At 71.3% G+C, this 115343-nt stretch carries 97 protein-coding genes, 1 pseudogene and 1 riboswitch (2 of these 99 only partly in view); of the genes and pseudogenes, 55 read left to right on the forward strand and 43 right to left on the reverse strand.

Annotated elements, in window-relative coordinates:
• Together OG254_RS29930 and OG254_RS29935 are read left to right on the forward strand one after the other, a co-directional pair.
• Nucleotides 1-411, forward strand: the 3' portion of a protein-coding gene (locus OG254_RS29930) for a helix-turn-helix domain-containing protein (protein WP_405587669.1). 444 nt of this gene lie to the left of the window's left edge; 411 of the gene's 855 nt are visible here — the last part of the coding sequence; the start codon falls outside the window, past its left edge; the stop codon is at nt 409-411.
• On the forward strand, nt 389-595 hold the full coding sequence (locus tag OG254_RS29935; protein ID WP_405587672.1) for a DUF397 domain-containing protein: 207 nt from the start codon (nt 389-391) through the stop codon (nt 593-595). The genes OG254_RS29930 and OG254_RS29935 overlap by 23 nt, the downstream gene beginning before the upstream one ends.
• A gap of 5 nt (nt 596-600) precedes the next feature.
• On the opposite strand, the gene OG254_RS29940 is transcribed toward OG254_RS29935, so the two are convergent.
• The 6 genes from OG254_RS29940 to OG254_RS29965 form a co-directional block, all read right to left on the reverse strand.
• Complete coding sequence (locus OG254_RS29940; RefSeq protein WP_405587675.1) at nt 601-1020, reverse strand: hypothetical protein; 420 nt, start codon at nt 1018-1020, stop codon at nt 601-603.
• Nucleotides 1021-1110: 90 nt separating this feature from the next.
• Complete coding sequence (locus tag OG254_RS29945; protein WP_405587677.1) at nt 1111-2472, reverse strand: protein kinase domain-containing protein; 1362 nt, start codon at nt 2470-2472, stop codon at nt 1111-1113.
• Nucleotides 2469-3209, reverse strand: a complete 741-nt coding sequence (locus tag OG254_RS29950) for an FHA domain-containing protein (protein ID WP_405587680.1) — start codon at nt 3207-3209, stop codon at nt 2469-2471. The genes OG254_RS29945 and OG254_RS29950 overlap by 4 nt, the downstream gene beginning before the upstream one ends.
• A 152-nt stretch (nt 3210-3361) precedes the next feature.
• Complete coding sequence (locus OG254_RS29955; RefSeq protein WP_405587683.1) at nt 3362-4936, reverse strand: protein kinase domain-containing protein; 1575 nt, start codon at nt 4934-4936, stop codon at nt 3362-3364.
• Nucleotides 4933-5682 (reverse strand): FHA domain-containing protein, encoded by a 750-nt coding sequence (locus OG254_RS29960; protein ID WP_405587686.1) that lies wholly within the window; start codon nt 5680-5682, stop codon nt 4933-4935. Before OG254_RS29960 ends, OG254_RS29955 begins: the two co-directional genes overlap by 4 nt.
• Nucleotides 5683-5837: 155 nt before the next feature.
• Nucleotides 5838-6464 (reverse strand): hypothetical protein, encoded by a 627-nt coding sequence (locus OG254_RS29965; protein WP_405587689.1) that lies wholly within the window; start codon nt 6462-6464, stop codon nt 5838-5840.
• Between the two features lie 268 nt (nt 6465-6732).
• On the opposite strand from OG254_RS29965, the gene OG254_RS29970 reads away from it, so the two are divergent.
• From OG254_RS29970 to OG254_RS29990, 5 genes are all read left to right on the forward strand, one after another.
• Nucleotides 6733-7587, forward strand: a complete 855-nt coding sequence (locus OG254_RS29970; RefSeq protein WP_351196075.1) for a bifunctional methylenetetrahydrofolate dehydrogenase/methenyltetrahydrofolate cyclohydrolase — start codon at nt 6733-6735, stop codon at nt 7585-7587.
• Nucleotides 7577-8080 carry a DUF3017 domain-containing protein gene (locus OG254_RS29975; RefSeq protein ID WP_405587692.1) on the forward strand — a complete coding sequence of 168 codons (504 nt, stop codon included), beginning with the start codon at nt 7577-7579 and terminating at the stop codon, nt 8078-8080. The genes OG254_RS29970 and OG254_RS29975 overlap by 11 nt, the downstream gene beginning before the upstream one ends.
• Before the next feature lie 216 nt (nt 8081-8296).
• Nucleotides 8297-8821: a helix-turn-helix domain-containing protein gene (locus tag OG254_RS29980; protein WP_405587695.1), complete on the forward strand. Its 525-nt coding sequence runs from the start codon at nt 8297-8299 to the stop codon at nt 8819-8821.
• Between the two features lie 429 nt (nt 8822-9250).
• Nucleotides 9251-10543 carry a DUF2690 domain-containing protein gene (locus OG254_RS29985; protein WP_405587698.1) on the forward strand — a complete coding sequence of 431 codons (1293 nt, stop codon included), beginning with the start codon at nt 9251-9253 and terminating at the stop codon, nt 10541-10543.
• 386 nt (nt 10544-10929) lie between these two features.
• Nucleotides 10930-11919 carry a malate dehydrogenase gene (locus tag OG254_RS29990; RefSeq protein ID WP_147993253.1) on the forward strand — a complete coding sequence of 330 codons (990 nt, stop codon included), beginning with the start codon at nt 10930-10932 and terminating at the stop codon, nt 11917-11919.
• A gap of 69 nt (nt 11920-11988) precedes the next feature.
• Here the strand turns inward: OG254_RS29990 and OG254_RS29995 are convergent, their stop codons facing one another.
• Nucleotides 11989-15156, reverse strand: coding sequence for a BTAD domain-containing putative transcriptional regulator (locus tag OG254_RS29995; RefSeq protein WP_405587701.1), 3168 nt, complete (start codon nt 15154-15156; stop codon nt 11989-11991).
• Nucleotides 15157-15707: 551 nt separating this feature from the next.
• Here OG254_RS29995 and OG254_RS30000 point away from each other — a divergent pair.
• The 10 genes from OG254_RS30000 to OG254_RS30045 all read left to right on the forward strand — a co-directional run bounded on the left by OG254_RS30000 (nt 15708) and on the right by OG254_RS30045 (nt 35342).
• The gene (locus tag OG254_RS30000; RefSeq protein WP_405587703.1) at nt 15708-16427 is read left to right on the forward strand and encodes a Crp/Fnr family transcriptional regulator; all 720 of its coding nucleotides are present in this window, start codon (nt 15708-15710) and stop codon (nt 16425-16427) included.
• A gap of 122 nt (nt 16428-16549) precedes the next feature.
• Nucleotides 16550-17470, forward strand: a complete 921-nt coding sequence (locus tag OG254_RS30005) for a hypothetical protein (protein WP_405587706.1) — start codon at nt 16550-16552, stop codon at nt 17468-17470.
• Between the two features lie 5 nt (nt 17471-17475).
• Nucleotides 17476-20121 (forward strand): hypothetical protein, encoded by a 2646-nt coding sequence (locus OG254_RS30010; protein WP_405587709.1) that lies wholly within the window; start codon nt 17476-17478, stop codon nt 20119-20121.
• Nucleotides 20114-21712: a hypothetical protein gene (locus OG254_RS30015; RefSeq protein WP_405587712.1), complete on the forward strand. Its 1599-nt coding sequence runs from the start codon at nt 20114-20116 to the stop codon at nt 21710-21712. Before OG254_RS30010 ends, OG254_RS30015 begins: the two co-directional genes overlap by 8 nt.
• On the forward strand, nt 21709-22260 hold the full coding sequence (locus OG254_RS30020; protein WP_351196057.1) for a Pycsar system effector family protein: 552 nt from the start codon (nt 21709-21711) through the stop codon (nt 22258-22260). Before OG254_RS30015 ends, OG254_RS30020 begins: the two co-directional genes overlap by 4 nt.
• Nucleotides 22261-22480: 220 nt before the next feature.
• Nucleotides 22481-24736, forward strand: coding sequence for a VWA domain-containing protein (locus OG254_RS30025; RefSeq protein WP_405587716.1), 2256 nt, complete (start codon nt 22481-22483; stop codon nt 24734-24736).
• Nucleotides 24737-24882: 146 nt separating this feature from the next.
• The gene (locus OG254_RS30030; RefSeq protein WP_405587718.1) at nt 24883-28512 is read left to right on the forward strand and encodes a tubulin-like doman-containing protein; all 3630 of its coding nucleotides are present in this window, start codon (nt 24883-24885) and stop codon (nt 28510-28512) included.
• Nucleotides 28509-31193, forward strand: coding sequence for a hypothetical protein (locus OG254_RS30035; protein ID WP_405587721.1), 2685 nt, complete (start codon nt 28509-28511; stop codon nt 31191-31193). The genes OG254_RS30030 and OG254_RS30035 overlap by 4 nt, the downstream gene beginning before the upstream one ends.
• A gap of 76 nt (nt 31194-31269) precedes the next feature.
• Nucleotides 31270-33420 carry a hypothetical protein gene (locus tag OG254_RS30040; RefSeq protein WP_405587724.1) on the forward strand — a complete coding sequence of 717 codons (2151 nt, stop codon included), beginning with the start codon at nt 31270-31272 and terminating at the stop codon, nt 33418-33420.
• On the forward strand, nt 33417-35342 hold the full coding sequence (locus OG254_RS30045) for a hypothetical protein (protein WP_405587727.1): 1926 nt from the start codon (nt 33417-33419) through the stop codon (nt 35340-35342). The genes OG254_RS30040 and OG254_RS30045 overlap by 4 nt, the downstream gene beginning before the upstream one ends.
• 33 nt (nt 35343-35375) lie before the next feature.
• Here the strand turns inward: OG254_RS30045 and OG254_RS30050 are convergent, their stop codons facing one another.
• Nucleotides 35376-36095 carry a hypothetical protein gene (locus OG254_RS30050; protein ID WP_405587729.1) on the reverse strand — a complete coding sequence of 240 codons (720 nt, stop codon included), beginning with the start codon at nt 36093-36095 and terminating at the stop codon, nt 35376-35378.
• Nucleotides 36096-36144: 49 nt separating this feature from the next.
• Entirely contained in the window at nt 36145-37032 is an 888-nt protein-coding gene (locus tag OG254_RS30055) for a GNAT family N-acetyltransferase (RefSeq protein WP_405587732.1), read from the reverse strand.
• 208 nt (nt 37033-37240) lie between these two features.
• Here OG254_RS30055 and OG254_RS30060 point away from each other — a divergent pair, with 208 nt between their 5' ends.
• The 5 genes from OG254_RS30060 to OG254_RS30080 all read left to right on the forward strand — a co-directional run bounded on the left by OG254_RS30060 (nt 37241) and on the right by OG254_RS30080 (nt 44570).
• Entirely contained in the window at nt 37241-38767 is a 1527-nt protein-coding gene (locus tag OG254_RS30060) for an aldehyde dehydrogenase family protein (protein WP_405587735.1), read from the forward strand.
• Between the two features lie 51 nt (nt 38768-38818).
• Entirely contained in the window at nt 38819-40348 is a 1530-nt protein-coding gene (locus OG254_RS30065; RefSeq protein ID WP_405587738.1) for a GMC family oxidoreductase, read from the forward strand.
• Nucleotides 40348-41436, forward strand: a complete 1089-nt coding sequence (locus OG254_RS30070; protein ID WP_405587741.1) for a glycine betaine/L-proline ABC transporter ATP-binding protein — start codon at nt 40348-40350, stop codon at nt 41434-41436. The genes OG254_RS30065 and OG254_RS30070 overlap by 1 nt, the downstream gene beginning before the upstream one ends.
• Before the next feature lie 52 nt (nt 41437-41488).
• Nucleotides 41489-43507, forward strand: coding sequence for an ABC transporter permease (locus OG254_RS30075; RefSeq protein ID WP_405587744.1), 2019 nt, complete (start codon nt 41489-41491; stop codon nt 43505-43507).
• 97 nt (nt 43508-43604) lie between these two features.
• Nucleotides 43605-44570, forward strand: coding sequence for an ABC transporter substrate-binding protein (locus OG254_RS30080; protein WP_405587747.1), 966 nt, complete (start codon nt 43605-43607; stop codon nt 44568-44570).
• 50 nt (nt 44571-44620) lie between these two features.
• Here OG254_RS30080 and OG254_RS30085 read toward each other — a convergent pair whose 3' ends face one another.
• Together OG254_RS30085 and OG254_RS30090 are read right to left on the reverse strand one after the other, a co-directional pair.
• Nucleotides 44621-45355: an isocitrate lyase/phosphoenolpyruvate mutase family protein gene (locus OG254_RS30085; RefSeq protein ID WP_405587750.1), complete on the reverse strand. Its 735-nt coding sequence runs from the start codon at nt 45353-45355 to the stop codon at nt 44621-44623.
• 32 nt (nt 45356-45387) lie between these two features.
• Nucleotides 45388-45903 carry a carboxymuconolactone decarboxylase family protein gene (locus tag OG254_RS30090; protein WP_405587753.1) on the reverse strand — a complete coding sequence of 172 codons (516 nt, stop codon included), beginning with the start codon at nt 45901-45903 and terminating at the stop codon, nt 45388-45390.
• A 47-nt stretch (nt 45904-45950) separates the two neighbouring features.
• Here OG254_RS30090 and OG254_RS30095 point away from each other — a divergent pair, with 47 nt between their 5' ends.
• Entirely contained in the window at nt 45951-47351 is a 1401-nt protein-coding gene (locus OG254_RS30095) for a PLP-dependent aminotransferase family protein (protein WP_405587756.1), read from the forward strand.
• A 168-nt stretch (nt 47352-47519) separates the two neighbouring features.
• Here OG254_RS30095 and OG254_RS30100 read toward each other — a convergent pair whose 3' ends face one another.
• Nucleotides 47520-48362 carry a hypothetical protein gene (locus OG254_RS30100; protein ID WP_405587759.1) on the reverse strand — a complete coding sequence of 281 codons (843 nt, stop codon included), beginning with the start codon at nt 48360-48362 and terminating at the stop codon, nt 47520-47522.
• Nucleotides 48363-48564: 202 nt separating this feature from the next.
• Here OG254_RS30100 and OG254_RS30105 point away from each other — a divergent pair, with 202 nt between their 5' ends.
• A complete protein-coding gene (locus OG254_RS30105) occupies nt 48565-48918 on the forward strand; it encodes a hypothetical protein (RefSeq protein WP_405587762.1) in 354 nt (117 codons plus the stop codon).
• A 16-nt stretch (nt 48919-48934) separates the two neighbouring features.
• A complete protein-coding gene (locus OG254_RS30110) occupies nt 48935-50122 on the forward strand; it encodes a glutathionylspermidine synthase family protein (protein ID WP_405587764.1) in 1188 nt (395 codons plus the stop codon).
• Nucleotides 50123-50276: 154 nt separating this feature from the next.
• Here the strand turns inward: OG254_RS30110 and OG254_RS30115 are convergent, their stop codons facing one another.
• A complete protein-coding gene (locus tag OG254_RS30115) occupies nt 50277-51317 on the reverse strand; it encodes an AraC family transcriptional regulator (RefSeq protein WP_405587767.1) in 1041 nt (346 codons plus the stop codon).
• A 187-nt stretch (nt 51318-51504) separates the two neighbouring features.
• Between OG254_RS30115 and OG254_RS30120 the strand changes: the two genes are divergently transcribed.
• Nucleotides 51505-52383 carry an alpha/beta fold hydrolase gene (locus OG254_RS30120; RefSeq protein ID WP_405587770.1) on the forward strand — a complete coding sequence of 293 codons (879 nt, stop codon included), beginning with the start codon at nt 51505-51507 and terminating at the stop codon, nt 52381-52383.
• Between the two features lie 26 nt (nt 52384-52409).
• Here the strand turns inward: OG254_RS30120 and rocD are convergent, their stop codons facing one another.
• Nucleotides 52410-53597 (reverse strand): ornithine--oxo-acid transaminase, encoded by a 1188-nt coding sequence (gene rocD / locus OG254_RS30125; RefSeq protein WP_405595261.1) that lies wholly within the window; start codon nt 53595-53597, stop codon nt 52410-52412.
• Between the two features lie 187 nt (nt 53598-53784).
• Nucleotides 53785-53881, forward strand: a riboswitch (ZMP/ZTP riboswitch).
• Between the two features lie 31 nt (nt 53882-53912).
• On the opposite strand from rocD, the gene OG254_RS30130 reads away from it, so the two are divergent.
• A complete protein-coding gene (locus tag OG254_RS30130) occupies nt 53913-55361 on the forward strand; it encodes a glycine hydroxymethyltransferase (protein WP_405587773.1) in 1449 nt (482 codons plus the stop codon).
• Nucleotides 55362-55385: 24 nt separating this feature from the next.
• On the opposite strand, the gene OG254_RS30135 is transcribed toward OG254_RS30130, so the two are convergent.
• The 4 genes from OG254_RS30135 to OG254_RS30150 all read right to left on the reverse strand — a co-directional run bounded on the left by OG254_RS30135 (nt 55386) and on the right by OG254_RS30150 (nt 58683).
• Nucleotides 55386-56111, reverse strand: a complete 726-nt coding sequence (locus tag OG254_RS30135) for a hypothetical protein (RefSeq protein WP_405587775.1) — start codon at nt 56109-56111, stop codon at nt 55386-55388.
• Nucleotides 56108-56911: a hypothetical protein gene (locus tag OG254_RS30140; protein ID WP_405587778.1), complete on the reverse strand. Its 804-nt coding sequence runs from the start codon at nt 56909-56911 to the stop codon at nt 56108-56110. Before OG254_RS30140 ends, OG254_RS30135 begins: the two co-directional genes overlap by 4 nt.
• A 148-nt stretch (nt 56912-57059) precedes the next feature.
• Nucleotides 57060-58094 (reverse strand): hypothetical protein, encoded by a 1035-nt coding sequence (locus OG254_RS30145; protein WP_405587781.1) that lies wholly within the window; start codon nt 58092-58094, stop codon nt 57060-57062.
• Nucleotides 58081-58683, reverse strand: a complete 603-nt coding sequence (locus OG254_RS30150) for an RNA polymerase sigma factor (protein WP_187284268.1) — start codon at nt 58681-58683, stop codon at nt 58081-58083. Before OG254_RS30150 ends, OG254_RS30145 begins: the two co-directional genes overlap by 14 nt.
• A gap of 89 nt (nt 58684-58772) precedes the next feature.
• Here OG254_RS30150 and trpS point away from each other — a divergent pair, with 89 nt between their 5' ends.
• Together trpS and OG254_RS30160 are read left to right on the forward strand one after the other, a co-directional pair.
• Complete coding sequence (gene trpS / locus OG254_RS30155; protein ID WP_351197765.1) at nt 58773-59786, forward strand: tryptophan--tRNA ligase; 1014 nt, start codon at nt 58773-58775, stop codon at nt 59784-59786.
• A 181-nt stretch (nt 59787-59967) separates the two neighbouring features.
• The gene (locus tag OG254_RS30160; RefSeq protein WP_405587785.1) at nt 59968-60546 is read left to right on the forward strand and encodes a 2'-5' RNA ligase family protein; all 579 of its coding nucleotides are present in this window, start codon (nt 59968-59970) and stop codon (nt 60544-60546) included.
• A gap of 137 nt (nt 60547-60683) precedes the next feature.
• On the opposite strand, the gene OG254_RS30165 is transcribed toward OG254_RS30160, so the two are convergent.
• Both OG254_RS30165 and OG254_RS30170 read right to left on the reverse strand, forming a co-directional pair.
• A complete protein-coding gene (locus OG254_RS30165) occupies nt 60684-61439 on the reverse strand; it encodes a decaprenylphospho-beta-D-erythro-pentofuranosid-2-ulose 2-reductase (RefSeq protein WP_405587787.1) in 756 nt (251 codons plus the stop codon).
• Between the two features lie 82 nt (nt 61440-61521).
• Nucleotides 61522-62889: an FAD-binding protein gene (locus tag OG254_RS30170; RefSeq protein WP_405587789.1), complete on the reverse strand. Its 1368-nt coding sequence runs from the start codon at nt 62887-62889 to the stop codon at nt 61522-61524.
• A gap of 136 nt (nt 62890-63025) precedes the next feature.
• Here OG254_RS30170 and OG254_RS30175 point away from each other — a divergent pair.
• Together OG254_RS30175 and OG254_RS30180 are read left to right on the forward strand one after the other, a co-directional pair.
• A pseudogene (locus tag OG254_RS30175) lies at nt 63026-63202 on the forward strand (GtrA family protein); the annotation flags it as partial.
• Nucleotides 63190-64293, forward strand: a complete 1104-nt coding sequence (locus OG254_RS30180) for a YhjD/YihY/BrkB family envelope integrity protein (RefSeq protein WP_405587791.1) — start codon at nt 63190-63192, stop codon at nt 64291-64293. The pseudogene OG254_RS30175 and the gene OG254_RS30180, both read left to right, overlap by 13 nt.
• Here OG254_RS30180 and OG254_RS30185 read toward each other — a convergent pair.
• Nucleotides 64241-65527 carry a D-alanyl-D-alanine carboxypeptidase family protein gene (locus OG254_RS30185; RefSeq protein WP_405587794.1) on the reverse strand — a complete coding sequence of 429 codons (1287 nt, stop codon included), beginning with the start codon at nt 65525-65527 and terminating at the stop codon, nt 64241-64243. The genes OG254_RS30180 and OG254_RS30185 overlap by 53 nt on opposite strands.
• Nucleotides 65528-65618: 91 nt before the next feature.
• On the opposite strand from OG254_RS30185, the gene OG254_RS30190 reads away from it, so the two are divergent.
• The 4 genes from OG254_RS30190 (at nt 65619) to OG254_RS30205 (ending at nt 69519) form a co-directional block, all read left to right on the forward strand.
• The gene (locus OG254_RS30190) at nt 65619-65858 is read left to right on the forward strand and encodes an SCO4848 family membrane protein (RefSeq protein WP_405587797.1); all 240 of its coding nucleotides are present in this window, start codon (nt 65619-65621) and stop codon (nt 65856-65858) included.
• Between the two features lie 57 nt (nt 65859-65915).
• Nucleotides 65916-67235: a metallophosphoesterase gene (locus tag OG254_RS30195; RefSeq protein ID WP_405587800.1), complete on the forward strand. Its 1320-nt coding sequence runs from the start codon at nt 65916-65918 to the stop codon at nt 67233-67235.
• Nucleotides 67236-67459: 224 nt separating this feature from the next.
• Complete coding sequence (locus OG254_RS30200) at nt 67460-69016, forward strand: ABC transporter substrate-binding protein (RefSeq protein WP_405587803.1); 1557 nt, start codon at nt 67460-67462, stop codon at nt 69014-69016.
• Nucleotides 69017-69111: 95 nt separating this feature from the next.
• Entirely contained in the window at nt 69112-69519 is a 408-nt protein-coding gene (locus tag OG254_RS30205; RefSeq protein ID WP_405587805.1) for an ATP-binding protein, read from the forward strand.
• 40 nt (nt 69520-69559) lie between these two features.
• Here OG254_RS30205 and OG254_RS30210 read toward each other — a convergent pair whose 3' ends face one another.
• Both OG254_RS30210 and OG254_RS30215 read right to left on the reverse strand, forming a co-directional pair.
• Nucleotides 69560-71032 carry a sensor histidine kinase gene (locus tag OG254_RS30210; protein WP_405587808.1) on the reverse strand — a complete coding sequence of 491 codons (1473 nt, stop codon included), beginning with the start codon at nt 71030-71032 and terminating at the stop codon, nt 69560-69562.
• Nucleotides 71029-71718 (reverse strand): response regulator transcription factor, encoded by a 690-nt coding sequence (locus OG254_RS30215; RefSeq protein ID WP_351197744.1) that lies wholly within the window; start codon nt 71716-71718, stop codon nt 71029-71031. The genes OG254_RS30210 and OG254_RS30215 overlap by 4 nt, the downstream gene beginning before the upstream one ends.
• A 165-nt stretch (nt 71719-71883) precedes the next feature.
• On the opposite strand from OG254_RS30215, the gene OG254_RS30220 reads away from it, so the two are divergent.
• Nucleotides 71884-74295, forward strand: a complete 2412-nt coding sequence (locus tag OG254_RS30220; protein ID WP_405595263.1) for an MMPL family transporter — start codon at nt 71884-71886, stop codon at nt 74293-74295.
• An 18-nt stretch (nt 74296-74313) separates the two neighbouring features.
• Here the strand turns inward: OG254_RS30220 and OG254_RS30225 are convergent, their stop codons facing one another.
• The 5 genes from OG254_RS30225 to OG254_RS30245 all read right to left on the reverse strand — a co-directional run bounded on the left by OG254_RS30225 (nt 74314) and on the right by OG254_RS30245 (nt 77869).
• A complete protein-coding gene (locus OG254_RS30225) occupies nt 74314-75123 on the reverse strand; it encodes a TetR family transcriptional regulator (RefSeq protein WP_405587811.1) in 810 nt (269 codons plus the stop codon).
• A 37-nt stretch (nt 75124-75160) separates the two neighbouring features.
• Complete coding sequence (locus OG254_RS30230; RefSeq protein WP_405587814.1) at nt 75161-76186, reverse strand: trypsin-like serine peptidase; 1026 nt, start codon at nt 76184-76186, stop codon at nt 75161-75163.
• A gap of 201 nt (nt 76187-76387) precedes the next feature.
• A complete protein-coding gene (locus tag OG254_RS30235) occupies nt 76388-76906 on the reverse strand; it encodes a thiol-disulfide oxidoreductase DCC family protein (protein ID WP_405587816.1) in 519 nt (172 codons plus the stop codon).
• A gap of 12 nt (nt 76907-76918) precedes the next feature.
• Entirely contained in the window at nt 76919-77326 is a 408-nt protein-coding gene (locus tag OG254_RS30240; protein ID WP_405587818.1) for a hypothetical protein, read from the reverse strand.
• A gap of 132 nt (nt 77327-77458) precedes the next feature.
• On the reverse strand, nt 77459-77869 hold the full coding sequence (locus tag OG254_RS30245; RefSeq protein ID WP_405587821.1) for a VOC family protein: 411 nt from the start codon (nt 77867-77869) through the stop codon (nt 77459-77461).
• Between the two features lie 68 nt (nt 77870-77937).
• On the opposite strand from OG254_RS30245, the gene OG254_RS30250 reads away from it, so the two are divergent.
• The 3 genes from OG254_RS30250 to OG254_RS30260 all read left to right on the forward strand — a co-directional run bounded on the left by OG254_RS30250 (nt 77938) and on the right by OG254_RS30260 (nt 81810).
• A complete protein-coding gene (locus OG254_RS30250; RefSeq protein WP_405587823.1) occupies nt 77938-78330 on the forward strand; it encodes a hypothetical protein in 393 nt (130 codons plus the stop codon).
• The gene (locus tag OG254_RS30255; protein ID WP_405587826.1) at nt 78330-80819 is read left to right on the forward strand and encodes a DUF4132 domain-containing protein; all 2490 of its coding nucleotides are present in this window, start codon (nt 78330-78332) and stop codon (nt 80817-80819) included. Before OG254_RS30250 ends, OG254_RS30255 begins: the two co-directional genes overlap by 1 nt.
• A gap of 79 nt (nt 80820-80898) precedes the next feature.
• Nucleotides 80899-81810, forward strand: a complete 912-nt coding sequence (locus OG254_RS30260) for a hypothetical protein (protein ID WP_405587828.1) — start codon at nt 80899-80901, stop codon at nt 81808-81810.
• Here OG254_RS30260 and OG254_RS30265 read toward each other — a convergent pair.
• From OG254_RS30265 to OG254_RS30295, 7 genes are all read right to left on the reverse strand, one after another.
• Nucleotides 81807-82166: a hypothetical protein gene (locus OG254_RS30265; RefSeq protein WP_405587830.1), complete on the reverse strand. Its 360-nt coding sequence runs from the start codon at nt 82164-82166 to the stop codon at nt 81807-81809. The two genes, OG254_RS30260 and OG254_RS30265, sit on opposite strands and share 4 nt — an antisense overlap.
• Nucleotides 82167-82186: 20 nt before the next feature.
• Complete coding sequence (locus OG254_RS30270; protein ID WP_405587833.1) at nt 82187-82750, reverse strand: hypothetical protein; 564 nt, start codon at nt 82748-82750, stop codon at nt 82187-82189.
• 157 nt (nt 82751-82907) lie between these two features.
• Nucleotides 82908-83669: a succinate dehydrogenase iron-sulfur subunit gene (locus tag OG254_RS30275; protein ID WP_147993289.1), complete on the reverse strand. Its 762-nt coding sequence runs from the start codon at nt 83667-83669 to the stop codon at nt 82908-82910.
• On the reverse strand, nt 83669-85423 hold the full coding sequence (gene sdhA / locus OG254_RS30280; RefSeq protein ID WP_405587835.1) for a succinate dehydrogenase flavoprotein subunit: 1755 nt from the start codon (nt 85421-85423) through the stop codon (nt 83669-83671). The genes OG254_RS30275 and sdhA overlap by 1 nt, the downstream gene beginning before the upstream one ends.
• Before the next feature lie 22 nt (nt 85424-85445).
• Nucleotides 85446-85940 (reverse strand): succinate dehydrogenase hydrophobic membrane anchor subunit, encoded by a 495-nt coding sequence (locus OG254_RS30285; protein ID WP_405587837.1) that lies wholly within the window; start codon nt 85938-85940, stop codon nt 85446-85448.
• A gap of 9 nt (nt 85941-85949) precedes the next feature.
• Entirely contained in the window at nt 85950-86330 is a 381-nt protein-coding gene (sdhC, locus tag OG254_RS30290; RefSeq protein WP_078504082.1) for a succinate dehydrogenase, cytochrome b556 subunit, read from the reverse strand.
• Nucleotides 86331-86497: 167 nt separating this feature from the next.
• A complete protein-coding gene (locus tag OG254_RS30295) occupies nt 86498-87094 on the reverse strand; it encodes a 2-oxo-4-hydroxy-4-carboxy-5-ureidoimidazoline decarboxylase (RefSeq protein ID WP_405587840.1) in 597 nt (198 codons plus the stop codon).
• Between the two features lie 201 nt (nt 87095-87295).
• Here OG254_RS30295 and OG254_RS30300 point away from each other — a divergent pair, with 201 nt between their 5' ends.
• From OG254_RS30300 to OG254_RS30310, 3 genes are all read left to right on the forward strand, one after another.
• On the forward strand, nt 87296-88915 hold the full coding sequence (locus tag OG254_RS30300; protein WP_405595266.1) for a beta-N-acetylhexosaminidase: 1620 nt from the start codon (nt 87296-87298) through the stop codon (nt 88913-88915).
• 88 nt (nt 88916-89003) lie between these two features.
• On the forward strand, nt 89004-89507 hold the full coding sequence (locus OG254_RS30305; RefSeq protein ID WP_405587842.1) for a hypothetical protein: 504 nt from the start codon (nt 89004-89006) through the stop codon (nt 89505-89507).
• Nucleotides 89508-89624: 117 nt separating this feature from the next.
• Entirely contained in the window at nt 89625-90227 is a 603-nt protein-coding gene (locus tag OG254_RS30310) for a hypothetical protein (RefSeq protein ID WP_405587845.1), read from the forward strand.
• A gap of 22 nt (nt 90228-90249) precedes the next feature.
• On the opposite strand, the gene OG254_RS30315 is transcribed toward OG254_RS30310, so the two are convergent.
• Nucleotides 90250-90744, reverse strand: coding sequence for a DUF1877 family protein (locus OG254_RS30315; protein WP_405587848.1), 495 nt, complete (start codon nt 90742-90744; stop codon nt 90250-90252).
• Between the two features lie 184 nt (nt 90745-90928).
• Here OG254_RS30315 and OG254_RS30320 point away from each other — a divergent pair, with 184 nt between their 5' ends.
• Nucleotides 90929-91312, forward strand: coding sequence for a hypothetical protein (locus tag OG254_RS30320; protein WP_405587851.1), 384 nt, complete (start codon nt 90929-90931; stop codon nt 91310-91312).
• A gap of 77 nt (nt 91313-91389) precedes the next feature.
• On the opposite strand, the gene OG254_RS30325 is transcribed toward OG254_RS30320, so the two are convergent.
• Nucleotides 91390-94095, reverse strand: coding sequence for an FG-GAP-like repeat-containing protein (locus tag OG254_RS30325; RefSeq protein ID WP_405587853.1), 2706 nt, complete (start codon nt 94093-94095; stop codon nt 91390-91392).
• Nucleotides 94096-94280: 185 nt separating this feature from the next.
• A complete protein-coding gene (locus OG254_RS30330) occupies nt 94281-95171 on the reverse strand; it encodes a septum formation family protein (protein WP_405587856.1) in 891 nt (296 codons plus the stop codon).
• Between the two features lie 267 nt (nt 95172-95438).
• On the opposite strand from OG254_RS30330, the gene OG254_RS30335 reads away from it, so the two are divergent.
• The 4 genes from OG254_RS30335 (at nt 95439) to OG254_RS30350 (ending at nt 99396) form a co-directional block, all read left to right on the forward strand.
• On the forward strand, nt 95439-96056 hold the full coding sequence (locus OG254_RS30335; RefSeq protein WP_351197704.1) for an RNA polymerase sigma factor: 618 nt from the start codon (nt 95439-95441) through the stop codon (nt 96054-96056).
• Between the two features lie 267 nt (nt 96057-96323).
• On the forward strand, nt 96324-97181 hold the full coding sequence (locus OG254_RS30340) for a hypothetical protein (RefSeq protein ID WP_405587860.1): 858 nt from the start codon (nt 96324-96326) through the stop codon (nt 97179-97181).
• A 419-nt stretch (nt 97182-97600) separates the two neighbouring features.
• Nucleotides 97601-98263 carry an RNA polymerase sigma factor gene (locus tag OG254_RS30345; protein ID WP_351197700.1) on the forward strand — a complete coding sequence of 221 codons (663 nt, stop codon included), beginning with the start codon at nt 97601-97603 and terminating at the stop codon, nt 98261-98263.
• On the forward strand, nt 98263-99396 hold the full coding sequence (locus OG254_RS30350; protein WP_405587862.1) for a hypothetical protein: 1134 nt from the start codon (nt 98263-98265) through the stop codon (nt 99394-99396). The genes OG254_RS30345 and OG254_RS30350 overlap by 1 nt, the downstream gene beginning before the upstream one ends.
• A 268-nt stretch (nt 99397-99664) precedes the next feature.
• On the opposite strand, the gene OG254_RS30355 is transcribed toward OG254_RS30350, so the two are convergent.
• A complete protein-coding gene (locus OG254_RS30355; RefSeq protein ID WP_405587865.1) occupies nt 99665-100525 on the reverse strand; it encodes a L,D-transpeptidase family protein in 861 nt (286 codons plus the stop codon).
• Between the two features lie 159 nt (nt 100526-100684).
• Here OG254_RS30355 and OG254_RS30360 point away from each other — a divergent pair, with 159 nt between their 5' ends.
• Both OG254_RS30360 and leuE read left to right on the forward strand, forming a co-directional pair.
• The gene (locus OG254_RS30360) at nt 100685-102265 is read left to right on the forward strand and encodes a methylmalonyl-CoA mutase (RefSeq protein WP_405587867.1); all 1581 of its coding nucleotides are present in this window, start codon (nt 100685-100687) and stop codon (nt 102263-102265) included.
• Between the two features lie 112 nt (nt 102266-102377).
• Nucleotides 102378-103037 carry a leucine efflux protein LeuE gene (gene leuE / locus OG254_RS30365; protein WP_405587870.1) on the forward strand — a complete coding sequence of 220 codons (660 nt, stop codon included), beginning with the start codon at nt 102378-102380 and terminating at the stop codon, nt 103035-103037.
• Here leuE and OG254_RS30370 read toward each other — a convergent pair whose 3' ends face one another.
• Nucleotides 103038-104462, reverse strand: coding sequence for an FAD-dependent oxidoreductase (locus OG254_RS30370; protein WP_405595268.1), 1425 nt, complete (start codon nt 104460-104462; stop codon nt 103038-103040).
• A 77-nt stretch (nt 104463-104539) separates the two neighbouring features.
• Here OG254_RS30370 and OG254_RS30375 point away from each other — a divergent pair, with 77 nt between their 5' ends.
• The 3 genes from OG254_RS30375 (at nt 104540) to OG254_RS30385 (ending at nt 107691) form a co-directional block, all read left to right on the forward strand.
• Entirely contained in the window at nt 104540-105190 is a 651-nt protein-coding gene (locus tag OG254_RS30375) for a TetR/AcrR family transcriptional regulator (protein ID WP_405587873.1), read from the forward strand.
• A gap of 174 nt (nt 105191-105364) precedes the next feature.
• Entirely contained in the window at nt 105365-106351 is a 987-nt protein-coding gene (locus tag OG254_RS30380; protein WP_351197686.1) for a glycosyltransferase family 2 protein, read from the forward strand.
• Nucleotides 106348-107691 carry an alpha-2,8-polysialyltransferase family protein gene (locus OG254_RS30385; RefSeq protein WP_405587876.1) on the forward strand — a complete coding sequence of 448 codons (1344 nt, stop codon included), beginning with the start codon at nt 106348-106350 and terminating at the stop codon, nt 107689-107691. The genes OG254_RS30380 and OG254_RS30385 overlap by 4 nt, the downstream gene beginning before the upstream one ends.
• A gap of 178 nt (nt 107692-107869) precedes the next feature.
• Here OG254_RS30385 and OG254_RS30390 read toward each other — a convergent pair whose 3' ends face one another.
• The 3 genes from OG254_RS30390 to OG254_RS30400 all read right to left on the reverse strand — a co-directional run bounded on the left by OG254_RS30390 (nt 107870) and on the right by OG254_RS30400 (nt 111564).
• Nucleotides 107870-109051, reverse strand: coding sequence for an acyltransferase family protein (locus OG254_RS30390; RefSeq protein ID WP_405587878.1), 1182 nt, complete (start codon nt 109049-109051; stop codon nt 107870-107872).
• Nucleotides 109052-109225: 174 nt separating this feature from the next.
• Nucleotides 109226-110584, reverse strand: coding sequence for a polysialyltransferase family glycosyltransferase (locus OG254_RS30395; protein ID WP_405587881.1), 1359 nt, complete (start codon nt 110582-110584; stop codon nt 109226-109228).
• On the reverse strand, nt 110584-111564 hold the full coding sequence (locus tag OG254_RS30400) for a glycosyltransferase family 2 protein (protein WP_147993307.1): 981 nt from the start codon (nt 111562-111564) through the stop codon (nt 110584-110586). The genes OG254_RS30395 and OG254_RS30400 overlap by 1 nt, the downstream gene beginning before the upstream one ends.
• 228 nt (nt 111565-111792) lie before the next feature.
• Here OG254_RS30400 and OG254_RS30405 point away from each other — a divergent pair, with 228 nt between their 5' ends.
• The 3 genes from OG254_RS30405 to OG254_RS30415 form a co-directional block, all read left to right on the forward strand.
• A complete protein-coding gene (locus OG254_RS30405; protein ID WP_405587884.1) occupies nt 111793-113076 on the forward strand; it encodes a DUF6716 putative glycosyltransferase in 1284 nt (427 codons plus the stop codon).
• Nucleotides 113077-113156: 80 nt separating this feature from the next.
• Nucleotides 113157-114416 carry a cytidylyltransferase domain-containing protein gene (locus OG254_RS30410; protein WP_405587887.1) on the forward strand — a complete coding sequence of 420 codons (1260 nt, stop codon included), beginning with the start codon at nt 113157-113159 and terminating at the stop codon, nt 114414-114416.
• 13 nt (nt 114417-114429) lie between these two features.
• On the forward strand, nt 114430-115343 hold the 5' portion of the coding sequence (locus tag OG254_RS30415) for an N-acetylneuraminate synthase family protein (protein WP_351197674.1). 25 nt of this gene lie beyond the right edge of the window; 914 of the gene's 939 nt are visible here — the first part of the coding sequence; it begins with the start codon at nt 114430-114432; its stop codon lies beyond the right edge, outside the window.

Consider the following 115343-nt stretch of genomic DNA (forward strand, 5'->3'; position numbering starts at 1 on the left):
GCGCGTGGGGAGCTGTGGAAACGCAAGGACCGCCCCGCCTATTGGGGCATCATCCGGGAGTCGGTCATCCGGCAGACCCCCCTTTCACCGGGGGAGATGGCCGAGCAGTTGGAGCACATCCTCGACGTGCTCCGGTCGACGCAGGGCGTTCTCCAGATCATTCCGGAAACGACGCCATGGCATCCCCTCAGGAACGGCATGGCGAAGATCATGACGTTCGCCGATGCCCCGCCGTTGGTGTGGTCGGAGGGCAGTTTCGATGGGCAAGTCGTCGACTTTCCGCCCCTCGTGAACGACTACCGAAGGTCGTACGATCTGCTCAGGGCCGTCGCACTCCCACCGGAGACGTCCCTTGACCTGATCGAAGACGCAGCGAGGACCTATAGACATGAAGTGCAGCAGGAGGGTTGACCTGACCTCCGCCGTCTGGTTCAAGAGCAGCTACAGCAACGAGGACGGTGCTGACTGCGTCGAAGTAGCTGACAACCTCCCCGGCATCACCCCCGTCCGCGACTCCAAGACCCCAGAGGGCCCAGTCCTCGCGTTCCCCCGCGATTCCTGGGCCCTCTTCATCGACGCGGTCCGGGCGTCCTAGGCGGCTCAGACCCTCTGCATATAGACCTCGTACCCGGTGGCGGTCCAGTACGAGGAGTCGCCGGGCTTCTTGGAGAAGTCGTCCTCGTCGCCCTGGGGGCAGGCCTGGGGCGAGTAGTCGGTGTCGGTCTTTCCGTTGGTGCCGTACCACTTGATGACGACCTGGGCGCAGTAGCCGTCGTCATCGAGGTCCTTGACCCAGCCGCTGGCGGCCGTGGTGGTGATGGTGCCCTCCGACGAACCCCACGACGTGGACTCGTCCCAGGTGCTCTGGGCTGTGAAGTCGCCGCTGGAGGCCACGAGGACCCAGCCGTCTCCCGGAGCTGCCTGCGGGGCCGGCGCGGCGGCGAGGGCGGGCACGGCCGAGCCTGCGAGGAGAAGCGCCGATGTGGCGGCTCCCAGGGCGGCCTTGCGCAGTATGGACATGTCTTCGCTCCCCGATTTCGATGTCGGTGGTCCGGTTGTTCTGGTCCCTTACGGTGAGGGCCCGGGGAGCAGGCCGGAACCTCGAACAATTCAGGGTGCGGCGGCTGACGATGCGTCCGCCTTCCGCAGCGCGCTCCACGTCCCGGGCCCCACGATCCCGTCCGCGTCCAGTCCCGCCCGCTTCTGGAACGTCACCACGGCACCGTGCGTGAGCGGGCCGAAGTCGCCGTCCACCTCGCCGACTTCCGTGATGCCGTGCAGGTACCGCAGCAGGCACTGCGCCTCGCGGACCTGGCTGCCGCCGTCGCCCCGCTTGATGGTGAACTCCCAGGTGCCGTTCCAGCCGGCGGTGTGGCCGCGGCCGTGGGCCTGGTCCTCGTACACCGCGGGCTTCTCGCAGGTGGGAGGTGCGGAGGTGGTGGGGGCCGAGTCACGGAGTGCGAGTGTCACCGCCGTAGCGCCCAGCACCGCCATCGCCACGACGGCGGCGACCAGCGCCGGACGCCGCCACCGCCGGGGCCGTAGCCTCGGCAGGCGGGCCGAGCGGGAGGTGCCCGCCGCCTCCTCCACGCGCCGCAGGAGAGACGCCGTGTCGTGAGCGACGCGCTCGCGGTGGGTGCGGGAGAGGCAGTCGGCCACGATGTCCCGCCAGGGTTCCGGGAGTTCGGGGGAGAGGCGCAGCTCCTCCACGCCCCTCGCATAGCGCGTCGCGGCGTCCGCGCGGGCCTCCGCCGAGCCTCCGGAGAGGGGGAAGGTGCCCGTGAGGACGACGTGCGCCAGGACGCCGTAGGCCCAGATGTCGGCGGTCGGGCGGATCCGCGTGCCGCGCTCGTCGACCTCCGGCCACAGCAGTTCCGGCGGGGTGTAGTCGGGCGTGGCGAAGGCGGGCGCGTAGGCGTGCGTGCCCTCCAGCTCCGCGGCCATGTTGAAGTCGGCGAGCCGTACCGAACCATCCGCCATCAGCAGCACGTTGGCCGGCTTCAGGTCGCCGTGCAGCCAGCCCGCGTGATGCAGCTGGTGCATGCCCTCGCAGATCTGCGCGAGCAGGGCCGGGCCCGACTCCGGTCTCGGGTCGTGTTCCAGTACGGCGTCCAGGGAGCCCTCGGCCCGTTCGAGTACGAGGACGGTGGCGCCGTCGAGTTCGGGGTGGTCCGGGTCGTCGACGGTCAGGGTGTCGTACATCCGGATCAGCCGGGGTGCACGCAGGCGCCCCAGCAGCTCCACCTCCCTTTCGGCCAGATCGCGCAGGTGGCGCAGCTGGCGTGGGGTGCGGGTGCCGGTGGCCAGGAACTTCAGGGCGGCCATGGGCGGCAGCTCCGGGTCCGGTAAGTCCGTGAGCCGGGCCGCGTAGACCGTGGCGAACGCGCCGGAACCGAGGGGCTCGCGCACCTCCCACGGGCCGATCCGGTAGCCCTTCGGGACGGGAACGGGATAGGCCGCCTGCCCGGTCACCGGACCGCCTGGGCCGTCGCCGCTGTCAGCACGGTCAGGTCGTCCTCGCGGACCAGGTCGAAGCGGAGCGCGAGCGAGACCAGCGATTCCTTCTTGCCGTTGACGCGCCGGCCGGGCTCGGCGGTGTCGGGGCCGGGGCGCAGCCGCAGTTTCAGGGCCAGGTAGTCGATGTTCCAGTAGACGGTCGAGCGGCTGACCGTCGGCCAGGACGGACGCAGTCGCTCCACCAGCTGCTCCACCGTCGGCAGCGGGGCGTGCGGCTCGCCGCGAAGTCGGGGCTCGCACAGGGCGGCCAGCACCGCGAAGTAGCGGCTGGTGCGGTCCAGGACGAACGCCGGGGCCGTCGCAGGGCCGGTCAGTCCCCGGCGGTCGGCACTGCGGAAGGCGTGGCGTGGCGCCCAGACGTCGAAGGTGAGCAGGTCGCCCGCGGCGGGCAGGACCACCCGCGCGAACTCGAACGGCACGGGGGCTTCCAGCCGGCCCGGTGCGATCTTGAGGTGTTCCCCGGCGCCCTCCGGGTTCTCCACGACGTAGGTCTGGTCCTCGCTGAGGTTGCTCAGCATCCAGAAGGAGCGGTGCGCCGTGATCTCCCCGGCGACCCGGGCCACCCCCTGATGCGCGATGGTCAGGCCGCTGTCCGACGCGGCCCTGCCGAACACGAGCCGCTCGCCGGTTGCGATCCTGACTTGGTCGTCCACACTCCCGCACGCAGGCGGTACGACGATGACGCTGTACATGGAGCCGTCCCCCTCAAGATCCCCAGTTCAACGTTCAAGCATGGGCAGGGTAAGGGGTGCCTCGGCTCGACTCCGAAGCTTTCGGCCGACATGGCGCGTCGCGGTCACGGTGCCACCGGCTCCGCGCGAGCGGTACCTGAGAAGTCACAGGGTCACTCCTTGCCCGGCGGGGTGTACTCCTTGAGGTAGTGGGCGACGCGGGCGGCGTAGTCGCGGTACTTCGGGGGAACACCGCCCGCGTTGTTCACCACCTTGGTCGAGGTGCGGTAGGCGGCCGCCAGCAGGACCTGGCGGTCGCCGGACAGGCCGGTCTGATGCAGGAGCGGTTCCATGTAGCAGAGGTAGCGGCCCACGGCGGGGATGGACTCCTCCGGCGTGAGGGGAGGCCTGGGGGTTTCGGTCGCCGGGACGCCGTCCGCGCGGATCCACCAGCGCAGCAGACTCGGCGTCCAGCGGGCGATGCCGTACTCGCCCTCCTTGCCGACGGAGGGGTCGGACAGGTCCGGGTCGAAGTTGCTCTCCGCTTTCAGCAGGGCGGCGATCAGCGCGGGCGCGACCTCGGGCTGGACGCAGTCGTGGGCCGAGTCGACGATGAGGCGCCGGTAGGCCACCGGGATGCCCTTGTCGGTACGGAGTTCGGCGGCGCCGTAGTTGGCGGTCGTGACCTTCGTGTTCTCGCCGCCCGGGTTCCCGCCGTCGCCCGTACCGCCACCGGCCCAGTTGCTGATGCCGTAGCCCAGGGCGGACACCGCCACCACGGCACTCACCGCGGCCAGCATCGTCGTACGGCGGGAGCGGCGGCGGGGGAGCAGGGCGCGCGGCAGACGCGGTGAGCGGCCCGTGCCGGCGGCGGCCTCCACTCGGCGCAGCAGGTCCTGCGTGCCGACGCGGTCCTCGTGGGTGCGGGTCAGACAGTCGCGGACGATCTCCCGCCAGTCCTCCGGCAGTTCGGGGGACAGCCGCAGCTCGTCGGTGCCGCGCGCATAGGCGGCGGCCGCGTCACGGCGGGTCGACGGGGTGGCGCCCGGCAGCGGGAAGGAGCCGGTCAGCAGCAGGTGGGCCAGGACGCCGAAGGCCCACACGTCCGCCGAGGGGCGGATCCGGCGGCCCCGCTCACCGATCTCCGACCACAACAGCTCGGGCGGGGTGTAGTCGGGCGTCGAGAACGCGGGCGTGTACGCGTGCGTGCCCTCCAGCTCCGCGGCCATGTTGAAGTCCGCGAGCCGGGCCGAACCGTCCGCCATCAGCAGCACATTGGCCGGTTTGAGGTCACCGTGCACCCAGCCCGCGTGATGCAGCTGCGCAAGACCCTCGCAGATCTGCGCGAGCAGCGCCGGACCCGCCTCGGGGCGCGGGTCCGCCGCGAGCAGGGCGGACAGGGAGCCCTCCGCCTTCTCCAGTACGAGGACGGTGGCGCCGTCGAGGGCGGGGCGGGCCGGGTCGTCGACGGTGAGGGTGTCGTACATCCGGATCAGCCGTGGCTGCTTGAGCCGGCGGTGCAACTCGACCTCGCGCTCGATGAGTTCGCGCAGGTGGGTGAGCTGGCGGGGGGTTCCGGTGCCGGTGGGCAGGAACTTCAGGGCTGCCGTGGCGGGCTGCGTCTCGTCGTCGCCGACGCGTCTGGCCTCGTAGACGCTGCCGAACGCGCCCGTGGCGATCGGCTCCCGCACCTCCCACACGCCCACCCGGTACCCCCTGGGCACCGGCACGGCGTAGGGCTCGGTCACCGGACCACCCGGCCGGGGGCGGCCTCTTTGAGCACGATGAGATCGTCCTCCCGTACGAGATCGAACCGGAGGGCCAGCGACACCAGTGACTCCTTCTTGCCGTTGAGGCGCGGGCCGGTGTCCGCCGTCTCCGGGCCGGGCTTGAGGCGCAGTTTCACGGCGAGGTAGTCGATGTTCCACTGCACCGAGGTGCGCGAGGCGGCCGGCCAGGTGGGGCGCAGCCGGTCCACGACCTGCTCGACGGTGGGCAGCGCGGCGTGCGGTTCGCCGCGCAGGCGGGGTTCGCAGAGGGCGGCGAGGACCGCGAAGTACCGCTTCGTGCGGTCGACGGAGAAGGCGGGCGCGGTGGTGGCGCCGTCCGGACTGCCCTCGGAGCTGAGGTAGTCGTGGCGCGGCGCCCACACCTCGATGGCCAGCAGATCGCCGGCGGCGGGCAGCACGATCCGCGAGAACTCGAACGGGATCGGGGCATCGAGCCGCCCCGGCCCGACCTTGATGTGCTCACCCGCGCCTTCCGGGTTCTCGACGACGTACGTCTGCTCCCGGCTGAGGTTGCTCAGTATCCAGAAGGCGCCCTGCGCGGTGATCTCACCGGCTCTGCGGGACACCCCGTCGTGCACGATCGCGAGGTCGTTGTCGGAAACGGATCGCCCGAAGCCGAGCCGCTCGCCGGGCGCCAGCCTGTGCTGGGTGCGTTGGCTCTCGTCCTCCGTGGTCGGCGGAGGTACCACAATGATGCTGTACAAGGTGCGTCTCCCCGTGCCTGACGGCTACCCACGTCAGAGTAGGGCGACGCAGCCGGGCCGTGTCCCCCTCGAACAGGTGAGACACGGCCCTCGGCTGTTATTTGGCGTGAACTGTGCCCCGGCTGCCGCGGTATTCCGTGAAGGTCCGGTGTGCGTCAGTAGCGCGGGCGGTTGAACCAGGCGGACGCGGCGCCGTTCACCATCGAGGCGAGGATGATGCCGGCGATGGCGAGGGAGATCAGCCCGCCAAAGGTGGAGGAGCCGCCCCCGCCGTTCACCGTGTTGACGAGGCCGCCGAGGATCATCAGCGAGGCGTACACGATCGTGGTGACGCGGATGCCGCTGCCGCCGTTCTTGAACTTCACGCCCAGGAAGATGGAGAGCGCTCCCAGGCCGATGAAGAGAGCCGCGAGCAGGAAGCCGAGACCGGCCAGGCTGTCGGTGCTGTCACCCGAGCCGACACCGTTGGAGACGTCCTGGAGGGCACCGACGGCGACACCCGCGAAGAGGCCGCCCAGGATCTGGAAGCCCGCGAGGATGAAGAGGAAGACGCGGGCCGTCTTCATCAGACCCGGCATCTCCATCGGCATCATGGCGCCGCCCGGGTAGCCGGGGTAGCCGGGGTAGCCCGGCTGACCCTGCGGGTAGCCGTAAGCGGGCGGCTGCTGCGGAGCGCCCTGCGGGTAGCCGTAACCGGGCTGACCCTGTGGCTGCTGCGGCGGGTAACCGGGCTGGCCCTGGGGAGGCGGGCCGTAAGGGTTGTTCGGGTCGCCGAAACTCATGGCGGTCTTTCCTCCGTTGTCCGAGTGCGGGGACGCGCGGCACGGTGCGGAGGAAAGTTGACTGATGCGGTTCGTCCCCCCGGTACAGCCCGCGGCACTGCAGTCACATCGTTCTTTAGTCGGCTCTTACTTGTCCAGCCGCATTCCCTATGTGTTGTGCAAGTGCAACATCGCTGATCATGGGCGGATACGGGGGTAGATGGGGTGACGCAGGCCACGTGGGACCCGGATTGGAACCGGGAGGGCGTCATCCAGGAAGATGGGAGTCATGACCGCCCAGATTCTCGATGGCAAGGCCACCGCAGCCGCGATCAAGTCCGACCTGACCGCCCGCGTGGCGGCGCTGAAGGAGAAGGGCGTCACGCCCGGACTCGGCACGGTCCTGGTCGGGGACGACCCCGGCAGCCAGAAGTACGTCGCCGGCAAGCACCGCGACTGCGCCCAGGTGGGCATCGCCTCCATCCAGCGTGAACTGCCCGCGACCGCGACCCAGGAGGAGATCGAGGCCGTCGTCCGCGAGCTGAACGAGGACCCGGCCTGCACCGGTTACATCGTCCAGTTGCCGCTGCCCAAGGGCATCGACGAGAACCGCATCCTGGAGCTGATGGACCCGGACAAGGACGCCGACGGCCTGCACCCGATGAACCTCGGCCGCCTCGTCCTGAACGAGCCGGCCCCGCTGCCCTGCACCCCGAACGGCGTCCTCACGCTCCTGCGCCAGTACGGCGTGGAGATCAAGGGCGCCGAGGTCGTCGTCGTCGGCCGCGGTGTGACCATCGGGCGTCCGATGCCGCTGCTGCTGACCCGGCGCAGCGAGAACGCGACCGTGACCCAGTGCCACACCGGCACCCGTGACCTGGCCTCGCACCTGCGCCGCGCCGACATCATCGTCGCCGCCGCGGGCTCGGCCCACCTGGTCAGGCCCGAGGACGTGAAGCCGGGCGCGGCCGTCCTCGACGTCGGCGTCTCGCGCAACGCTGACGGCAAGATCGTGGGCGACGTCCACCCCGGCGTCGCCGAGGTGGCCGGCTTCATCTCCCCGAACCCCGGCGGCGTGGGTCCGATGACCCGGGCGCAGCTGCTGGTCAACGTGGTCGAGGCGGCGGAGCGCAGTGTCGGCTGAACCGGGCGCCGGAAAGGCGGAGGAGATCCAGGCCATCGAGGAGACCGACGACATCGAGGTCCGGGATCCGGTGAGCGCGCCGGACGCGGAGGGCAGGCCCCGTCGGACCACCCGCCGCTTCCCGCTCTTCACCCGGGACACGGCCCGCCCCGAGGGCGGCGGCCGCGCGGCGTCCGGCGACCTGCCGGCGCCCGCCCGGCAGTGGCCCGTCCTCGTCGTCCTCGGACTGGTCGGGGTCGGGCTGCTGGTCACCGCGCTCGACGTGTTCCGCGCCGGCACGCTGCTGATCGGCGGGGCCCTGCTGGCCGGTGCGGTGATGCGGTGGCTGCTGCCGAGCGTCGGCATGCTCGCGGTGCGCTCGCGCTTCACGGACATCGTGACGTACGGCGTGCTGGGCCTCACGATCGTGCTGCTGGCGCTGATGGCGCAGCCGGACCCGCTGCTGAGGCTGCCGTTCCTGAAGGACGCGCTGCACTTCACGGTGGAGAACTAGCCCGCGGAAAACCCTGCGCGCGACGGCGGCCCGTCCTCTCCCCCGAGGAAGGACGGACCGCCGTCTGCGTCAACCCTCGGGCACGGTGAACCCGCTGTTCAACGCCTGTCAGTGCGCTGTGGCACGGAAGTGACCGTTCCGCTACGTCGGACACGTCGGGGAACCAAGGCGCCGTGTCGTGTCGTCACCCGATCGGGTCTGGTTCGGAGGTGAGCGATGGGTGCGTGGCAGCCGCTGCCCGACGATCTGCCGTCGGAGGTGCGGCACTTCGTGGTGCAGTTGCGGCAGCTCAAGGACCGTACGGGCCTGAGCCTGGTCGCGCTGGGCGCGCGTACCGCGTACAGCAAGTCCTCCTGGCAGCGCTACCTCAACGCCACCCAGCCCCCGCCCCGGCAGGCGGTCGTCGCCCTGTGCCGGGTGGCGGGGGTCGGCAAGGAGGAGGCCGAACGCTTCGGGGTGCGCTGGGAACTGGCCGTGCAGGCCTGGCCGAAGCCCGTCACGGTGCCCGGGAAGCCGGATGCGACGGGAGAGGCGGGGGAAGCGGGGGAGACCGCGGGCCGTGCGGGCGCCCGCGGTGAGCAGTACGCCGACGAGGAGTACGAGGACGATCCCACGCTGCCCTGGTGGGACGCGCCGCCCAAGGAGACCGGGCCGCCGTCGCGCCGCCTGCTGATGGTCGCCGTCGTACTCGTCGTGGTGCTGGTGCTGGCGGCCGTGATCGGGGCCGTTGCGCTGGGGTGAGCCCGATGGGACGGCGGCGTCGGACTTGCCCGAATACGGCGCATGTGACGTGAGTGATCTTTTATGTGCGTTCTGTGTGTCGATGTGTTGACAAGTTCGCGCATTTGCAAGGAATTCGTTCAGTGGGCGGGCTAGCGTGGTCGAGCGGGACGTCCGGGGCGTCCCGCTCGTCTGTAAGGGCTGTAAGGGCTTACTGCCAGGGTTGTGTCGGCCGGCAAGGGGAGCCGGTGGAACACTGGACGCGGTTGGACGGGCGTGCGACGGTGCATGCCCGCAGTCCCAATGCTCCCGTGCGCCCCCACCCCGGGAACTGAGATCCTTACGTGGCGCATCCCTGTGGGTAGCCACATCGGGGACTCGGCAGAGGGCACCACGCGCGGCGGAACGCGAGAAACACCAGCACGAACCGGGGGGAAGAGGGGGGAAGCAATGCCTCGTTGGAGGGCCTTGCCGGATGAACTCGATCCGCAGGTCAGGGAGTTCGCGAGCCAGTTGCGTCGGCTCGTGGACCGCAGCGGTCTGAGCGTCGCGGCGTTGGCCGACCGCACGGGATACAGCAAGACGTCCTGGGAGCGGTACCTGAACGGGCGGCTCCTTGCGCCCAAGGGCGCGATCGTGGCGCTTGCCGAGGTCACCGGTACGAATCCGGTTCACCTGACGACGATGTGGGAGCTCGCCGAACGTGCCTGGAGCCGTTCGGAGATGCGCCACGACATGACCATGGAAGCCATCCGGATCTCCCAGGCCCGCGCGGCGCTGAGCGAGTTCGGAGCGCCGCCCGCGAACGCCAAGGGGGGCGCGAAGGCGGCCAAGGGCTCACGCCGCGGCGGCAGCGCCACGGCCGCGCCCACGCCCGGGGTGGCGGGTCCGGCCGGTGTGGCACCGACCGTGCCGCCGTCGGTGCCCGTGCAGCCCAAGGCGCCGGAGGTGCGGGACGCGGTGGTCCGGGATGCTCCGGTGCGGGGGTCCGGCGGGGGTGACGTCCGCGAGGAGGAGTCCTCCGGGGCCAACTCGTGGGGCCTGGCGGGGTATCGAGGGCCGTCCCAGCCGGGGAGCCGTACGACGGGAGCCTCCGCGGCATCCGGCGCGTCCGGTATGTCCGGCGCATCCGGTGTGTCCGGGCCGTCCGTGGCGGAGTCGGGTGCCGCGTGGACGCCGGGGACGCCGAGTCCCTACGGCGAGCCTCCGCGGGGGCCTCGTCCCGGCAGTCGCCGCGCCGGTGGGGGCGGCGGGAAGCGGCGGTTGACGATGTTCCTCGCGGGCGTCGTCGGTGTGCTCGTGGTGATCGCGGCGGTGTTCTTCCTGACCGACGGCGTCGGCGGGAAGAAGAACGAGGACGCCGCCAAGTCGCCCTCGCCGACCACCTCGACCGACACCGACCTGCCGGTCGGCGTGAAGTGCAGCGGTGACTCCTGCACCGGCAAGGACGCGGAGGCCATGGGCTGCAGCGGTGACCTCGTGACCACCGCCAAGACCGCGACCGTCGGCGCGGCCGTGGTCGAGGTGCGCTACAGCGAGACGTGCGGCGCGGCGTGGGGGCGTATCACCCAGGCCGCGCAGGGCGACGAGGTGGCCGTGACGGTCGGCAAGGCGAAGGAGACCGGGTCGATCACGGTGGCCGGCGACACGATCGCGTACACGCCGATGGTGGCCGTGAAGGACGCGGGCGAGGCAATCGCCTGCGCGACGCTGGCCGCCGGCACGGAGGGGTGCACGCAGTAGGGCGGCGCCGCTGAGGCCGAAGGGAACCGGGGGGAGGGTGCCGCCTCCCCCCGGTTCCCGTTTCCAGGGGAAAAGAAATCCCCCGCGGCAGGAATGGCCCCCGGCAAAGTGGGCACGCGCACGGTACCCCCACGGGAGTCCGGCATCGGTACCCCCACAGGCGGCCGCCCAGGTTTCCCTCTCCCGGACCGGGCGGCCGCCCCTTTTTGCCGTACTGATGGTCATCCTGTGGGGTGGGCCACAGGGACCCGGCCGTGCGGGATACCGGAGGCGCGATAGCCTGACCGGTGGATCTCTCGACGCCAAGAGATCGATCATCTCAGGGCCCAGGTCCCGCACCCCGGGGGCAGAGACGCCCCATCGCCAGCTGTCATACGGAGAACGCCATGACCCGCACTCCCGTGAACGTCACCGTCACCGGCGCGGCCGGCCAGATCGGTTACGCCCTGCTCTTCCGCATCGCCTCCGGCCAGCTGCTCGGCGCGGACGTGCCGGTCAAGCTGCGTCTCCTGGAGATCACGCCCGCGCTGAAGGCTGCCGAGGGTACGGCCATGGAGCTCGACGACTGCGCGTTCCCGCTGCTCCAGGGCATCGACATCAGCGACGACCCGAACGTCGCCTTCGACGGCGCCAACGTCGCCCTCCTCGTCGGCGCCCGCCCCCGCACCAAGGGCATGGAGCGCGGTGACCTGCTCTCCGCCAACGGCGGCATCTTCAAGCCGCAGGGCAAGGCCATCAACGACAACGCCGCGGACGACATCAAGGTCCTCGTCGTCGGCAACCCGGCCAACACCAACGCGCTCATCGCGCAGGCCGCCGCCCCGGACGTACCGGCCGAGCGGTTCACCGCGATGACCCGCCTCGACCACAACCGCGCGCTGACCCAGCTCGCGAAGAAGACGGGTTCGACGGTCGCCGACATCAAGCGCCTGACGATCTGGGGCAACCACTCCGCCACCCAGTACCCGGACATCTTCCACGCCAGCATCGCCGGCAAGAACGCCGCCGAGGTCGTCAGCGACGAGAAGTGGCTCGCCGAGGACTTCATCCCGACCGTCGCCAAGCGCGGCGCGGCGATCATCGAGGCCCGCGGCGCCTCCTCGGCGGCCTCCGCCGCCAACGCCGCCATCGACCACGTCCACACCTGGGTCAACGGCACGGCCGACGGCGACTGGGTGTCGATGGGTATTCCGTCCGACGGTTCCTACGGCGTGCCGGAGGGGCTCATCTCCTCCTTCCCCGTCACCACCAAGGACGGCAAGTACGAGATCGTCCAGGGCCTGGAGATCAACGAGTTCTCCCGCGCCCGGATCGACGCCTCCGTCGCCGAGCTGGCGGAGGAGCGCGAGGCGGTCCGCGCCCTCGGCCTCATCTGAGCCACCCGCGCCAGGCGCGTCAGCCGCGGGCCCCGTTCCGGTTTCTTCCGGGGCGGGGCCCGCGGGCGTCTACTCCCGCGTCGGCACGCCGACGTCCGTGAAGATGTCCCGCGCCTCCTGCCCCCGGCCGAGGATCAGGAGGGTGCGGGCCTCGCCGAGGCGGTGGCCGGTGCGGCGGTGGATGGCCAGGGCCTCCTTGCCCAGGGCGGCGGCTGTGGTGTGCGATCCCTGCGATGTTGCCGTCGCCGACAGGGCGGTGAGGGCCTGGCCCTCCACCACGCCGAACGCGTGGTCGCGGGCCAGGGTCAGGGCTTGTTCGGCGTGGGCGCGGGCGTCGTCGTAGCGGCCCATTTGCTGCTGTACGAGGGAGAGGCCCAGGACGCATTCCGCCTCGATGCGTCTGTAACCCGCCTCGCGGGCCAGGGCCACAGCCTGGCTGCCGGCTCGCATCGACCGGTCGAGACTGCCCAGCTTTCGGTGGGCGCCGGCGATCGTGTCCAGGATGCCGGCCTGAATCCAGCGCCGCGCTCGGCCCTTGCCCATCGCCAGGGCGCGCTCGGCCTGTTCAAGCGCCTCGTCGTCGTGGCCCAGCTCGATGTTGATCCGCGCGACGAGGTTCAGCATCATCGCGCTGTCACTGCGATGGCCGCCCCTCCTCGACGGGGTGACCCAGGGCGCGAGGGTCTCAAGGCCGTCGGTCAGACGGCCGAGTTCCCAGTACACCCAGCCCAGATTCGGCAGAACCAGGCCGTTGCCGTTCCAACCGACTTCCTGGTTCCGGCTGATGGCCGATTCGAGGTGCTCGGCGGCCTCGCTCAGTCGGCCCAGATCCCGGCAGGTCACACCGAGAACGACCAGCCCCAACGCTTCGAGGTGACGGTTCCCTGCCGCGCGGGTGAGCCGTAGGCCGGCGGTGACATGCTCGTGCGAACTGCGGAGGCGCGCCATGCCCCACTCGGTCTGGGCCAGGCCGCCGAGCCCCGCTGCCTCACCGGTCGCCCAGCCGAGTTCCCGGCTGATCTCGCATGCGCGCGTGTTGTGTTCCAACGCCTGCCCGCCGTGCCCCCGGTCCGACTTGAGCAGTCCTAGGCTGCTGTGCATGGCGACTTGGCCGAACAGGTCGCCTTCGGCCGTGGCGGCGTCCAACCCCGTCTGTGCCGTGGCCTGCCATGTCGCCCGCGGCAGGTGCAGCCAGAAGTCGCCGATCAGTGCGTTCGCCAGGTGCCAGGCGACCGGGCGGGGGCCGTATCGGCCGGCGTGGTTGATGATGGCGAGCAGGTTCGCCCGCTCCGCATCCAGCCACCGTCCGGCGTCCGCAGCCGACGGAACGGCCGGCTGATCACCCGCTACGAGTTCCGGCGGCAGCTCCGGGAAGAGCCAGCTTCCCCCGGTGGCCCGGGCGGCGCTGAGGTACCAGAGCAGGAGCCGCTTCACCGCGGCGTCCCGATCCGCCGGCGGCTCCTCCACCCGCGCCTGCTCCCGCGCGTACTCGCGGAGCAGATCGTGGAACCGATACCGCCCCACCGCCGCCGCCTCGATCAGATGCGCGGCGGCCAGCCCTCCGAGCAGACGCCGGGCCTGCGACACCGGTACGTCCAGCAGCGCCGCCGCCACCTCCACGGTGAAATCCGCGCCGGGAAACAGCCCGAGCAGCCGGAACAGCCGCTGAGCCCCGGGCGACAGGACCCGGTACGACGCGGAGAAGGCCGTACGCAAAGGGGAGTTGCCGGTGTCGTCCGGTGCCAGGGCCTGCAGCCGGTCGCCCTCCGACATCTCGGCGACCAGGTCCGCCAGGCGCAGGCCCGGATCGCCGGCCAACCTCGCGGCAGCGACCCGCAGGGCCAGCGGAAGGCTGCCGCACAGCCGGATCAACTCCTCGACCACTTCGGACGGTTCCGCCGAGAGGCGATCGGTGCCGAGGGCCTCGCCCAGCAGGGCGCGGGCCTCCTCCGGCAGCAGGAGGTCCAGGGGCAGGGCGTGTGCGCCGTCGTGGGCCACCAGGTCGCCGAGCCGGTTGCGGCTGGTGACGACGACGCAGCAGGACGCGCTCCCCGGGAGCAGCGGACGCACCTGCTCCGCCGACGCCGCGTTGTCCAGCAGGACGAGCAGACGCCGGCCCGCCAGCAGGCTCCGGTACACGCGTGCCTGCGCCTCGTCGGTCGGGGGGATCTCCGACGCCTCCAGGCCCAGGCTCCGCAGCAGCAGCTCCAGGGCCTCGCCGGACGCGAGGGGCGGCCGGTCGTGGTCGAAGCCGTGCAGGTTGACGTACAGCTGGCCGTCGGGGAAGCGGGACCGCGCCTGGTGGGCCCAGCGCACGGCCAGGGCGGTCTTGCCGATGCCCGCGGCGCCGCCGATCGCGGAGATCACGACCGTGTTCGCCGGGCCGCTGTCCAGCAGTGCGTGCAGGCGGGCGAGTTCGTCGGTGCGGCCCGCGAAACCGGCGGCGTCGTGGGGCAGTTCGGCCGGTACCCCGGAACGTCGCGGGGTCGGTGCGGCCAGCGTCGGGTCGTTGGTGACGATGAGCTGGTGGAGGGCCTGCAGCTCCGGCGACGGGTCGACGCCCAGGTCCTCGGCGAGGCGCTTGCGGACGGCGTCGTAGTGGAGGAGGGCCTCCGCCGGTAATCCGCATCGGTACAGGGCCGTCAGCAGCTGCCCCGCCAGTCGCTCGTCCAGCGGGTGGGCGGCGGCCAGCTCCCGCAGCCGGGGGAGGATCTCGCTGTGGCGCGCCCTGCGCAACTGCACCTCGTGGTACCTGAGCCAGCCGTCGATGCGCTCCCCGGCCAGACCGGCACGGGTCGTGTCGGCCCACGCTCCTGTCACCCCGGACAGCGGCTCGCCGCGCCACAACTCCAAGGCGCCCTGCAGGAGTTCGGCCGCCCGGTCGTCGTCGGAGTCCCGGGCACGGGCGACGAGATCACGGAAGCTGTACAGGTCGACACGCTCGTCCGGCACCCGTAGCTCGTAGCCACCCGAGACCCGGTTCAGCCGTATGTCCTTCGCCGCCGGGCCGGACCCGCCCAGCGCGGTCTTCAGGCGGCCTATGTAGCCGTAGACCACGTTGCGCACCGAAACGGGCGGATCGTCGCCCCAGACCCGGTCGATGAGTGTCTCGATCGGTACGACGCGGTTGGCCTCCATGAGGAGCACCGCGAGCACGCACCGCTGGCGAGGGCGGCCGACGTCGATCGCGGCCCCGTCCGCCCACGCCTGTACCGGTCCCAGCAACCGGATCTCCACCGGTCCGTCCTTCCCTAGGCCCTGTCCTCCGAGCGGTCATGGTCCAGGGCGTACGACCTGCGCGTACAGGTTTCCTCAACATTCCCTCGGCTCCCCCTCGGAAAGCTGACAGCCGTACACCACGGGACCCTGCACATTGGAGTACAGCCGTGAAGGTCTCGAACCCTTCCCGCCCCATGCCCCCCGCCCGCCTCACCGTCCCCTCACCCCTCCACCACCACGCCATCACCGCTGTCACAGCCCAAACCCGAGTTTTCGCCAACTCTCCATCCGTTGACCGAATCCCGGCCTCGATGCGGTCTCTTGTTCGAGTGTCGGGTCTGACCTCACGATCGTTCCTTCGGACGCGGGCGAGGTGGACACGGCCTGCGGCGGTCCCGGCGTGGCGGCGCGCGGAGGGGGCGCGCGGCGACGGGGCGACCAACCTGGCATTCCGCAACTACCGGCCAGTACCCCCGGTATGGCGCAATCCGCTCGGCGTGAACCTTCGCCCTGCCACCATCAACACCCATCGAAATTCCAGGCGTCCGGACTGCGGCGGGGGACTGGCCATGGGGCTGCTCGGAAATGAGCTGGCGTTCGCACAGACGCTGACTCCCCAGGAGCACGAGGGCGTCATGGCTCTCGGTCATCGGAAGCGCTATCCGGCCGATACCCATCTGCTCACAGAGGGGGACCGGTCCAGTCACGTCTTGATCATCATTCGGGGGTGGGTGACGGTGTCCGTGGCGACGGACCGTGGGGCCACCCGGCTGATACTCGGCCTGCGCGGCCCGGGTGAACTGCTGGGTGAGATGGCCGCGTTGGACCAGCATCCCCGCAGTGCCACCGTGCGTGCGCTCGGTCCCATAGAGGCCCAGGTCATATCCGGGGACGCGTTCCGCCGCTTTCTCATCCTGTATCCCCGGGTGAGCGCTCTGGTGATGCGTCAGCTCACCGGCCGGCTCCGCAGCGCCGACCAGGAACGGTCCGCGCTCGCCTCGCTCACCGTGCTCCAACGCCTCGCCGGCCGGCTCATCGAGCTGTCGGGCGTCGACCCCTCCGGCCCCTACGCCCCTTCCGCGGCGGGCCCGTCGAGTGCCGCCGCCTCCGGCCCCGCCGTCCAGCTGGCCCAGGACGAGCTGGCCGCCACGATAGGGGCCACCCGGGAAGCCGTCGCCAAGGCACTGCGGCTGCTGCGCACCCAGAACATCGTGCGCACCGGCAACCGGATGGTGCAGATCCTCGACCCCGCGCTGCTCGCCCTCCTCGCGGACGGTCATCAGGAGTAGACCCACGCCCCGCCGTGTGTAAACGGCTACAGACGCCTCTCGTCCCGGGCCCGACCCTGATGAGGCGGGACCCCTCCCACGGACGACCGTCCAGGCTGGCTGTGCGGACCACCTCCTCGGCCATGACGGACCACCTCTTCGGCAGCGAACAGAACACGCCAAGCGAACAGAACATGCAGGGGGCACGGGTGAACCACGACGCATCGGAACTCACCGAGGCGCACTACGAGTTGGTGATCAGCGTCGACGCCAGACGTTCCGGCGAGTACGACGACGTCGACAAGCAGCGGATGCGCGCCCGGATCTACCAGGTGGTGGAGACGGCGTTCACCCACGCCAAGTTCGCGCGGGACGCCGTACATCTGGAGGACCGCGGCGACGGCGTGCTGGTGTCCGTCGCCGGGCGGATCGCGGCGAGCCGGCTGCTCGGCCTGTGGCTGATCGAGGCGCACGAGAAGCTGCGGGACGTCAACCGCGACCTGGCCGTCCCGCTCGGGCTGCGCGTCGGCATGCACGTCGGCCCGGTCCGCCATGACGACCGGGGCATCAGCGGACGCGCCGTCGACCTCGCCTGCCGGTTGGCCGACTCGTCCGTCGCCCGGCAGCTCCTCGACGCCGAGAAGGCCGACCTCGTGCTGGTGACCTCCCAGTCCCTGTACGAGGACGTGGTCGGCGCCGGCGGCAAGTTCATCGAGCCCGCGCACTACGCCCCGGCCCGGCTGGAGCTCAAGGAGGGCGAGGTCACCGCCTGGTTCCACCTGCCCGGCCGGCCCGCCCCGGAGATCCCCGAGTCCGCGCCTGCCGCGCCGGTGCCGGCGCCCGCCGGGAGCCCCCCGCCCATCGGCGACGACGGGCTCGACGACGAGCCGGACGGCGACGAAGACGACTTCGAGGCCGTGGACATGTCCGGCCATCGGCCCGGCCACGTCGGGATTCATCAAAACGTCAGGCGTGACGCCTTCCATAACGAGAGCAACGTCTACCACGGGCCCGTGCAGATGGGCGGGTCCGGCAACCAGGTCACCGAGCAGGGGAGGGGCTGAGCCGAGTGAGCGACGACGAGCAGGCGGGTGGCGCGGCCGACGACGCCTCCGAGCAGCCCGGCGCGGGACGGTCGTCCGACGACGGCAGGAAAGGTGGGGACGGCAGGAAAGGCGGGGACGACAAGAAGGGCGACCGGGACGACCGTAAGCGCGACCGGGACGACAGGAAGGGCGGGGACGACCGGAAGCAGGACGACCGGGACAGCGGCGACGAGGACGCCTCCGACGGCGAGAAGTCCGCCGAGGACGAGGAAGCGGAGAAGGAGAAGGAGCGGGAGAAGGAACGGGAGCGCGCCGCCGGGCGGTTCAAGGAGCGCACCCGCGACCCCCTCGCCGACGACCAGGGCGAGGACGGGCCCACCGACCTCGCCGCCGCCGCGCGCACCCGCCGCGCCACCCGGCAGCTGTTCGACGTCCACCGCGACCTGATCAGCTTCGCCCACTCGCGGCTGCAGAGCGCCCACATCGGCGACAACATCAACCTCATGCTGGGCGCCCGCCGCCCCGGCGCCGGCATGCGCAGCGGCCCCGTCCCCGAGGAGGAACTGCGCAGGCTGCGCCGGGCGCACGTGCCGCCGGAGGGGTACGTACGGCTGCGCAACGCGCTGCGCGCCCGACGGTTGCTGGTGCTCGGCGCCGCGCCCGGCACGGGACGCACCAGCACCGCGCTCTCCCTGCTCGACGAGGTCACCACCTCGGCCGCGAACGGCACCGACGCCGAGCCCGAGGCCCGCGTGCGCCGGGTCGATTCGGACGGCGGCATCCGGCAGTTGGCCGAGACGCTCGACGGCGAGGGCGGTCAGGCCTGGCACGGCACCGGCCATCTGCTGGAGCTGTCCCTGACCCGGCCCGACGCGCTGCCCCCGGACGAGATGGACCTCGACCAGCTCGCCGCGGCCCTGGCCCGCCGCGAGGCCTTCGCGGTGATCGTCGTCACGGTGGGCTCGGCGGCGAACCCGCTCCTCGCCGGGCGCTACGGCATGCTCTGCCCGCCCGCGCCCACCGACGAACTGCTCACCACCCGGCTGCGTGAGCGCCTGGAGGAACGTACCGCCGAGGCGCGCGAGGACGACACGTCCCTGGACGACCTGCTGGCCCGCGCGGAGGAGCTCGCGGGCGGGGACGAGATCACCGACGCGGTCGGGCTTGACGATCTGCGCCCCGCCGAGGCCGAGTTGCTCGCGTCGCTGCTGGCCGGGCATGTGCTGGGGGACGTCTCCTACGACGATCTACTGTCCGGCTGCCGCAGCATCGCCGCCGAGCAGGCCCAGGAGTGGTTCGCCGGAGTGGACCGGGCCCTGACCGCGCTGCCGGCCGAGCCGGAGCGGCCGGAGCGCGGCACGGCCCGGTCGGGCACGGCGACCCTGTTCCACCCGGTGGCCTTCCGGATCGCGCTCGCGGTGCTGGGCGGCGCCTCGCACAGCGCCGTGGCCGCCGCCGCCCACCTGCTGACCTGGGAACTGTCGGTGCAGTCCGACCCGGACAACACCCCGGCCCGCCCGCTGTTCTGCGACGACCCGGAAGCGGACGTGGCGCTCTCGCGCGCCGAACTGACCGACGGCAAGGTCGAGGTGGACGGCCATGACGTGCCCGCCCGGCTGATCTTCTACCGGGGTTCCGCCCTGCCGTCCGCCGTGCTGACCGAGCTGTGGGACCGGCACTTCCCGGTGCGGGCGCCGGTGGTGCGCTGGCTGCGGCTGCTGGCGGACGACCCGCGCTCCCAGGTGTGGATGCGCGCCGCGGTGTCCGCGGGGGAGCTGTGCGTACGGGACTTCGACCACGGCTACACCGAGTTGGTGCGGCCGCTCGCCGAGGCCACCACCAGCCGCCGGCTGATCTTCGCGGCCACCACGCTGGACCAGGCGGCCGGCCACGCCTCGCACCGCAAGGCCGTGCACAAGCTGGTCGGCGACTGGAGCCGCAAGGGCACCGCGTCCCAGCGCTGGACCGCGGCCTGGGCCCTGGGCTACGGCAACGCCGCGGCCACGACGGACGACACCCTGGACGCGCTCGCCAAGATCGGGGTTCGCGACGACGGGGAACTGGTCAGCGTCGCCTCCCACAACGTCGTACGGCTGCTGGTGCTGCCGGACGCGGCCGAGGTGCTGGAGCGGATGGCCGACTGGACCCACCACAAGCGCGAGCCGTACCAGGACCTGGGGCTCGCGGCCACCGTGCGGCTCGCCCTGACGACGGTGGACGAGCTGCTGATGGACCCCGACTCGCTGCTCGACGACAGCGACTCCCCGTGGGGGGACCGCGGGGACTGGCCGGTCCTGCTCGCCCTCGCCGCCATCCGGCCCGAACTCGTGCCCGCGATGGCCGACTTGATGTGGACCGCGCTGAACACGGCGCGGTCGAAGGACGTGGCGATGGACTCGCTGGAGGAACTGCTGCGTTCGGCCGAGCGCAAGAGCGGCTCCGAGTGGACCCGGCCGGGGCTGGCGGCGCTGCTGCCCGCGCTGGCGACCGAGGAGCACGACCGGCGGCGGCTGGACTGGCTGCTGCGCCGAATGATGAACGACCCGGAGAAGCCGCTCCCCGAGCCGAAGGCGCGCGCCCTGTGGTGGCTCGCCGTGGAGCCGGAGGACAGGCAGCGCCAGGCAGGGCCGCGTCGGGAGAGGACGCGCGAGGAGGAGAGGTATGGCTGAGAACGAGGACCAGGCGCCCGGTCAGGACGAGACGGAGAGCCCCGAGCCGACGGCGCCCACGGGTCCCTTCGTCCGGGACTTCAACCCGCTGACGGACGGCTATCCGCGGGTGAGTCCGCGCTCGGCGCTGGTGCAGTTCTACCGCAACGGCGGCTACACGGTGAAGCGGGCCTCCGGCGTCCAGCACGTCGACAAGCCGGTGCTGGCCCGGCCGCACAGCATCTGCGAGATCGCGCTCGGCACCTATGTGACACCGCTTCAGATGGAGCTGCCGGCCGCCGGCGGCACCACCTTCTTCAAGGCCGAGGTGGACATCGAGTGGTCGGTGACCGATCCCCATCTGGCCGCCCTGGAGGTCGTCACCGACGTCGCCAACCGGCTCACCTCGCCGGTCCTGGAACGGCTGCGTGAGGTCACCACCACCTATCGGGTGACCGAGGCCGAGCAGGCGAACCGGGCCATCACGCGCGAGTGCGCGGGCGGTCGCTGGGCCGACCTCGGCTCCGAACTCGGCCTGCGGGTACGGCTGTACGTCCGGCTGCGGGTGGACGACCGGACCATCGAGCACGCTGACGAGGAGCGGGACGCGCACGCCCAGGCCAAGGTGATCCGGCTGCGGCAGGAGTCGTACCGGCGCATGCTGCAGGGCGGGGAGCTGGAGCAGCTCAGCTTCATGCTGGCCGCCGATCCCGAGGGCGCCAAGGACTTCCTGGAGAAGATCCGCCAGGAGGGCCGGCAGGACGAGAAGGACCGGGTCGCCCGGCTCTTCGCCATGGCCTCCCGGGGCGAACTCGCCACCGTGGACGTGGAGACACAGGTCCTGAACCTGCTCAACCAGGGCGACGGGCGGCCCATGGTGGGCCCCATCGGGACCGTGCCGGCACGCCGGCACCGGGAGCTGGAGGCATCCGACGGCCGGCCGTTCAACCCGGACTGGGCATCGGACGAACCGCCCAGGCGGCGGCCCCCGCAACGGGCGGCGCCCTCCCGGGGCGGCGAGTCCGACCAGCGGGGGAGCGACCGGCACGGGGACGACCGGCACGGAAGCGACCGGTACCGAAGCGACGGGTACGGAGGCGACCGGTACGGAAGCGACCGGCGCGGGCCCGGCCGTGGCGAGCCCTACGACGCGCGTGACGACGCCGAGTTCGACGAGCCCCGCGCCGGGGCCCGCCGGCGGACGTATCGTCCGGAGCCGTACGCGCCCTACGGGGATCACGACGACGAGCCGCGTTCCCGGGACGGGCGCCAGGCGCAGCGCCCGGTTCCCTCCTCGGACCATGACGACGAGCCGCGCTACGACGACGAGCCCCGCTTCCGTGACCGTCGTCAGACCTACCGGCCGGAGCGTTACCAACTCGACGACGACGTCGACCACGACGACCGTCGTGCCGGAGTGCGGCGGCTGCCGCGGCGGCCCGAGCTCGGCCCCGCGGGACCGGTCCCCGGCGACGAGCCGGAGGATGAGCCGCGCTCGGGTGACCGGCCCCGGACCTACCGGCCGGAGCCCTATTACCCGGACGACGAGCGGTCGCGTCGTCGCAGACGTGCCGAGGACGACGGCTGGTCCTGGGTGGAGGAGGACCGATGAGCGCCGACGGCGCGGCACGGACCTCCCCCGACCCGGTCGTGCCGGTGCCGGACGGGGGTCGGCACTGCAACGACCGGTCGGGGGAGCGCATCGCCGAGCGGTTACTGACGACCGTCCGGGAGGACCTCGGGCGCGCCGACTCCAAGGCGGCCGTGCTGCTCTCGGGGACGCTGGCGCTGCCCGCGTTCCTCGCCGGGTGGCGCGGCACCCCCGCCTGGGACGGGCTCGCCGACGTGACGCTGGTGCTGTCCGGGGTGCTCTGGGCCGTCGCGGTGGCCGCGCTGGTCGCGGCGCTGCTGCCGCGCACCGGCACGGTCCGCCGCGGGGACGGGGTGACGTACTTCGGCGACCTGGTGGCATCCCACGACCTCGCGGGGCTGACCGCGCGGGTCGGCGAGGCCGGGCGCGACCCGGCCAAATGGCTCCTCGTCCAGGCCGTCGACGTCAGCTCGATCCTGTCCGCCAAGTACCGGGCCATCCGCTGGGGGGTGGGCTCGCTCGCCCCGTCCGCGGCGCTGGCCGTGGTCTGGGGACTGACCTCGGGCTGATCCCGGACCGGCGCACGCACGAACCGTGTACCACCGCGCACACGCCAACGCACCGCCGCACCCCCCACCGGCGCGCACCAGCAACGACGCGCAGGCGTCACCACGTACACGCCACAAACGAATCAAGAACCTCCAGCACGAACTTCAAGCACGTATGTCGAAGACCAAGGGGACGGCCGTGGGAAGAAGCACGGGAAGACGGCAGACAGGAAGGCCCCGGGTGCGCCGCGCCGCGGCCTCGGTGCTCGGCGGCACCGCGGTGTTCGTGTCCCTGTTGGCACCGGCCGGTCAGGATCCGGTGCCGGCGGCGGACTCCACACCCGCGTTCCCCGCCGTCAACTACGCGGTGGCCGTGGACGAGTCGGCCAGCCTCGCGCCCGAGGACATGCGGGCCGAGAAGGCCGCCGCCAAGCGGATCGCGCTGGGCGACGTGTCCTCGTCCTCGCAGGTCACGGTGTTCGGCTTCGCCGCCGCGGAGAAGGCCGGCCAGCGCGTCGTGGACCCGGTGTGCCCGCGCACCACCCTGGACGCGGCCGGCCGCGAGGAGGTCGGCAAGTGCGTCGACGAACTGCGCGGCCGCAAGAAGAGCGAGGGCACCGGCACCGACCTCCCGACCGCCATCCGGCAGGGCGTGGACGACCTCACCGACGGCTCCGACGCCTCGGTGCCCCGGGTGCTGTTCCTGCTGACCGACGGGAAGATGGACGTCAAGGACAGCTTCAAGTACGGCGACCCCGCGCACCGCGAGGCCGAGGGCGAACGGCAGTTGAAGGAGGCGCTGAAGGAGGCCGCCGCGCAGAACGTCCAGATCTGGCCGCTGGGCTTCGGACCCGACCCGGACAAGAAGCAGCTCGACCAGATCGCCGCCGGCGGCTACCGCAAGGGCTGCGTGGAACTGCCGTCCGCGACGCCCAAGGCCCACAAGGTCGACGGGGCCAAGGACGTCGGCACCACCCTGGAGCGGATCTTCGCCGCCGCGCACTGCCTGCGCCACGAGGAGGGCCCCAGCAAGCGGCCGCCGGCCACCCTGGAGATCGGCATCTCCCCGCTGGCGACCGTCGGCAGCATCGTCGTCGACAAGGGCGACCCCGAGGTGAAGATCACCTACATCGACCCCGCCGGTGACAAGATCCCCAACACCTCCGGGACGTACAAGGGATCCCGCTTCGAGCTGGCGGGCGGCACCGGCACCGTCGAGGCGCTGAAGATCGTCGACCCGCTGCCCGGCACCTGGAAGGTGAAGGCCGAGGCCCCGGAGGGCCACCGCTCGCTGCCCGTCGCCGTCAGCGTGCTCTGGCAGGGCGAACTGCGCGGCGCCATCACCATGGACCCGCCCTCGCCGCAGGCCGGCGAGAAGGTCACGGTGACCATGCGGCTGCAGACGCGTGAGGGCTACGAGATCAAGGACCCGCGCGACTACGAGGGGCTGCGCGTGCGCAGCGAACTCACCGGGGACGACTTCTCCCCACTGGCCCTCGACCTCGCCGACAACGGCAAGGGTTCCGACCCCGACGCGAGCGACGGCTCCTTCACCGGCACAGTGACCATCCCTCAGGACGCCGACGGGACGGTGACGGTGAGCGCCACGCTGACCGCCACGGGCCTGAGCGCCGACACCCGCAGCGAGACCGCCGACCTCGCGCCCGGCGAACTGCCCGTCAAGGCACCGCTCGAACTGCCCGACGGCAGCGCCCACCCGGGCGGCACGGTCACCGGCACCCTGGACGTCAGCAACACCACCGACGCCCCGCACACCCTGCGGCTGTCCGTCGCCGACGTGAAGGACGGGCTGCTCTCCGTCGAGCCGAAGGAGATCACCCTCAAGCCCGGCGAGCAGGGCACCCGACAGGTCACCGTCCGGGTCTCCCCGAAGAGCGCCTTCGGCGACCGACTCGGCGACGGCCTCGACCTCTCCGGCACCTTCACCGTCGTCGACACCACCGACGACGACCGGATCCTCGAACGCGCCCCGGTCTCGGTGCGGGTCACACCCGAGCCCGGGCTCTGGGACAAGTACTGGTGGGCCTTCGTCGCCGGCGCCGTGGCGCTCGCGCTGGCCGTCGCCGCGGTCGTCGCCTGGCTACGGCTGCGCAGGCGCCGGCGGGACCCGTTCGGGCTGGTGCTGCAACTGGTCGCCGAGGACGGCACCGTCGTCAACGAGCACAAGGCCGGGCACGGCAACAACAAGCAGTGGTACGAGTTCGCCCTCGCCGAGGCCCATCGCAGCCCGCGCATCGAGAAGCGCGCGCACGGCCCGTACGCGGTGCGGCGCAGCCGCGAGGGCGGCGCGGTGGTGCGCAAGAGCGGCAGCCGCATCCCGCTGCCGATCCGCGGCCGGGTCCAGCTGACCGACACGCTGAGCCTCTCCATCGGCGGGGGCCCGGCCCCGGGCCCGCACTCGCCGGAGAGCGCCTACGCCGGTGGCAGCGGCCCGAGGAATCCCAGCACGGGCGGCGCCTACGACGACTTCCTGTGACGCGCGGGGCGGGCCGGGCCGGCACCGGCCTGCCCGCCCCCGCACCGGCACATCGCACCGCCGCGCGGCCGGCCCGCCCGCGGCACCACGGACGTACCCAGCACAATCCTGCGGCCGCCCGCCGGCCGTACAGCGGGGAGGAAACCATGAAGATCTTCCAGCCGATGATGTTCGTCGGCCTGGGCGGCACCGGCGGACTGGTCGGTGCCGAGCTGGAACGCAGACTGCGCGCCGAACTGTGCGGACCCGACGGCATGGCGCTGAGCCGGAACAGCGGCCACGCCCCGTTCCAGCTGCCCGACTGCCTCCAGTTCGTGTACGCCGACTACAGCGAGAGCGACCTCCAGCGGCTGCCGCAGTTCAACGTGGACCCGTCCCTGCGGGCCGCGTACGCCCGCACCTCGCGGGCCACCCACAACCTGCTGCCGAACTTCGACGCCTCCCCGGAAGTGACCAAGATGCTCCGGGCGGTGCTGCGCGACGAGGTCGCCGACTGGCTGCCGCCGCGCGTCGACGAGCCGAAGGTCACCCCGCTGCACGCCGGCGCCGGGCAGCTGCCGACCGTCGGCCGGGCGGCCCTGTTCGCCACGCTCCGGCACGGCCTCGGCCCGGTCCTGGAACCGCTGCTCCAGGCGATCGACGCGATCGCCAAGTCGGCCGGCGAGCTGAGCGAACTCGGCGGCGGCAAGGTCAACGGCTGTGACGTGTTCGTCGCCTTCTCGGTGGCCGGCGGCACCGGAGCGGGCATCTTCCTCGACTATCTGCACCTCATCAACCACGCCTTCCAGCTGCGCCGCTTCGACGGCGTGAAGATCTACCCGCTGGTCGTCATGCCGTCGTCGTTCTCCGCCGCGACCGGCGGCGGGCGCGAGGCCGAACTGAACGCGGCCCGCTCCCTGGTCGACCTGTTCCGGCTGGTGGACACGCAGAACGCGCCGTCGGAGGGCGCCGAGATCGGCGATCTCGACCAGGAGCCCGGGGGCGGCATCCGCTACCCGGGCACGATCCCGATCCGGCTGCGCACCGGCATCCTGCCCACCGCGTTCCTGTTCAGCCCCACCGCCGGCATCCGCGCCGACGACCTGCGCCGCTCCATCGTCTCCCTGGTGATGTCGCTGATCGGCACCGAGCTGGGCGATGGCCGGGCCCGGGGCCGGAAGCTGGCCGCCGACGACGACTTCACGACCTTCGCGGCGAGCTTCATCAACCGGGGCGTGCAACGCAGCGCCGTCTCCCCGACCGGCATCGGGCGGCAGGGCGTGTCGACCAGCCTCGTCGCCTCCATGACCGCCCCCATGGAGCAGATGGCCGACCTGGTGGCCGGGCGGCTGCTGCGGCTCGCGGTCACGGACCTCGTGGAGCAGCCGCGGGCGGCGCAGCGGGACGAGGCGGTGCCGATGATCCGGCAGCTGTTCGCCGACTCCCACCTGGAAGAGCTGTGGGAACGACGGCAGTTGCCGGTGCCCGAGCCCGATCCGCTGCCGCGCGGCGGCAGGAATATCGAGCAGGCGCTCGGCGAACGCATCGGGGACATGCAGCGGCTGCTGACCGACCTGCGGGCCGAGGCGGAGCGCGCGGCCATCTCGATGGCCGACCGGTTCGCCCCCCGCCCCGCCATCGACAAGCTGCTCCAGACCGTGGACCCCTTCCTCGCCGAACGCGTCGTCAGGGGCGTCCCGGACAGCGAGGAACCCATCGCCCGGCTCGGCTTCCTCGGCATGCTGGACCACCGCGCCCGCACCCCGCAGCGCCCGTCCGGGGTGACCGAGCAGCCGCCCAAGATCCCCCGGATCAAGGGCCAGTTGGGGGGCCTGGCGCCGGCCCGCTGGGGCGACGACGACGTGCAGGCCGCCATCGAGGAGCAGAACCTCTGGTACCAGTGGCGCTGCCGGCAGGTGTGGCACGAGGCCTGGCGCGAGCAGCAGATGCACTGGCAGCCCCAGTCCGACGCGGCCGGCACCGACCTCGGCCGACTGGTGAGCGCCTTCCGCCGGCACAGCGACCAGGAGCGTAAGACCGCCCAGCAGAAGGGCCTCGAACTCTACGAGGACCGCACCGGCATCTCGTATCTGCTGCCGCCGCAGCGCACCCTCAACCACTTCTACGAGGACGTCGTCTCCCGGCTGATCCGCCGGGAGGGCCTGCGCGAGAACGACGACGAGGCGGCGCTGCTGCTCAAGCTGGTCGACGGCGACACCTGGCGGCAGGTCCACGGGCTCAGCCGGCGCGACCCCGAGGGCTCGGTGGCCCGGGTCAAGGGGCAGCTGGAGGCCCGGATCACCCGGCTGTTCGCCGAGAGCGGCGCCCATCTGGAGGAGCGGCCGCTGCTGCCGTCCATGGGCACGCTGCTGGCCGCGGCGGCCGGCGACGCGGATGCCAAGGACCAGGTCAGCAAGGAGGCACTCGACCTGTTCGGGCGCAAGCTCGCCGGGCTGCTGCCGGTCGGGTTCACCCCCGAGGGCACCGGGCTGCTGCGGGTCCTGGTGACCTATCCGCGGGTGCAGGCCGTGGAGGAGGTCCAGGAGTTCCTCGGCAAGACGCTGCGGCTGCCCTCCGACGCGAAGAACTCCGTGGAGTACCGGGGTGTGGAGAGCGACTCGATCACCGTCGTCCTCTTCCGCAGCGAGATGAGCCTCACCCAGGTGCCCGAGGCCCGCAAGGTGCTGCGCCAGTGGGCCCGGGCCAAGGACTCCGAGCAGGCCCAGGACGTGCTGCGGTGGCGGCAGCGGCTCGGTTACCGGGACAGCTGGATGGTCAGCAGCGAGGAGGACCGCCGCGTCATCCTGCACCGCCTGCTGTGCTGCATGTGGAACGGCCAGGTGGACGTCGTCGACGGCGACCCGTCCTCGCCGGACCGGATCCGGCTGCGGCTGCACCCCGAGAAGGGCACCCAGGTCCCGGGCGTGCGGCTGCGCCTCGGGGACTTCCCCGGCGGGGTGTCCAGCTGGGCCGAACTGATGCGGTCGTACGAGCGCTGGACGGTCCTGGACGACGAGCGGATCGTCGAGGACTACTGCCGTGAGCTGATGGGGGCTCAGCCGGTGGGCCTGGCCCGGGCCGGCAGCGAACCGCATCCCCTCTTCGTCGACCTGGTCGAGAAGGTCGCCCCGCGCCAGCTGGAGCTGCTGGCGGAGCGCCGGGAGCGGGGCGGCGAGCGGGTCGAGGGCTGGGTACGCCCGCTGTGGGAGTTCTGGGCGGAGACCCTGCCCGCGGCGCTGGACACCGAGTTCGGCGACCAGCGCGCCGTGCAGCCGACGCTGCGCACCCTGCTGGAACACGTCCGCGGCGGCACACCGGCCGACCCCCGCACCCGCGAGGACTATGCGGCACCCCGGCGCCCGGCACCGGACGACGACGACTGGGGCACCGCTCCGGTCGCGCCGCGCGGCCGGGGCCGCGACGACGACTACGACAAGCCGTACGGCGAAGGCAGGCCGTACGACTCCGAGCGGCCCTACGGCGACGAACGCGGCGACGCGGAACGGGAGAGCCGCGACGGCTGGGGCACCCGCCGCGACGCCGGGACCGGCCCCCGCCCGGGCGGCCGGCACGACGACCCCGACGACTACGGCAGGCCGGGCGGCGAGCGCCGGCACGACGACTACGCCGACCCCGACCTGGGCGAGCGCCGGGGCGCGGACGCCCAGGACGGCCGGCGGCGGGCTCCCTGGGACGACGACGAGCCCGGCGACCCGCGCCGCGGCAGCCCCTGGGGCGACGAGGACCGGCCCGGCGACTCCGGCCGCAGCAACCCCTGGGACGGTGACGCGCAGTGAGCGTGCCTCAGGCCTTCCGCACCGTCATCCGCCTGGACCTGCGTGCCGGGGCGGCGGCGCTGCACAGTCCGTCGGCCCTGCGGGACAGGGTCGCCCAGGAGCTGGGCCGGGCCGGGCTGCCGGAACCGGACGACCCGCTGTTCCTGGTGGTCGACACCCCCGCCGGGCTCAACGACCACCAGACGCAGTACGAACTGCTCACCGGATACCGGGCGGTGGGCGAGGTCAGGCTGCTCGTCCTGCTCGTGGGCAGCGCACCGGGCTCGTTCGCCGGCGAGGAGGGCGGCTTCCAGCCCGACCGCCGGCTGCTGCGCCCCTCGGTGCTGCGGGCCTCGGGCAGCGGGCTGCTGTGGGCCGGCGATCTGCGCTCGGCGCGCACCGCGCTGGAGCAGCCCGCGGCCGACGACCCGGACGCGCTGTCGATCCTGGTGGATGTGCTGTCGGTGCCGGACGTCTATCTCAGCGTGCTGGAGAGCCTCCAGGCGCTGCCCGAGGCCGTCGCCGCGCCCGGCGTACGGCTGCTGGAGCAGGACCTGCCGCCGGAGGTGCGCGACCGGGCCTGGCGCGACGCGCTCACCCGGTTCGCCGGAGCGGACGACGACCTGGCGCCGGACGTGGTGCTGACGGCCTCCTCCGGAGCCGATCTGCCGGAGCCGCTGCGCGGTCTTGTGGCCGGACGCGGCGGCCGGGACCTGGGGCACCGGGAACCCGGCGGCATCGCCGACGACGCCTTCCGCGCCTGCGCGGACGCCCTCGACTACGCCGACGACGCGCTGGCCGGGCTGCGGGCCCTCCCCGGTCTGCTGCGGGCGTCGCGCCGGGAGACGTTCGAGGCGGAGGTCGACCAGGCGCGCAAGGCGCTCGACAACTACCGGGACCTCGTCGCCACGGCCCTGCGCAGCGGCGGCGGCACGGCACCGTCCGCCGCCGAGTCGACCACCCGGCTGGCGGCCCTCGGGCTGCGGGTGCCGTCGGCCGAGGGCATGGGGGAGCGGATCGGCGAGGGGCTGCGGGAGTTCGCCCTGAAACTGCTGGGGCAGGGGCTCGCCCTGCGGTCGGTGGCCCAGCGTTTCACCGGTCTCGCCGGCCGGGTCGAGCCGCTGCCGGGCTCGGCGCTGCTGCCGAAGCTCGCCCCGCACTCCGCCGAGGCCGTGGCCCGGCAGACGACGGGCGCGGCGGGTACCGAGGTGCCCGGGCTGCCGGTGGCCGGACCGCTGGCGGCGGCCGGGGCGGGGCTGCTCGGCGCGCTGTGGTCGGGGCCGTTCCTCGCCCTCGCGGTCCTCGTGCCGCTGCTGTTCGTCGGCATGGCGGCGCTCGGGTCGGCCCGGCTGCGGGGCGCCGGGCGCCCGGGCCGCTGGGCCGTGGCGCCGAGAGTCGCGGCGTTCTGCGGCACCGCGGCCGGCGCGGGCGTGGGGTACGCGACCGACTCCCCGGTCTGGATGGGCACGATCGGCCTGCTGGTCGGTCTCGGGATCGCGGTGGAGACCGTACGCCGGCTCTGGCGCGCGGCGGCCGCGGCCTGGGCCCCGGCTCACACAACCGCCGTGGTGCGTCAGGCACTTGAGGGTCTGGACGGCCTCCTCGCCGAGGCGGTCCGCGAGCACTGGGCCGTCGAGGAGCGTCTGTACTGCGCCGACGCCGCCCGTTCCGTCGCCGGGATGCTGCGGGCGACGGCGGCCGCGGCGGAGGCGGAGGCGGTGCCCGAGCCGGCGCGGCTCGCGGCCACCGGTGCGTCCGGCGGATCCGGTGCGTCCGGTGCCGGCCCGCACCTCGACGACGACTGGCTCTCCAGCGACCCCGACCTGGAGCCGGACGACGAGTACGCCGGCTCCGACGACGGGGACGGCGACTGGGCGAGCGTGTACGCCTGGGAGGACGGGGAGCAGTGGGACGAGGCCGGGGAGGACAAGGACCGGGAGAGGGACGGGGACAGGGACCAGGGGAGCAGCTCCGGGAACCCTTGGGGGAGCCGTCCCAAGGACGTGCCGCGCTGGCTGGAGCGGGAGAGCGGTGAGGGCGGTCCGGAGCTGGTCGCCACCCTGTCCGCCGATCTGACGGACGCCGCCCTGGAGGCCATGAAGCACTACTGGGGCGCCGTCGAGCGCGGCCAGGCCGGCGCGCGTGCCGTGCGGCGCACCGAGGAGCGGGTCCGCGAGCTGCTGTCCACGGCTCGCCATCACCTCCAGCACAACGGGGTGCTGGCCCCGCCCCCGTTCGCCGCCCCGCGCCGCATCCGGGCCACCTCGGCGAACCTGCTCGGCACCGACCCGTACGGGCTGGCCGAACTGGTCGGCGCGGACGCCGACCGGCAGGCGGTGGTGCAGCTGTCCACACCCGAGCAGGGCACGCTGCTCAGCCGCGACCCGGCCGCCGCGACCTGGCTCAGGTTCGCCCCGAGGGCCGTACGCGACGAGGTCGAGAAGTCCTGGCGGGCGAGCGGTTCGGTGCACCCGGAGGAGGTCCTGTGGACGTCCTCGGGCCGCTACGCCGGGCTGGTCCGGCTCACCCCGCTGCGGATGGGCGTGGTCCACACGGTCCGGGCCCGGCACGGCTCGGGACCCGACGGGACGACGGATGCGTACGACTCCTATGACAGGGCCGATGTGGGTGAGCCGACGAACCCGTACGACCACGCGGAGGGCGGCGAGGGCCACGGCCGAGGGGACGGGGATCGCTGGTGATCGGCAGCTCGCATCCCGGACCGCCGGGCACGTACCCGTACGGCCCGGTGCACATGTACCAACGAAAGGACCGCCGGTGACCAGCACCACGCATTCCCGTCCGCCGGGGCCGGGCGGGCCGCCTCCGGACAAGCTCGCGTTCACCGTGCCGTCGGGGCGCAGGCGCGTCACCCCGGTACGGGTCGGCCGCGAGTTCCGGCGCGACCGGCTGCTGCCCCAACTGCTGCGCAAGGCCGTGCTCGACGACGAGGGCCAGCAGTGCGTCCAGGTACGGCTGAGCGCCAAGGACGCGGCGAACCCGGCGGCACGCGCCCTGCTGGACACCGAGGCCGGCGCCGCCGTGCAACTGCACCAGGTGCTCGGCGACACGGAGTACGCGGCGCTCTTCCCGCGGCTGGTCGGCCACGAGCTGGACACGGCCGAGCCGTACCTGCTGTACGACCCGCCGCGCGGTACGGCCGTTTCGCGGATCCATGTGATGGGCGCGGCCGACCAGGAGATCTTCACCCGGGATCTGATGCTGGCCCTGTGCCTGCTGGAGGGACAGGGCCTGGTGCCGCGCGGCATCTCGCCCGCCACCGTGCTCTGGGACGGGGCGAAGGTCCAGCTGTGGGGGCTGGAGTCGGTGACCCGGATCGGCCGGCCGAGGCGCCCGTGGGGCCGCTCGCCCTTCTGCCCGCCCGAACAGCGCGGCGGCGACGGTCTCGCCGACCCCCGGGACGCGGTGTGGAGCGCCGCCCAGGTGCTCTACCGGCTGGCGACCGGGCGGCCCGGCCCCGCCGACCGGCCGCCCGGCGACCTCGGCGATCACCGCAAGCTGGACCGGACGCTGCGGGACGCCTTCGCCCCGATGGCGGCCGACCGGCCGACGCCCGCTCAGGTGCTCGACCTCGTCGCGCCGGGTGCCGCCCGCCGCGTCCGGCTCGCGGTGCCTCCCGACGAGACCCGCCCGCACCACGAGGCCTTCGAGGAGGCGCTGCGCCTCAAACGGCAGGCACCCGCCGCCCGGCCCCGCGGCGGTTCGGACGCCGAGCAGTCCGGCGCCGAGGTGCTGTGCCCGTACTGCCTGGAGTCCATCCGGCTCGACCTCACCAAACTGTTCGTCACCGACAGCCGGATGCAGTACAAGCCGCTGGACCTCAAGGGCATCAACAACCCGGTGCGCCGTAACGACATCATGCGCGGCGCCGTCCAGAAGTGCACCGCGGACCCGGAGTTCCCCGCGCACTACATCCCGGTGCCCTATCTGACGTACGGCCGCCCGCTGACCGTCGCGATGGTCGGCCAGTCCTCCACCGGCAAGAGCCATCTGCTGACCCAGATGATCGCGGCGATCACCGACGGCGGACTGGAGCCGTTCGGCCTGAAGTGGCAGTCCGTCAACCCCGAGCAGCACGCCCGCTTCGTACGGGACCGGGTGCAGCCGCTGCGCAACGGCAAGGTGCTGGACCACACCGCGGCCCTGGGCATGGACGACTTCGCCCGCTTCGTGGAGTCCCTGCTGATCACCGACGCACGGGGGCAGGTGCGCCCGGTCGCCTTCTTCGACCTCGGCGGCGAGGACCTGGTCCGCACCGACGCCGCGCTCAGGTTCCTGCTCGGTGTCGACGCCCTGGTCTTCGTCGTCGACCCGGCGCTGGCCCTGCCGTTGCCGCAGCTGGACCACGCCAGGGAACGCTGGGGCGTGGAGGTGAACCGGGACGGCGACCTCGCCTTCGGCACGGTCCTGGACCGGCTGCCGAAGAACGGCGGGTACGTGGACGTGCCGGCCGCGATGGTGCTCGGCAAGGCCGACCTCCTCAGGTTCCAGCCGCCCGTCGACCGGTGGCTGACCCGGACGCCGGCGACCTCGCTGGACCCGGCGCTGATGCGCGAGGAGAGCCGCGACCTCTACGGGCTGCTGCGCCGGCACGCGGGCCAGGCGTGGCTGCGCCCCTTCGACGCGATCCGCCGGTGCACCCTGCACATCGCGTCGGCCACCGGCGGCCAGGAGGACCACGGCCGCTATCCGGCGGGGGCCGGACCCCGGCGCGTACTGGAGCCGCTGCTGGCGCTCTTCGCCATGCACGGGCTGATTCAACTGCCCGGCGGCGGTGAGGCGTTGGCGGTGGGGGAGGCGCCCGCGCTGGAGGCGGTGCCGTGGGGCGAAGCCGCGCAGGCCGAGACATTCGAGAGGACGGAAGGGCCCGAGGAGCCCGAGGGGTCCGAGGGAGGGGAACAACAGTGAACGACTTCCAGGACCGGGGCTCGGTGGAGCAGGTCGTCTACCGCTGGGACGGCAACCACGGCCGTCAGGGCACCGGCATGAACGCGGTCGCGCACTCCTGCGACGCCGAGCGGGCCGAGGAACTCGGCCGGGAGCTGGGCCCGTTGCTGTGGGTGTCCGGTGCGGCGGCCGCCCGGCCGAGCGTGGTGCGGACGCTGTCCGGCGACGGCGACGTCCTGCTCGTGCAGCGCTGGCCCACCACCGACCGGGGCGGGCGGCCCAGCACCGTCAGCCATGTCCTGGTCGGCGACCGCGGCAGCCTGAAGGTGCGTCAGTGCCTCGGGCTCGCCGACGGTGGCTGGCGCAGGCAGGAGAAGGCCGAGCAGGCGTCCGGGCAGCTGCCCGAGTTCGACGGCACGTACCTCGACGAGCTGGCGTTCGGCCGGCTGCCGGGCATGCTGGAGCGGCTGCCGAAGGTCGAGCACGCGCTGATCCTCGCCACCGCGGAGTTGCTGCGCGATCCGACGCAGCGGGTGTCGCTGCTCCTGGAGGACGAGACCCCGCGCGACTGGCCCGACCGGGACGCGGTGCCGGTGGTCTATCTCGGGCTGTTCCTGCTGTTCGGGGACTGGCTGGGGCAGGAGTGGACGTTCGCCACCTGCGACACCGCCGACACCCATCCCCTGCGGCTGATGGCCGTGCCGCGCTGGGAGCCGGACACGGGCGGTTCCGGTCCGCTGGCCAGGGTCATGGGCCGGCGCCAGACCAAGCCCCGCTTCGAGCACCGGGCGGCGGCCCAGCTGGTCAGGCACCTCCTCGCCCATCGGCAGGCGCGTCCCGGAGTGCCGCAGCTGGTCGAGGAGCTCGCCGGCGGAGCGACCTTGGACTGGGAGCGGCGCCGCGCCCGGCTCCAACAGATCCTCGGCACGGACCGCACGCCGCCGGGCGGCACGAGGATCCCGGCCTCCGTACGGGACCAGGAACGCGAGCCCGAACCGGCCCGGGACCGGGAGTGGGACCTCGCCGGGGAGCCGGCCCGCGCGGCGGTCACGGCGGAGCCGAACCCGGCCGCGTACGCCGAGCCGCGCGCGGAGCAGTATCCGCAGCCGCGCGCGAACTCGGCACCCATGGCGCCGCCACCGCCTCCCCCTCCCGCCGCCCCGCCACAGCCCTCCCAGCAGCCCGCTCCCACCCCGAACGGCCATGACGCGCGCGCCCTGCACCAGAACCTGCGCGGTCACCGGCGGGGTGACGTCATGGGGCAGAGCGTGGTGCTGGCGGAGTTGCGCAGGCAGTCCGACGAGGTGCTGCTGCAGGAGCTGCGCACGGGTGAACTCCCCGTGGAGACCGTCGAGTTGCTGCTGGACGTGCTGGGAGAATCCCACCGGACGCATGCGCGCCCCCTGGAGATGCGGCACGCCGTGTGCGCCGAAGTGCTGCGAAACGACCTGTACTTCACGCCGCACGGAACGGGCGCGGAAGGCAGATCGGGAGCGGACCGGGCCTCCCGGGCGGCCCACCTCTTCACCTGGGCCGTCGCCCCGATGGCCCGCGACGAGCGGCATCTGCGCCAGCTCCAGGAACTGCTCTACCGCTTGAGCCGCGACCCCCACCCCACCACGGGCAACTGGCTCCGGCAGAGCATCATCGAACCCCCGAACGGCCGCGTCCCCGACCTGCCGCCGGCCGTATGGGGCCAACTCCTGGCGAACGCGCTGATCCGGGTCAACCGCCCACCGCAGTCCACTGCGCCACCACCCCAGACACCCCGCACCACGGTCCCACCCCCTCTCGCCCCACTCCCACAGCCTGCGGACCACCCGCCGAGTTCGCTCAGGGCAAGGATGACCAGCCGCATCGGCGGCGCGGGCTGCCTGCTCGGAGGAGGTGTCGCGTTCTGCGTCATCAGCACGATCATCGTGGTGGCGTGGATGTTCAGCTGAGGAGGCCGGCCGGCAGCCTTGAACGGGTGCCGGCTAGACCAGCAAGCCGAGCTCCTCGTGCCCGATCCCCGGCGCGCTGAGCGCGAGCCACCCGTGCCCGCGCACGCGGGTCCCGGCGCCGATCTCCGCAGGGTCGACGGAGAGCGCACCGCAGGCCTCCGCGGCTCCCGCGGTCCCCTCGACGCCGGGCCCGTCCCCGTCGAAATCCTCGTCGTCGGCGCCCGGTTCCTCCCAGGGCAAGGGCGTGCCGATCCACTCCGGGTCACTCTCGGCCGGGTAGCGACGACGGATGCTTCCCTGCTCGGCGACCACCCAGATGTCCGACCCGCCGGCGCCGTCCATGAAGAACATCTGGGCCCGGCCGCAGCGCGCACTGAGGCGTTCCACGGTCCCCATCCAGTCGTCCCAGTCCACCCCCACGACGCTGTCGAGATTCCCGAACACGAGCCGCCACCCGTCCAGTTCGGGGGTGATGAACACGGGCAGCGCGCCCCGCCTGTGCCGCAGGTCCTCCACATCGGCGCCTTCCGTCAGGGTGCAGGGGAAGCGGTCATGCAGCCCCAACACCTCGAAGACGCCCTCGTATGCGTCCGCGGGCACCGCGTACCACCAGCCCCGGGGATCCACCGGTGATGCCTCGTCACCCGCACCGGCGAGGTCGGCGCGCCGCTCCAGGACCCGCTTGTCGGATGCGTCGAGGCGGTCCATGAGTCCGGTGTCGAGGAGGGCGCGAAGGCGGGTGCCGTGGGTCATGCGGCGAGCCTAGGCGCTGGGCCACGCCCGTCGGCCGGACGGGCGCCGCTCAGCCGGTCAGTCGCTTCTCGAACCAGTGGCTGGCGTAGACATTGTCGTCGTACGCCGGGATCGCCGTGTATCCGCTCGCCCGGTACATCGCCTGTGCCTCGGTGAGTGCGGCGTGGGTGTCGAGGCGTACGACGGTCAAGTGGCGGGTGGTGGCCTCCTGTTCGAGGGCTGCCAGCAGGCGGCGGGCGAGGCCGAGGCGGCGGGCGGTGGGGGACACCCAGACGTGGCGGATCTCGCCGACGCCGGGTTCCAGGCGCCGGAGCGCGCCGCAGCCCACCGGGCGGCCCTCCTCGTACGCGACGAAGAACGCGCCGGCGTCGCCGGACACCTCCTCGGGCCGGACGAGGTCGTCCTTGTCGAACCCCTCCGGGAACCGCTCGTCGAGGTCGGCCGCGTAGGCGTCCAGGCAGGCCAGGGCGTCCGGTGCGGCGCCGTCGACGAGGGTGACGGTGATGCCGGCGAGGCGCAGCAGGCGCTGGGCGGTGGTCAGCGCCCCGGTCAGCTCGGCGCGCTGCGGTTCGCTGAGGCCGTCGAGCAGCCCGGCGACGACCACGTTCGCCCGCCGGTTCTGCTCCTTGACCTCCACCCGTCCGGCCGGCGTCAGCTCGATCATGCGCAGCCGGCTGTCCTGGGAGTGGGTGCTGAGCCGGACCATGCCCTGGGCCTGGAGCGCCTTGGCCATCCGGCTCAGATACCCGGCGTCCAGCCCGAGCCGGCTCCTGAGCTCACGCAGGGACACCCCGTCCCCGATCTCGAACAGCAGCCGCGCCTCGCCCAGCGGGCGGTCCTGGCCGAGGTAGTGGTCGTCCAGTACGCCGATGCGGCGCGTGAAGTAGCGGTTGAAGCGACGGAAGGCCGTCACCTGTTCTGCCGACACTGGCTTCATATTTCTTTGACTTTAGTCAAAGGTCCGGTCCAGGTCCAGCCCCTCCGACTCCTGTTTTGTCTGGTTTGCCCGCATGTTCAGTGACACAGCACACTTCCGGCCATGGATCGCGCATGCATCCGCAACCGAGGGGCAGGCGCACTCGGTCCCATGGGTGACATACGTGTGACACAGGGGCTCTGAACAGGAACGGAAGGCAACACCGATCATGGCGGAAAGTACGGAACTCCAGACGCGCGGCACGATCCACGTGGGAGGGGAATGGCGTGCGGCCGTCTCCGGCGCGACGCGCGACATCCTCGACCCCGCGGACGCGACACCGTTCGTCCGGGTCGCCGAGGGTGACGAGAAGGACACCGATCTGGCGGTCGAGGCCGCCCGCCGTGCCTTCGACGGCGGCCAGGGAGAGTGGCCCCGCACGCCCGTCGCCGAGCGTGCCGCCCTGCTGCGCCGCGTCGCCGACCTGCTCGTGCGCGACCGCGAGTCGCTCGGCCTGCTGGAGGCCCGTGACGCCGGCAAGACCGTCGAAGAGGGCCGCGTCGACATCGACTGCGTCGCCGACGCCTTCCGCTACTTCGCCGACCTCGTCGCCGCCGAGGCCCCCGGCCGGGTCGTCGACGCCGGCTCGCCCGACATCCACAGTGTCGTCGTCCATGAGCCGGTCGGCGTGTGTGCGCTGATCACCCCCTGGAACTACCCCCTCCTCCAGGCCAGCTGGAAGATCGCGCCCGCGCTCGCCGCCGGCAACACCTTCGTCGTCAAGCCCAGCGAGATCACCCCGCTGACGACCGTCGCGCTCATCGACCTGCTCGTCGAGGCGGGCCTGCCCGCCGGGGTCGCCAACATCGTCACCGGCCCCGGCCACTCCGTCGGCGCCCGGCTCTCCGAGCACCCCCACGTCGACCTCGTCTCCTTCACCGGCGGCCTGATCAGCGGCACCAAGGTCGCCCAGGCCGCCGCGCCCACCGTCAAGAAGGTCGCCCTCGAACTCGGCGGCAAGAACCCCAACGTCGTCTTCGCCGACGCCTGCGCCACCGACGAGGCCTTCGACACCGCCGTCGACCAGGCCCTCAACGCCGCGTTCATCCACAGCGGCCAGGTCTGCTCGGCGGGCGCCCGCCTGATCGTCGAGGAGTCCGTCCGGGACCGCTTCGTCACCGAACTCGCCCGCCGCGCCCAGAAGATCCGCCTCGGCCGCGGCACCGCCGACGGCGTCGAGTGCGGCCCGCTCGTCTCCGAGCAGCAGCGCGCCAAGGTCGAGTCGTACGTCGAATCCGCGCTCAAGGAAGGCGCGGTGCTGCGCTCCGGCGGCAAGCGCCCCGAGCCGTCCCCGGAGCGGCCGGAGAGCGGCTACTTCTACGAGCCGACCGTCCTCGACCACTGCCACCGCGAGATGAAGGTCGTACGCGAGGAGGTCTTCGGCCCGGTCCTCACCGTCGAGACCTTCCGCACCGAGGACGAGGCGATCGCGCTGGCCAACGACACCGAGTACGGCCTCGCGGGCGCCGTCTGGACCGCCGACGCCGGCCGGGCCCGCCGGGTCGCGGGCCGCCTGCGGCACGGCACCGTCTGGATCAACGACTTCCACCCCTACCTCCCGCAGGCGGAGTGGGGCGGCTTCGGCAAGAGCGGGGTGGGCCGTGAACTGGGCCCCGCCGGACTCGCCGAGTACCGCGAGAGCAAGCACGTCTACCAGAACCTCGCGCCGAAGCCGGTCCGCTGGTTCACGGGCTGACCCCCGTCCCCTCAAGTCAGCTCTGATCAACCCCTCTTGGAGTACCACCCCATGCCCGAGCACACCCACGAGTACGACTACGTCGTCATAGGCGGCGGAACCGCAGGTTCCGTCATCGCCTCCCGCCTCACCGAGGACCCCGACATCACCGTCGCCGTCATCGAGGGCGGCCCCAGCGACGTCGGCCGCGACGACGTGCTGACCCTGCGCCGCTGGATGGGCCTGCTCGGCGGCGAGCTGGACTACGACTACCCGACCACCGAGCAGCCCCGCGGCAACTCGCACATCCGGCACAGCCGCGCCCGCGTGCTGGGCGGGTGTTCGAGCCACAACACCCTCATCGCCTTCAAGCCGCTGCCGTCCGACTGGGACGAGTGGGAGGAGGCGGGCGCCAAGGGCTGGGGCGCGGTGCCGATGGAGGCGTACTACGCCCGGCTCAAGAACAACATCGTCCCGGTCGACGAGAACGACCGGAACGCCATCGCCCGTGACTTCGTCGACGCCGCCCAGGACGTGCTCGGCGTCCCGCGCGTCGAGGGCTTCAACAAGCAGCCCTTCACCGAGGGCGTCGGCTTCTTCGACCTCGCCTACCACCCCGAGAACAACAAGCGCTCCTCGGCGTCGGTGGCGTATCTGCACCCGGTGATGGACGAGCGCGAGAACCTCACGATCCTGCTGGAGACCTGGGCGTACAGGCTGGAGCTGAACGGCACCCGCGCCGAGGGCGTCCACGTGCGCACCAAGGACGGCGAGGAGATCCTGGTCCGCGCCCGGCGCGAGGTCGTCCTGTGCGCGGGCGCCGTCGACTCGCCCCGCCTGCTGCTGCACTCCGGCATCGGCCCCCGCGAGGACCTCACCGAGCTGGGCATCCCGGTCGTCCACGACCTGCCGGGCGTCGGCGAGAACCTCCTCGACCACCCCGAGTCGGTGATCGTCTGGGAGACCAATGGGCCCATCCCGGAGAACTCCGCGATGGACTCCGACGCGGGCCTGTTCGTGCGCCGCGACCCCGAACACCAGGGCCCGGACCTGATGTTCCACTTCTACCAGGTCCCCTTCACGGACAACCCGGAGCGCCTCGGCTACGAGCGGCCGGAGTTCGGGGTGTCCATGACCCCGAACATCCCCAAGCCGAAGAGCCGCGGCCGGCTGTACCTGACCAGCGCCGACCCGTCCGTGAAGCCCGCGCTGGACTTCCGGTACTTCACCGACGAGGACGACTACGACGGTCGCACCCTCGTCGACGGGATCAAGATCGCCCGCGAGGTCGCCAGGACCGAACCGCTGGCGAACTGGCTGAAGCGTGAGGTGTGCCCCGGCCCGGACGTCACCGGCGACGAGGAGCTGAGCGAGTACGCGCGCAAGGTCGCGCACACCGTGTACCACCCGGCCGGCACCTGCCGCATGGGCGCCGCCGACGACGAACTCGCCGTGGTCGATCCGCAGTTGCGGATCCGCGGCATGCAAGGAATCCGTATCGCCGACGCCTCCGTCTTCCCGACGATGACCGCCGTGAACCCGATGATCGGGGTGCTCATGGTCGGGGAGAAGGCCGTCGATCTGATTGGAGGTGAGGCGTGATGAGTACGACAACCAGCACCGCGACGCCCGAGAACCGTAAGTCCCCGACCGCGCCGGTCTTCTCCGTGGAGGGCCTGTGGAAGGTCTTCGGCCCCAAGGCGGACCGCGTCCCCGCCGACCCGGACCTGGCCGCGCTCACGCCCGCCGAGCTGCGCACCCGCACCGGGTGCACCGCGGCCGTGCGTGACGTGTCCTTCGACGTCCGCAAGGGCGAGGTCTTCGTCGTCATGGGCCTGTCCGGCTCCGGCAAGTCCACGCTCGTGCGCTGTCTGACCCGGCTGATCGAGCCGACGGCCGGCAGCATCGCCATCGACGGCGAGGACGTGCGCGCCATGGACAAGGCCCGCCTGCGCGAACTGCGCCGGCACCGCGCCGCGATGGTCTTCCAGCACTTCGGCCTGCTCCCGCACCGCACGGTCCTGGACAACGTGGCGTACGGCCTGGAGATCCAGGGCATGCCCAAGGACCAGCGCCGCGCCCGGGCCGCCGAGATGGTCGCCAAGGTCGGCCTCGACGGCCTGGAACAGCGTCGGCCCGGCCAGCTCTCCGGCGGCCAGCAGCAGCGCGTGGGCCTCGCCAGGGCGCTGGCCCCCGATCCCGAAGTGCTGCTCTTCGACGAGCCGTTCAGCGCGCTCGACCCGCTGATCCGGCGGGACATGCAGGAGGAGGTCATCCGCCTGCACCGCGAGGAGGGCCGCACCATGGTCTTCATCACCCACGACCTCAGCGAGGCCCTGCGCGTCGGCGACCGCATCGCGCTGATGCGGGACGGCAAGATCGTGCAGCTCGGCACCCCCGAGCAGATCGTCGGCTCGCCCGCCGACGACTACGTCCGCGACTTCGTCCGGGACGTGCCACGCGAGCAGGTCATGACCGTGCGCACCGCCATGCGCGCCGGCGACTGCGGCGGCCCCGAGCACCCCGGCGCCCTCACCCCCGACACGGTCGTGTCCGACGCCATCGAGATCGTCGCCCGCACCGGCCGGGCCGCCTGCGTGACGCAGGACGGCAGGTGCCTGGGCCAGGTCGACAACGCGGGGCTGCTGCGGTTCGTGGCCGGGCTGGATCGCGAGGAGGTGGCCGCGTGATACCCGCCCACATCGGCGCGGCGGACGCCTCCCACACCCGGGGGTGGACCGCATGAGTGCCGTCGTCACCCCGTCATCGCCGCCGACGCCGGTCGAACCGGCCGAGGAAGCCGTCCTGGCCGAGCCGCGCTCGCGGCTGCGCCACCCGGTCGTACGGCGCCTGCTGCCGCTGGGCGTCGCGGCCGTCGTCCTGGTACCGCTGGCCGCCATCCTGTGGGGTAGCGGAGCCTGGCCGTCGGATCTGACCGTCGACGTCAAGACACCCCTGGACGACGCCTACACCTGGGTCATCAGCAACCGGGACACCAACCCGGTGTTCCTCTACTTCCTGCTGCACCTGAGCAACTGGTCCGACAGCTCGGTGACCTGGCTGACCGACCTGCTGGAGACCGTCGGCTGGTTCCCGGTGATCGTGGCCGCCGTGCTGGTGTCCTGGCGGGTCGGCGGCCTGCGCCACAAGCGCGGGCTGAAGCTTGCGGGCGTCACGCTCGCCGCCTTCGCGGTCTGCGGCGTGCTCGGCATGTGGCAGGCCACCATGGAGACCCTCGCCCTGATGGCGGTCGCGGTCGCCGTCTCCGCCGTGATCGGTGCCCTGCTGGGCCTGGGCGCCGGCCTGTCGGACCGCTTCGAGCGCATCCTGCGACCGGTCCTGGACACCATGCAGATCATGCCGGCGTTCGCGTACCTGCTGCCGCTGGTGCTGCTGTTCGACATCGGCGTACCGTCCGCGCTGATCGCGACGATCATCTACGCGGCCCCGCCGATGGCCCGGCTGACCTCGCTCGGCCTGCGCGGCGCCGACCCGTCCGTCATGGAGGCCGCGAAGTCGCTGGGCACGAGCCCGGCGCAGCTGCTGCTGACCGCCCGGCTGCCGTTGGCCCGCAAGGAGATCCTGCTCGGCCTGAACCAGACGATCATGATGGCGCTGTCGATGGTCACCATCGCCTCCGTGATCGGCGCCGGCGGCCTCGGTGAGGAGGTCTTCCGCGCACTGTCCACCGTCGACGTCGGCGGGGCGCTCGCCGCGGGCATCCCGATCGTGCTGCTGGCCATCTGGCTGGACCGCACCACCGCTGTCGCCGGTGAGCGGCTGGGCGAGGGCGCGGCTCCGGCCGGTTCCTCCTGGCTGCACGGCTGGCGGGCCTGGATCGTGACGGCCGCCTCGGGTGTCGTACTGAGTGTGGTCGGGTGGCAGCTGCTGATCGCCGAGTGGCCCGAGGCCTGGGGGGTGAACATCGCCCCGCCCGTCAACGACGCCGTCGACTGGTTCACCGGCCACCTGGCCGAGGGTGTGCCCGTGCTGGGCGGCACCCGGACCTGGGCGGACGGCTTCACCACCTGGCTGCTCAACCCGCTCCGGGACGGCCTGACCGGCATGCCGTGGTGGCTGCTGGTCCTCCTGGCCGCCGGGTTCGCCCTGCTCGCGGGCGGCTGGGGCGCCATGTGCACCGCGGCCCTGGCGATGGCCGGCGTCGGCGTCATCGGAGTGTGGGGCCACTCCCTGGACACCATGTCGCAGGCGATCGCGGGCGTCGTCGTCACGCTCGTGCTCGGCTTCCTGATCGGCGTGGCGGCGGCCCGTGTACCGCTGCTGGAACGCATGCTGCGTCCGGTCCTGGACACCATGCAGACCCTGCCGCAGTTCATCTACCTGATCCCGGTGGTGGCCCTGTTCAACGTGGGCCGCGCCGCCGCCGTCGCCGCGGCCGTGCTGTACGCGCTGCCTGCCGTCGTTCGGATCACCGTGCAGGGCCTGAGCCAGGTCGACGCCGCGACGCTGGAGGCGGCCCGTTCCATGGGCGCGTCCACCTTCCAGCAGATCCGCCAGGTACAGGTGCCGCTGGCCCGGCCCGCGCTGATGCTCGCGCTCAACCAAGGCGTGGTGCTGGTGCTGGCCATGGTCATCGTCGGCGGTTTCGTCGGCTCGGGCGCGCTCGGCTACGACGTCGTCTACGGCCTGCAGAAGAGCGAACTCGGCACCGGCCTCGCCGCGGGTGTCGCGATCGTGCTGCTGGGTCTGGTCCTGGACCGCACCACGCAGCGCCCGGCCCAGCGGACGGGCAGGCACTAGCCCGCACCGGCCCCAACCTCAGCCCCCCGTACCTACCCATCCCGGCACGCCGCTCCCGCAGGAACAGCTGCCTGTCCGAAACGAGAGACCCACTCACATGAAGAACAGAAAGCACCTCCTCCGCGCCGCCACCGCCGTCGCCGTCGTCCTGGGCGTCACCGGCCTGAGCGCCTGCGGCGCCGCCAAGACCGACTCCTCCTCTTCGTCGGGCGGCTCCGACTCGGTCACCATCGCCGTACCGTCGTGGGTGGGCGCGGAGGCCAACGCGGCCGTCGCGAAGTACATCCTCGAGAACGAGCTCGACATGAAGGTCAAGCTGACCCAGCTCGACGAGTCGGTCGCGTTCGACGCGCTCAACAGCGGCAAGGCCGACGCGATCCTGGAGGACTGGGGCGGCGCGCCGAAGAAGGTCGAGCTGTACGTCGACAGCAAGAAGTCCGTCGTCTCGGCGGGCGACCTCGGCGTCACCGGCCACATCGGCTGGTTCATACCGAAGTACCTGGCGGACGAGCACCCGGACATCACCGACTACAAGAACCTCAACAAGTACGCGAGCCTCTTCGAGACCGCCGAGAGCGGCAGCAAGGGCCAGCTGCTGGAGGGCTCACCGTCGTACACCACCAACGACGACGCGATCATCAAGAACCTGAACCTGAACCTCAAGACGGTCTACGCCGGTTCCGAGGCCGCGCAGATCACCCAGATCAAGGAGAGCTACAAGGCCAAGAAGCCGTTCATCAGCTACTGGTGGACGCCGCAGTGGCTCAACTCCCAGCTCGATCTGGTCGAGGTCAAGCTTCCCGAGTACAAGGAGGGCTGCGACTCCGACGCGGAGAAGGTCGCCTGCGGTTACGCCAACACGCCGCTGCAGAAGTTCCTTGGCGCCGACTTCGCCAAGGACAACAAGAAGGCGGCCGAGTTCCTGAAGAACTTCAACTGGACCAACGACCAGCAGAACGAGGTCGCCGCGATGATCGCGGACAAGAAGATGGGTTCGGACAAGGCGGCCGAGGCCTGGGCCAAGGCCAACGAGGACGTCTGGAAGGCGTGGCTGCCCAAGTAGACCGCCGGCAACGGCAGTGCCGGGCGCCCCGCTGAGGGCGCCCGGCACTTTCAGTCCAGGTCCGCGGCGATCTCGCGCAGCGCCTGCGCGGCCCCGCGCTGGAGTCCCGGCCCGAACGTGACGCGGGTGGCCCCGAGTTCACCGAGTTCGGTGGACGAGGGGCCGCCGGTCACCGTGCCGTGCACATTGACGGGCCCCTGGATCCCGGACCGCAGCAGCGGCAGTACGCCGACGGGGGCGCCGATCGGATACACACAGTCGGCGCCCGCGGCGACGTACAACGCGGCCCGCTCGATGGTCTGTTCCGCGGCCTGTTTGGGGTTCGCGGCACCGGGCGGCCGGATGAAGGTGTCGATCCGGGCGTTGACGAAGAGCCGGTCGCCGGCGGCGTGCCGTACCTCGGAGAGCCAGTCCGCGTGCGCGCGCGGGTCCTTGAGCACCCCGCCCTCGGAGTCCTCCAGGTTGCACCCGACGGCACCGGTCTCCAGCAGCCGCTCCACCAGCTCCTTCGGCGGGATCCCGTACCCGCCCTCGATGTCCGCCGACACCGGCACGTCCACGGCCCGTACGATCCGCGCGACCGCCGCGAACATCTCGTCGGCCGGGGTCTGCCCGTCCTCGTGGCCGAGGGAGGCGGCGACGCCCGCGCTGGGCGTGGCGAGCGCGGGGAACCCGGCCTCGACGAAGACCCGGGCGGAGGCGGCGTCCCAGGGGCCCGGCAGCACGAGCGGGTCGTCGGGGGAGTGGCGCCGGTGCAGGGCGCGGAAGGTCTCGACCTTGGACACGTTGTGTATCCCGGTTTGGAGTTGTCGATGGCTCACGAATGCTGCCCCGGGCGGTAGTGCCCCGGCGTCATACGGCAGGTCACCCCGAACCGGTTCCAGGCGTTGATCACCGCGATCGCGGAGATCAGCTGGGCCAGCTCGGGCTCCTCGAAGTGCGCGGCGGCACGGTCGTACACCTCGTCGGGCACGAACCCGTCCGTCAGGACGGTCACGCCCTCCGTGAGCTCGATCGCCGCGAGCTCCTTCTCGGTGTAGAAGTGTGCCGACTCCTCCCAGGCGCTGAGCTGGACGATCCGCTCGACGCTCTCGCCGGCCGCGAGGGCGTCCTTGGTGTGCATGTCGATGCAGAAGGCGCAGTGGTTGAGCTGCGAGGCGCGGATCTTCACCAGCTCGTACAACCCGGGTTCGAGTCCCTTACGGGCGGCCGCGTCGACACGGACCATCGCCTTGTAGACCTCGGGGGCGTGCTTGGCCCAGTTCAGACGCGCGGGCCGCTCGGCCGCGTACTCGACCGTCGTGGTGTCGGGGGTGCTGTCGATCGTCGTCATGGTGTCGAGCCTAGGAGCGAAGCAGCCCAGGAGTATGGTCCACTTCCATGCCGAAACCTTGGGCCACTCTGGGCGTCGATCTGCACCTGGAGCCGTCCGGACCGGGCCTGCGCCGCAGCCTGACCGCCGCCCTGCGCGAGGCGGTCCGCAGCGCACGCCTGGCTCCCGGCACCCGGCTGCCCTCGTCCCGCTCCCTCGCCGCCGACCTCGGCATCGCCCGCAACACCGTCGCCGAGGCCTACGCCGAACTCGTCGCCGAGGGCTGGCTCACCGCCCGCCAGGGCTCGGGGACCAGGGTGGCCGACCGCACGGTGACCCCACCGACAGGCACCACGGCCACACCTCACCCGGAGCGCCCGGGCCCGGCCTACGACCTGATCCCCGGCACCCCGGACCTCGCCGCCTTCCCCCGCACGGAGTGGCTCAAGGCGGCCCGCCGCGCCTTCCTCACCGCCCCGAACCAGGCCCTCGGCTACGGCGACCCCCGCGGCCGCCCCGAACTGCGCACCGCCCTCGCCGGCTACCTGGCCCGCGCACGGGGCGTACGCGCCGACCCCGAGTGCGTCGTGGTGTGCGCGGGTTTCGTGCACGGCCTGCAACTGCTCGCCAGGGTGCTGCGGGCGCGCGGCGTGGAGACGGTCGCGGTGGAGTCGTACGGCCTCCCACCGCACTGGAAGCAACTGACGGCGGCGGGCCTGACCACGGAACCGTTGTTGTTCGACGAACTGGGCACGAACCCGGGGGAGTTGACGTCAGGTGACCTGCGCCCCGGGGCGGTACTCCTGACCCCCGCCCACCAGTTCCCCATGGGCGTGCCGCTGCACCGCGACCGCCGGGGGACGGTGGTGGACTGGGCGCGCCGCACCGGCGGACTGGTCCTGGAGGACGACTACGACGGAGAGTTCCGCTACGACCGCCAGCCGGTGGGCGCGCTGCAGGGCCTGGACCCCGACAAGGTGGTCTACCTGGGCACGGCCAGCAAGTCCCTGGCCCCCGCCCTCCGCCTGGCGTGGATGGTGCTGCCGCCGGCGCTGGTGAAGGAGGTGACGGCGGCGAAGGGCGGCTCGGACACCTGCGGCGTGCTGGACCAGCTGACCCTGGCCGAGTTCCTGACCTCCGGCGCCTACGACCGCCACGTCCGCGCCGCCCGCCTGCGCTACCGCCGCCGCCGGGACGCCCTGGTCCGGGCCCTGTCCACCCACGCCCCCCACCTCCATGTCACCGGCATCGCAGCCGGCCTCCACGTCCTCCTGCGCCTCCCGCCCGGCACGGAACGGTCAGTGGTCCAGGCGGCGACGTGGCAGGGGCTGGCCCTGCATGGCGTGAACTCCTACCGCCATGAGCGGTCGACGACAGCCCCCTTGGACGCCCTGGTCGTGGGTTATGGGACACCTCCGGATCATGCGTGGGCGGGGGCGTTGGAGGCGCTGGGCAGGGTGTTGCCGTGAGGGCGGCATCATTCAGCCCGTCCGGCGTTTGAGGACGAGGCCCTTCGGGCCGAAGCGGGGGTCCGGGGGCGGCAGCCCCCTGGGGGTCCCCCCTGCTCGAAGAGCTTGGGGGAGGGACGGGTAGGGGCGGCGGGGGCGAGCAACCTCGACGCCCACCACGACGAACGCTCACCCCCCATCCTCACCGCCGGAGGCACCCGGCGCTTCCCCAAACCGAGCCAACGCCAACGCCCCCGCCACCGACACCACAAACCCCAGCACCGCCAGCCACGCCAACCCCTCCCGCGTACGATCCCCCAGCCACACCACCCCCACCACCGCCGGCCCGACCGTCTCCCCGATCACCATCGCCGCCGTAGCCACCGTCACCGACCCCCGCTGCAACGCAGACGTCAGTGCCAAAAACGCCGCCCCACCCCCCAACAGCAGCGCATAAGTCGCCGGATTGGCCACCAGCTCCGCCGGCTCGACCGAGTCGATCAGCCGCACCGCCACCTCCACCACCCCGAACCCGAACCCCGCCGCCAGCCCGAGCACCAACCCCCGCCCCCGCTCCGGCAACCGCCCACCCGCCAGCCCCACCCCCAGCACGGCCAGCGCCACCCCGAGCATCACGAACTTCAGCGCGTCCGACCCCTCCTGATCCCCCTCCGTCCCCGACGCCAGCCCCAGCATCGCCAGCCCGGCGCACACGACCCCCACCGCGCCCCACTCGTTACGGCTCAACCGCACCCGCAGCAGCCGCGCCGCGACGACCGCAGTCACCGCGAGACTGGACGCCAACGCCGCGCTCACGGCGTAGATGGGAAGCGACCGCAGGGCCACGACCTGCAACACGAACCCCATCCCGTCCAGGCCCAGCCCGGCCAGATACCGCCACTGCCGCAGCGCCCGCAGCAGCACCCCCGCCTCGCCGCCCCCACCCCCCTGGACGCCCGCCGCCCGCGCGGCCATCGCCTGCAACACGGTCGCCGCACCGAAACAGACCGCCGCACCAAGCGCACACAGCATCCCAAACAGCACAAAGCGACTGTAGGCGAGCGGAAGATCGACAGCCCCCCGACAGTCGCACTCTCACCGGTCTCTAGGCTGTCCGCCTGACGAACCACGAACAACCGGCCCGGACAACGGACCCGACAACGGACCCGACAACCGGGTCTTCGACGGCCGGGTCATCGACGGCCGGGCACAGAGAACACCGGGGGAGACACACATGGCAGAAACGCGACGCAGGCTGCGCTCCAGCACAGTCGTACTCGGCGGCATGGGAGTCATAGCCGCGGCCCTGACCTCCTGCAGCTCCGACCCCGACCGCCGCTGCGTCGACCGCGACAGCTACACCTACGAGGGCTACAAGATCGTCGCGGACAAGAACTGCACATCCACCACCGGCTCCGGCTCCTCGTACGGCAAGAGCGGCAAGAAGAAGACCGGCAGCTCCGACGCCGCCTGGTACTACGACGCCGACATCGACGACGGCCACGCCGACTTCGGCACCTTCAGCCGCAGCGAGGCCGTCGACCGAGGCGGCTTCGGCTGCTCGGGCTCGGGCAGCAGCGGCGGCTGAGCAGGACCCGTACGAGATGCAGCGCCGCACGATCGAGCCCCGCCCCGACTGGCAGCAGACCGTCGAGGAGCAGGGCCTCGTCTACCCCCTCACCCGCCACCCGGACGACTCCCTGCGCCCGTACTGGGACGAGAGCGCCTACTACGTGTTCTCCCTCCCGGAGGTCGAGGCGCTGGAGGAGACCGTCGAGGAACTCCACCGCATGTGCCTCGCCGCGGCGGACCACATCGCCTCCACCGGCCGCTTCGCCGACCTCGGCATCACCGACCCGCGCATCGCGGACGCGGTCGCCGAGGCCTGGCGCCGCCGCGCCGAACTCCCGTCCGTCTACGCCCGCTTCGACCTCCACTACGACGGCACCGGCCCGGCCAAGCTCCTGGAGTACAACGCCGACACCCCCACCTCCCTGGTCGAGGCCGCCTCGCCCCAGTGGTTCTGGATGGAGGACCGCTTCCCCGGCGCCGACCAGTGGAACTCCCTGCACGAACGCCTCGTCGCCGCCTGGAAGAAACAGTCCGCCCTGCTCCCGCCCGGGGCCCCGCTCCACTTCGCGTACTCCGCGGCCGACGAACTCGGCGAGGACATGATGACGGTCGCCTATCTGAAGGAGACCGCGGAACAGGCGGGCCTGGACACCGGCTGGATCTCCATGGAGGAGATCGGCTGGGACCGCCTCTCCGGCCGCTTCGTCGACAACCAGCTCCGCTTCATCCGCAGCTGCTTCAAGCTCTACCCCTGGGAGTGGCTCACCACCGACCGCTTCGCCGACCACGTCCTCGGCACCCTCGACAACGGCGGCGGCACGGGCACGACCCTGTGGATCGAGCCTGCCTGGAAGATGCTCCTCAGCAACAAGGCGCTCCTCGCCATCCTCTGGGAGCTCTACCCGGACCACCCGAACCTGCTCCCCGCATACCTCGACGGGCCTCGCGACCTCGCGACGACCACCGGCTACGTGGCGAAGCCCCTGCTGGGCAGGGAGGGCGCCGGCGTGACCATCCACGAACCCGCCGCCGCCGAGGCCATCGTCCGCGAAGAACCCTGCTGCTACCAGCAGTTGGCCCCACTCCCCGCCTTCGACGGCAACCACGTCGTCCTCGGCGCGTGGGTCGTCGAGGACGAGTCGGCGGGCCTCGGCATCCGCGAGTCGTCCGGCCTGATCACGGACGAGTACGCGCGCTTCCTGCCGCACGTGATCCTGTAACGGCCGTGTACGGCCTTACACGGCCGTACACGGAAGGCGAGTCGGGCGAGAGCGGGCCGCGAGGCCGGTGCTGCCGCCCGGCTCGGCTCCCCCGAACCACCGTCCACGACCCGGGCGGCAGGACTCCAGCATCGCGTCGGCACCCGCCACCCAGCTATCCGCTTACGGCGGAAACCGCCCCTTTTTGTGGATAGCCCGAGCCCTGCCGCAACGTCTGTGACGGCGTCTCCCCGTACACCTGCCGATAGTGCCCGGTGAACCGCCCCAGATGCGCGAACCCCCACCGCAACGCCACATCGGTGACCGTCCCGAGCCCGTGCCCGTCCGCGATGGCCAGCAGTTCGCGCCGCGCCAGATCCAGCCGGACCCGCCGCAGATACGCCAGCGGAGTCGTGGCCAGATGCACCCGGAGCCCTTCCCTGAGGCTCCGCACACTCACCCGCGCCGCCACCGCCATGTCGGCCACGGATATCGGCTCATGGGCATGCTCGGCACAGAAGTCCGCGGCCCGCCGCACGGCACTGGGCAGCACCGCCGGCCCCCGCCCCGCCACCGTGTCGCTGAGCATGTGCGGCTGGGCGTCCAGCAGCCCGTTCACCACCAACTGCTCGAAGTGCCCGACCCCCAGCGGCGACCGCTCCGCCAACTCCGAGTCGGCGAACTCGGCGAACGCCCGCACCACGCGCAACCACGCCCCGACCACCCCCACCCGCGGATCCAGCACCGGCGCGAACCGCAGCGGCGCGGACGGCAGTTCACCCAGCCGCACCGCGAGCCCCCCGTCGAGCGTGGCACGGGGAATGATCAGCACCCGGTTCAGGGTCTGCCCGCTCCACCGCATCGACAGCCGCTGCCCCGGATTGACGACGCTCAGCGAGGACGCCAGGGCCACCCCGTCCGCCGTCACGACACCGTCGCCCGCCAGTGGCACATGGATGTTGTAGAACTCCGGCAGCTCACCCGGCGTGACATCGACCTCAGCCCCGTACCCCAGCTCGTACAGCGCCACGCCGCCCTCGTGCACACACCGGAACCGCCCGTCGACCGGATGCTCGTCCAGCACCGTCAGCCGGTGCGGCGCGAACCGCGCACTGACCAGCGCGTGCAACTCCTCGACATCACTGCCCCGGAAGAGCAGCCCCCGCCCCGCATCCGGGGACCCCGACCCCGACCCCGCTCCGCCCATGACGCCCATGCCTCTCCGTAACGCGTCCTGTGCGGAACGTACCGCCCTCGTCCTCCCGACGCCCCGGAATCGCGATGGCGGTCGCGGCGGCCGCAGCCCGGCCCCATGGACGATCCCTCGATACAGCGATACGATACGTCTCGTCTCGTGAACCCGGAGGCGAGCCCATCAGCCCGCCGCACCCTCAAGGAGCCCCATGGAACACGTCATCGACCTCGACGCGGCACCCGGCATCCGCCTGTGGGCGGAGGACCACGGTGCCCCCGACTCACCTCCCCTCCTGCTGATCATGGGCGCCCTGTCCCCAGGCCTCGGCTGGCCCGACGAACTCGTCGCCCTCCTCGCCGCCCAGCACCGCGTGATCCGCTACGACCACCGCGACACCGGCCGCTCCACCTGGGCCTACGACGACCGGCCCTACCCCCTCACCGCCCTCGCCGAGGATGCCCTCGCGGTCCTGGACGGACTCGGCATCGCACGCGCCCACGTCGTCGGCATGTCACTCGGCGGCATGCTCACGCAGCTCCTGATCGCCGACCACCCCGACCGCCTGCTGAGCGCAACCCTGATCGGCACGGGCGCCCTCAGTGACACCCCGTACCGCGACCCGGACGGCACCCGCGTCCCGCCCGAGGAACTCCCCAGCGTCGAGCCCCGCATCATGCAGCTCTGGTCGCAGCCGTGGACGGACCAGGGCCAAGAGGCCGAGCTGAACCGGCGCGTCGAGCACTGGCGACTACTGTCCGGCGGCCAACTCCCCTTTGACGCCGACTACTTCCGCACCCTGGAACAGCGGGTCATCGCCCACACCGGCCACCACAGGCCCGCCGACGCCCACGCCCGCGCCGACACCTCCGGCATGCTCCGCACCGAGCAACTCGCCCGGACCACCGTCCCCACCCTCGTCACCTCGGCCCCCGCCGAACCCGTCTACCCCCTCCCGCACGCCCACCACCTGGCCCAGACGATTCACGGCGCCCACCTCGTCGAGATCCCCGGCATGGGCCACGCGCTGTCACCCGAGATCCACAAGCCACTCGCCACCGCGATCCTCGACCACACCGCGCCCCGCTGAGGCCGGCGGCACCCGCACCGGCGCACTCACACCCCGAGCACGCCCCGCAACTGGGCGAGCCCCCAGTCCAGATCCTCCTTCCCGATCACCAAGGGCGGCGCGATCCGGATCGTGACCCCATGGGTGTCCTTCACCAGCACACCCCGGTCCATCAGCTTCTCGGACACCTCCCGCCCCGTGCCGTACGCCCGGGCGATGTCGACCCCCGCCCACAGCCCGCGTCCCCGCACCTCCGTCACTCGGCCCGTCCCGGTCAACAGGCCCAGCTCCCGGTGCAGATGCGCGCCCAGCTCGGCCGACCGGGCCTGGAACTCGCCCGTCCGCAGCATCGCGATCACCTCCAGCGCCACCGCACACGCCAGCGGATTCCCGCCGAACGTCGACCCGTGCTCCCCGGGCCGGAACACGCCGAGCACATCGGCCGACGACACCACCGCCGACACCGGCACCACCCCGCCCCCGAGCGCCTTCCCCAGCACATACACATCCGGCACGACCCCCTCGTGCTCGCACGCGAAGGTACGTCCCGTGCGCCCCAGCCCCGACTGGATCTCGTCCGCCACGAACAGCACGTTCCGCTCCCGCGTCAGCTCCCGCACCGCCGGCAGATAACCGTCCGGCGGCATGAGCACCCCCGACTCGCCCTGGATCGGCTCCAGCAGCACGGCCACCGTGTTCTCCGTCAAGGCATCCCGCATCGCCGTGAGGTCCCCGTACGGCACGATCTCGAAGCCCGGCGTGTACGGCCCGAAGTCCGCCCGCGCCTCCGGGTCGGTGGAGAAGCTGATGATCGTCGTCGTACGGCCGTGGAAGTTGTTGCCCGCGACCACGACCTTCGCCATTTCCGCCGGGACGCCCTTGACCCGGTAGCCCCACTTCCGGGCCGTCTTCACGGCCGTCTCCACCGCCTCCGCCCCGGTGTTCATCGGCAGCACCATCTCCATCCCGCACAGCTCGGCGAGCTGCGCGCAGAACGCGGCGAACCGGTCGTGATGAAACGCCCGCGACGTCAGCGTCACCCGCTCCAGCTGCGCCTTCGCCGCCGCAAGGATCCGCCGGTTGCCGTGCCCGAAGTTGAGCGCCGAATAACCGGCCAGCAGATCCAGATACCGCCGCCCCTCCACATCCGTCATCCAGGCCCCGTCCGCCGTCGCCACGACGAGCGGCAACGGGTGGTAGTTGTGCGCGCTGTGCGCCTCGATCGCGGCGATCATCGATTGGGTGGTGCTCGACGTACTCACGGGGCTCTCCGTTTCCGCCACCGCGAGGCTCGTGTCCGGCAGTCACGAGGCTCGCGGCCACTGTCCAATTCCTGCCTTACGAGTGCCGTGCGGCCTCCTCCTATCGTTGCTCGCATGGTGGACGTGCGCCCATGGCTGACCGGCGCGCCCGGTAGGCTGATCGGCGGGCCGTGACTGGCGCGCTGGGATGGACGAACCATCGGGGAGCGGCCCCTGGACCGAGTCCAGACCGAGTGCCGTGCGCCTGGGCCGTACCGTGATCGCTGCACACGACGTCCGGAGGTCCCCATGTCAGCCGAGCCCCTCTCCAACGAGTCCACCGCCTTCCGTTCCGCCCTCGACGTGATCCGCGCCGTCGAGCCGCGCGTGGCCGATGCCATCGGCCAGGAGGTCGCCGACCAGCGCGAGATGCTCAAACTGATCGCCTCCGAGAACTACGCCTCCCCGGCCACCCTCCTGGCCATGGGTAACTGGTTCAGCGACAAGTACGCCGAGGGCACCATCGGCCGCCGCTTCTACGCCGGCTGCCGCAACGTCGACACCGTCGAGGCCCTCGCCGCCGAGCACGCCCGCGAGCTCTTCGGCGCCCGCCACGCCTACGTCCAGCCCCACTCCGGCATCGACGCCAACCTCGTCGCCTTCTGGGCCGTCCTCGCCGCCCGCGTCGAGGCCCCCGCCCTGGAGAAGGCCGGCGTCCGCCAGGTCAACGACCTCTCCGAGGCCGACTGGGCCGAGCTCCGTCAGGCCTTCGGCAACCAGCGCATGCTCGGCATGTCCCTGGACGCCGGCGGCCACCTCACCCACGGCTTCCGCCCGAACATCTCCGGCAAGATGTTCGACCAGCGCTCCTACGGCACCGACCCCACCACGGGCCTGATCGACTACGACGCGCTGCGTGCCTCGGCCCGCGAGTTCAAGCCGCTGATCATCGTCGCCGGCTACTCCGCCTACCCCCGTCTCGTGAACTTCCGGATCATGCGCGAGATCGCCGACGAGGTCGGCGCCACGCTCATGGTCGACATGGCCCACTTCGCGGGTCTCGTCGCCGGCAAGGTCCTCACCGGCGACTTCGACCCGGTCCCGCACGCCCAGATCGTCACCACCACCACCCACAAGTCGCTGCGCGGCCCGCGCGGCGGCATGGTCCTGTGCGACGACTCCCTCAAGGACCAGGTCGACCGCGGCTGCCCGATGGTCCTCGGCGGCCCGCTCCCGCACGTCATGGCCGCCAAGGCCGTCGCCCTCGCCGAGGCCCGCCGGCCCTCCTTCCAGGACTACGCCCAGCGCATCGTCGACAACTCCCGCGCACTGGCCGAGGGCCTGATGCGCCGTGGCGCGACCCTGGTGACCGGCGGCACCGACAACCACCTGAACCTGATCGACGTCGCCTCCTCCTACGGCCTCACCGGCCGCCAGGCCGAGGCCGCGCTCCTCGAGTCCGGCATCGTCACCAACCGCAACGCCATCCCCGCCGACCCCAACGGCGCCTGGTACACCTCCGGCATCCGCATCGGCACCCCCGCCCTGACCACCCGTGGCCTGGGCACCGCCGAGATGGACGAGGTCGCCGCCCTCATCGACCGCGTCCTCACGTCCACCGAGGCCGGCACGACCAAGTCGGGCGCTCCGTCCAAGGCCGCTCACGTCCTCGACGCGAAGATCGCCGACGAGATCTCCCACCGGGCCACCGACCTCGTCACCGGCTTCCCGCTGTACCCGGAGATCGACCTGGGCTGACGCCCGCCTCTACGCGCCGCCGACCTACAGGTCCAGGTCGATCAACTCCTGGCGTGGCTCCTGACGCGGCGGTCCGGCTTCCGGCCGGGCCGCCGCGCGGCGTATCAGCAGCGTGCCGCCGACGCCCGTCGCGAACCCGACAGCCAGCCCCGCCAGCGCCCACCCGGCACCACCCGACACCACGCCGGACCGGCCCCCGGCCGCCGTTCCCTCAGCGGCAGCCATGAGCTCCCCCTCCGTTTCGCCGAGGAGTCCTCCCAGGTCCAGCCGCTCGAAGACGGAGCGCGGTGCCCGGTGCCAGCGGATGTCGTCGTCCTCCACGTCCGGCGCGAGGTCCGAGCGCACCCAGGGTGTGCCGTCCCCGGCCACGAACAGCTGGTCTTGCCGCTCGATGGCCACGTCCCCTCCCGGCGCCCGGTTCGTCTGCGGCCAGCCACCGACTCCCGTCAGTCCCCAGAGCACGGTGATCCGTATCGACGGATGACGGCCCTTCGCCCAGTCCTCCGGCACCCGCTCCGTCCCGACATACGTCGGCTGGAACAGCTGCCAGAGTCTGGCGAAGCCCGGCTGACCGGAGTGCAGTGCCGTCGTACGCCCCGTGCCGCCCGCGACGACCATCGCCACATCGGGGACGTCCCGGCCCTGCTTGGGCGCGGCCCAGGCGGCCGCCGCTGTGCCCCACAGAGCCAGCGCCGCCGACGCCGCCACGACCAGCGCGAGCCGCAGCCTTCCGCTCAGATCGGCCTTCATAGGTCCCGCAGCTCCTGCCTCGGCCCCGGCTCGCCCCGCAGGCGGTCCAGTGGGAGTCGCGTGGCGAAGGGACGCAGCACCAGCGCGAGCACCGCTCCGGCCGCCGCGCCCGGGAGCGCCCACCACCAGTCGGTGGCGTCAGTCGACCCCGACCCGGCCGGGGACGTCCCGGTCGCCTCGTCCGCCGTGGGCGCCGCCGAGTCCTCCGCGACGTCGTCCGTCCCGGACGCCTCCCCGTCCGGCGGGAAGATCGCCGCGCGTCCCTCGGAGGAGACCTTGCCCATCAGGCCCAGCTTCGCGAGCAGGGTGCGCAGCTCGGACGGGTGATCGGCTCGATGCCAGGTGCCGTTCGGCGTGCTGTCCAGGCTCGCCGCCGTGTGTATCCAGACCGCCTTCCCGACGTCGACCGGGTAGACCTGGTCGAGGCGCCAGGGGGACACGTCATGAGCCATCCATGTGACGTTGATCTGGCGGGCTGCCGTCAGTCCGGCCTCCGGCGGCTTGTCACGGGTGCCTTTGCCCGGTGTGCCGAGCAGCTGCTGCAGCTCTTCGTACTCCTCGTCGGAGTAGTACAGCGCGGCCGTCTCCGTGCTCTCCGGGGAGACCAGGAGCACGCTCGTCGGTCCTCCGGCCGACGCCGGGGCCGCGGCGCCCCACAGCAGCAGGGCCAGCGCCGCAGCCAACGCCCCGGTCAGCGCCGTGAGTTCACGGCACCGGCCCCGCCGGCCGGCCCACCAGCCGCGTCCGCGCGAGCACTGGCCCGAGCAGCCGGTCTCCTGTCCCCTCAGCCGGCCTTCCAAGCGACCGACCTCATGTCCGCGTCCGCACATCCGAACCCCCAACCCGAGCAATGCCCATGCGGCCCGTCCCCGAGCCGCTTGTCACTTCTGGTACACCGCCCGACCCGCCTGGGTTCCCACCCCGAACCGACTATTTCGGGGCCACCGGCTACTTCGACGCCGCCTCGGACGCCCTCTCCACCGACCGCGCCATCGCGAGGGCCCGCTCCTTCGACGCCACCCCTTCCAGCCGCAGCGCGACGCTCTCGCCCTCGGCGTTGTGGGTCCACAGCAACGTCGGACCGGCCGTCCGCTCCTCGCGGGTGAAGTGCTCCCCGCTCGCGTCCACCAGCCAGAAGGTCAGCAGATGCGGCCGGGCGAACCAGAGGGCCGTGTCGGCCGCCGTGCCGCGCGAGGCGTCGGGGGCCAGCGAGATCCACTCCGGCGGTTCGCGCACCGACTTGGCGAAGCCGATGTCCAGGCTGGCCCGGCGCTCGTCGAGTCGTATCGTGCGCCCGCCCTCGCGCCAGCAGAGGCTCATCAGGAACCGTCCCCGAGGCTCGTCCGTCACCGCTACCGCGTCCGGCATGCCGAGCTCCTTCGGCACCAGCGGCTCGAAGCCCGCCCGGCGCTCGGCCTGGGCGAGTGACACCGAGCGGCCGCAGCCGGGGACCTCGGCGCCGGGGGAGGGGACCGCCGACGGGTCGTACCGCACCTCGACGCCGGCGAAGTCGAACCAGTCGAAGACCGCCGCCCGCACCGGGGGCGTGAGCACCAGCACCGTCACCAGGCCGCACAGCGCCGCCGTCAGCGAACGCCAGCGGACCCGCGCCCAGCGGCGCACCGCCCGCAGCCGCTGCGCCGCACGCGGCGGCTCGGCCACCGGCACGGGCATCTGCTCGGCGAGTATCTGCCCCAGCACCCGCTCGACCATCGTCTCGGCGCCGTCCGCCGCATCCCGCGCGTCCAGGGAACGCCCGAGCGCCCTCAGCTCCTCCGGCAGGTGCGGCGCCGCCTCTCCACGCCGACCGCCGTCACCGGAGCCTCGGCCAACGGCACCCCGGCCGCTCCGACCGGCGCTTTCGCCGCCCCCGGCGCCCTCACGCCCGTACGCACGCCCATGCCCGGGCGCACGCCGCCCCCCGCTCTCGTGCGCCCCTTCGCCGTCATCGTCGTAAGGCCTGCGTCCGTCACCCATGCTCATCACCCCCTTCCCGAGGCTGGAAATCCGGCAGTAGTCGCCCCAGCTTCCGCAGCGCGCGGTTCAGCCGGGATTTCACCGTGCCCCGGGGCCAGCCCAGGGCCTGGGCCGTCTCGGACTCGTCCATTTCCAGGAGATAGCGGTAGGTGACGACCAGACGGTGCTCCTCGCTCAGCTTCTCCAGGGCGGCCTGGAGTGCGGCACGGCGCTCTATCTCCAGGGCGGCGACCGCGGGGTCCGCCGATTCCGGTATCAGGGGCTCCGCCTCCGCGAACGCCGCCTCGCGCCCGGCGAGCGTGCGCTGGCGGGCTGCCGTACGCACTGTGTTCCTCGTCTCATTGGCCACGATCGCCAGCAGCCACGGCTTGAACGCCGCGCCGTCCTTGAAGCGGCCCAGCGAGCAGTACGCCTTGACGAAGGCCTGCTGCACCACGTCCTCCGCGTCCGCACCCGCCCCGAGCGCGGCGGCCGCCCTGAGCGCGATGCCCGTATGGGCCCGCACCAGCTGCGCATACGCCTCCGGCTCTCCGGCGCGTACGCGTGCGATCACCGCGGCCTCATCGACGATGCGGCCCCCCTCCCGCGTCCTCACACCTTTGTTACACCGCCGGGCACGGATCGGTTCCCATCTGTTCCCGACCAGTTCCGGACCGGCCCCCGGGACCTGAGATAATGGGGGACATGGCTTCTGACCGACCCCGCGTGCTCTCCGGAATCCAGCCCACCGCAGGCTCGTTCCACCTCGGCAACTACCTCGGCGCCGTCCGCCAGTGGGTGGCGCTGCAGGAGACCCACGACGCGTTCTACATGGTCGTCGACCTGCACGCGATCACGGTCCCGCAGGACCCGGCCGAGCTGCGCGCCAACACCCGGCTCGCCGCCGCCCAGCTCCTCGCGGCCGGCCTCGACCCCGAGCGCTGCACGCTCTTCGTCCAGAGCCACGTCCCCGAGCACGCCCAGCTCGCCTGGATCATGAACTGCCTCACCGGCTTCGGCGAGGCCTCCCGCATGACCCAGTTCAAGGACAAGTCCGCCAAGCAGGGCGCGGACCGGGCGTCGGTCGGCCTGTTCACGTACCCGATCCTCCAGGTCGCGGACATCCTGCTGTACCAGGCCAACGAGGTCCCGGTCGGCGAGGACCAGCGCCAGCACATCGAGCTCACCCGCGATCTCGCCGAGCGTTTCAACGGCCGTTTCGGCCAGACCTTCACCGTCCCGAAGCCGTACATCCTCAAGGAGACGGCGAAGATCTACGACCTTCAGGACCCGTCGATCAAGATGAGCAAGTCGGCGTCCACGCCGAAGGGCCTCATTAACCTCCTCGACGACCCCAAGGCCACCGCCAAGAAGGTCAAGAGCGCGGTCACCGACACCGACACCGTCATCCGCTACGACGCCGAGAACAAGCCGGGCGTCAGCAACCTGCTCACCATCTACTCGACCCTCACGGGGACGGGAATCGCGGATCTGGAGCAGAAGTACGACGGCAAGGGCTACGGTGCGCTCAAGACGGACCTCGCCGAGGTCATGGTCGAGTTCGTGACGCCCTTCCGGGAGCGGACCCAGCAGTATCTGGACGACCCGGAGACGCTGGACTCGATCCTGGCCAAGGGTGCGGAGAAGGCGAGGGCCGTCGCCGCGGAGACGCTCTCCCAGGCGTACGACAAGGTGGGCTTCCTGCCCGCCAAGCACTGAGCCCGCACCACGGCACACGGCCGGAACACGGCCGTACCACCGCACAGCGCTGCACATCACTACGGTTGCGCCTGCCCGCAGCACAGTCGTGGCCGTACAGTCGATAGCCGGGTGGCCGCGCAGGCGGCCACTCACGCTCACCAACAGGGCGAGAGCTCACCGAGAGACGACAGGAGACGACGTGGGGACCGTAACGATCGGCGTGTCGATCGCGGTCCCGGAGCCTCACGGCAGCCTGCTCCAGGAGCGGCGCGCGGGCTTCGGCGACGCCGCGGCTCACGGCATCCCCACGCACGTCACGCTGCTGCCGCCGACAGAGGTCGACTCCTCCCTGCTGCCCGCGATCGAGGCGCACCTCGTCGAGGTCGCGGCCGCCGGGCGTCGCTTCCCGATGCGGCTGGCCGGCACGGGCACCTTCCGGCCCCTGTCGCCGGTGGTCTTCGTCCAGGTCGTCGAGGGCGCCGAGGCCTGCACCTGGCTGCAGAAGCAGGTCCGCGACGCCTCCGGGCCCGTCGCACGCGAACTGCAGTTCCCGTACCACCCTCATGTCACGGTCGCCCACGGCATCGACGAGGAGTCGATGGACCGCGCCTTCGAGGAACTCGCCGACTACGAGGCCCACTGGCCCTGCACCGGCTTCGCCCTTTACGAACAGGGCGCCGACGGCGTGTGGCGCAAGTTGCGGGACTTCGCCTTCGGGAGCGCCGTGGTGCCGCCGCAGGCGGGGCATGTGGAGCGCGGGTCGATCCCGGCGGGGTAGCTCCGCGGGGTGCGCCGGGACGGGTGGGTGCGACTTAATGTCGTTGTTCGGCCTCGGCGCCGTCGTGGCCGGTCGCGCAGTTTCCCGCGCCCCTTTAGGGCGCCGGGGCGCCTCCGACGCGGGCGCTCAGACAGCGCTCAGATCGGCAGCCGGCGGAACAGGCCCCTCGGCACATGCCGCAGCGCCGACATCACCACCCTGAGTGTGCCCGGCACCCACACCGTCTCCGAGCGGCGGCGCAGGCCGACCTCGATCGCCGTCGCGACCGCCTCCGGGGTGGTCGCCAGGGGAGTCTCCTCCAGGTCCGCGGTCATCTTCGAGCGCACGAATCCGGGGCGTACGACCATGACGTGGACGCCGGTGCCGTGCAGGGCGTCGCCCAGACCCTGGGTGAAGGTGTCGAGGCCGGCCTTGCTGGAGCCGTAGATGAAGTTGGCGCGGCGGGCCCGTTCGCCGGCGACGGAGGACAGGACGACGAGCGAGCCGTGGCCCTGGGACTGGAGCGCGCCCGCGCTGACCAGGGCCGCCGACACGGCGCCCGTGTAGTTGGTCTGAGCCACCCGCACCGCGTTCAGCGGCTGGCGCTCGTCGCGCGCCTGGTCGCCGAGGATCCCGAAGGCGAGCAGCACCATGTCGATGTCGCCCTCCGCGAAGACCTTGCCGAGCACCGTCTCGTGGGACTCGGGGTCGAGCGCGTCGAAGGCCACCGTGCGCACGTCGGCGCCCAGGGCGCGCAGATCGGCCGCCGACTGATCCAGGGCCGGTGACGGGCGTCCCGCCAGCCACACCGTGCGGGTACGGCGCGCGATCAGGCGGCGTGCGGTGGCCAGCGCGATCTCGGACGTACCGCCGAGGACGAGCAGGGACTGGGGGAGGCCGAAGGCGTCCTTCACGACAGCTCCTAGAGGTCTGAGGGGCCGGGGAGGCTTGATGGGGGCGGGAGTTCGGAGGGTTCGGGGGATCCGATGCCGGGGGCTACAGGGCGAGGCGGCGGGCCAGGTCCGAGACGAACACCGCGCGCGGGTCGACCTCGGCGCGCAGTGCGCGGAACTCGTCCAGGCGCGGGTACATCGCGGCGAGCAGTTCGGGCCGCAGCCGGGAGTCCTTGGCGAGGTTGACCCGCCCGCCCGCCGCGGCCACGTCCTCGTCCAGCGCGTCCAGGAGGGGGCCGAGCCCGGGCAGGTACGCCGGGATGTCCAGGGCCAGCGTCCAGCCGGGCAGGGGGAAGGAGAGCCAGCCGGGGTCGGCGTCGCCGAAGCGCTTGAGGACGGCCAGGAAGGACGGGCAGCGGTGCTCCGAGACGCGGGCCACGATCCGGCGCAGCGTCTCCTCCTGGCCGTGTCCGACGACGAACTGGTACTGCACGAGGCCGCCCCGGCCGTAGACCCGGTTCCAGTGCGGCATGCCGTCCAGCGGATGGAAGAAGCGGGCGAGCCTCTGGAGTTCGCCGGTACGCGCGCGTGGCGCCCTGCGATACCAGAGTTCGTTGAACCAGCCCACGGTGCGGCGGCTCAGCAGGCCCTCCGGGAGGAGGGCGGGCGGGGCGGGCAGGCGGCCGGGGCGGAAGGCGAGCGGCTCCCTACGCGCGCGCGTGCCCTCGCGCAGCGCCTCCAGGGGAGCGTGGTCGCCGCGGGTGAGCACTGCGCGCCCCATCGCCGCGCCGCGCGCCAGCAGGTCGATCCACGCGACCGAGTAGCGGTAGTGGTCGTCGGTTGCGGACAGGCGGGCCAGCAGGTCGTCGAGGTCCCGCGCGCGCTCGGTGTCGACCGACATCAGTGACGTCGCCACGGGCTGGAGCTGGATCGTCGCGGTGAGGATCACGCCGGTCAGGCCCATGCCGCCGGTGGTCGCGTCGAACAGGGGCGTGCCGCGGCCGACGGTGCGGATCTCGCCGTCGGCGGTGAGGAGTTCCAGCGACAGGACGTGGCGCGAGAAGGAGCCCGAGACGTGGTGGTTCCTGCCGTGGATGTCGGCCCCGATCGCGCCGCCGACCGTCACATGGCGGGTGCCGGGCGTCACCGGTACGAACCAGCCCAGCGGGAGCAGCACCTCCATCAGCCGGTGCAAGGAGACCCCCGCGTCGCACAGCACGATGCCGCTGTCGGCGTCGATCGCGTGAACGCGGTCCAGGCCGGTCATGTCAAGGACCGTGCCCCCGGCGTTCTGCGCCGCATCCCCGTACGCCCGCCCCAGGCCCCTCGGGATGCCTCCGCGAGTCCCGCAGCCCCGGACCGCCGTCACGGCCTCCTCGTACGTCCTGGGGCGGATCAGACGGGCGGTGGTCGGGGCGGTGCGGCCCCATCCCGAGACGGAGACGGAGACGGAGACGGTGTCGGCAGGCATGTCGGCGACCGTAGCGTCCGTATGCGGGCGATCAGTTCTAAAACATTCCTACCCTCCGCAAAATGGGTGATTAATGGGATGTCGCCCAATGTGCTGTGGCCGGCCATGTACGGCCTGGCGGTGGCCAATTGGTAGGCGCCCCGCAGGGGCCTCCCGCGCCCCCCACGCCGGCTTCCGCGCGGTGAACCTCGCCGGAGCGGTCGTACGGCTGCTCTGCCCGATCGGCATGGCGCTGGCTACGATCCTGCGGTTTTGGGGCACTCGGACATTGGTCTGCCGAGCGGAGGGCAGAGTCGGATCATGGACTGGCTGAAAAAACTCCCCGTCGTCGGGTCCGCGATGACCCGGCTGATGGCCACGCACGCGTGGCGGTCGTACGAGCGCATGGACCGGGTGAAGTGGACACGGCTGGCCGCCGCGATGACCTTCACCAGCTTCATCGCGCTGTTCCCGCTGCTCACCCTGGCCGCGGCCATCGCCGCCGCGACGCTCAGCCAGGAGCAGCAGGACAAACTCGAGGACAAGGTCGCCGACCAGGTGCCCGGCATCGCCGACCAGCTCAACATCAGCGGCCTGGTCGAGAACGCCGGCACGGTCGGACTCATCGCGGGCGCCCTTCTGCTGTTCACCGGCATCGGCTGGGTCACTTCCATGCGCGAGTGCCTGCGCGCGGTGTGGGAGCTGCCCGACCCGGAGGAGAACGCCATCCTGCGCAAGGCCAAGGACGCGGGCGTCCTGGTCGGCTTCGGCGGCGCCGTGCTCGTGACGATCGCGGCCTCCACCGTCGCCTCCGCCCTGGTCGGCTGGATCACCCGGCAGATGGGCATCGACGAGGACGGCTGGGGCGGGCTCCTGTTGCAGATCGCCGCGTTCCTTGTCGCCGTACTCGCGAACTTCCTGCTGCTGCTCTACGTCCTGACCCTGCTGCCCGGCGTCGAACCGCCGCGACGTCGGCTGGCCGTGGCGGCACTGATCGGCGCGATCGGGTTCGAACTGCTGAAGCTGCTGCTCAGCGGCTATATGCAGGGCGTGGCCACGAAGAGCATGTACGGCGCGTTCGGCGTGCCGGTCGCCCTGCTGCTGTGGATCAACTTCACCGCGAAACTGGTGGTGTTCTGCGCCGCGTGGACGGCGACGAGCGGCAAGGAAGCAGAACTCGCCGACGAGTCCGAGGACTCGCAGGCCGACTCCGACGACTCGGCGAAGGCTTCCCAGGACTCGGCTGGGGCTTCCCGGGACTCGGCTGGGGCTTCCCGGGACTCGGCTGAGGCTTCCGAGGATGCGGCGGACGTATCCGACGGCTCGGCGGCCGAGTCCGAGGGCTCAGCCGCCGAATCCGGGAAGCCCGGCGTCAGGAACGGCCCCGGCGGCGCACCAGGTCGGGCAGCGGCCAGCGGCGGTTGATCAGGAACGCGCCCGCCGCGAGCAGCACCAGCGCCCCGCCGGTGATCCCGAGCGCCACCCCGATGCCGGTCGAACCGCTCGCGGCCGAGGCGCCCACCGCCGACTTCGAGGACTTCTCGCCGTCCCCGGCGCCGCCGGCCTGCCCGGAGTCGTTCGCACCCGGCTGCGCGCTGGCCTGCGCCGCGCCCTTGGGCGGCACCAGCTCACCCACCGGCTGGACCTTCCCGGCCGCCTGGAAACCCCAGTCGAAGAGCCGCGCGGTCTCCTTGTAGACCTCGTTGTGCTCGCTCTTCTCCGGGTTCATGACCGTGACGAGCAGCACCTTGCCGTTCCGCTCCGCCACGCCCGTGAAGGTGGCTCCCGCGTTCGTCGTGTTGCCGTTCTTGACGCCCGCGATGCCCTGGTACACCGGGATGTCGCTGTCGCCGGCCAGCAGCCGGTTGGTGTTCTGGATCTCGAAGGACTCGCGGACGGACTTGCCCTTCTTGTTCTTCGTCGTCTGGCCCGGGAACTTGGCGGTGACCGTCGAGCAGTACTCGCGGAAGTCCTTCTTCTGGAGCCCGGAGCGGGCGATCAGGGTCAGGTCGTACGCCGAGGAGACCTGGCGCGGAGCGTCGTAGCCGTCGGGGGAGACCGCGTACGTGTCGAGGGCCTGGAGCTCCTCGGCGTGCTCGTTCATCTCCTTCACGGTCTTGGCGATTCCGCCGTTCATCTTCGACAGCACGTGCACGGCGTCGTTGCCGGAGCGAAGGAAGACGCCGAGCCACAGGTCGTGGACGCTGTAGGTCTCGCCCTCCTTTATCCCGACCATGCTGGAGCCGGACCCGACGTCCGCCAGGTCGGACGGGACGACCTTGCGCTCGACGCTCCTCGGGAACTTCGGCAGCACCGTGTCGGCGAACAGCATCTTCATGGTGCTCGCGGGCGGGAGCCGCCAGTGCGCGTTGTGCGCGGCGAGCACATCACCGGACTCGGCGTCGGCGATGACCCAGGAGCGGGCGGTCAGGTCCTTGGGCAGTACGGGGACACCGCTCGCGAGGTTCGCCTGGGTACCGGCCTGCCCCAGCCGCTCGCCGCCCACGGTCGACATGTTCGCCGGGGGAGTGGCCGACGGGCTCGTACTCGGTGACGGCTTGGGGGCCGCGTGGGAGACGGGCGCGGTCAGCGCGAGGGACGACACGACGGCGGAAGTGACCAGCAGGGCGCGCCTGGAGGTCTTCTTGGGTGCGGGCACGACGGAGAACGTACATGCCGTTGCCATGGAAGTCCCGCTTCTGTCCCCACCCCGCTCGGAGGGCCGGACAGGCGCCGTTGATACTGAACTCATGAAGCTCAGCCGCCCGGTCTCCTGGTTCCTGCTCGCCTTCGGGGTGTGGAGCTGGGTCATCTGGGTCACTTTCGTCAAGAATCTGATCAAGGACAGCAGCGGGCTCGCGTTCGACGACGGTCACCCGACGGCGTACTTCTGGGTGCACCTGATGCTCGCCGTCGTCTCCTTCGTATTGGGGACGGTCGTCGGAGTGATTGGGTTGCGCTCAGTGCGCGCACTGCGCCGGATGTCATAGGAACTCGGCCAAGGCCCGGGACGTTCACTCGTCACGCAAGGGAAAGGGAACGTCCGCGTGGTCATCGTCTTCGCGCTCGTCGCGTTGCTCGTGCTGTCCGTCCTGGTGGCGGGCAACTGGTGGGTGTGGCGTCGGCTGTTCCGCGACACGACCCGCGCTCCCGGGTTCGTGCGCCGCGCGGGCGCGATGGTGATCGCCGGTGGCTGGGCGCTGATGATCGGCGCCCTGGTCGCCGAGCGCACGGGCGCGCCCTTCTGGCTCCAGCAGGTCCTGGCCTGGCCGGGCTTCCTGTGGCTGGCCCTGGCGCTGTATCTGTTCCTGGCGGTTCTCGCCGGTGAGGTCGTACGGCCACTGCTGCGGCGGTGGCTCGAACGACGCGATCGCGACCAGGAGGCCGTACGGGAGCCGGATCCCGAGCCGGTGCCGGCCGGCGTGACCACGTCCACGGCCACGTCCAAGCCCGCGTCCACCGCCACCGACTCGGCGTCGACGTCAGCGTCGGCGACCGACCTCCCCCCGGACTCCCCGACCCCACCCGGCTCCCTGGCCACCCCCACCCGCCGCCTCTTCGTCTCCCGCGTCATCGCCGGTGCCGCCGCCGCGGCCGCCGTGGGGACCGTCGGCTACGGCACCTACGACGTGCTGCGGGGCCCGAAGGTCAAGCGGGTCACCGTCCCGCTGGCCAAGCTCCCGCGCGCGGCGCACGGTTACCGGATCGCGGTCGTCAGCGACATCCATCTGGGCCCGGTCCTGGGCCGGGGCTTCGCGCAGAAGGTCGTCGACACGATCAACGCCACCCAGCCCGACCTCATCGCGATCGTGGGCGATCTGGTCGACGGCAGCGTGAAGGACCTCGGCCCGGCGGCGGCCCCGCTCGCCGGGCTCCGGGCGAGACATGGCGCCTTCTTCGTCACCGGCAACCACGAGTACTTCTCGGGCGCCGAGCAGTGGGTCGACGAGGTGCGCCGCCTGGGCCTGCGCCCGCTGGAGAACGCCCGCACCGAACTGCCCCACTTCGACCTGGCCGGTGTCAACGACGTGGCGGGCGAGAGCGAGGGCCAGGGCCCCGACTTCGCCAAGGCCCTCGGCGACCGCGACAAGGCACGCGCCTGCGTGCTCCTCGCCCATCAGCCGGTCCAGATCCACGACGCCGTCGACCACGGCGTCGACCTCCAGCTCTCCGGCCACACCCACGGCGGCCAGCTGTGGCCCGGCAGCCTCGTCGCACAGCTGGCGAACCCCACCGTGGCCGGTCTGGAGCGGTACGGCGACACCCAGCTGTACGTCAGCCGGGGCGCCGGCGCCTGGGGCCCGCCCACGCGCGTGGGCGCCGAGTCGGACATCACGGTGATCGAGCTGGCGTCCCGTCAGGCCTGACGCCGCCCGAGCGCGCGCCCGGCGGCCCCGGACCACCACCCTCACTCTGTGAACGGCCTGTGAAACCTGCCGGAAACGCCCGTAGGTAAGTTCTTTCTCATGTCGTCAGAATCCTCTTCCCCCTGATGAAATCCGTGTGATTAGGTGTGCGCGCCGCTTAGGGGAGTGGCGCATTCCAAAGCTCATGCGGGGGCCCGTTCTGGGCCTGGGGAGAGGGCACACCCATGCGTTCGATTCGCATGCGGATTCTCGCGACGCTGCTCGTGCTGGCGGCCGTGGGAGTGGGCGGCTGGCAGCTGTTGCCGTCGCAGCAGGACGACAACCGGACCATCACGGTCGGCACGACGGACGCCGTGACATCGCTCGACCCGGCCGGCGCCTATGACGCCGGTTCCTGGGCGCTGTTCAGCAACGTTTTCCAGACGCTGCTGACCTTCGAGCCGAGCGGCGTGACACCCGTGCCGGACGCGGCCCAGAGCTGCGGCTTCGAAGGCACCGGTCTGAGTACCTACCGCTGCGAGCTGCGCGAGGGGCTCACCTTCCCGAGCGGGCGCGCCATGACGGCGGAGGATGTGAAGTACTCCTTCGACCGGGTCAAGCGGATCAAGTCGGACGTCGGCCCGTCCAGCCTGCTGGACACCCTCGGCTCGGTCACCGCGAACGGCCGTACGGTCACCTTCCATCTGTCGTCGCCCGACGCCACGTTCCCGCTCAAGGTGGCCACCGGGGCGGGCGCGATCGTGGACCGCGAGAAGTATCCGGCCAAGGCTCTGCGCTCGGACAACGCTGTCGATGGCACCGGCCCGTACACCCTGACCGGGTACGCGAAGGACGAGCATGCCGTCCTCGCCCCCAACGAGCAGTACAAGGGCGCCCTCGGCGGCACCGGCCGCCCCGTCGAACTGCGCTACTACGGCGACGGGGACGCCCTGGACAAGGCGTGGAAGGACAAGCAGGTCGACGTCGCCACCCGGACGCTGCCGCCCGAGGTCCTCGCCGGCCTGAACGCCTCCGACCCGGGCCAGCGTGTCTCCGAGGCCGACAGCTCCGAGATCCGCAACCTCTACTTCAACACCCGCAAGGGCTCGCCCCTGCATGACGTCCGGGTCCGGCAGGCCATGGCCTGGCTGGTGGACCGCGACAAGCTCGCCGCGACCGTCTACAAGGGCACCGTCGACCCGCTGTACTCGCTCATCCCGACCGGCATCACCGGCCACACCACGTCGTTCTTCGACACCTACCCCAAGCTGAACGCCCCCAAGGCGCGCGTCCTGCTCAGCGAGGCCGGCGTCAGTCTGCCCGTCCGCTTCACCTACGGCTATGCCACCGGCCGCGGCTCCGGAGCCGAGGAGGCCGCGGAGATCAAGCGGCAGCTGGAGGCGAGCGGCCTGTTCAAGGTGACGCTCAAGGGCTACGAGTGGACCGCCTTCCAGAAGCAGTGGGCGAGCGGCAAACTCGACGCGTACGCCGTCGGCTGGGTCGCCGACTTCCCCGACCCCGACACCTACGGCGGCCCGCTCGTCGGCACGAACGGCACCATGAACACCGGATACAGCGACAAGTCCGTGGACCAGCTGATCACGGCCAGCCAGCAGTACGCCGACCGCATTGAGGCCACGAAGGACTTCCGCTCCCTCCAGGCGGCCGTCGCCCGCGACGTCCCGGTGATCCCGCTGTGGCAGGCCAAGGAGTACGTCGTCTCCAGCGAGGAGGTCGGCGGCGGCCAGTACCTGTCCGACGGCACCGGTGTCTTCCGCCTCTGGCGTCTCACCTGGATCTGACGCGATATCGCTGCCTTGACATCACCCCGGTGATGCCGGGGGACCCTGCGGCGCTGCACCATGTGAGGGGGGTGTGCGTGGGGTGAGGAGCAAACGTGTTGAGACGCAACGCCTTCCGGCTGCCCCGGCATCCGGCGTCCGTCGGTCTCGCGCGGCGCCGGGTCCGGGACCACCTGGCCGACTGGGGGCACGCGACACGGGATCCGGCGCTGGAAGACGCGGTCCTGCTCGTCTCCGAGCTGGCCACCAACGTCGTACGCCACGGCCTTGAGCTGGAGCGCGAGTTCGAGGTCGCCGTCACCGCGCTCGCCGACGGCTCCTGTCTGATCGAGGTGTCCGACGAGGGCCAACTGGAGCCACAGCTGCGGGTGGTGGGGGAGTGGGAGGAGACCGGCCGCGGCCTGCACCTGGTGGAGAACCTTGCCGCCGCCTGGGGCGTGTGGAGCCGGGGACGCCACGGAAAGACGGTGTGGGCGCTCGTACCCGCCCGCGCCGGACCATGACAGGCCGCATGCCGCCGGACCATGACAGGCCGCGTGACGGTTACGACCGTGAAGCCGGCCTCGTCGGCAGGATCACCGTGACGGCCAGTCCCTCACCCGGCGCCGTCCGCACCGCGACCTCGCCGCCGTGCGCCTCGACCACGCCCTGCACGATCGCCATCCCCAGCCCGCTGCCCGCACCCCCGCCGGCCCGGAAGAACCGGTCGAAGATCCGCGCCGCGTCCTCCTCGCACAGCCCCGGCCCCTTGTCCTCGACACACAGCCGTACGACCCCGTCGGCCCGCTCCAGCCCCAGCCGCACCGGCACATCGGCGGGCGTGTGCGTCCGCACGTTGCTCAGCAGGTTGCCCAGCACCTGGCGCAGCCCCGACTCGTCGGCATGCACGAGCAGTGTGCCGTCGGCGCCGACCGTGAGGGGCCGCTCGGGCTGCTGCACCCGCAGATCCTCGGCGGCGTCGCGCACCAGCCGGCTCAGGTCGACGTTGCGGAAGCGCAGTTCGGGCCGCTGGTCGAGACGGGCGAGGGTGAGCAGCTCGTCGACGAGCCGGCCCATGCGGTCGACCTCGCCGTTCATCCGGTCCCAGACGCGTTTGCGCTCGGCGGGTTCCGGCAGCATCCCCCGGTCGTACAGCTGGAGGTAGCCGCGTATCGCGGACAGCGGGGTGCGCAGCTCGTGCGAGGCGTCGCCGACGAACCGGCGCAGCTGGGTCGCGCTGCGCTCGCGCGTGCGGTACGCCGACTCCACCTGGTGGAGCATGGAGTTGAGGGCCACCCGCAGCTGCTCGACCTCCAGGGTCGGGTCGCGGCTGGAGGGGACGCGCCGGGTCAGATCGCCCTCGGCTATCGCCGACGAGGTCTCCACCATGTCCTCCAGCGGCCGCATCCGGCGGCGCACGCTGAACATGGTCAGACAGCCGAGCAGCGCCAGCAGCAGGGTGCCCACGGCGAGGTCCATCCGCAGGGCCTTGCCCATGCCCTCGTGCAGGCCCTCGGTCGGCATGGCGATCAGCACGACGGTGCCGTCCGACAGCCGCGCGCCGGCCATGCGGTAGCGGTCGCCCTCCACCCGTACGTCCCGCGGCTCCTCGTCGGCGGCGAAGGCGGCCGGGTCCTTCGCGGCGGCGGCGAGCGCGTGCTGCCGGGCTGTCGGCTCGAGCGGGCCCAGGGCCACCGGCTTCCCGCCGGAGCCGACCGCGACGTACACCATGGACGGGGTCGGCAGCGGATCCGTGTCCGCGGCTCCGCCGCCGTTGAACTTGTCCAGCGCGACGCCCAGTTCGCTCAGTGACTCGATCTGGCGCAGGGTGAACCCGGCCCGGCCCAGGGTGGCGCGCGCCCCCTTCAGTTCGGTGTCGACCTTGTCGAGCAGGTAGAACCGGGCGGTCATCAGGCTGACCGCGGTCGCGACGACGATGCCCACGGCCAGCAGCGCCACGTTCGTCAGGGTGAGCTTGCCGCGCAGGGAGTGGATCCCGCGCCGGCGGCCGACGCGGGAGATCCAGGGGATCCTCATGCCAGCCCGTATCCGACGCCGCGCCGCGTGGTGATCACCGGCGGCCCCAGGGCGTCCAGCTTGCGTCGCAGATAGCTGATGTAGGTCTCCACGACGGTCGACTCGGGCGGAGTGTGCTCGTACTGCCAGACGTGGCGCAGGAGCTGGTCCTTGGGCACGATCCGGCCGCCGTTGCGCACCAGGAAGCGCAGCAGGGCGTACTCGGTGGGGGTGAGCTCGACGGTGCGGCCCGCGCGGCGCACCGAGTACGTCGTCTCGTCCAGCTCCAGGTCGCCGTAGCTGAGCGGCGGGCGCTGCGGCAGGACGTCGGCGGGGCGGGTGCGGCGCAGTACGGCCGTCAGGCGGGCGACGACCACGTCGACGTCGAACGGCTTGGTGATGTAGTCGTCGCCGAAGCCGAGGGCGCCGACGATCTCGGCGGGCGAGTCGCGCGCGGTCAGGAAGACGAGCGCGAGGTCCGGCCGCCGCACGCGCAGCTCACGCCCGAGGGCGCGGCCGTCGCCGTCCGGGAGCATGACGTCGAGCAGCGCCGCGTCGGGGCGGGTGCGCTCGGCGAGGCTGAGCGCGTCGCGGACCGTGCCCGCCGTCATGACCTCGAACCGGTGGTAGCGCAGGGCGATGGCGAGGACGTCCGCGATGGACTCCTCGTCCTCCACGACCAGCACCGTGCCTGAACCCGTCGTCATGCCACCAGTATCGGCGGGCCCACTGACAACCGGGCCGGTTCTGCTTTGGAGTTCCTTGAGAGTCATGGCCGACGCATCCCCACGCGCGTGTGCCGCCGCCAATGCTGTTGCCCAGGACCTGGGGGACCGACCGAAACCGAATAAGGAGCGTTGAGCGTGGCGGCATTGGCACGGTGGTGCTATCGGCACCGGCTGGTGGTCCTGTTGCTGTGGTTGGGGGCACTGTTCGGCCTGGGCGCGGCGAGTTCGAGCGCCGGGACGAACTACGCGAACGTCTTCTCCCTCCCGGACACGGACTCGGCGACGGCGTACGACCTGATGGAGAAGGCCTTCCCGCAGAGCGCGGGCGACACCGACACGGTGGTGTGGAAGGTGGACGGGGGATCCGTACGGGACGAGTCCGTACGGTCCCGGATCGAACCCGCGCTCGAGGAGATCGGGCGGATGAAGGGGGTCGGCCAGGTCACCGACCCGTACGCGGCACAAGGGGCCGCGCAGATCGGCAAGGACGGGCGGATCGCGTACGCGCAGATCACGTTCACCGAGCAGGCGAACGCCGTCCCCAAGGACCTGATCGAGGACGTCGTCGACACGGCGCAGGCCGCCGAACGCGACGGACTCCAGGTCGAGCTGGGCGGCCAGGCCATCGCCCTCACCCAGGAGCCGCCGCAGGGCCTCGCGGAGGCGGTCGGCATCCTCGCGGCGGCGGTCGTGCTGTTCCTCGCCTTCGGCTCGCTCTTCGCGATGCTGCTGCCGATCGTCGTGGCCATCGCGGGCGTCGGCACCGGCCTGATCGGCACGATGCTGCTCAGCCATGTCACGGACGTACCCGAAGTGGCCCCGCTGCTCGGTTCGCTGATCGGCCTCGGCGTCGGCATCGACTACGCCCTGTTCATCGTCACCCGGCACCGGCGCGGCATCCTGCGCGGAATGAAGCCCGAGGACGCGGCCGTGACCGCCCTCAACACGTCCGGGCGGGCCGTGCTGTTCGCGGGCGGCACGGTGTGCATCGCGCTCGCCGGGATGCTGGTGATGAACATGCGGTTCCTGGACGGTGTCGTCGTCGCGACCTCGCTCACCGTCGTCATGAGCGTGCTGGCCGCGATCACCCTGCTGCCCGCCCTGCTCGGGCTGCTCGGCATGCGGGTGCTCAGTCGCCGGCAGCGTCGCCGGCTCGCCGCCGCGGGACCGGAGCCGGCGGAGTCGAGCGGGCTCGCGGCGCGCTGGTCGTCGTACGTGCAAAGGCGCCCGCGGCCGGTCGCGGCCATGGCCGTCGTCGTCATGGCGGTGCTGGCGATCCCGGTGCTGTCGCTGCGCCTGGGCGCCACCGACCAGGGCAACCACCAGGAGTCGACCACCACGCGGCAGGCCTACGACCTGCTCGCCGAGGGCTTCGGGCCCGGCGTGAACGGCCCGCTGCAGGTGGTCGTCGAGGGTGACGCGCCCGCCGGTCTGGTGAACGGCATCCGGTCGACCGAGGGGGTCGCCCAGGTGGTCGCCGTGCCGCCCGCGAACGGCGTCACGGTGATCCAGGTCGTACCGACCACGTCCCCTCAGTCCGAGCAGACGGACGACTTGATCGACCGCCTGCGTGAGGACGTGATCCCGCCGACGGGCGCCGAGGCCCATGTGGGCGGGGTGACGGCCGTCTTCAAGGACTTCGCCGCGGTGACCGCCGACCGTCTGCCGTACTTCGTCGCGACGATCATCGCGCTGGGCTTCCTGCTCCTGCTGGTCGCCTTCCGCTCGCTGGTGGTGCCCCTGACGGCCGCGCTGATGAACCTCATCGCGGCGGCCGCGTCCTTCGGCGTCCTGGTGGCGATCTTCCAGTGGGGCTGGGGCACCGAGCTCATCGGCGTCGGCAAGGAAGGCCCGATCACGTCCTTCCTGCCGGTCATCATGCTGTCCCTGCTGTTCGGCCTCTCCATGGACTACCAGGTGTTCCTGGTGAGCCGGATGCACGAGGAGTGGGTGCACACCAAGGACAACGCGCGCGCGGTGCGCGTCGGGCTCGCGGAGACCAGCCGGGTCATCAACTCCGCCGCCCTGATCATGATCTGTGTGTTCAGCGCGTTCGTGCTGAGCGGCGACATGGAGGGCGCGATGGCGGGCATCGGCCTCGCGGCGGCCGTCGCCCTGGACGCCTTCATCCTGCGTACGGCGCTGGTGCCGGCCGCGATGCACATGCTCGGAAACGCCAACTGGTGGCTGCCGGACTGGCTGGAGAAGCGGCTGCCGCATCTGGCGGTCGAGCCGGCGGAGGACCTGCCGGTGGCCGGGGAGGAGCCGGTGGTGTCCGGCCGGTCCTCGGTCGTCCACGGGTTCGTCCGGGGAGCCGACGGCGAGCCGGTCGAGGGCGCCGCGGTGACGCTGCTGACCCAGGGCGGACGCCGGCTGGACGGAGTGACGTCCCTGGCCGACGGCTCGTACATCGTCGCGGTACCGGCGCCGGGGACGTATCTGCTGGCGGCGAGCGCCGCATCGTACGGCTCCCGGGCCGGGCAGGTGGTCGTGACCGAGGGGCCGCTGGTGTACGACGTCGAGCTGGCCGAGGGGGAGGTGGACGCCGTCAACTGACGTCGGCCGCATGCGGTTTCAGGGGCGCTCGTCCTCGGCGGGCGTCCCCTTGCCGCCGGCGCTCCGGCCCTCTTTGCTGGTGGTGTTCCCGTCCGCCTTGCGCTTCGCCGGATCCGGAATGGCGTTCGTCATCCCCGGCAGGAAGTCCGTGAACAGCTCGTGCACCTCGCGCACCAGCGGCCGCAGCACCCGGAACCGCGCCAGCGAGACACCCCGCGCGGTCAGCCGGGCGCCCCGCTCGGCGAGCCGGTAGCTGCGCTCACGGCCCTCGGTGCGGTCGAAGATCCAGTACAGGACGAGCCCCATCTGGGACAGCCACATCAGCTCCGGCAGGACGTCCCGGAGCTCTTCGGGCACCTTGGTCTTCGTCGCGCCCGCCAGCACCTCCCGCTGGATGTCGATGGCCTCCACGCGCGCGTGCTCGGACTCGGGGGAGAAGGGGCTGAGCGGGCTGTCGGGATCGGCGGCGTTCTTGAAGAACTGCACCGCGAACTCGTGGTACGGCGTGGCGATGTCCAGCCACACCTTCAGCACGCCCGCGAGCCGGGCCTCCAGATCGCGCTCCCGGGCCAGGACCTCCCGGACCGCCGCCCGGTGCTCGGCGGCGATCCGGTCGTAGAAGCCCTGGATCAGATGTTCCTTGCCCCCGAAGTAGTAGTACGCGTTGCCGACGGAGACCCCGGCCTCCTGGGCGATCGCCCGCATGGTCGTCTTGTCGTAGCCGCGCTCCTGGAACAGCCGCATGGCCGTCTCCAGGATCAGGGCACGGGTCTGCTCGGACTTGCTGGGCGCGTCGCCCTGTTCAGGGCTGTCGTTCTTCGAGGGCACGGAACGAGAGCCTAACGAGTGGTGTTTGCGCTGACCGTCAGGAGGCCTGTGCCGTCTGGTACAGGTTCTGGGCGTCGGCGCCGAAGTACGGGCCGTACATCCGGTTCGGCAGGAAGTTGTACTTGAAGCTGTTCACCGAGGACAGCAGACCGGTCCCCGTGGACTCGTTGAACTGCGTGAACCAGGGGCCGCCGCTGGACCCGCCGGTCATGTTGCAGTTCATGCCGTGGTCGTTCGACAGCAGGAAGTCCCGGTTGGTGGTGCCGCTGCAGTAGATGAACTTCTCGCCGTCGTACGGGGCGGCGGCCGGGAAGCCGAACGAGTACATGCGCAGGTTGTAGCCGGTGTTGAAGGCCAGCCCCTGCCCGCCGACGATGTCCGTGAGGAGCTTGCCGTCCAGCGGGGCGACGACGGCCGCGCCGACGTCGTAGTTAATGTCCTCGCTCGCCGTCCACTGAGGTGTGGACAGGGTCTTCGACGCGCTCCAGCGGCCGTAGGGCGCCTGCCCGTCGTGGTAGCCGGGCACGAAGACCCAGTTGGTGTGCCAGGCGCCCTCCAGCTTCACGCAGTGGCCCGCCGTGATCACGGTGCTCTTGTTGGCGCTGGTGACGGCGTTGCCGGAGCAGGACGCCGTACGGCCCTGGTAGCTGAAGAACACGCGGCCCGCCGTGTTGACGACCGCACCGCCGCCGGTCCACTGGCCGCCGCTGTTCGGGAAGGCCATCAGGCCGATGTCGGAGGCAGCCTTGCCGAGTGCCGCGGCCGGGGAGGTGGGCGCGACGGTGGTCGCCGCGCCCTTGCGGGGCGCCGAGCCGCCGTCGATGTGGCCGTTGACGCCCACCAGGTCGAGCGGGGTCGCCTCGCGCATCCGCTCCGAGGTCCAGAAGTCACGGGCCTGTTGCTGCGCGCCGGCCGCGACGGAGCTGACGCCGGTCGAGGTGTCGGGCCTCGGCGCGGCGCCCGCGGGTGTGGCGAGGGCGCTCGCGGTGAGCAGCGCGGTGACGCCGAGCAGGGCGCCGAGGACGGGGCGGGGTATGCGGGTGACGCGGGGTATGCCTCTCACGCGTACTCCTTCTGCGATGGGGGGACCGGGCGGCCGTATGGCCGCCCGGCGACCGACAGTCGGTGCGAGTGCGGAGTGGATGAGCCGGGGGCAGCGTGCCAACCCGAGCGCGGTTTTGGAAGGGTGCATGCCAGAAACGGAGTCCGAGAGTGAGCCCTTCGGGCCGAGTCGGCGCCAGGTCGGCCCTTCTTGCCGCCCCCCTCAGCGGATGGCGCAGGTGCCGTCGTCGCACCCCGGCGCGTGGTACGTCCACCCCCAACTCGGGTCGTATGACCACCCGTCCCCGCGCCGGTAGGCCCGCCCGCCCCACCGATCCCCGCCCTGTCTCGTCCCGCCCCACTGCGTCCCGCGCCACTTCGCGGCGGCGAGCACGGCCCCCTTGGCGAGCCGTGCCCCCGACGGGGTGCTGAGGCGATGCGCGAGTCCCCTGTGCTCGCGCAGCGCCCACAGGGTGACGACCCAGGCGGCGCCGCCCCGGTAGACCTGCCCGGCGTCGCCGACGACGGTGATCTCTTCGAGCGTCGCGCCGTGGTCCAGGCCGGGGAAGCGCCGCCGGGCCTCCTCGGACCCGGCCGGCACCATCTCCAGCGGCACCAACTGCGGCTGCCGTACGAGCCAGTCACGCAGGAAGGTGCACAGCGAGCACTGGGCGTCGTAGAGGACGGTGAGGCCGCGGACCGCGACCCCTGCCGCCCTGCCGCCCGTCGTGTCGGCCGTCATGCCGGGCCCCGCTCAGGCCCCGGCCGACGGGGCGACCCAGTCCTGCGGCGCGACCGGGGGCACCTGCTCGCGCTCCATCATCCCGCGCCGCCGGATCTTGTTGAGTACGTAGACGTTGCCCAGGTGCATCACGCCGAGCACCAGCAGCACCACGCCGAGCTTGGTCGACAGGGCCTCGAAGATGCCGCGCGTGTCGAGGACGGTGTCGTCGTCGCTCAGGTACAGCGCGACGAAGCCGAGATTGACGAGATAGAAGCCGACCACCAGCAGGTGGTTCACGGCGTCGGCGAGCTTGTCGTTCCCGCGCAGCACGTCCGCGAGGAAGATCCGCCCGTTGCGGCTGAGTGTGCGGGCCACCCAGATGGTGAGGGCGATGCTGACGACCAGATAGATGACGTAGGCGATGACCGTACGGTCCATGGCCTCCCCCTTCTTGAACGCGTTCAAAACGCTGACAGGGATGACTGTAGGCCCTGCCTTTGAACGTGTTCAACTCAATTGCGTGAGGCCTCCGTCACGCCCCTTCCTCAAGGCGGCGTCCCGGAGATGGCGTCACGGCCGGCGTCCGAGCTCCGGCCGTTTGGAGTAGTCCGTCAGGCCGATGACGTTCCCCCAGGGGTCGGCGAACTCGACGGTCCAGCCGGTGGCCACGGAAAAGGCCCGGTCGAGCGGCGCGATGCCCGCGTCGGTCAACGCGCACGCGGCCGCCCGCGCGTCCGGCACCTCCAGCCACACGCGGGGGGAGGGCCACGGCGGCGGCCGGTGCCCCACCGCCTCCTCCTGACGCAGCAGCAGGCCCGGCGTCTCGCCCCCGACCTTCAGTGACGCGATCCCGGCCTCGTCGAGCCGGAACCCGACCGCGAACCCGGCCCGCTCGTAGAACCGGAGGGCCTCGCGGAGGTCGCCGACCGGCAGCAGCACGTTGTCGAACCCGAGCAGTTCGTACGACTCGTCATCTGACATACCGTCAGAGTAAGGCGATGATCGGCCGAAATCGGTGATTGTCAGTGGTGGCTCGTACTGTCGTCGGCATGGGATTCGTGACCTTCGTCGACGAGACGACAAGCGGGAGCCGTGGCGACGGCTGGGGGCTGGAGATCGCCGAGGAGCGCCTCGCCGTGCGTGAGCTGATCCGGCGCCGGGTGTTCCAGGAGGTCGCCGAGTACAACGCGCGTACGCCGGAGGTCTTCCATGGCCTGGTGCAGCCGCGGGACGCCGAGCGCGTGCTGAACGGGTACGCGATGCGCACGGCCCGCCGGATAGACCCCGAGGCGCAGACCGCGCTGGCGCTGAAGGCCTTCGCGGGCAATGGCTTCCTCGTGCTCGTGGGGGACCGTCAGATCACCGACCTCGACGAGGAGATCGAGCTCGGGCTCGGCACCGAGATCACGTTTCTCAAGCTCGTCGCGCTGGTGGGTGGCTGATGATCGACAGGACCCCCGAGTACGCCAAGCGGATTGATGGCGCGCTCGCCCTCGTCGCCGCCCAGGACACCGCCGCGCTCCTTCCCGCGCTGCTCGAACTCGCCGAGATGACCGGCGGCCACTGGGGCCTGGAGGGCCGCAAGGTCTTCGACGCGATCCGGGCCGCGGACACCACGCTCCAGGCGGGGATCGTGCACGGGCTCGCCGCCCGCTACCACGACCTGGGATACGACACGGCCCCGCGTCGACGCATCGTGATCCTGCTCGCAAATCTCCGGGGGATGCAGCCGACCGCCGACGGGCAGCCGCTCGACACCCGCTCCGCACTGATCCGCCTGGCCGCCGAGCAGGACGTCCACTGGGACAGCCGCGAGCTCATCCGGCTGGCCGACCTGGAGCTCGCCGACGGGCGGGAGCTGCCCGCCGAGTTCGTCGCCGTGGTCCGCCGCTCGTGCCTGACGCTGTGGAACGGAAAGAAGCAACTGGGGGAACTGGTCGCGCGGCTCGACGGCCCCCCGGTGAATCCCGGCGAGGCGTGGTCCGACCGGGCTCTCGCCGAGCTGGACGAGCTCGGTGAGGACTGGCGGCGGCTGCTCGCGCACGCGGCCGCCGCGACCAGCACCCGCCCGGCCGCGAAGTGGGACAAGGCCGGCCGCGAGCTGATCGAGCCGCTCGGGACCGACGAGGTGCGGGAGCGGCTGCTGTCCTGGCTGCGGCTGGTGGGCCGACCGCGTACCACTCCACTGCTCGGCGGGAGTTACGGACCGGATCCGAACGCCGCCTTCGATCCGTACAACGCCGACGCGCTGCGGGGCGTCACCTGGCTGCTCTCCCTCCTGCCCGCACACCCCGAGACCGCCCGTACCTTGGGCGCCCTCGCGGAGAGGGCCCTGCGCAAGGCCGCGGGCCTCGGCCCGGTGAACCCCAAGGTCGCCAACGCCGCGGTCAACGCGCTGGCCCGCATGGACGGCGAGCCGGCCCTCGCCGAACTCGCGCGCCTGGCCACTCGCGTCAGCTTCAAGGGCACACTCAAGCTCGTGAACACCGCGCTGGACGCCCGCGCGGAGGCGCTGGGCCTCGCCCGCGAGCAGGTCGAGGAACTGGCCGTACCGGCGTACGGCCTGACCGAGGTGGGCCGCGCGGAGCACCGGCTCGGCGAGGTAGTCGCGCTGCTCGAAGTCCGGGGCCCCAAAGCGGTGTTGAGCTGGCGCAACGCGAACGGCAAGGCGGTCAAGAGCGTGCCCGCCGCCGTACGCCGTGACCACGCCGACGAGCTCAAGGAGCTCAAGGGCGCGGTCAAGGACATCGACAAGATGCTCTCCGCGCAGAGCGAGCGCCTGGACCGCCAGTTCCTGGCCCGGCGCACCTGGCCGTACGCCGCCTGGCGCGAGCGCTACCTCGACCACCCGCTGGTCGGCACACTCGCGCGCCGACTGCTGTGGACCGTCGACGGTACGACGGTCGGATACGCGGACGGTGAGCTGCGGACGCTCGCCGACGCGCCGGTGAAGGGCGGCGGTCAGGTCGAACTCTGGCATCCGGTCGGCTCCGAGCCCGCCGGGATCGTCGCCTGGCGCGACTGGCTGGAGCGGCACGGCATCACCCAGCCCTTCAAGCAGGCCCACCGCGAGGTGTACCTGCTCACGGACGCCGAGCGCGCGACGGGGACGTACTCCAACCGGTTCGCAGCGCATGTCCTGCGCCAGCACCAGTTCCACTCCCTGGCGGCGATCCGGGGCTGGAACAACAAGCTGCGCCTGTGCGTCGACGACGAGGCGCCGCCGGCCACCCGCGAGCTGCCCCAGTGGGGTCTGCGCGCCGAGTACTGGATCGAGGGCGACGGCGGCGAGAACTACGAGGACATCACCGACACCGGCAGCTTCCTGCGCCTGCGCACCGACCAGGTCCGCTTCTACCCGATCGACGCCCCGCAGAACTCGGCGCACTGCTGCGGCGGCGAGTACCGCATGTGGCTCCGCGACGGCACGGACCCGGTCGACCAGCTGCCCCTGACGGACATCCCGCCCCTGGTCCTGTCCGAAGTCCTGCGCGACGTCGACCTGTTCGTCGGAGTGGCGAGCGTCGGCAACGACCCGACCTGGCAGGACGGCGGCCCCGGCGGCCGCTTCCGCGAGTACTGGACGTCGTACGGCTTCGGCGACCTGGGTGCGAGCGCGCAGACCCGCCGGACGCTGCTCGAACGCCTGATACCGAGGCTGGCCATCGCCGACCGCTGCACGATCGAGGGCCGCTTCCTGCATGTGCAGGGCGAACGCCACACGTACAAGATCCACCTGGGCTCGGGCAACATCCTCAGAACCCCGAACGACCAGTACCTGTGCATCGTCCCCAAGTCCAACCCGTCGGCTCCGCAGGCGGGTTACCTGCCCTACGAGGGGGACCGCATGCTGGCGGTGATCCTGAGCAAGGCGATGATGCTGGCGGCCGACACAAAGATCACGGACCCGACGATCCTGAGCCAGCTGTAGCGGCACCTCCTTCCGGCCCGCGAATGCCCGCACCTCATACTGAACAGCGCTCAGGGGGCGTATGGGGAGGGCGGGCTTCGTGCGACGGGTGCTGTCGGTGCACTTCGCGCCGTGCGCGCTGTTCGTCGCGGGGGTGCTCGCGTTGGTGCGGGCGGGGAGCTTTGAAGGCAGAAGCGATTGGCGTTCGGTGCCCCCGGAGCGCCCGGCCACGGCCATCGGCGCACTGGTCGTGATCTCCTCGTGCGCGCTGCTTCTCGGCCTGCTGCTCCAGCCGTTTCAAGTGCGTGCCGTGCGCGTGCTGGAGGGCTACTGGGATCGCTGGCCTGTGACGGCAGGGCTCGCGAGTTTGATGATCGGGGTCCAGCGCAGGCGCCGGCACGCCCTGAGCAGGAGAGCCGACGCGAGCGCACGAGGGGGTGGCGCCCGGCGTGTGCAGGCGGACGCCCAACGTCGCCTCGCCGCACGGCCGCCGCAGGACGTCCTGATGCCCACCGCGCTGGGCAACGCGTTGCGGGCGGGCGAGATCTCGGCGGGGGAGCGCTACGGACTCACCACGCTGGCCTCCTGGCCACGGCTGTACCTTCAGGTCTCGGAACGCGCCGTCGTTCTGCTGCGATCTTCTCGCGACGCTCTCGACACGGCCGTGAACCTTTGTTGGTCGTTCCTGGCGTTGACCGGAACCAGCGCGTTGGCGCTGTACGACGAACCGTCGTGCTGGTGGCTTTGCGGTCTGGAGCTCGCTCTTGCGGCGACCGCGTACAAAGGCGCCGTGACGGCGGCGCAGGCTTATGCGGGACTGATGCACGTGGCCTACGACCTGCACCGCTTCGACCTGTTGGAGGCACTGCACTACAGCCTCCCGGCCGATCGCGACGCCGAGGAAGAGATGTTCCTCCGCGTCTCGGACCAGTTCTTGGGCGAGAGGGGGGCGGACTTGCCCTACGACCACGGTCGCTCCCGGAACCGAGGCCATGACACCGGTAGCCCCTAGGTGTGCGTACCTTCAGTGGGTAGCCAGTTCTTCAACGCCTCGAGCCATGTCTCCACGTCCTTGGGTTCCCGGCACTGTGCCAGCAGCCATGGAGACAGGTGGAGATAGGGGCAGGGGACCTGCTGCTCGTTCTGCCACACGTGTCGATGCACCACCGAATTCAGCGCCGCCCCCAGTCGCTCCCTGAGGACCGCGTCCCTGCCCTCGATCGCCTCCTGATACGCGTCGGCGAGCCGGACGACGGACCTGAGGGAGTGCAAGGGAGCACCCGTGGATCGGTAACCGAGTTCCGCACCGCAGGCCGGGCACGGCTCGCCCAGTATGCGCGCGCCGGGAAGTACCGCGTCATGCAGCATGCTTCCTCCAGTCCAGTCGCTTACGGGATGTCGTGGGCCCCTGAGGGCGGCTTCATGGTGAGAACCCAGATGGCGTCCGCGATCGAGCCGGCCAGCACGATGGCCGAGGCCGTCCAGCGCCATACGACCTGTTTGCCGCAGTCGGGCGGTGCCAGGGACGCGGCGACCCCCAGCCCGAGCATCAGGGTGCCGTAGTTGTAGAAGCGCACCGCCCTGTCATTGCGCGTCCGCCACATGTAAGTGGCGAGCCTGTGCTGGGACCGTATGTACGACTCGGGAGCGGAGCCGTCCCCGATTCCCTTGAACCACTCGGCAAGATCGGCGTAGGTGTAGAAGTAGTACCGCGCGTTGTAGCTGAGCTGCATGCTGAAGATCAACGTCATCGCGGTGATCACCAACAGGACGAGTGTGGGACCTGCCCACAGGAACTCGTCTGCGGCACCGGCGACTACGCCGGCCAGCGAGAGCGCGGCCGCAGTGAGCAGGGGCGCCGCCACGAAATGGGCTTCTTTGAGCGCTGCGCCATGCCCCAGCGCCGGAGGGACGTCGGTGGCTTGTCCCGGCGCCGGCGAACCATCGGCCATGCCCCCTCCCCCCAGACTCCCCTGCTGACGGGTCGTTCCCCGATCGGAGTGTGACGGCGGAACGGTTCCTTCAGTAGCGCCGAGAACAGGCCAAAAACACCAGAGGGCCCTGTTCCCGAAGTGACGGAAACAGGGCCCTGAGGTTGGAGACGGAAGGTCAGAACCGCCGAGTGATCAGCGCCTTCTTGACCTCGGCGATCGCCTTCGTGACCTCGATGCCGCGCGGGCAGGCGTCCGTGCAGTTGAACGTCGTGCGGCAGCGCCAGACGCCGTCCTTGTCGTTCAGGATCTCCAGGCGCTGCTCGCCGGCCTCGTCGCGCGAGTCGAAGATGAAGCGGTGCGCGTTGACGATGGCGGCCGGGCCGAAGTACTGGCCGTCGTTCCAGAAGACCGGGCACGAGGACGTGCAGGCCGCGCAGAGGATGCACTTCGTCGTGTCGTCGAAGCGTTCCCGGTCCTCCGCCGTCTGGAAGCGCTCGCGCGTCGGCTCGTTCGTGTCCTTCGTGATGAGGAAGGGCATCACGTCGCGGTACGCCTGGAAGAACGGCTCCATGTCCACGACCAGGTCCTTCAGGACCGTGAGGCCCTTGATGGGCTCGACCGTGATCGGCTTCTCAGGGTTGATGTCCTTGATCAGCGTCTTGCACGCGAGGCGGTTCTTGCCGTTGATCCGCATCGCGTCGGAGCCGCAGATGCCGTGGGCGCACGAGCGGCGGAAGGTCAGCGTGCCGTCGACGTCCCACTTGATCTTGTGGAGGCCGTCGAGGACGCGCTCCTTCGGGTCGATCTCCAGCTCGAAGTCTTCCCACACGGGCTCTGCGGAGACTTCCGGGTTGAAGCGGCGGACCCGGAACGTGACCGTGATGTACGGGGAGGCCGCGGACTCCGCCTCGACCTTGTCCATAACGGGGGTTGCCATCAGTACTTACGCTCCATCGGCTGGTAGCGGGTCTGGACGACCGGCTTGTAGTCGAGACGAATGGACTCGGTGCCGTCGTCGCCGACCTCGCGGTACGCCATGGTGTGGCGCATGAAGTTGACGTCGTCGCGGTTCGGGTAGTCCTCGCGGTAGTGACCGCCGCGGGACTCCTTGCGGGCGAGGGCGGAGACCGCCATGACCTCGGCCAGGTCGAGCAGGTTGCCGAGCTCGATGGCCTCCAGCAGGTCCGTGTTGAACCGCTTGCCCTTGTCCTGGATCGAGACGTTCCGGTAGCGCTCGCGCAGCTCCGCGATCTTCTCGACCGCCGTCTTGATCGTCTGCTCCGTGCGGAACACCATGACGTTCGCGTCCATGGTCTCCTGGAGCTCCTTGCGCAGCACGGCCACCCGCTCGGTGCCGGTGGAGGCGCGCAGGTGCTCGACCTGCTCGACCACGAGCTCCGCCGGGTTCTCCGGCAGCTCCACGTAGTCCGCCTTCTGGCTGTACTCCGCCGCCGAGATGCCGGCCCGACGGCCGAAGACGTTGATGTCCAGCAGGGAGTTGGTGCCGAGGCGGTTCGCGCCGTGCACGGACACGCAGGCGACCTCGCCGGCCGCGTACAGACCCGGGACGACCGTGGTGTTGTCCGAGAGGACCTCACCCTCGACGTTCGTCGGGATGCCGCCCATGGCGTAGTGCGCGGTGGGCTGGATCGGGATCGGGTCCGTGTACGGCTCGATGCCGAGGTAGGTGCGCGCGAACTCCGTGATGTCCGGGAGCTTCGCGTCCAGCTGCTCCGGCGGGAGGTGGGTGAGGTCCAGGTAGACGTGGTCGCCCTCGGGGCCGCAGCCGCGGCCCTCACGGATCTCCGTGTAGATGGAGCGGGACACGACGTCACGGGACGCGAGGTCCTTCATGACCGGCGCGTACTTCTCCATGAAGCGCTCGCCGTCCTTGTTGCGGAGGATGCCGCCCTCACCACGGGCGCCCTCCGTCAGCAGGATGCCCATGCGCCAGATGCCGGTCGGGTGGAACTGGAAGAACTCCATGTCCTCCAGCGGCAGCCCGCGGCGGTAGACGGCCGCCTGGCCGTCACCGGTCAGCGTGTGCGCGTTCGACGTCACCTTGAAGAACTTGCCGGTGCCGCCGGACGCGTAGATCACGGCCTTCGCCTGGAAGACGTGGATCTCGCCGGTGGCGAGTTCGTACGCCACGACGCCCGCCGACTTCGTGACGCCGTCGACCTCGGTGATCAGCTGGTCCAGGACGTAGAACTCGTTGAAGAACTCCACGCCCTCCTTGACGCAGTTCTGGTACAGCGTCTGGAGGATCATGTGGCCGGTGCGGTCCGCGGCGTAGCAGGACCGGCGGACCGGGGCCTCGCCGTGGTTACGGCTGTGACCGCCGAAGCGGCGCTGGTCGATGGTGCCGTTCGGGGTGCGGTTGAACGGCAGGCCCATCTTCTCCAGGTCGAGGACCGAGTCGATGGCCTCCTTCGCCAGGATCTCGGCGGCGTCCTGGTCGACCAGGTAGTCACCGCCCTTGACCGTGTCGAAGGTGTGCCACTCCCAGTTGTCCTCCTCCACGTTGGCCAGCGCCGCGGCCATGCCGCCCTGCGCGGCGCCCGTGTGGGAGCGGGTGGGGTAGAGCTTGGTCAGCACGGCGGTGCGGCTGCGCTTCGTCGACTCGATGGCCGCGCGCATGCCCGCGCCACCGGCGCCGACGATGACGGTGTCGTACTTGTGGATCTTCATGGTGGTTGCCTCAGCCCCGTGCCTAGCGGATGTTCGGGTCGAAGGTGAAGATCACCAGCGTGCCCAGCAGGATGGTGAACACCGTGGCGGTGTAGAGCAGGCCCTTCAGCCACAGGCGGGTGTTCGCGCGCTCCGCGTAGTCGTTGATGACCGTGCGCAGGCCGTTGGCGCCGTGCAGCATCGCGAGCCACAGCATCAACAGGTCCCAGACCTGCCAGAACGGGGACGCCCAGCGGCCGGCCACGAAGGCGAAGCCGATCTTGGAGACACCGCCGTCCAGCACCAGCTGGATCAGCAGGTGGCCGATGACCAGGACGACCAGCACGACACCGGACAGGCGCATGAACAGCCAGGCGGCCATCTCGAAGTTGCCCCGCGTGGACTTCGGGGTCTTCTTGGTGCGCTTGCGCGGGGCCTCGATGTACGGGGCCGGATTGTCGACGTTGTAGAGGGACTCGCCCTCGACCGGGCCGATACCGGTGGCGGTCTTCTCAGTGGTGACTGTGTTGTTTGACATGCTTGCGCGTCAGCTCCCGAACAGTTCACGAGCGGCGTGGCCGAGAACGGGGTAGATCGCCCCGAGCATCAGCACCAGCCACAGGCCGACGACGGACCAGAGCATCTGCTTCTGGTAGCGCGGGCCCTTCGACCAGAAGTCGACAGCGATGACACGCAGGCCGTTGAGCGCGTGGAAGAGGATGGCGGCGACGAGGCCGTACTCCAGCAGCGCGACGATCGGCGTCTTGTACGTGGCCACAACCTTGTCGTAGTCCTCGGGAGAGACTCGGACGAGGGCGGTGTCCAGCACGTGAACGAACAGGAAGAAGAAAATGAGGACGCCGGTGACTCGATGAGCCACCCAGGACCACATTCCTTCCCGGCCGCGGTACAGCGTTCCAGCCGGCACGGAAGTTCCTCCGGGAGCGGGGATTGGGGCCGCGCCGGCTTGTGCTGTCGGTCGGGCCCGGCCGGGTACGGTCCACCGGCCCCCAGCATCGTAGCGATGAGCTGGCGCTGGGCTTAGCGGGGGGCAGGCGGTGTGATCAAACTGGCACGCGGATGGGGTATTGGCGGCTAATGGGGTGGGGTGTTCTGATATCTACCGAGTGCGGCGCCGTTGGGGCTGGTCGCGCAGTTCCCCGTGCCCCTGAGGTGGGTCACCAATCTGACCCTTGCCAGGCGTCGGAGCTCCTCTGCCGCGACCACCCGTTCCTCCTCCGGATCGTTCGCCAAACGTGACCGGATGCCTGCCAGTACTTGGTCCAGGGTCTCCGCCTGGGACAGGCCGTCCAGGCAGATGATGAAGGCGTGTCCGAATTTGGCCTCGTATGCGGCGTGTGCGGCACTCAGTGCCGTGTGGGCCGCCGCGTAGGCGCCCTCCGGAAGCGCAGGCAACGTTTCTTCCGCCAAGGCCTCCGTCAGGTCTCCGGGGGACAGGTCGTAGGCCGCCTCGTCGGACGCGGCCAGCAGGGAGTCCACGTCGGGGTACGGACGGTGGTCCGCGACGCGGTCGGCCCAGCGGGGGCTGTTCAGGCAGGTCAGGAGGGTCTGCCGGACCTCGCCGGCCGGAGCTGTGTTGAAGGGCTCCAGCGCGTTCGGGGACGGTGGAGTGCGCGTCTGCTCGGGCAGCGACGGTATGGCCACTCGGCCGGGAAGGTGTGTGGGCGTCACGTGGGTTTCGGCAGGGGAATTTGGGGGAGGAGTGGCGCCACGTTACCGAGTGTGGGCATGAGGTGTCCGACGGATGCCCGAATTTCAGCCGAACGGGAGTGTTTCGGAACGTGTGGTGGACGCCCCGATGGCGTTCACAAGGCCTAGGTTGGCGCTGTGAGTCAGCACAAGCACAGGCGCCGAGCACCGGCGAAAAGGGCCCTGAAACAGACATGGGTACTGATCGTCGCGGTGGTCGTCGTGACGGTCGCGGCCGGGGTGAGCCTCGGGCTCCTGGCCTCCGGGGGCGACGGAGGATCGGCCGGATCCGAGCAGCGGCGGTCCGCGCCGGGCACCTCCGAGGCCGCCGACTCCGGACCCACGGCCGCCCCGACCCCGGCGCCCACCCGGTCGTATCCGCTCTCCAAGGCGCCACGGACGATCCCGGCGGTCACCTCCCACACCGCCGCCCGCGGGCCCGGCTGGCGTCCCGCCGACAACAAGCGGGTCGTCGTGAGCGACGCGGAACTCGCCGACGAGGGGCGGCTCATCGCCGGTGAGCTGGGGCTGACGTACGCCGGGCAGAAGAACGACGTGCGCGCCGGGGACGTACGGCTGGCGCTGAACGACGACGAGGGCGCGGACCCGGAGTCGTACACCATGACGGTGCGCGGCGGGAACGTGGCGATCAGCGGGCCCGGTGAGGCGGGGGTCTTCTACGGGACCCGCACGCTCAAGCAGGCGGTGCACGACGGCGGTACGGCGCCGGAGGGCGTCGTGCGCGACGAGCCCGCCAAGCCGGTGCGCGGGTTCATGCTCGACATCGCCCGCAAGTACTTCACCGCGGCCTGGATCGAGGACCGGGTGCGGGAGCTGGGGGACCTGAAGTTCAACCAGCTGGGGCTCCACTTCTCCGACGACCAGGGCTTTCGCATCGAGTCCGCCTCGCATCCCGAGATCGTCTCCCAGCAGCATCTGACCAAGGCGCAGGTCAGGAAGATCGTCCGGCTGGCCGCGAGCCGGCACATCACGGTCGTCCCCGAGATCGACTCGCCGGGGCATCTCGGGGCCGTCATCGCCGCGCACCCCGATCTTCAGCTGCGCAATGTGAACGGGGTCGCGACCCGCGGCGCCATCGACATCTCCAAGAGCGAGTCCGCCGAGATCGTCGACGACCTGCTGAACGAGTACGCCGGACTTTTCCCCGGCAACCAGTGGCACCTCGGCGGCGACGAGTACCAGGCGCTGGTCGTCTCGAACCCCGAGGCGTCCTACCCGCAGCTCGCCACCGCCGCCCGCAAGACCTTCGGCTCCGGCGCCACCGTCGCCGACCTCACCACCGGGTGGCTCAACGACCGCGCCGACACCGTCCGCGCCCACGACCGCACGCCGCGGGCCTGGAACGACGGGTTCTTCCGGGACACCTCCGTCCAGGCGGACAAGGACATCCAGGTGGCGTACTGGACGGGCAAGGAGATCGGGGCCCGGGAGCCGGTGGCGTATCTGAGCACGGGACGGAAGGTCATCAACTACAACGACGAGTTCCTCTACTACGTGCTCGGGGAGCCGCAGACCTTCGTCTATCCGACCGGCCAGCGGATCTACGAGCAGTGGACGCCGCGGGTGCTGCGGGGGACGACGGCCGTGCCGGCCAAGTACGACCCCCAGATCCTGGGCGGGTCCTTCGCGGTGTGGTGCGACCTCGCGAACTCGCAGACCCAGGCCCAGGTGCGGGCTGGGATCCGGATGCCGCTGCGGGCGACGGTGCAGAAGCTGTGGGACGCGGGTAAGCCGCAATTGACCTGGGCCGAGTTCAGGGCGCTCGCGGACCGGCTGGACTGAGCCGTGGATTGACCCATCCGGCTGCGAACTCCTGCACGAATGTGGTGTATTCGGCCCGAGCCGAACCGATCAGCCAGGGGGAACCGGGATGGGCTACTGGGGGTACTTCGTCGTGGGCCGCGGTCAGCGGCCGCTGGCGGAGCTGGACGCGCTGTCGGGCGCCGAGGGACTGACCCTGCGCGACGAGGCGCCGGGCGGCTGGCAGGTGTGGGAGTACCCGAGCAACGGCGGTGACGTCGGGAGCATGAACGCGCTGGCCCAGGAGACGGGGGCGCCCGCGCTCTTCGGGTACGTCATGGACAGCGACTGCGTGGTCGTGGAAGCGGCGGCTCCGGACAGCGGGGCGTGGACGACCTGCCTGGCGCGGGCCGCCATGGCCGGGTATCTCGGCGCCTCGGACGAGGGGCTCACGCTGGAGGACTACTTCCTCGAACCCCCCGACGCCGCCGAGCGGGCCGTCGCCTGGGCCGCCGAGGCCGGGCACGAGGTGAACGCCGAGTCCGTCGTCGACGTACTCACCGCCGAGGCGGACCCTTTGGCCGAAAACCTCTTCTTTCGGCTGCTCGACCGGCTCGGCGTCGTGCCGCTGTGACACTCCCGGGTCGTCGCACGCAGTAAGGGGAGGTGCGGGCTCCGTTAAGCGCGGTGCCTGCCAGGGGCCTGTGCGGGGACCCCGACCCTCATAACCGACCCGCTTTGGGAGGCGTGGATGAGCCTGGTGGAACTGATCGCTCAGGCCGACGAACGCGGACTGGCCGCCAGCGGGTTGGCTTGTTTGGATCGATGCGTGCCCCTGCTCGGCGGTGACGACGAGGCACTGCGGCCCCTGTGGGCGAACCTCGCGAGCGGCGGGGATCCCGCCGTCTGGGGCGAGCTGCTGGACCAGGTGCGCGGCAAGCTGGGCGTCGCCGACATCGTGGACGACGAGGACATCGAGGACGAGGCCGCGCTGCTCGCCCGGCGGATGCTGGCCGCGGCCCCCGCCGTACGGTCCGCCGCCGAGGCGCGGATCTGGGCCGACGCCTGCTCTGTCGCCTCGCTCCAGATACACCGGCTGCTCGACCCCGCCGAGGGCGACACCGACGCCCCCGGCGAGTCCCTCGCCTCGGTCCGGGAGGGCGGGGCGCCCGTCGCGGTCCGCCCGGTGGGCATGTCGCCGCTCGTCGCCGCCGAACTGCGCCGCCAGGTCAGCGTCCTGGAGCTGCTCGCCGGCCATGGTGCGGGCGGGCTGCGCCAGGCGCTGGAGGTGTCGACGGAGGGGCGCCGGGTGCTGCGGGCGGTGGTGTCGCGGCGGGCCCGGGGCAGGATCTGACGCCCGGATCGCCCCGGTTCCCTCAGACCAGCAGCCACTTCACCACCGCGTCGCCGTACTCGGCCGTCTGCGCGTAGAAGGCGGTCAGGTCGCGGTGCGTCGCCGCGAAGAGGCCGCGCACCTCGGCTTCCGCGTCCAGCGCGTCGTACGGCCGCAGCAGCTGCATGCGCGCGTCGCGCCACAGGTCGTCGAAGTCGGCCCCCTTGAGGAACTCGGCGACCCCGGTCACCTGGGACGCGGTGAGCAGCAGGAACGGCGGCTGGGCGGGATCGGTGTGGAAGGCCGGCCGGCCGCCGAGGATCACCCGGGTGCGGGGGCCGTCCGGTGCGTGGTTCGGGGGGATGCCGCAGTAGAGGATCTCGACGTCGCCGTACAGCTTGTCGAGCACCTCCTCGCGATGCCGGCCTATCCGCTCCCGCACGGTGTTCCAGTCGTCCTCGAAAAGGCGCTGGAACCAGGTCGCGCTGTTGCGCAGGGCCGAGGGCGGCACCGCGCGCAGATGGAAGTACATGCTCATCAGTGACTGGAGCGCACGGGAGCGGCGAAGCGTCACTCCCGCGTCAACCTGGACGCTCGCGTAAACCTGGTTCCTGGGGGAGTCCTGTGACTGTCGTGCGGGCGCGGTGGGGCGGTCCTGCACCGGTCCGGGAAAGTCGCCGGATCCGGGTGACGAATCGCAGGTCGGGCACGCTCTCCAGGGTGTGACGACTCAAGCGGAGACCAGGCCCGCAGCCGCGACCAAGCCGGTGCGGTGGGCGGCGGACGCGGTGGCGACGATGCGCGAGGGAGCCCGGCTGCGGCTCGACTACTCGGAGCAGAGCCTGTGGCGGGTCGACCGGATGATCGGGAGCCTGTGCCGCGAGGGGACGCCGTACGCCGCCGTGGAGAACACGCTGCGTGGATTCGGCGCGTACGCCGGTGAGGTGATCGTCCGTCAGACCGGCGCCGAGTGGTGGGCGACGGGCGGCGACCACTGGATACGCACGCCCGACGGGCGGCTGTGGGACCCGATCGACGAGGCGCGGCGGTGCTTCACGGGCGAAGGGTCGCTGCGGCTGCTGTGCCGGGACGCGACGCGGCCGTAGCCGACGGGTGCGGACATGACCCGGCCGGGACCCCGTGAATGGGCGGGGTCCCGGCCGGGTCAGCTGTTCCCGGTGCCCTACGGCGTCAGGATCTGGCCCAGGTGGGCGTCCGTCGGGGTGCCGAGCGCGGTCTTGCTGTGGATGACCGCCTGGGCGTAGCCGAGGCCCGTGCTGTTGCTCGGGAGGTACATCACGATGCCGTCCGTGCCGTCCTCGCCCTCGGCGCCGAGCGTCAGGTCCGCGCGGCCGTAGCCCGACAGGTCCGTCAGCGACACCGCCGAGCCGAACAGGTCGTTGCTCTCCGCCGTGCCGGGCACGCCGGTCGTGTCCTGCGACAGACGGGTCGAGCCGGTGCCGGTCAGGCCGGTCGAGGTGCCCTTGACCAGCAGCACGTCACCCGCGTTGGCCTGGTTCACGCCCGCGCGCGGGAAGTCCTCGCCGGGGACGCCGGTCAGGGCGTCGGCGAAGCCGTCGGCGTTGTAGTCGCCGACCGAGACGGAGGCGCCGAACAGGTCGCCGGACTCGTTGCCGCCGGCGATGTTCGCCGTGTCCTGGTGGATCGTCGTCATGCCGGTGGTGGTGAAGCCGGTCGACGTGCCCGGGACCATCGTGATCTGGCCGCCCGAGAGGCCGCCGGACTCGGACGCGACCGGCTGGCCGATGACGATGTCGTCGTAGCCGTTGCCGTTGACGTCGCCCGCGGCGATGGAGCGGCCGCCCTTGACGGAGATCACGCCGGCCTTGGTGAGGCCGGTCGCCGAGCCCGCGAAGCGGAGCACGCGGCCGATGCCGCCCGTGTCGCGGTAGTTGAGGGCGACGTCCGCGTAGCCGTCCCGGTTGAAGTCGCCGGTCGCGGCGTCCAGGTAGGCGACGGCGGCGGTGGCCGTGGTGAGCGTGCCGGACGTCGACGCGCCGCCGGTCAGCCGCACATGCCAGTTGCCGCCCTTGCCGGTGCCGGCCGAGAACACGTCCGCCTTGCCGTCGCCGTTGAAGTCGCCGACGGTGACGGTCGAGCCGAGCTTGGCGCCCGCCGCCGTGACCGTGCCCGAAGTGGTGTACGAGAAGCCGGTGTTCAGCGCCGGGCCGTACATGACGGTGACCTGGCCCCGGTCCGCGTTGCCGCTGGTGTCGTCCTCGCCGGGCGCGCCGATCGCGAGGTCGGCGTAGCCGTCGCCGTTGACGTCGCCCCACGCGGTGGCGGCGCCGAAGTTGTCGCCGGACTCGTGGGAGCCGGGGACGCCGGTGCTGTTCTGGGTGAGGGTCAGCTTCGAGGCGGGGACCGGGCCGTCGAGGCCGCCCGGGACGAGGGTCAGGGTGCCGCCGTTGCTCAGCGCGCGGGGCGTGCCGGCGACCAGGTCGTCGATGCCGTCCCGGTTGAAGTCCGAGGTGGCGAGGGCGTGCGAGATGCCCGGGGTCTTGGCGGTCTGGGCGATCCGGGTGAGCTTGGGGTAGAGGTTCGCGCCCGGGCAGGCCGTGGCGTTGGTGTCCCGGTGGCCGAAGACACGCGGCAGCGTGACCGACGTGCCCTTCGGGATCTTGTTGCCGCTGTAGCCCTGGTCCACGCCGGACGTCAGTGTGACCTTGCCGGTCGGGTCGATGCCGTACATGCCGAACTTCCAGGCCACGATCCGCGCGATGGCGTCCAGGCCGGCGCGGCTGGGCGTCGCCTTCTCGAAGTTGCCGATGTACGAGATGCCGACCGTGTTGGTGTTGAACCCGGCGTCGTGCGCGCCGATCACCGGCAGGTTCATGCCGCCCGTGCGGCCCTCGAAGATCTGGCCGCACCGGTCGACGACGAAGTTGTAGCCGATGTCGAAGTAGCCCTGGCTGAAGTGTCCCTGCTGGATGGTGCGCATCCGGGCCCTGGACTCGGCGCAGGACAGGCCGTTGTCACTGTCGACGCCGGTGTGGTGGACGACGGCGGCCTTGATCTCGGTGCCGTACTCCGGGGTGCCGTCGTAGTCCGTGGACGCGCCCCACTCGGCCTGCGTGATGACCGGCGGCTTGACGACCGTCGAGGGGCGGGGGGCGGGGACCGTGGGGGTCGGGGTGGGGGAGGCGGTCGGGGACGTGGACGCGGTGGGCGTCCCGGTCACCGTCGGGGTGTCCGTGGGCGCCGGGGTGCCGGTCGGCGTGGCCGTCTCGGTGGGGGTGGCCGTCTCCGTGGGCGTGACCGGGTCCGTCGGCACGGGGGTGTCCGTCGCCGGTGCCGTGGTCTCCTCCGCCGCGAAGGCGGCCGGGCGTATCGCGCCCTTGGGGTCCGTGCCCGGGTCGAGCAGCTTGACGTCCATGCCGGCGGGCTGGCCGCCGAGCTCGGTGCCGTCCGCGCTCACGACGCGCACCTCGATGCCGTCGGAGTCGCCGGTCCACACCGACTCGGTGCCGCCGCGCAGGGCCGCCCGCGCGCCCTCCTCGCCGTCCGCCTGGTTCGGCTCGACCGTGACCTGCTGCCAGCCGGACCACTCGCCGGTCTCCAGGTCCCGGGTGCGCACCTCGGGCGTGCCCTTGGTCTCCGCCTCGGGGTCGGTCCAGGTCAGCACCACCGCGCTGAAGCGCTCGGTGTCCTGCTTGGGCAGACCCTTGCGGCCCGAGCCGCGGTCCTTGAGCTTGAGCGTGTGGATGGCCGGTGCACGGCTCTCCCGCTTGGTGTCGGCCGGTGCGGACGGGTCCGCGATGGCGTACGTCACGACGCCGGCGCCGCTCAGTACGACGGCTCCCACCGTCAGCCACGCACGTCTCTTGAGGCTGAGCGGTTTGTACGCATGGGTCCTGCGAGGACTCAACTGTCCCACCCCTAGTAAATGGTCACGGGCGCATCACCTGTCACACAGGTGGCACATACAGGCAGCGCACAGATGGCGAGATCTGTCACTCACGGGCGAAGTCCGCACCGAAAACGTCACTCACCGACCAACAAGCAAGCGGGGCCGGGTCCTTGACGGACCCGGCCCCGCTGCTGAGGGGAGCGTCAGCTTGCCCAGACCTCGGCCTCGTCGGCCGGGACGGTGGTGGCCAGGCCCAGCTCCTTGCGGGCGGCGACCGTCTTGTTCGGGTCGATGCCGGTGAAGGCCGAGTCGTAGGCGATGTAGAACGCGTCGGCGTCGGCGGCCTGCGCGGCTTTCGACCAGTGCGCGGCCGTCTTCTTCAGCTGCGCGCGGAGCTTGCCGACCTCCGCGCCCTCGATGCCCTCCAGGCCCTTGACGTGCGCGTCGAGGGCGGCCGCGACGGCCTTGGCCTGAGCCTTGTAGCCGGGCAGGTCGTCCTCGACGGTGTCCTTCTCGGGCTGGGTCGTCCACAGCGCCTCGTAGACGCCGTTCGAACCCTTCAGGAAGGTGGTCTGCTCGGGCTTCAACGACTTCGCGTCGGGGTTCAGTTCGCCGGTGTAGGTGCCCGACTCCTTGGTGTAGGTGCAGCTCACGGCGCGGTCACCCGTCGCCCAGCTCTCCTTGGTCGGGGTGTAGTAGAAGATCGCGACGCCCTTGGGGAGCGCCCAGGTGTCCGGGGCGAACTTCCCCGCCTCGACCGGGCACCGCGTGTCGGCGATCGCCGAGATCGCGTCGTCGCCGGGGTACGCCTCCTCCTCGGTGATCGAGAACTCACCGGCGACCTGACCGGCGTGCGCCTCGGCGCACGGCACGATCTCGACGGTGTAGGCGGTGCCCTCGCCCTTGCTGTTCGGGTTGTAGCAGTCCCCGATGTCCAGCGAGTACACCGAGCGCTGGCGAGCCACCTTCTCCGCGCCGTCCTTGGCGCTGTCGACGGCGTCCGAGACGTCCGAACACCCCACCGCGCCGATCGCCAGCAGGGCGACTACGGCGGATATGCCGCGAAGAGAACGATAAGGGGCAGCGATGGCCATGACGTGTACATCCTCTTAAGTGATCTTTATGCGGGGGGCGGGCGGCATCGTATGCCATCCCTGTGACATGGCTGTGCGAAGGCCCCTGCCTCATCACGGCGTTTCTGACTCGCGACGGGTCGCAAGGGTTGTAGGGCGGCTGCTTCCGGGCGGGCCCTGTGACACTTCTGTGAGCTCGGGCGCTGATGAGCGTGGAGGGACGTGGGCAAGGGTGGCCGCGCCGCGAGGTGCGGATCCGCCACGAACCGGTACGGACGAGGACAGTTCTTGGGCCAGGGAGGAGAACCCCGCCGCGTGCGCGCGCACGACGGGGAATTGGGCGCGGCCGTGGCGCGAGCCCAAGAGGGTGACGAGGCCGCGTTCGCGGTCGCGTACCGGCTGGTGCAGCCCGCACTGCTCGGGTTCTTGCGCGGGCTGGTCGGGGACGACGCGGAGGACGTGGCGTCCGACGCCTGGCTGGAGATAGCCCGGGACCTCGGCCGCTTCAAGGGCGACGGGACCGGGTTCCGGGGCTGGACCGCGACGATCGCCCGGCACCGGGCGCTGGACCATCTGCGCCGGCAGAAGGTACGACCCCGGTCGTCGGCGATGGAACAGGACGTACTGGACCTGCCCGGCCCGCACAGCACGCACGACCAGGCGCTGGAGTCGATCTCCACGGAGCAGGCCCTGGAGCTGGTCGGCGGGCTGCCGCGGGACCAGGCCGAGGCCGTGCTGCTGCGGGTGATCGTCGGCCTCGACGCCCCGGCCGCCGCGCGCGTGCTCGGCAAGCGTCCGGGTGCGGTGCGCACGGCCGCGTACCGAGGGCTGAAGCGTCTGGCCAAGCAGCTGGGCGTCCAAGGTGTGACGGATGACGGCCCCCGGACGCTGGGGGAATCGAAATGAACAGTGAGGGTGACGACGGCGGCAGGGCGACTGTCCTGCCGAACAGCCGTCGCTGACCGGTCGACGAACGGGCGCGTGAGTCGTACGGGGCCTGATGTACGTACAGGCTCTACGGACTCGTAAGTCACAGCTGTCACATTGATTACGTAGGCCACATGGGTCATCGAGACTGCATGGGCCGGAGAGCCATATGGGCCAGGCGGGACGTGTGCGACACGCACACCCCGTAGGCCGATCGAGGAAATCGGACAGGGACGGTAGACGGACATGGGTGAACAGCAGAACGGCGGTGGGGCCCCCGGCCGTCGGCGTGTGCACCCTGGCGGCGTCGCCTCCGGCCACGGCTCGGGCCACGCCACCGGTCATGCGTCCGGGCACGGCTCAGGTCCTGCACTCGGCGCGAACGCGGTGCTCGACGACGAGGCGCTGGAGGCGCTGCTCTCCGCCGCCGTACTGCGCGGACACCGCCTGGACGTCGAGGGCGAGCAGCGGGCGGTGGCGGCCTTCCGGGCCGCCCGGGACGCAGGGACGCACCGCGCGCGCACCCGGCGCCGCGACGACTGGCGGCCGCGCGAGCAGCGGCGACTGGCGCTGTCGCTGAAGACCACGCTCTCCGTGTTCCTCGCGAGCCTCACCCTCGGCGGGGCGGCGTTCGCCGCGATCGGCACGTCCGGCTTCTCGGACGACTCCGCCGAGGACAAGGGCAGGCCCACCCCGGCCAGCAGCGCTTCCGACTCGTCCTCGGCGTCCGGCGCCGACTCCGCAAAGCCCGGCCATCCGGCTACCGCCCAGGACACCGAGGCCAAGTGCCGCGCCTACGACCAGGTCAAGGACAGCGGCAAGGCCCTGGACTCGACGTCCTGGCAGCGGCTCGTCACGGCGGCCGGCGGCGCGGACAAGGTGGCCGCGTACTGCGCCGAGCAGCTGGCGGCGGCGAAGAACGGGCCGACCAAGAAGGCCGAGCCGACGGAGAAGGCCGAGCCGACGGAGAAGGCCGAGCCGACCAAGAAGCCGGAGCCGACCGAGAAGGCCAACGGTGGCGGCGTCACCGGCAACGGCCAGGACAGCAGCGAGAGCGACAGCGGGAACGCGAGCTCCGGCAAGAACGCCGAGAAGAAGGACTGACTCGGGGGCCCAGGTCCCAGGTTCCGGGCGGGGGCGAACGGCGTTCCCCGGCTTGGGCGATGACCTGCTGAAGACCCGCGGCTTGGCCCCGTGGCTTCGACCTACGGCTCACGCTCGCGAGACCGGGCCCCGGATGCGCACCGAGGCAACGGCCGGGGCCGCCACCCCCCACAGGAGAGGCCCCGGCCGTCGCGCGGCACGGGCCGCGCGGCGGCCCGTACTCTCTACAGCGCCATGACTGCGTTTTCTGTCACACCCGGGCGGACAGAATCGAGGATTCCCGGGTAGTTGCATGTTGTACGGACATGGACGGCCAGCGGTTTCAGGCCGTAACGTGCCTTTCGCGCCGGACGCGGAGGGTGTATGACCACCGCAACGACCTGCGGTCTTGGAACCGCAACCACCAATTGAGGTACGTAGTGCTGGGGGACGACGCGGAGCTGACCGCCGCGGTGCTTGCGGCACAGGACGGGGACGAGACCGCGTTCCGGACTGTGTACCGCTCCGTGCACCCGCGGCTGCTCGGATACGTGCGGACGCTGGTCGGCGACCCGGACGCCGAGGACGTGGCCTCGGAGGCGTGGCTGCAGATAGCGCGAGACCTGGAGCGGTTCAGCGGCGACGCGGACCGCTTTCGCGGCTGGGCGGCCCGGATAGCCCGTAACCGCGCGCTCGACCACATACGCATGCGCGGCCGCCGGCCCGCGATCGGCGGCGACGAGACGGAGCTGACCGGGAAGGCCGGCGAGTCCGACACCGCGGGCGAGGCCATCGAGGCCCTGGCCACCGACGGCACCCTCTCCCTCATCGCGCGGCTGCCGCAGGACCAGGCGGAGGCCGTCGTGCTGCGCGTGGTCGTGGGGCTCGACGCCAAGACGGCCGCGGAGACGCTCGGCAAGCGTCCGGGTGCCGTACGGACCGCCGCGCACCGGGGTCTGAAGCGCCTCGCCGAGCTGCTCGGCGACGATCCGGAATCGGCCGGGGTGCTCGACGCCCTGCCTCCCCAGCGAGAAGCGCGCGGCCGTGCGGTGACGTCGGCGAGTGTGACGCAAAGCGTCACGCGGACGCAGAAGGATGTGTGATGGCCGACGAGCAGTACAGGTGGCTGGACCGCGAAACGGCGGAGCGTTTGCTGCGCGGAGAGTCACTCGAAGCTGTCGACGCGGCCGACCGCGACGAGGCCGAACGCCTCGCCAAGACGCTTGAGGCCCTGACCGTCGAAACCCCGCTGACCAGCGAGGAACTCCCCGGAGAGGCCGCCGCGTTGGCGGCGTTCCGCGCGGCGCGCGCGGCCCGGAGCGAGGCCGGCGCCACCGTCGGCGACGGCCCCGGACGGCCCGCCCCCGAGACCGCCGACGTCCCTCTCGTGCAGCTCGGCGGCTCCGCCCGCGCGCTGCGCCGCCCGCGCTGGGCCCGTCCCGTACGGCTCGGTCTCGCCGCCGCGCTGGCCGTCGGCATGGTCGGCGGAATCACGGTCGCGGCCGGAACCGGAGTCCTGCCGACGCTGTTCGACCGGAACGAACCGGGTCGCCCGGCCGCCACGGTCTCCGCGCCCGTACCCCCGGAACACCCGCTCATCTCGCCCTCTCCGCAGACCGGTGGCGAGGAGGAGCCCACGCCCGACGGCGGCTCCGCACCCCCCACCGCCTCCGGCTCCCCCGAGGACCCGGTGGCACCCGGTGGCCCGGCCGCGGATCACGACTCCGCCTCGAAGGACGGGAAGGGCGGGGCGAAGCCCGGCGGCTGGTGGCAGGCCGTCACCTCCTACTGCCGTGACGTACGCGACGGCAGACCGCTGCCCCCGGACCGCCGCCGCACCCTCGAAGGCGCGGCGGGCAGCAGCGCCCGCGTATGGAAGTACTGCAAGAAGGTCCTCGCCGGCGCCGGCGAGAGCACCCGGTCAAAGCGCGACGGCGGCGATGACGAGGGCCACGACACGGACCGGGGCAAGGGCGACGACGACCAGGACAAGGACCGAGGCAAGGGCCACGGTAAGGGCGACCGGAACGGCAGGGACCGGGGCGACGGCGAGGACGAGGACCACTCCCGTGGCCACCGCGACCGCGACGGCCGTCATTCGGACGCCGCCGCCCGGACCTCGTCGACCCTGACCGGCCTCCTGCCGGACCGCACCACGCTGCGCCTTGTCACGTCCACGTCCACGTCCACGTCCACTTCCGCGCCCACGCTCAGGTCGTCGTCCCGCGCGCTCTGAGCGCGACGTATGACGCCCCGAGCAGGACACACGTCGTCGCCTCTCCCATCACAAGCCTCTGACCTGCGGTTTTGTGATTTCAGGAAAATACTTCGGCGCGAGAGTGACGTTTTCGGCCGCTAGGGCGCTGATGAGAGTGAGCCGACTGGTCATCGGCCGTAGCACAGAGCCGGGGTTCCCCCCGTACCTGCGGCTCGTGCATCGGCGCGGGCGGGACACGTTCCCCCGGTCCCGCCCGCGCCCCATATCCGCACTGCGCCTGCCCGCCTCACCAGTGGACGACGACCTTGTCGCCGTTCCGCACCTGGGCGAACATCTGCGCGATGGCCGGCTCGTCGCTCACGTTGACACAGCCGTGCGAGGCCCCGGCGTAACCCCTGGCCGCGAAGTCGGACGAGTAGTGCACCGCCTGGCCGCCGCTGAAGAACATCGCGTACGGCATGGGGGAGTCATAGAGCGTCGACACATGGTGCCGTGACTTCCAGTAGACGGTGAACACACCTTCCCGGGTCGGCGTGTACTGCGAGCCGAACCGCACCGACACCTCCACCACCGTGCGCCCGTCGACCATCCAGCGCAGCGTCCGGCTGGACTTGCTGATGCACAGCACCCGGCCGGTCAGACACCGCGCGTCGGGCGCGTCGGCCGGCTGACCGCCCATCAGATACAGGTCCCACATGCCGGGTTCGCGCGTCATCGCCAGCAGCCGCTCCCAGGTGACCTCGTCGGTCCGCCCCGTCTCGGGCAGCCCGCGCTTGCCCTGGAAGCCCTTGACGGCCTGCTCGGTGAGGTCGTCGTAGGTCCCGGTCGGCCCGTCGAAGAGCCAGGCGACCTGGCGCAGCCGCGCCTGGAGCTCGCGCACGTCACGGCCCGTGTCGCCGCGCGTCCACAGCACGACGGGCGCCGCGGGTGCCGTCGTCGAGCGCGGCTTGTCGTCGGGCGTCGCCGACTTCGGGGACGGCGACTTGCTCGGGAGCTCTATGTGCACCGGTGAGTGCCGTTCGCCGTCGGAGGCCTGCACGGTGCAGCCGCACAGCACGGTGAGTGTGGCGCCCGCGGCGAGCACCGCGGTGGACCTGCCCCTGCCTCTGCCTCTGGTTCGCACCTTCCGCGTATCCCCGGTACGCATCCTTGCCATGCCCCTGATACGCATCCCGCCCCCCGGTGTCTCAGCGCGACCCCCCGACCGGCCGCTCGAAGTCACCTGAGATGTTCCCCGCGGGTGACCCCCGGCGAACTACGGGGCATGGTGGGAGACGGAGTGGGACACAACGCGGAGGCACACACCATGACGCGTGAGTCGGAGTCCGGACTGCCCATCGAGCCGGTGTACGGGCCGGGCGCGCTGACCGGCTGGGACCCGGCGCAGAAGCTGGGCGAGCCGGGCTCGTACCCCTTCACCCGGGGCGTGTACCCCACCATGTACACCGGCCGCCCCTGGACGATGCGCCAGTACGCCGGCTTCGGCACGGCGACGGAGTCCAATGCCCGATACCGGCAGCTCATCGCCCACGGCACGACCGGCCTGTCGGTCGCCTTCGACCTGCCCACCCAGATGGGCCATGACTCCGACGCCCCGATCGCGCACGGCGAGGTCGGCAAGGTGGGCGTGGCCATCGACTCGATCGACGACATGCGGGTGCTGTTCGACGGGATCCCGCTGGACCAGGTGTCGACGTCGATGACGATCAACGCGCCCGCGGCCCTGCTGCTCCTCCTCTACCAGCTGGTCGCCGAGGAGCAGGGCGTGAGCGCGGACCGGCTCACCGGCACGATCCAGAACGACGTGCTGAAGGAGTACATCGCCCGCGGCACGTACATCTTCCCGCCGAAGCCCTCCCTCCGGCTGATCGCCGACATCTTCAGGTACTGCAGGGCCGAGATCCCGAAGTGGAACACGATCTCGATCTCCGGCTACCACATGGCCGAGGCGGGCGCGTCCCCCGCGCAGGAGATCGCCTTCACGCTCGCCGACGGCGTCGAGTACGTCCGTACGGCGCTCGCGGCAGGCATGGACGTCGACGACTTCGCGCCCAGGCTGTCCTTCTTCTTCGTGGCCCGGACGACGCTCCTGGAGGAGGTCGCCAAGTTCCGTGCCGCCCGCCGCATCTGGGCACGGGTGATGCGCGAGGAGTTCGGCGCGCGGGACCCCAAGTCCCTGATGCTGCGCTTCCACACCCAGACGGCCGGTGTGCAGCTGACGGCCCAGCAGCCGGAGGTGAACCTGGTGCGGGTCGCGGTGCAGGGCCTCGCCGCGGTCCTCGGCGGCACCCAGTCCCTGCACACGAACTCCTTCGACGAGGCCATCGCGCTGCCCACGGACAAGTCGGCCCGCCTCGCCCTGCGCACCCAGCAGGTGCTGGCCTACGAGACGGACGTGACGGCGACGGTCGACCCGTTCGCCGGTTCCTACGTCATCGAGCGGATGACGGACGACCTGGAGGAGGCGGCGGTCGGGCTGATGCGGCGGGTCGAGGACCTCGGGGGCGCGGTGGCGGCCATCGAGCACGGCTTCCAGAAGAGCGAGATCGAGCACAGCGCGTACCGGATCGCCCAGGAGACCGACTCCGGCGAGCGGGTCGTCGTGGGCGTCAACCGCTTCCAACTGGACGAGGAGGAGCCCTACGAGCCCCTTCGCGTCGACCCCGCCATCGAGGCACAGCAGGCCGAGCGCCTGGCGAACCTGCGCGCCGCGCGCGACGGGCAGGCGGTGGACGCGGCCCTGACCGCCCTGAAGAAGGCGGCCGAGGGCGAGGACAACGTCCTGTACCCGATGAAGGAGGCGCTACGGGCCAGGGCGACCGTGGGCGAGGTGTGCGGCGCGCTGCGGGAGGTCTGGGGGACGTACGTCCCGTCGGACACCTTCTGATCGGCCGGGGTGCCCGATCGGCCGGGCTGTCCCGGCCCGGCCCGACCCGCCTGATCTGCCGCATCCGAGACGCCCGGGCGGAATGTCAGAGCCCCGTGCGAGACTCCCTCTCATGTTCGGTGTCATCGATCTCCCCACCTATCTGGCCGGTCTCGTCCTGATCGTCCTGCTGCCCGGCCCCAACTCGCTGTACGTGCTGTCCGTTGCCGCCCGCCGCGGGATCCGGTCCGGGTACACCGCCGCGGCCGGGGTGTGGTGTGGGGACACCGTGCTGATGACTCTCTCCGCCGCCGGAGTCGCTTCGCTGCTCCAGGCGAACGCCGTGCTGTTCGGGATCGTGAAGTACGCCGGAGCCGGCTACCTGACCTGGCTGGCGATCGGCATGCTGCGGGCCGCCTGGGCGATGTGGCGGACCCGGCGGGAGAAGGCCGCCACCGAGACGCCCGAGGCCGTCACCGACGCCGTCACCGACGAGCGGCCCTTCCGCCGCGCCTTCGTCATCAGTCTCCTCAACCCCAAGGCGATCCTGTTCTTCGTCGCCTTCTTCGTGCAGTTCGTCGACCCCGGATACGCCTACCCGGCGCTGTCGTTCGTCGTCCTCGGGGCCTTCGCGCAGGTGGCGAGCTTCCTGTACCTCACCGCGCTGATATTCAGCGGCACCAAGCTGGCGACCGCCTTCCGGCGCCGCAAGCGCCTGTCGGCGGGCGCGACATCGGCGGCGGGAGCGCTCTTCCTCGGGTTCGCGGTGAAGCTGTCCCTCGCCGGTTCGTGACTACAGGCCGGTGCGCTCCAGGTACCGCGCCGGCCCGTCGCCGGCATCGCCGGCCCAGCCCACATAGCCGTCCGGCCGTACCAGGAACAGGCCCGTCCCGTACGATTCCTGCGCCGCGCCGCGGACCACGCCGACCGACCCGGGCAGCTCCGGCGCCCGCACGCCGACCGCCACCAGCGTCCAGTGCGGTCCCCGGAAGGCGTCGAACAGCCGCACGCCGCCCAGCGTCCCGTCCGGTGCGCGGTCGCCCGCCCGCACCGCCCCCGGGGTCTGCCGGGTCTCCGCCGTCAGGCTCGACTCCCGGTATCCGAGGCCCAGCTGGCGCGTCGCCTGCCCGCGCCGCACCTCACCGCGGTGCACGCTCGTCGACAGCCCGAGCATGTCCGCCGCGATGGGCCGCCGTTCCTCCTCGTAGGTCTCCAGCAGGGCCTCGTCCGCCCCGTCCCGCAGGACCGCTCCCAGCTTCCAGCCCAGGTTGTAGGCGTCCTGCACGCTGGTGTTGAGGCCCTGTCCGCCGGCCGGTGAGTGGACGTGCGCGGCGTCCCCCGCGAGGAACACCCGCCCGTCCCGGAACCGGTCCGCGAGCGCCGCCCGCGGCCGGAAGTTCGAGGCCCACCGCACCTCGGTCACGTCGTCGGGCGCCAGATGCGAGCGCGCGGCGACGACCTTGCGCACCCCCTCCAGGGAGAGGTCCACCGGCGAGCCGTCCGTGAACTGGGCCGTGACCTGGAAGTCCTCCGTGCCCGCGAGGGGGCAGATGGCGAGGAAGCCGTCGCCCTCCGGGCGGGGCGGGAAGATGTGCCAGTTGTCGCGGTCAAGGCCGGTGATCCTGACGTCCGCCACCAGCGTCGGGTTCGGGTCGACGGTCTCGCCGGTCATACCGATGCCCAGGGCCCGGCGCACGGCCGAGCGGCCGCCGTCGGCGGCGACCACGTACCGCGCGCGGACGCTCTCGCCGGCCGCGAAGCGGACCGTCACTCCGGCCTCGTCCTGGGCGAACCCGACGACCTCCCGGCCGAAGGCGACCTTCCCGCCCAGCTCCTGCAGCCGCGCGAAGAGGATCTGCTGGGTCCGCCACTGCGGGACCATCCACGGCTCGTCGTACGGAGAGTCCTCCGTCGCCTCGGCGGGGTCGAACATCCGGTGCTCGCCGACCCGCTCGCCGTCCTGCCAGAGCATCCCGACCGGGTAGCTGCCGCCCGCCGCCCGGATCGCGTCGAGCACGCCCAGGTCGTCGAAGACCTCCATCGTGCGGGGCTGGATGCCCTTGCCGCGCGAGCCCGGGAACAGCTCCTCGGCCCGCTCCACGACCAGCGCGTCCACGCCGCGCCGCGCGAGGTCGATGCCGAGGGCCAGTCCGGTCGGGCCTGCGCCCACGATCAGTACGTCCACTACATCGACTACATCCCCGGACATAACATCCATGTTCATGCCATTCCCCCTTAACGTTGTTAAGTGCTGTCGATGACGAGAGTGCCCTTAACGCCGTTAAGCTGTCAAGCGTGACTACGGAACGACGAGCGCCCCTCGACCGCGGACGCGTCGCGGCCACCGCCCTCGAACTGCTGAACGAGGTCGGCCTGGACGGCCTGACCCTGCGGGCCATCGCCAAGGAGCTGGACGTCAAGGCGCCGGCCCTGTACTGGCACTTCAAGGACAAGCAGGCCCTGCTCGACGAGATGGCGACCGAGATGTACCGCCGGATGCTCGCCGGGACGCCCCTCGACCCGGACGACACCTGGCGGGAGCGGCTGCTGAGGTCCAACCGCGGACTGCGCGCGGCACTGCTCGGCTACCGCGACGGGGCCAAGGTCTTCAGCGGCTCACGCTTCACGGCCATCGTGCACGCCGAGCAGATGGAGGACACGCTGCGGGTGTTCACGGCCGCGGGGTTCACCCTCGCGCACGCGGTCCGCGCGACCTCGACGACGTACCTCTACACCCTCGGCTTCGTCACGGAGGAGCAGGGCGTCGTGCCGCGGCCGGGCGAGCGTCGCGAAGGCTACGACATCGACGAACGCGCCCGCCTGATGGCCGACTTCCCGCTGTCGGCCCAGGCGGGCGCGGAGATCTTCACCGATTACGACCGCCACTTCGAGGACGGCCTGGCGCTGATCATCGCCGGGATCGAGGCGCGGTGCGGGGGTCGGTGAGGTTCGTGAATCAGGTCGTATCGAACCATGTGTGGCGCCGGATGGTTGATTCGCGGAAAAGGAGGTCGGGCCGTTACTTTTCGTTCACCTGATGGCTGCCAAGGGGTCAATGTCCGGCGTCGAACGTCTCCTACGGTCGCAGGGATCCGCCCCGGAGAGAGCCCAGGTGTACGCGTGACCAACCGCCCCCCGACACTGTCCGTGATCGTCCCTTGCTACAACATCGAGTCGTATGTCCCCGAGACCGTGACCAGCCTGGTCAACAACGAACGGGACGACTTCGAGTTCATCTTCGTCGAGGACAGGTCCACCAAGGACAAGACGTACGAAGCGTTGCTGACGCTGACGAAGAGACTCAAGAACAGCCGGGTGATACGGCACGAGCAGAACGGCGGACTGGCCACCGCGCGCAACACCGGCATCGACGCCTCCGAGGCCCGCTACCTCACCTTCCTCGACGGTGACGACTGGCTCGCCCCGGGCTATCTCGCGGATCTCGTGGACGCCATCGAGCGGTTCGACGTCGACTTCGTGCGCACCGACCACGTCCAGGTCACCGGCATCGAGCGGCAGGTGCACCGGGCCCCCGAGGGCCGCCGCCACACCCCCCTCGACCCGCGCACCTCGATCCTCCCGGTCGACGACACCACCATGGTCGACTACCCCTACGCCTGGGCCGGCATCTACCACCGCCGCCTCCTCGACAAGGGCATGCTGCGCTTCCACGACGGACTGAAGACCGCCGAGGACCGCCCCTGGATCTGGGACCTGCACCGCAGGGCCGACTCCTACGCCGTCGCCAGCCTGCGCGGCGTCTTCTACCGCCGCGGCGTGGCCAGCTCGCTCACTCAGATCGGTGACGTTCGCCAGCTGGACTTCTTCCGCTCCTTCGACCTGGTCCTCGCCGAGCTCGCCGACGACCCCGAGGTGGGCAAGCTGCGCAAGAAGGCGCTGCGCAACTACTGCGTCGTCATCGCGCACCAGCTGCTCAGCCGCGGCCGGTTCGAGCGCAGCATCGCTGCCAAGCTGAAGCAGATGGCCGCCGAGGCGCTGGGCAGGATGTCGGAGGACGAACTGGAAGAGGCCCTCGTCGGGATGGGCGAGGAGCGCGTGTACATGCTGCGCCGGATACGGGGTGGCATGAAGGGAGTGGCGGCATGATCCAGATGTTCTTCTCGGCCACGCAGTACGCGGCCGCGACGGTCACCGCCGCCATCCGCGCCGGCCAGTTCGGGCCGCGCGAGGGCGTTCGCCGCATACTCGTCGTCAGCAACACCGCCGCCATCCCCGAGGTCGGCACCCCGCTGAACAAGATGGCCGGCTTCGAGAAGCTGGCCCCCGAGTTCGACGAGGTGCGCTCCTGGAACGACTTCATCTCCCCGCACCACCCGGCCGGCTGGTCCCCCCGGGGCCAGGACACCCTGCTGTGGGAGAAGGCCGTACGCCTCGCCTGGAACCTGGGCGACGAGCCCGTCGAGATCGCCTGCGAGTCGATCCAGGCCAACCCCTCCCGCGCGGTCGCGGACATCTTCGCGGACAGCCCGATCCATGTGTACGCGGACGGCCTGATGAGCTACGGCCCCACCCGCAACCGCATCCCGCACGGCATGAGCAGCCGCATCAAGCGCGTCCTGCACCTGGACCTGGTGCCGGGCCTGACTCCCATGCTCCTCGCGGAGTACGGCGTCGAGCCCGAGGCCGTTCCGAACGAGGCGATCGTCGACGTACTGGCGCAGATCGGCGAGTCCGGCGCCGGCATCCTCGCCGAGCGCCTCCCGGCCGACAACCCGCCCACCGCCGTCCTCCTCGGCCAGTACCTCTCGGCCATCGACCTGATCACCCAGGACGAGGAGGAGCAGCTGCACATCCGCTTCCTGCGTGCCGCGGCCCGGTCCGGTCACCAGGACGTGCTGTTCAAGCCGCACCCGAGCGCGCCGGCGGTCTTCAACGAGTCCCTGGAGGAGGTCGCCAAGGAACTCGGCGTCAACCTCACGGTCCTCAACGAGCCCGTCCTCGCCGAGACCGTCTTCGCCTTCCTGAAGCCGAAGCTCGTCATCGGCTGCTTCTCGACGGCACTGATGACCGCCGCCGCCTTCTACGGCATCCCGGTCGCCCGCGTCGGCACGGAACTGCTCCTCGAACGCATCACGCCGTACGAGAACAGCAACCGCATCCCGCTGACCATCATCGACGCGGCCCTGCCGAACGCGGAGGTCGCAGAGATCGGCGCCCCGCTCGAACTCTCCGGCATGGCCGAGGAGCTGGCCCCGCTGGTGCGCAGCGTCGGCTACTGCATGCAGTCCCGCAAGCACCACGCCGCGCGGGACGAGGTCGCCGCCTGGCTCGGCGCCAACCTGGCGCGCTACCAGCACTACTTCAAGCGCCGCCGCCTCACCAGCCTGCGCCTGCCCGGCGGCAGCCCGGTCCGCGCGGAGGCCCTCCGCAGACACCCGGCGGTCCGCAAGGCCGTACGCCAGCTGCGGCAGACGACGCGGAAGTAGCGGAAGGTCCAGAAAAGGCGGTGGGCGCCTCTCCCAGCCGGGAGAGGCGCCCACCGTTTGTGTTGGTGGTGGGAGGCGCGCAGCGCCCCCACCACCAGGGGCGCGGGGCTGTATCGATATGCGGCGCCGCCGCGTGGGCGCGACCAGCCCCCACCGCGCCGCACCCGAACTACGGCCCCTAGCGGAGCTTCACGGCGGGCAACGCCCGCTTCAGCTTCGGCCCGAACGGCTTCTCCACGAACCGGTTCATGAGATACGCCAGCCCCAACAGGCTCAGCACGGACAGCGCGAGCGTCTCGTAGGAGCCGAGCCCAAGTCCCCGGTGCAGCACCCGGATGAAGAACCAGCCCAGGTGCTCGTGGATCAGGTAGAAGGGATACGTCAGCGCCCCGGCCACCGTCAGCCAGCGCCAGTTCGCCCAGCTCATCCAGCCCATCGCCACCACCGCGACGGCCGCGAAGGCCAAGAAGACGATCGCCTGGATGACGTACGGGTTGCGGTGGAACTCGCCCTGGGCGCCCGGGTGCCACAGCGCCGTGACCGAGTAGCGCTGGCCCAGCAGGAAGGACATGCCGACGATCCCCCACAGCAGCAGGTCGCTGCCGAAGCGGTGGATCAGGTACAGCGCGAGGCCGCCGATGAAGAACGGGGCGTGGTCGCGCATCACCAGCTCGTCGGTGAGCGGGTTGTCGGCGACCCGGGCGAAGGCGCTGGCCAGCACCCACAGGATGCAGAAGGTGACGACCCGCTTGTAGGTGACGCCCTTCCAGATCACGAACAGGGCGAAGAGCACGTAGAACTTCAGCTCCACCCAGAGCGTCCAGCACACGCCCAGGACCCGCGGCACGCCCAGCGGCTGCTGCATCATCGTGAGGTTGACCAGGAGCTCGTCCGGCCGGACCGGGTGGACGACCACCGGCAGCAGCACCGCGGCGCCGGTGACCATCACGATGGCCACCCAGTACGCCGGGTAGAGACGGGAGATCCGGGAGCGGAAGAAGTCGCCCAGGGTGCGGCCCCAGCTGCTCATGCAGATCACGAAGCCACTGATGACGAAGAAGAACTGCACGCCCAGGCTGCCGTAGGTGGAGAACTGCGACAGCGTCGGGAACATCACCCCGGGGGACTGGTGCCAGGAGGACTCGACCTCACCGTTCTTGCCGGTGAAGTGGTACATGCACACCATCAGCGCGGCCATCAGACGCAGCCCGTCCAGGGCGCGCAGCCTGCTCTCCTTGCGGGACCGGACAGGAGGCCGCGCGGCGATGACCTGGTTCAACCGGGGTTTCGCTGGTGCCGGCGGTGCCGTGGCCTGGGCGGCCGTGGCTTGTTCGGCCGTGGCCTGGTCAGCCGCGCTCATCCTGGGGCCTTTCTCCTGGGAGCCTCGAGGTGCGTTCAGTCGTACGTGATGGACGATGCCATTTCATACGATGACCGAACGCTATGTCCCTCGGACGGGTGAAAGGTGAGTGACGGCTGACGCTCAGGGAGCGCAAAGGTGTCACACGGATGAACAACCACCCCTTCTTGCTGTTTACTTTCGGCCGGCCACCTGCTTCAGCGCTCGGGCCCGGCGCGCCAGGCGGCGCACGGTCGCGTTGCGCGGGATGAAGGAGAGCTGGGCCGGCACGGCCCCGGGCAGGGCCAGTGAGGTCAGGCGCTTGCGCTTGAAGTAGCGCCAGGTGTGCGGGTTCAGCTGCTTGGAGAGGTAGGCCTCGGCCGCGGCCCGCAGCCCCGGGTAGATCTTCGGCTGCATCGCGAAGCCGACGGCCTTGAGCAGCCCGTCCAGTTCGTCGATCCGCTCCCGCTCGGGCATCGTCCAGCCGCTCACGGCGGCGGCGTCCGCGATGTCCGGCAGCAGCGCGTCGACGATGGTCAGCGGCACGCGGTTGCTGTTCTGGTACGGCGCGAGCCGGGCCAGCACGGCGTCGGTGCCGACCCGTGCGACCGGGAGGCCGTACAGACCGGCGGCGGTGAACAGCCCGGTCGAGAAGCAGCCGACGACGAGTGCGGGCCGCAGCCGCTGGAAGGCGACCTCGGCGAGCACGGGCCGGTCCAGCAGGGTGAGCTCACCGCCCAGCTTCTTCGCCTCGTCCTCCAGCAGCTTCGACCAGCGGGCCGGCGCGACGGGGTGCGGCTTGAAGACGAGATTGCGGTGGCCGAGCGCGATGGCGCCGCGCACCATCTGCAGGTGCAGCTCCTCCTCCTCGGCGTCGGTGAGGATGCCGAGCGCGGAGAGGTACTGGCCGAGCAGCAGCGCCGGCTGGTCGCCGCCGGACGGCGTGGGCAGAGCGGTCTCCGCCTCGGTGAGTTCACCGAGCACCTTCAGGAACACCTCGGACGGCACCAGTTCGGACGGCACGCCGAACTCGGTGAGCAGCAGCGGGGTGAGGCCCGGGACGAGATCGAGGTGCAGCAGCCGGCCGACACGGGTGCCGACCAGCGGGTCGATCTTGTCGCGCGTGGGGCCATAGCTTATGAGGCCGTCCGCGTAGACATCGACGGGAGCGCCGGTGAACAGCTGGCACAGCGCGAGGGCCGGGTTGACCTGGACGGACTCGACGGCCAGCTGGATCTCGTCGTCGCCGAGGTTCCACAGCAGCCGTACGTACCGCTCCCACATCGGGATGTCGTTCTCGCGGGGCGACCAGCCGCTCGGGTGGAACGGGGAGATGGTCTCGTTCCAGGAGAGCACCTCGTCGAAGCGCCCGCTCAACTGGGCGAAGCCCGGCATGGTGTCGACGGACGGGGTGATCTCGGGGTTGGTCGCGTTGTTGGTGACCAGCAGCAGCCGGCGGTCGGCCGGTTCGAAGAGCCCGGCGTCCAGGGCGGCGGCGAGCGTCGCGGCGCCGTACAGGGTCGAGGCGCAGAAGATCTGGGTCGTGCGAGGCATCAGGCGGCCACCGTCCGGGCCCCGACGGCCCTGCGGCGCACCCGACGCAGCCGGGCGGCGCGCTGCGCGTCCATCGAGTCCATGACCTCCGCGAGCACGTCCTGCGGCATTCTTTTCAGGGCGGCGGCGCTCATCGAGCGCAGTTTTCGAGCCACGGCGGGTTCGAACCTCTCGATTTGTCCGAGATGATGAGCCATGATCGCGCAATAGGTGCGCACAGCTTTCGGAAGCAGCTTATCGGCCTCGGGGTCACGCGCCGTTTCGTCGATTACCTGATCGAACGCACGAATGAAATCGAGCTGCCGCACGTCACCGATCTGGGTGAGCGAGGACGCCACTCCGCGCCGGTAGTAGACACCGAGCAGCCCGACCGCGGCGAAGGATTCCGCCTCCCGGTGCAGCTTCCAGATCCAGGGCCGGTCCTCCGCGGTGCGCAGGCCGTGGGTGAAGTGCAGGATCCCGCGGTCGACCAGGCGGCGGTGGTAGATGCCGGCCCAGGCGTACGCGTAGTCCACCGACGTCGAGCGGTCGGCGGGCAGGATCGCCTCGCGGGGGTTCATCACCGTCCAGCGCCGGCCGTGCGGCACCCGGTGGATGCTGCGCGCCCGCCCCGTGGACTGCACGTGATCGGTGCGCACGAAGTCGCAGCCCAACTCCTCGATGGCGGCCAGGAGCTGCGGGAAGTAGCCGGGGGCGAGCCAGTCGTCGCCGTCCAGGAACGTCAGGTACTCGCCGCGCGCCTTGTCGATTCCGGTGTTCCGCGCGGTGGCCAGCCCTCCGTTCTGCTCGTGTCTGACGAGTACGGCGCCCGGCAGCTCGCGCTCCGCGCGCGCGAGAATGTCCGGTGTCCCGTCCGTCGAGCAGTCGTCGACGAGGATGAACTCGAAGTCCCGACGTGTGTTCGCACGCAGGCTCTTGAGGGTGTCTGGCGCGTATTGCTGCACGTTGTAGAACGGCACGATGACGGAGAGCTTGACCACCTGAGGGACGTTAGGGGTCGGTCCGGCCTCCGTCTTTACTCGCAGCTTGATGTCAGGTGAACGACGCGTGGCGATGCAGTGAACCAGGCTTTTTTTCAACGACTTCTGGCCTCGATTCGTCGTTAGTCGATGTGCTGTTAACCGTTTGTTGCATTCTGGTTGGGCGGAACCTTGAAATCGCTTCCTAGCGTCTTCGACGTGCCAGTAACTCCGACAAAGACCCGGCGAGTGGCCGTACTCGCGGACTCCGACACCCGGTGGAAATGGGGCGCGCTCACCGCGAACCGTATCGCTCCGGAGGATTCGGACATCCGTCTGGACGGATACCTCCTGCGCGGCCGGGCCACCCCCACAGCCCGTCAGCTCCAGGAAGTCGGCGTCCACGCCGACTCCCTCAGCGAGGTGACCGCCGTCGAGTTCCTGCGCACCATGGCGCAGGAGTCGTACGACGTCCTGGTCCTCGCCCTGGTCGGCGGTGGCGTGCAGGCCATGCTGCACGGCCTGAAGCGGGTGTGGGAGGGCAAGGCCGAGCGGCCCGCCGTCGTCACCGGCTATGTCGGAGTCGTCTACGAGAAGCTCGCCGACGGCCTGCTGCTGCGGCACGGCGCGGACCTCGTCCTCGCCAACTCCCGCCAGGACGCCGAGCGTTTCCGCGCGGTGTACGAGGGGGTCGGCGCCGACGCCTCCTCGGTGACCGAGGTCGCGCTGCCGTTCCTCGGCGGCGAGCCCTACGCCGGCGAGCACGACCCGTACACGGTCGTCTTCGCGGCCCAGCCCTCCGTGCCGGACAACCGCAGGGACCGTACGTACCTGCTGAACCGCCTGATCCAGCACGCCCGCAAGCACCCCGAGCGCGAGGTGCTGCTGAAGCTGCGCTCCAAGCCGGGTGAGCACACCACGCACATCGAGGAGCTGCCGTACCAGAAGCTGGTCCAGCGGCTCGACCCGCCGGCCAACTTCAAGCTGGTCTACGGGAACATGGGCGAGGTCCTCGACCGCGCCGACCTGATGGTCACCATCAGCTCCACGGCGGCGCTGGAGTCGCTGCACCGCCGTATCCCCACCGTCGTCCTCAGCGACCTCGGGGTGCGCGAGGTGCTCGGCAACCACCACTTCGTGGGCTCCGGCTGCCTCGCCTCCTGGGACCAACTGGACGAGGGGCACCGGCCGACGCCCGACGAGGAGTGGGTGTCCCGGCAGGGCGTCTGCGCCGACGGTTCCTACGCCACCGCCTTCGACCCGGCCCGTGAGCGCATCGCCAAGCTGCTCGGGCGGCCCGGCGGAATGCCCGCCCTGACGCCGTATTACACGCCGGCCACCGCGCCCGGCTATCTGCCCGGCATCCTCGCCCGCCACCACCTCGGCCCGGACGGCAGCCCGCTGCCCGGCGCCCCCGCCCACGACAAGGAGCCCGGCCCGGTCCGCCAGATAGTGCGCCGGGCGGCACGCGGCGCCTATCGCCATGGCGTCCAGCGCGTGGCCCCTGTCATCCGGCGGATGGGGGAGCTGTGAGCGACCCGACGACCGACCTGGGGACCGGGGCGCCGGGACGCGCCCCGCAGCCTTCGCAAGGAGCCCAAGGAGTAATGCCCATGTCCAACCCGGAAGCAGGCCAAGACGCCTCAGCACCCCGCGTGCTCGCCGTGATCCCCGCGCGGGGCGGCTCCAAGGGCGTGCCCGCGAAGAACCTGATGCCCGTCGGCGGTGTACCGCTCGTGGCCCGCGCGGTGCGCGAGTGCCGGGCTTCCCGGCTCGTCACGGATGTCGTCGTCTCCACCGACGACCAGGGCATCGCGGCCGCCGCCCGGCAGGCCGGCGCCGACGTGGTGCTGCGCCCCGCCGCCATCGCCGGTGACACCGCCACCTCCGAGGCGGCCGTCCTGCACGCCATGGACGCGCACGAGGCACAGCAGGGCAGGCCGGTGGACGTGGTCCTGCTCGTGCAGTGCACCAGCCCGTTCATCATCAGCGAGGACCTCGACGGCGTCGTCAAGGCCATCGTCGCGAACGGCGCCGACACCGCGCTGACCGTCGCGCCCTTCCACGGCTTCGTGTGGCGCCACGGCGACGACGAGCCGGCCGCGGCCGAGTCCGAGCGCGCTGCCGCCGGCGGCGGCTACGGCGTCAACCACGACAAGTCCTTCCGCCCGCGCCGCCAGGACCGCCCCCAGGACTTCCTGGAGACCGGCGCCGCCTACGCGATGAACGCCGCGGGCTTCCGCGAGCACAAGCACCGCTTCTTCGGTCGCACCGAACTCGTGCGCACCGACCCCGCCCGGGTGCTGGAGATCGACGATCCGCACGACCTGGCCCGCGCCCGCGCGCTGGCGCCGCTGTTCGACGCGGACCGTCCCGGCGCCCTCCCGACCACGGACGACATCGACGCGGTCGTACTGGACTTCGACGGCACCCAGACAGACGACAGGGTGCTGATCGATGCCGATGGAAAGGAGTTCGTCTCCGTACACCGCGGAGACGGCCTCGGCATCGCGGCCCTGCGCAAGAGCGGGCTCAAGATGCTCATCCTCTCCTCGGAGCAGAACCCGGTCGTCGCCGCCCGCGCACGGAAGCTGCAGATTCCCGTGCTGCACGGCATCGACCGGAAGGACCTCGCGCTGAAGCAGTGGTGCGAGGAGCAGGGCATCGCGCCTGAGCGCGTGCTCTACGTCGGCAACGACGTCAACGACCTCCCGTGCTTCGCCCTCGTGGGCTGGCCCGTGGCGGTCGCGAGCGCCCACGACGTCGTGCGCGGCGCCGCACGCGCGGTCACCGCCACACCCGGCGGGGACGGCGCCATCCGAGAGATCGCCAGCTGGATCCTCGGCCCCTCTCTCGATTCCCTCACCAAGTAAGGACATCTCTGCCATGAGCACCAACTCCCGCATCCGCAACTTCGGCACCCGCGAGGTCGGCCCCGGCAAGCCCGTCTACATCTGTGGCGAGATCGGCATCAACCACAACGGTGACCTGGAGAACGCCTTCAAGCTCATCGACGTCGCCGCCGAGGCCGGCTGTGACGCCGTGAAGTTCCAGAAGCGCACCCCGGAGATCTGCACCCCGCGCGACCAGTGGGACATCGAGCGCGACACCCCCTGGGGCCGGATGACCTACATCGACTACCGCCACCGTGTGGAGTTCGGTGAGGACGAGTACCGCCAGATCGACGAGCACTGCAAGAAGCGCGGCATCGACTGGTTCGCCTCCCCGTGGGACACCGAGGCCGTCGCCTTCCTGGAGAAGTTCGACGTCCCGGCCCACAAGGTCGCCTCCGCGTCCCTCACGGACGACGAGCTGCTGAAGGCGCTGCGCGCCACCGGCCGCGCGGTCATCCTCTCCACCGGCATGTCGACGCCGAAGCAGATCCGCCACGCGGTCGAGGTCCTCGGCTCGGACAACATCCTCATGTGCCACGCCACCTCCACGTACCCGGCCAAGGCCGAGGAGCTGAACCTCCGCGCGATCAACACGCTGGAGAAGGAGTTCCCGAACGTTCCGATCGGCTACTCCGGCCACGAGACGGGCCTGCAGACCACCCTCGCCGCGGTCGCGCTCGGGGCGACCTTCGTCGAGCGTCACATCACCCTGGACCGCGCCATGTGGGGTTCGGACCAGGCCGCCTCGGTCGAGCCGCAGGGCCTGACCCGCCTCGTCCGCGACATCCGCACCATCGAGGAGTCCCTCGGTGACGGCGTCAAGAAGGTCTACGACTCCGAGCTCGGCCCGATGAAGAAGCTGCGCCGTGTCGCCGGTGTCGTCGCCGAGGCCGAGATCGCCGCGGC

Source organism: Streptomyces sp. NBC_01092 (assembly GCF_045039535.1).
Classification (GTDB): Bacteria; Actinomycetota; Actinomycetes; order Streptomycetales; family Streptomycetaceae; genus Streptomyces.

Coding starts and splice junctions, on each gene's coding strand:
- OG254_RS29935 (WP_405587672.1), top strand. CDS start 389: ATGAAGTGCAGCAGGAGGGTTGACCTGACCTCCGCCGTCTGGTTCAAG.
- OG254_RS29940 (WP_405587675.1), bottom strand. CDS start 1,020: ATGTCCATACTGCGCAAGGCCGCCCTGGGAGCCGCCACATCGGCGCTT.
- OG254_RS29950 (WP_405587680.1), bottom strand. CDS start 3,209: ATGTACAGCGTCATCGTCGTACCGCCTGCGTGCGGGAGTGTGGACGAC.
- OG254_RS29965 (WP_405587689.1), bottom strand. CDS start 6,464: ATGAGTTTCGGCGACCCGAACAACCCTTACGGCCCGCCTCCCCAGGGC.
- OG254_RS29970 (WP_351196075.1), top strand. CDS start 6,733: ATGACCGCCCAGATTCTCGATGGCAAGGCCACCGCAGCCGCGATCAAG.
- OG254_RS29980 (WP_405587695.1), top strand. CDS start 8,297: ATGGGTGCGTGGCAGCCGCTGCCCGACGATCTGCCGTCGGAGGTGCGG.
- OG254_RS29985 (WP_405587698.1), top strand. CDS start 9,251: ATGCCTCGTTGGAGGGCCTTGCCGGATGAACTCGATCCGCAGGTCAGG.
- OG254_RS29990 (WP_147993253.1), top strand. CDS start 10,930: ATGACCCGCACTCCCGTGAACGTCACCGTCACCGGCGCGGCCGGCCAG.
- OG254_RS30000 (WP_405587703.1), top strand. CDS start 15,708: ATGGGGCTGCTCGGAAATGAGCTGGCGTTCGCACAGACGCTGACTCCC.
- OG254_RS30005 (WP_405587706.1), top strand. CDS start 16,550: ATGACGGACCACCTCTTCGGCAGCGAACAGAACACGCCAAGCGAACAG.
- OG254_RS30015 (WP_405587712.1), top strand. CDS start 20,114: ATGGCTGAGAACGAGGACCAGGCGCCCGGTCAGGACGAGACGGAGAGC.
- OG254_RS30020 (WP_351196057.1), top strand. CDS start 21,709: ATGAGCGCCGACGGCGCGGCACGGACCTCCCCCGACCCGGTCGTGCCG.
- OG254_RS30030 (WP_405587718.1), top strand. CDS start 24,883: ATGAAGATCTTCCAGCCGATGATGTTCGTCGGCCTGGGCGGCACCGGC.
- OG254_RS30050 (WP_405587729.1), bottom strand. CDS start 36,095: ATGACCCACGGCACCCGCCTTCGCGCCCTCCTCGACACCGGACTCATG.
- OG254_RS30055 (WP_405587732.1), bottom strand. CDS start 37,032: ATGAAGCCAGTGTCGGCAGAACAGGTGACGGCCTTCCGTCGCTTCAAC.
- OG254_RS30060 (WP_405587735.1), top strand. CDS start 37,241: ATGGCGGAAAGTACGGAACTCCAGACGCGCGGCACGATCCACGTGGGA.
- OG254_RS30065 (WP_405587738.1), top strand. CDS start 38,819: ATGCCCGAGCACACCCACGAGTACGACTACGTCGTCATAGGCGGCGGA.
- OG254_RS30070 (WP_405587741.1), top strand. CDS start 40,348: ATGAGTACGACAACCAGCACCGCGACGCCCGAGAACCGTAAGTCCCCG.
- OG254_RS30075 (WP_405587744.1), top strand. CDS start 41,489: ATGAGTGCCGTCGTCACCCCGTCATCGCCGCCGACGCCGGTCGAACCG.
- OG254_RS30080 (WP_405587747.1), top strand. CDS start 43,605: ATGAAGAACAGAAAGCACCTCCTCCGCGCCGCCACCGCCGTCGCCGTC.
- OG254_RS30090 (WP_405587753.1), bottom strand. CDS start 45,903: ATGACGACGATCGACAGCACCCCCGACACCACGACGGTCGAGTACGCG.
- OG254_RS30095 (WP_405587756.1), top strand. CDS start 45,951: ATGCCGAAACCTTGGGCCACTCTGGGCGTCGATCTGCACCTGGAGCCG.
- OG254_RS30100 (WP_405587759.1), bottom strand. CDS start 48,362: ATGCTGTGTGCGCTTGGTGCGGCGGTCTGTTTCGGTGCGGCGACCGTG.
- OG254_RS30105 (WP_405587762.1), top strand. CDS start 48,565: ATGGCAGAAACGCGACGCAGGCTGCGCTCCAGCACAGTCGTACTCGGC.
- OG254_RS30110 (WP_405587764.1), top strand. CDS start 48,935: ATGCAGCGCCGCACGATCGAGCCCCGCCCCGACTGGCAGCAGACCGTC.
- OG254_RS30115 (WP_405587767.1), bottom strand. CDS start 51,317: ATGGGCGTCATGGGCGGAGCGGGGTCGGGGTCGGGGTCCCCGGATGCG.
- OG254_RS30120 (WP_405587770.1), top strand. CDS start 51,505: ATGGAACACGTCATCGACCTCGACGCGGCACCCGGCATCCGCCTGTGG.
- rocD (WP_405595261.1), bottom strand. CDS start 53,597: ATGATCGCCGCGATCGAGGCGCACAGCGCGCACAACTACCACCCGTTG.
- OG254_RS30130 (WP_405587773.1), top strand. CDS start 53,913: ATGTCAGCCGAGCCCCTCTCCAACGAGTCCACCGCCTTCCGTTCCGCC.
- OG254_RS30135 (WP_405587775.1), bottom strand. CDS start 56,111: ATGAAGGCCGATCTGAGCGGAAGGCTGCGGCTCGCGCTGGTCGTGGCG.
- OG254_RS30145 (WP_405587781.1), bottom strand. CDS start 58,094: ATGAGCATGGGTGACGGACGCAGGCCTTACGACGATGACGGCGAAGGG.
- trpS (WP_351197765.1), top strand. CDS start 58,773: ATGGCTTCTGACCGACCCCGCGTGCTCTCCGGAATCCAGCCCACCGCA.
- OG254_RS30170 (WP_405587789.1), bottom strand. CDS start 62,889: ATGCCTGCCGACACCGTCTCCGTCTCCGTCTCCGTCTCGGGATGGGGC.
- OG254_RS30180 (WP_405587791.1), top strand. CDS start 63,190: ATGGACTGGCTGAAAAAACTCCCCGTCGTCGGGTCCGCGATGACCCGG.
- OG254_RS30190 (WP_405587797.1), top strand. CDS start 65,619: ATGAAGCTCAGCCGCCCGGTCTCCTGGTTCCTGCTCGCCTTCGGGGTG.
- OG254_RS30200 (WP_405587803.1), top strand. CDS start 67,460: ATGCGTTCGATTCGCATGCGGATTCTCGCGACGCTGCTCGTGCTGGCG.
- OG254_RS30210 (WP_405587808.1), bottom strand. CDS start 71,032: ATGAGGATCCCCTGGATCTCCCGCGTCGGCCGCCGGCGCGGGATCCAC.
- OG254_RS30215 (WP_351197744.1), bottom strand. CDS start 71,718: ATGACGACGGGTTCAGGCACGGTGCTGGTCGTGGAGGACGAGGAGTCC.
- OG254_RS30235 (WP_405587816.1), bottom strand. CDS start 76,906: ATGACGGCCGACACGACGGGCGGCAGGGCGGCAGGGGTCGCGGTCCGC.
- OG254_RS30240 (WP_405587818.1), bottom strand. CDS start 77,326: ATGGACCGTACGGTCATCGCCTACGTCATCTATCTGGTCGTCAGCATC.
- OG254_RS30245 (WP_405587821.1), bottom strand. CDS start 77,869: ATGTCAGATGACGAGTCGTACGAACTGCTCGGGTTCGACAACGTGCTG.
- OG254_RS30250 (WP_405587823.1), top strand. CDS start 77,938: ATGGGATTCGTGACCTTCGTCGACGAGACGACAAGCGGGAGCCGTGGC.
- OG254_RS30255 (WP_405587826.1), top strand. CDS start 78,330: ATGATCGACAGGACCCCCGAGTACGCCAAGCGGATTGATGGCGCGCTC.
- OG254_RS30265 (WP_405587830.1), bottom strand. CDS start 82,166: ATGCTGCATGACGCGGTACTTCCCGGCGCGCGCATACTGGGCGAGCCG.
- OG254_RS30270 (WP_405587833.1), bottom strand. CDS start 82,750: ATGGCCGATGGTTCGCCGGCGCCGGGACAAGCCACCGACGTCCCTCCG.
- OG254_RS30275 (WP_147993289.1), bottom strand. CDS start 83,669: ATGGCAACCCCCGTTATGGACAAGGTCGAGGCGGAGTCCGCGGCCTCC.
- sdhA (WP_405587835.1), bottom strand. CDS start 85,423: ATGAAGATCCACAAGTACGACACCGTCATCGTCGGCGCCGGTGGCGCG.
- OG254_RS30285 (WP_405587837.1), bottom strand. CDS start 85,940: ATGTCAAACAACACAGTCACCACTGAGAAGACCGCCACCGGTATCGGC.
- OG254_RS30305 (WP_405587842.1), top strand. CDS start 89,004: ATGGGCTACTGGGGGTACTTCGTCGTGGGCCGCGGTCAGCGGCCGCTG.
- OG254_RS30310 (WP_405587845.1), top strand. CDS start 89,625: ATGAGCCTGGTGGAACTGATCGCTCAGGCCGACGAACGCGGACTGGCC.
- OG254_RS30315 (WP_405587848.1), bottom strand. CDS start 90,744: ATGAGCATGTACTTCCATCTGCGCGCGGTGCCGCCCTCGGCCCTGCGC.
- OG254_RS30330 (WP_405587856.1), bottom strand. CDS start 95,171: ATGGCCATCGCTGCCCCTTATCGTTCTCTTCGCGGCATATCCGCCGTA.
- OG254_RS30340 (WP_405587860.1), top strand. CDS start 96,324: ATGGGTGAACAGCAGAACGGCGGTGGGGCCCCCGGCCGTCGGCGTGTG.
- OG254_RS30350 (WP_405587862.1), top strand. CDS start 98,263: ATGGCCGACGAGCAGTACAGGTGGCTGGACCGCGAAACGGCGGAGCGT.
- OG254_RS30355 (WP_405587865.1), bottom strand. CDS start 100,525: ATGCGTACCGGGGATACGCGGAAGGTGCGAACCAGAGGCAGAGGCAGG.
- OG254_RS30360 (WP_405587867.1), top strand. CDS start 100,685: ATGACGCGTGAGTCGGAGTCCGGACTGCCCATCGAGCCGGTGTACGGG.
- leuE (WP_405587870.1), top strand. CDS start 102,378: ATGTTCGGTGTCATCGATCTCCCCACCTATCTGGCCGGTCTCGTCCTG.
- OG254_RS30370 (WP_405595268.1), bottom strand. CDS start 104,462: ATGGATGTTATGTCCGGGGATGTAGTCGATGTAGTGGACGTACTGATC.
- OG254_RS30385 (WP_405587876.1), top strand. CDS start 106,348: ATGATCCAGATGTTCTTCTCGGCCACGCAGTACGCGGCCGCGACGGTC.
- OG254_RS30390 (WP_405587878.1), bottom strand. CDS start 109,051: ATGAGCGCGGCTGACCAGGCCACGGCCGAACAAGCCACGGCCGCCCAG.
- OG254_RS30395 (WP_405587881.1), bottom strand. CDS start 110,584: ATGCCTCGCACGACCCAGATCTTCTGCGCCTCGACCCTGTACGGCGCC.
- OG254_RS30410 (WP_405587887.1), top strand. CDS start 113,157: ATGTCCAACCCGGAAGCAGGCCAAGACGCCTCAGCACCCCGCGTGCTC.